The sequence below is a fragment of the Citrobacter sp. R-1.5.2 genome, from assembly GCF_035064245.1.
In the GTDB taxonomy this organism is placed as follows: domain Bacteria; phylum Pseudomonadota; class Gammaproteobacteria; order Enterobacterales; family Enterobacteriaceae; genus Citrobacter.
In genome coordinates this window covers 1-115,343 of record NZ_JASEYC010000006.1, presented here as the reverse complement: position 1 = coordinate 115,343, position 115,343 = coordinate 1, and the positions used below count along the sequence as shown (strand labels likewise).

The 115,343-nt window shown below is 50.7% G+C and carries 102 protein-coding genes, 3 tRNA genes, 2 pseudogenes and 1 other annotated feature (1 of these 108 running past the window's edge); of the genes and pseudogenes, 43 read left to right on the top strand and 64 right to left on the bottom strand.

Features of this window, described 5'->3' with window-relative positions; genetic code table 11:
* From caiC to caiE, 3 genes are all read left to right on the top strand, one after another.
* On the top strand, positions 1-1,126 hold the 3' portion of the coding sequence (caiC, locus tag QMN38_RS12990; protein ID WP_323605183.1) for a crotonobetaine/carnitine-CoA ligase. The gene continues 428 nt to the left of window position 1, outside the view; 1,126 of the gene's 1,554 nt are visible here — the last part of the coding sequence; the start codon falls outside the window, past its left edge; the stop codon is at positions 1,124-1,126.
* Positions 1,127-1,180: 54 nt separating this feature from the next.
* A complete protein-coding gene (caiD, locus tag QMN38_RS12985) occupies positions 1,181-1,966 on the top strand; it encodes a crotonobetainyl-CoA hydratase (RefSeq protein WP_271454651.1) in 786 nt (261 codons plus the stop codon).
* 99 nt (positions 1,967-2,065) lie between these two features.
* Entirely contained in the window at positions 2,066-2,662 is a 597-nt protein-coding gene (gene caiE / locus QMN38_RS12980; protein ID WP_271440460.1) for a carnitine operon protein CaiE, read from the top strand.
* A gap of 76 nt (positions 2,663-2,738) precedes the next feature.
* Here caiE and caiF read toward each other — a convergent pair whose 3' ends face one another.
* The 11 genes and pseudogenes from caiF to QMN38_RS12925 form a co-directional block, all read right to left on the bottom strand.
* Positions 2,739-3,134, bottom strand: coding sequence for a carnitine metabolism transcriptional regulator CaiF (gene caiF / locus QMN38_RS12975; protein WP_003829705.1), 396 nt, complete (start codon positions 3,132-3,134; stop codon positions 2,739-2,741).
* 273 nt (positions 3,135-3,407) lie between these two features.
* Complete coding sequence (carB, locus tag QMN38_RS12970) at positions 3,408-6,635, bottom strand: carbamoyl-phosphate synthase large subunit (protein ID WP_271449983.1); 3,228 nt, start codon at positions 6,633-6,635, stop codon at positions 3,408-3,410.
* Between the two features lie 17 nt (positions 6,636-6,652).
* Positions 6,653-7,801, bottom strand: coding sequence for a glutamine-hydrolyzing carbamoyl-phosphate synthase small subunit (gene carA, locus QMN38_RS12965; RefSeq protein ID WP_271440458.1), 1,149 nt, complete (start codon positions 7,799-7,801; stop codon positions 6,653-6,655).
* Between the two features lie 454 nt (positions 7,802-8,255).
* Entirely contained in the window at positions 8,256-9,077 is an 822-nt protein-coding gene (gene dapB, locus QMN38_RS12960) for a 4-hydroxy-tetrahydrodipicolinate reductase (protein ID WP_323605182.1), read from the bottom strand.
* Between the two features lie 173 nt (positions 9,078-9,250).
* Positions 9,251-10,165: a ribonucleoside hydrolase RihC gene (gene rihC, locus QMN38_RS12955; RefSeq protein WP_323605181.1), complete on the bottom strand. Its 915-nt coding sequence runs from the start codon at positions 10,163-10,165 to the stop codon at positions 9,251-9,253.
* A 65-nt stretch (positions 10,166-10,230) separates the two neighbouring features.
* Positions 10,231-11,181 (bottom strand): 4-hydroxy-3-methylbut-2-enyl diphosphate reductase, encoded by a 951-nt coding sequence (ispH, locus tag QMN38_RS12950; protein WP_271454646.1) that lies wholly within the window; start codon positions 11,179-11,181, stop codon positions 10,231-10,233.
* A gap of 1 nt (position 11,182) precedes the next feature.
* Positions 11,183-11,632: an FKBP-type peptidyl-prolyl cis-trans isomerase gene (fkpB, locus tag QMN38_RS12945; RefSeq protein ID WP_137383771.1), complete on the bottom strand. Its 450-nt coding sequence runs from the start codon at positions 11,630-11,632 to the stop codon at positions 11,183-11,185.
* 116 nt (positions 11,633-11,748) lie between these two features.
* Positions 11,749-12,246 carry a signal peptidase II gene (gene lspA / locus QMN38_RS12940; RefSeq protein ID WP_048212740.1) on the bottom strand — a complete coding sequence of 166 codons (498 nt, stop codon included), beginning with the start codon at positions 12,244-12,246 and terminating at the stop codon, positions 11,749-11,751.
* A complete protein-coding gene (gene ileS / locus QMN38_RS12935) occupies positions 12,246-15,062 on the bottom strand; it encodes an isoleucine--tRNA ligase (RefSeq protein ID WP_271440453.1) in 2,817 nt (938 codons plus the stop codon). The genes lspA and ileS overlap by 1 nt, the downstream gene beginning before the upstream one ends.
* A 37-nt stretch (positions 15,063-15,099) precedes the next feature.
* Complete coding sequence (gene ribF, locus QMN38_RS12930) at positions 15,100-16,038, bottom strand: bifunctional riboflavin kinase/FAD synthetase (protein ID WP_271440452.1); 939 nt, start codon at positions 16,036-16,038, stop codon at positions 15,100-15,102.
* Between the two features lie 7 nt (positions 16,039-16,045).
* A pseudogene (locus tag QMN38_RS12925) lies at positions 16,046-16,261 on the bottom strand (DUF2575 domain-containing protein).
* A 105-nt stretch (positions 16,262-16,366) separates the two neighbouring features.
* Between QMN38_RS12925 and rpsT the strand changes: the two are divergent.
* Positions 16,367-16,630, top strand: a complete 264-nt coding sequence (gene rpsT, locus QMN38_RS12920) for a 30S ribosomal protein S20 (RefSeq protein WP_003018940.1) — start codon at positions 16,367-16,369, stop codon at positions 16,628-16,630.
* A 59-nt stretch (positions 16,631-16,689) separates the two neighbouring features.
* Here rpsT and nhaR read toward each other — a convergent pair whose 3' ends face one another.
* The 6 genes from nhaR to QMN38_RS12890 all read right to left on the bottom strand — a co-directional run bounded on the left by nhaR (position 16,690) and on the right by QMN38_RS12890 (position 24,857).
* Complete coding sequence (nhaR, locus tag QMN38_RS12915; RefSeq protein WP_137383775.1) at positions 16,690-17,589, bottom strand: transcriptional activator NhaR; 900 nt, start codon at positions 17,587-17,589, stop codon at positions 16,690-16,692.
* Between the two features lie 38 nt (positions 17,590-17,627).
* Complete coding sequence (gene nhaA / locus QMN38_RS12910) at positions 17,628-18,794, bottom strand: Na+/H+ antiporter NhaA (RefSeq protein ID WP_323605180.1); 1,167 nt, start codon at positions 18,792-18,794, stop codon at positions 17,628-17,630.
* A 165-nt stretch (positions 18,795-18,959) separates the two neighbouring features.
* Positions 18,960-20,675 (bottom strand): aryl-sulfate sulfotransferase, encoded by a 1,716-nt coding sequence (locus tag QMN38_RS12905; protein ID WP_271449987.1) that lies wholly within the window; start codon positions 20,673-20,675, stop codon positions 18,960-18,962.
* Between the two features lie 115 nt (positions 20,676-20,790).
* Complete coding sequence (locus QMN38_RS12900) at positions 20,791-22,041, bottom strand: IS1/IS1595 family N-terminal zinc-binding domain-containing protein (RefSeq protein ID WP_271449988.1); 1,251 nt, start codon at positions 22,039-22,041, stop codon at positions 20,791-20,793.
* A gap of 24 nt (positions 22,042-22,065) precedes the next feature.
* Positions 22,066-23,262, bottom strand: a complete 1,197-nt coding sequence (locus QMN38_RS12895) for an anaerobic sulfatase maturase (protein ID WP_323605179.1) — start codon at positions 23,260-23,262, stop codon at positions 22,066-22,068.
* A 101-nt stretch (positions 23,263-23,363) separates the two neighbouring features.
* A complete protein-coding gene (locus QMN38_RS12890; RefSeq protein WP_271440447.1) occupies positions 23,364-24,857 on the bottom strand; it encodes a sulfatase family protein in 1,494 nt (497 codons plus the stop codon).
* Positions 24,858-25,436: 579 nt separating this feature from the next.
* On the opposite strand from QMN38_RS12890, the gene QMN38_RS12885 reads away from it, so the two are divergent.
* Positions 25,437-26,195 carry an outer membrane protein OmpK gene (locus QMN38_RS12885; RefSeq protein WP_271442878.1) on the top strand — a complete coding sequence of 253 codons (759 nt, stop codon included), beginning with the start codon at positions 25,437-25,439 and terminating at the stop codon, positions 26,193-26,195.
* Positions 26,196-26,295: 100 nt separating this feature from the next.
* Positions 26,296-27,870 carry a bifunctional metallophosphatase/5'-nucleotidase gene (locus tag QMN38_RS12880; RefSeq protein ID WP_271449990.1) on the top strand — a complete coding sequence of 525 codons (1,575 nt, stop codon included), beginning with the start codon at positions 26,296-26,298 and terminating at the stop codon, positions 27,868-27,870.
* Between the two features lie 63 nt (positions 27,871-27,933).
* Here QMN38_RS12880 and QMN38_RS12875 read toward each other — a convergent pair whose 3' ends face one another.
* Entirely contained in the window at positions 27,934-29,646 is a 1,713-nt protein-coding gene (locus QMN38_RS12875; protein WP_323605178.1) for an aryl-sulfate sulfotransferase, read from the bottom strand.
* A 415-nt stretch (positions 29,647-30,061) separates the two neighbouring features.
* On the opposite strand from QMN38_RS12875, the gene QMN38_RS12870 reads away from it, so the two are divergent.
* Positions 30,062-30,499: a winged helix-turn-helix domain-containing protein gene (locus QMN38_RS12870; protein ID WP_271449367.1), complete on the top strand. Its 438-nt coding sequence runs from the start codon at positions 30,062-30,064 to the stop codon at positions 30,497-30,499.
* 31 nt (positions 30,500-30,530) lie between these two features.
* Here the strand turns inward: QMN38_RS12870 and QMN38_RS12865 are convergent, their stop codons facing one another.
* The 4 genes from QMN38_RS12865 to dnaK all read right to left on the bottom strand — a co-directional run bounded on the left by QMN38_RS12865 (position 30,531) and on the right by dnaK (position 35,148).
* A complete protein-coding gene (locus QMN38_RS12865; protein WP_271442885.1) occupies positions 30,531-30,854 on the bottom strand; it encodes a phage holin family protein in 324 nt (107 codons plus the stop codon).
* A 13-nt stretch (positions 30,855-30,867) separates the two neighbouring features.
* The gene (locus QMN38_RS12860; RefSeq protein WP_323605177.1) at positions 30,868-31,821 is read right to left on the bottom strand and encodes a LysR family transcriptional regulator; all 954 of its coding nucleotides are present in this window, start codon (positions 31,819-31,821) and stop codon (positions 30,868-30,870) included.
* A 184-nt stretch (positions 31,822-32,005) separates the two neighbouring features.
* Entirely contained in the window at positions 32,006-33,139 is a 1,134-nt protein-coding gene (dnaJ, locus tag QMN38_RS12855) for a molecular chaperone DnaJ (protein ID WP_271442833.1), read from the bottom strand.
* Positions 33,140-33,225: 86 nt separating this feature from the next.
* Positions 33,226-35,148, bottom strand: a complete 1,923-nt coding sequence (gene dnaK, locus QMN38_RS12850; RefSeq protein ID WP_016151634.1) for a molecular chaperone DnaK — start codon at positions 35,146-35,148, stop codon at positions 33,226-33,228.
* A 383-nt stretch (positions 35,149-35,531) separates the two neighbouring features.
* Here dnaK and QMN38_RS12845 point away from each other — a divergent pair, with 383 nt between their 5' ends.
* The 3 genes from QMN38_RS12845 (at position 35,532) to satP (ending at position 37,392) form a co-directional block, all read left to right on the top strand.
* A complete protein-coding gene (locus tag QMN38_RS12845) occupies positions 35,532-35,936 on the top strand; it encodes a DUF2541 family protein (protein WP_271441686.1) in 405 nt (134 codons plus the stop codon).
* Between the two features lie 26 nt (positions 35,937-35,962).
* Positions 35,963-36,676, top strand: a complete 714-nt coding sequence (msyB, locus tag QMN38_RS12840) for an acidic protein MsyB (RefSeq protein WP_271441687.1) — start codon at positions 35,963-35,965, stop codon at positions 36,674-36,676.
* A 149-nt stretch (positions 36,677-36,825) separates the two neighbouring features.
* Complete coding sequence (satP, locus tag QMN38_RS12835; protein ID WP_323605176.1) at positions 36,826-37,392, top strand: acetate uptake transporter; 567 nt, start codon at positions 36,826-36,828, stop codon at positions 37,390-37,392.
* A 33-nt stretch (positions 37,393-37,425) separates the two neighbouring features.
* Here satP and QMN38_RS12830 read toward each other — a convergent pair whose 3' ends face one another.
* The 3 genes from QMN38_RS12830 to tal all read right to left on the bottom strand — a co-directional run bounded on the left by QMN38_RS12830 (position 37,426) and on the right by tal (position 40,509).
* A complete protein-coding gene (locus tag QMN38_RS12830; RefSeq protein WP_271441688.1) occupies positions 37,426-38,733 on the bottom strand; it encodes an MFS transporter in 1,308 nt (435 codons plus the stop codon).
* A gap of 124 nt (positions 38,734-38,857) precedes the next feature.
* On the bottom strand, positions 38,858-39,445 hold the full coding sequence (gene mog, locus QMN38_RS12825) for a molybdopterin adenylyltransferase (RefSeq protein ID WP_137383781.1): 588 nt from the start codon (positions 39,443-39,445) through the stop codon (positions 38,858-38,860).
* Positions 39,446-39,555: 110 nt separating this feature from the next.
* A complete protein-coding gene (tal, locus tag QMN38_RS12820) occupies positions 39,556-40,509 on the bottom strand; it encodes a transaldolase (RefSeq protein WP_323605175.1) in 954 nt (317 codons plus the stop codon).
* Positions 40,510-40,783: 274 nt separating this feature from the next.
* On the opposite strand from tal, the gene QMN38_RS12815 reads away from it, so the two are divergent.
* On the top strand, positions 40,784-42,214 hold the full coding sequence (locus tag QMN38_RS12815) for an alanine/glycine:cation symporter family protein (RefSeq protein ID WP_323605174.1): 1,431 nt from the start codon (positions 40,784-40,786) through the stop codon (positions 42,212-42,214).
* A 77-nt stretch (positions 42,215-42,291) separates the two neighbouring features.
* Positions 42,292-43,065: a peroxide stress protein YaaA gene (gene yaaA, locus QMN38_RS12810; protein ID WP_271441690.1), complete on the top strand. Its 774-nt coding sequence runs from the start codon at positions 42,292-42,294 to the stop codon at positions 43,063-43,065.
* A 46-nt stretch (positions 43,066-43,111) separates the two neighbouring features.
* Here yaaA and QMN38_RS12805 read toward each other — a convergent pair whose 3' ends face one another.
* The 7 genes from QMN38_RS12805 to yjjY all read right to left on the bottom strand — a co-directional run bounded on the left by QMN38_RS12805 (position 43,112) and on the right by yjjY (position 50,086).
* Complete coding sequence (locus tag QMN38_RS12805) at positions 43,112-43,429, bottom strand: DUF2502 domain-containing protein (protein WP_323605173.1); 318 nt, start codon at positions 43,427-43,429, stop codon at positions 43,112-43,114.
* Positions 43,430-43,696: 267 nt separating this feature from the next.
* Entirely contained in the window at positions 43,697-44,983 is a 1,287-nt protein-coding gene (gene thrC, locus QMN38_RS12800; RefSeq protein WP_323605172.1) for a threonine synthase, read from the bottom strand.
* Positions 44,984-44,986: 3 nt separating this feature from the next.
* The gene (gene thrB / locus QMN38_RS12795; protein WP_323605171.1) at positions 44,987-45,916 is read right to left on the bottom strand and encodes a homoserine kinase; all 930 of its coding nucleotides are present in this window, start codon (positions 45,914-45,916) and stop codon (positions 44,987-44,989) included.
* 1 nt (position 45,917) lies between these two features.
* The gene (gene thrA / locus QMN38_RS12790; protein WP_271449377.1) at positions 45,918-48,380 is read right to left on the bottom strand and encodes a bifunctional aspartate kinase/homoserine dehydrogenase I; all 2,463 of its coding nucleotides are present in this window, start codon (positions 48,378-48,380) and stop codon (positions 45,918-45,920) included.
* Positions 48,381-48,403: 23 nt separating this feature from the next.
* Positions 48,404-48,530, bottom strand: a sequence feature (Thr leader region).
* Positions 48,460-48,525 carry a thr operon leader peptide gene (thrL, locus tag QMN38_RS12785; protein ID WP_032337689.1) on the bottom strand — a complete coding sequence of 22 codons (66 nt, stop codon included), beginning with the start codon at positions 48,523-48,525 and terminating at the stop codon, positions 48,460-48,462. Its footprint overlaps the feature before it by 66 nt.
* Positions 48,531-48,859: 329 nt before the next feature.
* Complete coding sequence (locus tag QMN38_RS12780; protein ID WP_271441695.1) at positions 48,860-49,546, bottom strand: tRNA/rRNA methyltransferase; 687 nt, start codon at positions 49,544-49,546, stop codon at positions 48,860-48,862.
* 399 nt (positions 49,547-49,945) lie between these two features.
* Positions 49,946-50,086, bottom strand: a complete 141-nt coding sequence (yjjY, locus tag QMN38_RS12775; protein ID WP_001541509.1) for a YjjY family protein — start codon at positions 50,084-50,086, stop codon at positions 49,946-49,948.
* A gap of 95 nt (positions 50,087-50,181) precedes the next feature.
* Here yjjY and arcA point away from each other — a divergent pair, with 95 nt between their 5' ends.
* Positions 50,182-50,898 carry a two-component system response regulator ArcA gene (gene arcA / locus QMN38_RS12770; RefSeq protein WP_001194359.1) on the top strand — a complete coding sequence of 239 codons (717 nt, stop codon included), beginning with the start codon at positions 50,182-50,184 and terminating at the stop codon, positions 50,896-50,898.
* 60 nt (positions 50,899-50,958) lie between these two features.
* Here arcA and creD read toward each other — a convergent pair whose 3' ends face one another.
* Genes creD through creA form a run of 4 tightly spaced genes read right to left on the bottom strand, consistent with a single transcriptional unit; the run spans position 50,959 to position 54,962 of the window.
* Positions 50,959-52,305: a cell envelope integrity protein CreD gene (creD, locus tag QMN38_RS12765; RefSeq protein ID WP_323605170.1), complete on the bottom strand. Its 1,347-nt coding sequence runs from the start codon at positions 52,303-52,305 to the stop codon at positions 50,959-50,961.
* Positions 52,306-52,362: 57 nt separating this feature from the next.
* Positions 52,363-53,787 carry a two-component system sensor histidine kinase CreC gene (gene creC / locus QMN38_RS12760; RefSeq protein WP_323605169.1) on the bottom strand — a complete coding sequence of 475 codons (1,425 nt, stop codon included), beginning with the start codon at positions 53,785-53,787 and terminating at the stop codon, positions 52,363-52,365.
* Complete coding sequence (creB, locus tag QMN38_RS12755) at positions 53,787-54,476, bottom strand: two-component system response regulator CreB (RefSeq protein ID WP_323605168.1); 690 nt, start codon at positions 54,474-54,476, stop codon at positions 53,787-53,789. Before creB ends, creC begins: the two co-directional genes overlap by 1 nt.
* A 12-nt stretch (positions 54,477-54,488) precedes the next feature.
* Complete coding sequence (gene creA, locus QMN38_RS12750) at positions 54,489-54,962, bottom strand: protein CreA (RefSeq protein WP_137383793.1); 474 nt, start codon at positions 54,960-54,962, stop codon at positions 54,489-54,491.
* 211 nt (positions 54,963-55,173) lie between these two features.
* On the opposite strand from creA, the gene robA reads away from it, so the two are divergent.
* The gene (gene robA, locus QMN38_RS12745) at positions 55,174-56,043 is read left to right on the top strand and encodes an MDR efflux pump AcrAB transcriptional activator RobA (protein ID WP_137383794.1); all 870 of its coding nucleotides are present in this window, start codon (positions 55,174-55,176) and stop codon (positions 56,041-56,043) included.
* Here the strand turns inward: robA and gpmB are convergent.
* Positions 56,040-56,687 (bottom strand): 2,3-diphosphoglycerate-dependent phosphoglycerate mutase GpmB, encoded by a 648-nt coding sequence (gpmB, locus tag QMN38_RS12740; protein ID WP_271441700.1) that lies wholly within the window; start codon positions 56,685-56,687, stop codon positions 56,040-56,042. The two genes, robA and gpmB, sit on opposite strands and share 4 nt — an antisense overlap.
* A 71-nt stretch (positions 56,688-56,758) precedes the next feature.
* Between gpmB and yjjX the strand changes: the two genes are divergently transcribed.
* Complete coding sequence (gene yjjX / locus QMN38_RS12735) at positions 56,759-57,274, top strand: inosine/xanthosine triphosphatase (protein WP_271441701.1); 516 nt, start codon at positions 56,759-56,761, stop codon at positions 57,272-57,274.
* A 100-nt stretch (positions 57,275-57,374) separates the two neighbouring features.
* Here yjjX and trpR read toward each other — a convergent pair whose 3' ends face one another.
* A complete protein-coding gene (trpR, locus tag QMN38_RS12730) occupies positions 57,375-57,701 on the bottom strand; it encodes a trp operon repressor (protein ID WP_271441702.1) in 327 nt (108 codons plus the stop codon).
* Positions 57,702-57,791: 90 nt separating this feature from the next.
* Complete coding sequence (sltY, locus tag QMN38_RS12725) at positions 57,792-59,729, bottom strand: murein transglycosylase (protein ID WP_323605167.1); 1,938 nt, start codon at positions 59,727-59,729, stop codon at positions 57,792-57,794.
* 323 nt (positions 59,730-60,052) lie between these two features.
* On the opposite strand from sltY, the gene ettA reads away from it, so the two are divergent.
* Positions 60,053-61,720 (top strand): energy-dependent translational throttle protein EttA, encoded by a 1,668-nt coding sequence (ettA, locus tag QMN38_RS12720; protein ID WP_005123940.1) that lies wholly within the window; start codon positions 60,053-60,055, stop codon positions 61,718-61,720.
* 148 nt (positions 61,721-61,868) lie between these two features.
* On the opposite strand, the gene nadR is transcribed toward ettA, so the two are convergent.
* The 3 genes from nadR to serB form a co-directional block, all read right to left on the bottom strand.
* Positions 61,869-63,101: a multifunctional transcriptional regulator/nicotinamide-nucleotide adenylyltransferase/ribosylnicotinamide kinase NadR gene (gene nadR, locus QMN38_RS12715; RefSeq protein WP_271449385.1), complete on the bottom strand. Its 1,233-nt coding sequence runs from the start codon at positions 63,099-63,101 to the stop codon at positions 61,869-61,871.
* Positions 63,102-63,241: 140 nt separating this feature from the next.
* Positions 63,242-64,624: a DNA repair protein RadA gene (radA, locus tag QMN38_RS12710; RefSeq protein ID WP_271441704.1), complete on the bottom strand. Its 1,383-nt coding sequence runs from the start codon at positions 64,622-64,624 to the stop codon at positions 63,242-63,244.
* A gap of 59 nt (positions 64,625-64,683) precedes the next feature.
* The gene (gene serB, locus QMN38_RS12705) at positions 64,684-65,652 is read right to left on the bottom strand and encodes a phosphoserine phosphatase (protein ID WP_323605166.1); all 969 of its coding nucleotides are present in this window, start codon (positions 65,650-65,652) and stop codon (positions 64,684-64,686) included.
* Positions 65,653-65,768: 116 nt separating this feature from the next.
* On the opposite strand from serB, the gene QMN38_RS12700 reads away from it, so the two are divergent.
* Together QMN38_RS12700 and lplA are read left to right on the top strand one after the other, a co-directional pair.
* Positions 65,769-66,410, top strand: coding sequence for a YtjB family periplasmic protein (locus QMN38_RS12700; protein ID WP_137383800.1), 642 nt, complete (start codon positions 65,769-65,771; stop codon positions 66,408-66,410).
* A 21-nt stretch (positions 66,411-66,431) separates the two neighbouring features.
* The gene (gene lplA / locus QMN38_RS12695) at positions 66,432-67,448 is read left to right on the top strand and encodes a lipoate--protein ligase (RefSeq protein WP_323605165.1); all 1,017 of its coding nucleotides are present in this window, start codon (positions 66,432-66,434) and stop codon (positions 67,446-67,448) included.
* Positions 67,449-67,547: 99 nt separating this feature from the next.
* Here lplA and deoD read toward each other — a convergent pair whose 3' ends face one another.
* The 4 genes from deoD to deoC all read right to left on the bottom strand — a co-directional run bounded on the left by deoD (position 67,548) and on the right by deoC (position 71,979).
* Entirely contained in the window at positions 67,548-68,267 is a 720-nt protein-coding gene (gene deoD / locus QMN38_RS12690) for a purine-nucleoside phosphorylase (protein WP_000224864.1), read from the bottom strand.
* A gap of 199 nt (positions 68,268-68,466) precedes the next feature.
* Positions 68,467-69,690, bottom strand: coding sequence for a phosphopentomutase (gene deoB / locus QMN38_RS12685; protein WP_042312511.1), 1,224 nt, complete (start codon positions 69,688-69,690; stop codon positions 68,467-68,469).
* Positions 69,691-69,741: 51 nt separating this feature from the next.
* Complete coding sequence (gene deoA / locus QMN38_RS12680) at positions 69,742-71,064, bottom strand: thymidine phosphorylase (RefSeq protein ID WP_323605164.1); 1,323 nt, start codon at positions 71,062-71,064, stop codon at positions 69,742-69,744.
* A 135-nt stretch (positions 71,065-71,199) separates the two neighbouring features.
* Positions 71,200-71,979 (bottom strand): deoxyribose-phosphate aldolase, encoded by a 780-nt coding sequence (deoC, locus tag QMN38_RS12675; RefSeq protein WP_003019042.1) that lies wholly within the window; start codon positions 71,977-71,979, stop codon positions 71,200-71,202.
* A 261-nt stretch (positions 71,980-72,240) separates the two neighbouring features.
* On the opposite strand from deoC, the gene QMN38_RS12670 reads away from it, so the two are divergent.
* Together QMN38_RS12670 and QMN38_RS12665 are read left to right on the top strand one after the other, a co-directional pair.
* Positions 72,241-73,791, top strand: coding sequence for a YjjI family glycine radical enzyme (locus QMN38_RS12670; protein ID WP_323605163.1), 1,551 nt, complete (start codon positions 72,241-72,243; stop codon positions 73,789-73,791).
* Positions 73,763-74,626, top strand: coding sequence for a YjjW family glycine radical enzyme activase (locus QMN38_RS12665; protein WP_271449388.1), 864 nt, complete (start codon positions 73,763-73,765; stop codon positions 74,624-74,626). The genes QMN38_RS12670 and QMN38_RS12665 overlap by 29 nt, the downstream gene beginning before the upstream one ends.
* A gap of 108 nt (positions 74,627-74,734) precedes the next feature.
* Here QMN38_RS12665 and QMN38_RS12660 read toward each other — a convergent pair whose 3' ends face one another.
* The 8 genes from QMN38_RS12660 to holD form a co-directional block, all read right to left on the bottom strand.
* Complete coding sequence (locus QMN38_RS12660) at positions 74,735-75,511, bottom strand: metal-dependent hydrolase (RefSeq protein ID WP_323605162.1); 777 nt, start codon at positions 75,509-75,511, stop codon at positions 74,735-74,737.
* Positions 75,508-76,581, bottom strand: a complete 1,074-nt coding sequence (locus QMN38_RS12655) for a patatin-like phospholipase family protein (protein ID WP_271441710.1) — start codon at positions 76,579-76,581, stop codon at positions 75,508-75,510. Before QMN38_RS12655 ends, QMN38_RS12660 begins: the two co-directional genes overlap by 4 nt.
* A gap of 242 nt (positions 76,582-76,823) precedes the next feature.
* On the bottom strand, positions 76,824-76,985 hold the full coding sequence (locus tag QMN38_RS12650) for a DUF1328 domain-containing protein (protein ID WP_003019081.1): 162 nt from the start codon (positions 76,983-76,985) through the stop codon (positions 76,824-76,826).
* Positions 76,986-77,113: 128 nt separating this feature from the next.
* Positions 77,114-77,731, bottom strand: a complete 618-nt coding sequence (gene osmY / locus QMN38_RS12645; protein ID WP_271441711.1) for a molecular chaperone OsmY — start codon at positions 77,729-77,731, stop codon at positions 77,114-77,116.
* Positions 77,732-78,030: 299 nt separating this feature from the next.
* On the bottom strand, positions 78,031-79,620 hold the full coding sequence (prfC, locus tag QMN38_RS12640) for a peptide chain release factor 3 (RefSeq protein WP_016151601.1): 1,590 nt from the start codon (positions 79,618-79,620) through the stop codon (positions 78,031-78,033).
* Between the two features lie 92 nt (positions 79,621-79,712).
* Positions 79,713-80,390: a pyrimidine 5'-nucleotidase gene (gene yjjG / locus QMN38_RS12635; RefSeq protein ID WP_271454866.1), complete on the bottom strand. Its 678-nt coding sequence runs from the start codon at positions 80,388-80,390 to the stop codon at positions 79,713-79,715.
* Between the two features lie 17 nt (positions 80,391-80,407).
* The gene (rimI, locus tag QMN38_RS12630) at positions 80,408-80,854 is read right to left on the bottom strand and encodes a ribosomal protein S18-alanine N-acetyltransferase (protein ID WP_271441712.1); all 447 of its coding nucleotides are present in this window, start codon (positions 80,852-80,854) and stop codon (positions 80,408-80,410) included.
* Entirely contained in the window at positions 80,823-81,236 is a 414-nt protein-coding gene (holD, locus tag QMN38_RS12625) for a DNA polymerase III subunit psi (RefSeq protein WP_137383810.1), read from the bottom strand. The genes rimI and holD overlap by 32 nt, the downstream gene beginning before the upstream one ends.
* Positions 81,237-81,391: 155 nt before the next feature.
* On the opposite strand from holD, the gene rsmC reads away from it, so the two are divergent.
* From rsmC to QMN38_RS12605, 4 genes are all read left to right on the top strand, one after another.
* Positions 81,392-82,423, top strand: a complete 1,032-nt coding sequence (rsmC, locus tag QMN38_RS12620; protein ID WP_271441713.1) for a 16S rRNA (guanine(1207)-N(2))-methyltransferase RsmC — start codon at positions 81,392-81,394, stop codon at positions 82,421-82,423.
* Positions 82,424-82,628: 205 nt separating this feature from the next.
* A tRNA-Leu gene (locus QMN38_RS12615) sits at positions 82,629-82,715 on the top strand.
* Positions 82,716-82,743: 28 nt separating this feature from the next.
* Positions 82,744-82,830: transfer RNA gene (locus tag QMN38_RS12610), tRNA-Leu, on the top strand.
* Between the two features lie 33 nt (positions 82,831-82,863).
* Positions 82,864-82,950: transfer RNA gene (locus QMN38_RS12605), tRNA-Leu, on the top strand.
* A 39-nt stretch (positions 82,951-82,989) separates the two neighbouring features.
* Here the strand turns inward: QMN38_RS12605 and QMN38_RS12600 are convergent.
* A complete protein-coding gene (locus QMN38_RS12600) occupies positions 82,990-83,226 on the bottom strand; it encodes a DUF1435 domain-containing protein (protein ID WP_086523828.1) in 237 nt (78 codons plus the stop codon).
* A gap of 252 nt (positions 83,227-83,478) precedes the next feature.
* Between QMN38_RS12600 and QMN38_RS12595 the strand changes: the two genes are divergently transcribed.
* Together QMN38_RS12595 and fhuF are read left to right on the top strand one after the other, a co-directional pair.
* Positions 83,479-84,555 carry a GGDEF domain-containing protein gene (locus QMN38_RS12595; protein ID WP_271449391.1) on the top strand — a complete coding sequence of 359 codons (1,077 nt, stop codon included), beginning with the start codon at positions 83,479-83,481 and terminating at the stop codon, positions 84,553-84,555.
* Positions 84,556-84,664: 109 nt separating this feature from the next.
* Positions 84,665-85,453, top strand: a complete 789-nt coding sequence (gene fhuF / locus QMN38_RS12590) for a siderophore-iron reductase FhuF (protein ID WP_323605161.1) — start codon at positions 84,665-84,667, stop codon at positions 85,451-85,453.
* Positions 85,454-85,483: 30 nt separating this feature from the next.
* Here the strand turns inward: fhuF and QMN38_RS12585 are convergent, their stop codons facing one another.
* Positions 85,484-86,827 (bottom strand): PTS sugar transporter subunit IIC, encoded by a 1,344-nt coding sequence (locus QMN38_RS12585; RefSeq protein ID WP_323605160.1) that lies wholly within the window; start codon positions 86,825-86,827, stop codon positions 85,484-85,486.
* Positions 86,817-86,957: a hypothetical protein gene (locus QMN38_RS12580; protein ID WP_271441718.1), complete on the bottom strand. Its 141-nt coding sequence runs from the start codon at positions 86,955-86,957 to the stop codon at positions 86,817-86,819. The genes QMN38_RS12585 and QMN38_RS12580 overlap by 11 nt, the downstream gene beginning before the upstream one ends.
* A gap of 235 nt (positions 86,958-87,192) precedes the next feature.
* Between QMN38_RS12580 and QMN38_RS12575 the strand changes: the two genes are divergently transcribed.
* Complete coding sequence (locus tag QMN38_RS12575; protein ID WP_323605159.1) at positions 87,193-87,651, top strand: YbaK/EbsC family protein; 459 nt, start codon at positions 87,193-87,195, stop codon at positions 87,649-87,651.
* A 45-nt stretch (positions 87,652-87,696) separates the two neighbouring features.
* Here QMN38_RS12575 and bglJ read toward each other — a convergent pair whose 3' ends face one another.
* Complete coding sequence (gene bglJ, locus QMN38_RS12570; protein WP_323605158.1) at positions 87,697-88,386, bottom strand: DNA-binding transcriptional activator BglJ; 690 nt, start codon at positions 88,384-88,386, stop codon at positions 87,697-87,699.
* Positions 88,347-89,072 (bottom strand): helix-turn-helix transcriptional regulator, encoded by a 726-nt coding sequence (locus QMN38_RS12565; RefSeq protein WP_323605157.1) that lies wholly within the window; start codon positions 89,070-89,072, stop codon positions 88,347-88,349. The genes bglJ and QMN38_RS12565 overlap by 40 nt, the downstream gene beginning before the upstream one ends.
* A gap of 442 nt (positions 89,073-89,514) precedes the next feature.
* On the opposite strand from QMN38_RS12565, the gene QMN38_RS12560 reads away from it, so the two are divergent.
* From QMN38_RS12560 to opgB, 6 genes are all read left to right on the top strand, one after another.
* On the top strand, positions 89,515-90,291 hold the full coding sequence (locus QMN38_RS12560; RefSeq protein ID WP_101742995.1) for a threonine/serine exporter family protein: 777 nt from the start codon (positions 89,515-89,517) through the stop codon (positions 90,289-90,291).
* The gene (locus QMN38_RS12555; protein ID WP_271457019.1) at positions 90,282-90,755 is read left to right on the top strand and encodes a threonine/serine exporter; all 474 of its coding nucleotides are present in this window, start codon (positions 90,282-90,284) and stop codon (positions 90,753-90,755) included. Before QMN38_RS12560 ends, QMN38_RS12555 begins: the two co-directional genes overlap by 10 nt.
* Before the next feature lie 122 nt (positions 90,756-90,877).
* A complete protein-coding gene (gene dnaT, locus QMN38_RS12550; RefSeq protein ID WP_202039585.1) occupies positions 90,878-91,417 on the top strand; it encodes a primosomal protein DnaT in 540 nt (179 codons plus the stop codon).
* A 2-nt stretch (positions 91,418-91,419) separates the two neighbouring features.
* A complete protein-coding gene (gene dnaC, locus QMN38_RS12545) occupies positions 91,420-92,157 on the top strand; it encodes a replicative helicase loader DnaC (protein ID WP_003019133.1) in 738 nt (245 codons plus the stop codon).
* Between the two features lie 70 nt (positions 92,158-92,227).
* A complete protein-coding gene (locus QMN38_RS12540; RefSeq protein ID WP_271442549.1) occupies positions 92,228-92,719 on the top strand; it encodes a YjjA family protein in 492 nt (163 codons plus the stop codon).
* Between the two features lie 241 nt (positions 92,720-92,960).
* Positions 92,961-95,252 carry a phosphatidylglycerol--membrane-oligosaccharide glycerophosphotransferase gene (opgB, locus tag QMN38_RS12535; RefSeq protein WP_271449396.1) on the top strand — a complete coding sequence of 764 codons (2,292 nt, stop codon included), beginning with the start codon at positions 92,961-92,963 and terminating at the stop codon, positions 95,250-95,252.
* A gap of 103 nt (positions 95,253-95,355) precedes the next feature.
* On the opposite strand, the gene QMN38_RS12530 is transcribed toward opgB, so the two are convergent.
* Together QMN38_RS12530 and QMN38_RS12525 are read right to left on the bottom strand one after the other, a co-directional pair.
* A complete protein-coding gene (locus QMN38_RS12530) occupies positions 95,356-96,801 on the bottom strand; it encodes a tagaturonate reductase (protein WP_323605156.1) in 1,446 nt (481 codons plus the stop codon).
* A gap of 13 nt (positions 96,802-96,814) precedes the next feature.
* A complete protein-coding gene (locus QMN38_RS12525; protein WP_271442546.1) occupies positions 96,815-97,837 on the bottom strand; it encodes a zinc-binding alcohol dehydrogenase family protein in 1,023 nt (340 codons plus the stop codon).
* 137 nt (positions 97,838-97,974) lie between these two features.
* Here QMN38_RS12525 and QMN38_RS12520 point away from each other — a divergent pair, with 137 nt between their 5' ends.
* The 3 genes from QMN38_RS12520 (at position 97,975) to QMN38_RS12510 (ending at position 101,047) form a co-directional block, all read left to right on the top strand.
* Complete coding sequence (locus QMN38_RS12520; protein ID WP_271442545.1) at positions 97,975-98,889, top strand: GntR family transcriptional regulator; 915 nt, start codon at positions 97,975-97,977, stop codon at positions 98,887-98,889.
* Between the two features lie 215 nt (positions 98,890-99,104).
* Entirely contained in the window at positions 99,105-100,466 is a 1,362-nt protein-coding gene (locus QMN38_RS12515; RefSeq protein ID WP_271442544.1) for an MFS transporter, read from the top strand.
* Positions 100,467-100,531: 65 nt separating this feature from the next.
* Positions 100,532-101,047 carry a GNAT family N-acetyltransferase gene (locus tag QMN38_RS12510; RefSeq protein ID WP_271442552.1) on the top strand — a complete coding sequence of 172 codons (516 nt, stop codon included), beginning with the start codon at positions 100,532-100,534 and terminating at the stop codon, positions 101,045-101,047.
* A gap of 187 nt (positions 101,048-101,234) precedes the next feature.
* Here QMN38_RS12510 and tsr read toward each other — a convergent pair whose 3' ends face one another.
* Positions 101,235-102,899 carry a methyl-accepting chemotaxis protein gene (tsr, locus tag QMN38_RS12505; RefSeq protein ID WP_271442543.1) on the bottom strand — a complete coding sequence of 555 codons (1,665 nt, stop codon included), beginning with the start codon at positions 102,897-102,899 and terminating at the stop codon, positions 101,235-101,237.
* 355 nt (positions 102,900-103,254) lie between these two features.
* Here tsr and btsT point away from each other — a divergent pair, with 355 nt between their 5' ends.
* The 7 genes from btsT (at position 103,255) to symE (ending at position 114,439) form a co-directional block, all read left to right on the top strand.
* Positions 103,255-105,405: a pyruvate/proton symporter BtsT gene (gene btsT, locus QMN38_RS12500; protein WP_271449399.1), complete on the top strand. Its 2,151-nt coding sequence runs from the start codon at positions 103,255-103,257 to the stop codon at positions 105,403-105,405.
* A gap of 106 nt (positions 105,406-105,511) precedes the next feature.
* Positions 105,512-105,706, top strand: coding sequence for a YbdD/YjiX family protein (locus tag QMN38_RS12495; RefSeq protein WP_003830038.1), 195 nt, complete (start codon positions 105,512-105,514; stop codon positions 105,704-105,706).
* 12 nt (positions 105,707-105,718) lie between these two features.
* A complete protein-coding gene (gene yjiA / locus QMN38_RS12490) occupies positions 105,719-106,675 on the top strand; it encodes a GTPase (RefSeq protein WP_323605155.1) in 957 nt (318 codons plus the stop codon).
* Between the two features lie 304 nt (positions 106,676-106,979).
* The gene (locus tag QMN38_RS12485) at positions 106,980-109,325 is read left to right on the top strand and encodes a type I restriction-modification system subunit M (protein ID WP_323605154.1); all 2,346 of its coding nucleotides are present in this window, start codon (positions 106,980-106,982) and stop codon (positions 109,323-109,325) included.
* Positions 109,325-110,611 carry a restriction endonuclease subunit S gene (locus tag QMN38_RS12480; protein ID WP_323605153.1) on the top strand — a complete coding sequence of 429 codons (1,287 nt, stop codon included), beginning with the start codon at positions 109,325-109,327 and terminating at the stop codon, positions 110,609-110,611. Before QMN38_RS12485 ends, QMN38_RS12480 begins: the two co-directional genes overlap by 1 nt.
* Entirely contained in the window at positions 110,608-113,865 is a 3,258-nt protein-coding gene (locus QMN38_RS12475; RefSeq protein ID WP_323605152.1) for a type I restriction endonuclease subunit R, read from the top strand. Before QMN38_RS12480 ends, QMN38_RS12475 begins: the two co-directional genes overlap by 4 nt.
* Positions 113,866-114,094: 229 nt before the next feature.
* A complete protein-coding gene (symE, locus tag QMN38_RS12470) occupies positions 114,095-114,439 on the top strand; it encodes an endoribonuclease SymE (protein WP_323605151.1) in 345 nt (114 codons plus the stop codon).
* A gap of 94 nt (positions 114,440-114,533) precedes the next feature.
* On the opposite strand, the gene tssD is transcribed toward symE, so the two are convergent.
* Together tssD and QMN38_RS12460 are read right to left on the bottom strand one after the other, a co-directional pair.
* On the bottom strand, positions 114,534-115,025 hold the full coding sequence (tssD, locus tag QMN38_RS12465) for a type VI secretion system tube protein TssD (RefSeq protein WP_271455205.1): 492 nt from the start codon (positions 115,023-115,025) through the stop codon (positions 114,534-114,536).
* Positions 115,026-115,343, bottom strand: a pseudogene (locus QMN38_RS12460) (hypothetical protein); the annotation flags it as partial.

The window sequence follows — 115,343 nt, the reverse complement described above, 5'->3', positions numbered from 1 at the left end:
GCTTCCGGCGGATGACGGTGTGAGCCACTTTTCCCTCCTGAAAGACCGACAGTCGGCCACGCTATGCTATACACCTGCGCTATCCACTGACGACACGGCAGAAATTCTGTTTACCTCAGGCACCACCTCGCGGCCTAAAGGGGTGGTGATTACCCACTACAACCTGCGTTTTGCAGGTTACTACTCTGCCTGGCAGATCGCCCTGCGCGATGATGATGTGTACATGACGGTGATGCCCGCCTTCCATATCGACTGCCAGTGCACGGCTGCAATGCCGGCATTTTCATCAGGGAGCACTTTCGTGCTGATTGAGAAGTACAGCGCCCGGGGCTTCTGGGACCAGGTACGTAAATATCAAGCGACGGTGACGGAATGCATCCCGATGATGATCAGAACGCTGATGGTACAGCCCGCCTCACCGACGGACAGGCAACATCATCTACGTGAAGTGATGTTCTACCTCAACTTATCAGAGCAGGAAAAAGACGACTTTACCGGTCGCTTTGGTGTCAGGCTGCTGACCTCCTACGGTATGACAGAAACTATCGTCGGCATTATTGGCGACCGTCCAGGAGACAAACGGCGCTGGCCTTCAATTGGTCGTGTCGGCTTTAGCTATGAAGCAGAAATCCGCGACGACCAAAACCGCCCCCTGCCCGCCGGTGAAATTGGTGAAATATGCATTAAAGGCGTGCCGGGTAAAACGATTTTTAAAGAGTACTACGCTCAGCCAGAAGCAACGGCTAAAGCGCTGGAGCCGGAGGGCTGGCTACATACCGGTGATTCGGGTTACCAGGACGAGGATGGCTTTTTTTATTTTGTCGACAGACGCTGCAATATGATTAAACGCGGCGGAGAAAATGTCTCTTGCGTTGAGCTGGAAAATATCATTTCTGCACATCCGAAAATTCAGGACATTGTTGTTGTCGGTATCAAGGACACTATCCGTGATGAAGCGATTAAAGCATTTATTGTCCTGAATGAAGGTGAAACATTAAGCGAGGCCGAGTTTTTCAGCTTCTGCGAACACAATATGGCGAAATTTAAGGTTCCCTCTTTTATGGAGATCAGAACCGACCTGCCGCGAAATTGTTCAGGGAAAATAATTAAAAAAAATCTGAAATAACCTCTCTGGCAGGAATATCTCCTGCCTGAAAACCTATTTATCTGGAGATGAACCATGAGTGAATCATTACATCTGACCCGCAATGGCCCGATTCTGGAAATTACGCTGGACAGGCCCAAAGCAAATGCCATTGACGCTAAAACCAGCTTTAAAATGGGCGAAGTTTTTCTTAATTTCCGTGACGATCCTGAATTACGCGTCGCCATCATCACCGGTGGCGGTGAGAAGTTTTTTTCCGCAGGTTGGGACTTAAAAGCCGCAGCGGAAGGTGAAGCACCTGATGCCGATTTTGGCCCAGGCGGCTTTGCCGGTTTAACCGAAATATTCGATCTCGATAAACCGGTCATCGCTGCGGTAAACGGCTATGCATTTGGTGGTGGTTTCGAACTGGCGCTGGCGGCCGATTTGATCGTCTGCGCAGAAAACGCCAGCTTCGCCCTGCCGGAAGCAAAACTCGGTATCGTGCCGGACAGTGGCGGCGTACTGCGTCTGCCGAAACTGCTGCCGCCGGCTATCGTCAACGAAATGGTGATGACCGGCAGACGCATGAGCGCCGAAGAAGCGCTGCGTTGGGGGATTGTGAACCGTGTCGTTAGCCAGAGTGAATTGATGAACAGCGCCCGCGAACTGGCGCAACAACTGGTTAATAGCGCCCCGCTGGCTATCGCCGCGCTGAAAGAGATTTACCGTGCGACCAGCGAAATGCCGGTGGAAGAAGGCTACCGTTACATCCGTAGCGGCGTACTGAAACACTATCCGGCTGTCCTGCACTCTGAAGATGCGCTGGAAGGGCCACAGGCATTTGCGGAAAAACGCGATCCGGTGTGGAAGGGCCGTTAATCAAGACATGCCGGATAGCGGTATAAACGCCTTATCCGGCCTACGAACACGGCATCTCAGCCCGATAAGCGCCATCCGGCAAAAAAGCGAGGAACAACCATGAGTTATTACGCCTTTGAAGGGCTGATTCCGGTCGTACACCCGGATGCGTATGTCCACCCCAGCGCCGTGCTGATTGGCGATGTGATTGTGGGGGCCGGTGTGTATATAGGCCCGCACGCGTCACTGCGTGGTGATTATGGCCGTCTGATCCTCGAGGCAGGCTCTAATCTGCAGGATGGCTGCATCATGCACGGCTATTGCGACACCGATACCATCGTGCATGAGAATGGACACATCGGTCATGGCGCTATTTTACATGGCTGCGTGGTCGGTCGGGATGCTTTGATTGGCATGAACAGCGTCATTATGGACGGCGCAGTGATTGGCGAAGAGAGCATTGTTGCCGCCATGAGCTTTGTCAAAGCCGGATTTCAGGGGGAGGCAAGACAGATGCTGGTTGGCTCACCGGCTCGCGTACTGCGCGAAGTCACCGATCAGGAACTACACTGGAAACGGCTGAACACCAAAGAGTATCAGGATCTTGCCATTCGCTGTCAGACTGGCTTACACGAAACGCAGCCACTAACGCAGGTCGAAAAAAACCGACCGCGCCTGAAAGGCACGACGGATGTGAAGCCGAAATCAGCACAGTAATTGATGCCGGATGCGCTCACGCTAATCCGGCCTACGCGTCAATCACCGTTTGTACCGCCATCAGGCAAACTGACCATTAGCGACGCATGCTCTTGGAGAGCATCATTTGCCATTTCTGCTCACGGTTGAGCTCTGTTGGAGGAACCGCTGACAGGCGCGGCGTTTTCGCCATGCTCACCTTTTTTTCCTGCAAATTGTGATTCAACCTGCTGTAAAGATGAGAATCAATACTCACAACTTTCACCAGTCGCTGGCACTGACAGCCCCGACCGGCAATCTGATTGGGGATCATCTTAACTTCACAAACGATTTCCCCTACTTCGGACAGAATATAGGAGAGCGTATTAATCGCTTTGCAGTGTTCAATATCAAAATGGCGGGAAATTTCCTTTGCAGTGATCCAACGATCCTCAGCCATCATCCAGTCAGCAATTAACAAATAAAGCGGTCTTTCAACATATTTTTCACACATAAGCACACCATTTCACAAATTAAAAATCTGGCTACGGCCTGTCCAAATTAATAAAAACTAAGCCATATTAAAATTGTGGATATAAAGGATAGTATGCGACTTGAATGTTGATTAGTGTGAGCTATATCGTGCTTATTACATTGAAAATGTGGTTATGAAAGTGCATTTGGCCAGGAATGACCTTACTCGAATTTAAAAAAGGGTTTCTTTACAGAAACCCTTTCAAAATTATATTGCAGGTCAGGTTAACGCAATTATCACCGAACCTATTTTTTATGACTTTTTGATCTGCGCGTGCATTTCCTGGACAGAAGTCACCTTCTCGGTCGCATCTGCATTCAGCGCCATCGCCGTGGCAAAACCGCCGTTCAGCGTTGTGTCGTAATGCACCTTATACTGCAGCGCACTGCGGCGAATCAGCTTGGAGTCCTCAATCGCCTGACGACCTTCAGTGGTGTTGATGATGTAGGTGTATTCGCCATTCTTGATACGGTCCTGAATGTGCGGACGGCCTTCATGCACCTTGTTTACCAAACGTGGATTAATACCCGCTTCACCCAGCACAATCGCCGTGCCGTGTGTAGCATCCAGCTCGAAACCAAACTTCAACAGTTTCGCCGCCAGGTCTACTACACGTTCTTTATCGCCTTCACGTACGGAGAGCAGCGCACGGCCCTGTTTTTTCATGGTAGAACTGCTGCCCAACTGTGCCTTAGCGAACGCTTCGGCAAAGGTACGCCCCACGCCCATGACTTCACCGGTAGAGCGCATTTCTGGCCCTAACAGCGGGTCAACACCTGGGAATTTGTTGAACGGCAGCACCACTTCTTTCACGGAGTAGTACGGCGGGATAATTTCTTTGGTTACGCCCTGCTGTGCCAATGTTTTACCCGCCATCACACGTGCCGCCACTTTCGCCAGCGGTACACCAGTGGCTTTAGAGACGAACGGTACAGTACGCGCTGCACGTGGGTTAACTTCAATCAGGTAAACTTCGTTGTTCTTCACGGCAAACTGGACGTTCATCAGGCCACGAACCTGCAGTTCGAAGGCCAGTTTCTGCACCTGTTGACGCATGACGTCCTGAATTTCCTGACTCAGCGTATAAGCAGGCAGAGAACATGCGGAGTCACCAGAGTGCACGCCCGCCTGTTCGATGTGTTCCATGATGCCGCCAATCAGCACCATTTCACCGTCACAAATGGCATCCACGTCAACTTCTACCGCATCGTCGAGGAAGCGATCCAGCAGCACTGGCGCGTCGTTGGACACGCTAACTGCCGTCTGGAAGTAACGACGCAGGTCGGCTTCGTCGTAGACAATTTCCATCGCGCGGCCGCCGAGAACGTAGGACGGACGCACCACCAACGGATAACCGATTTCTTTTGCTTTCTCAACAGCTTGCTCGATAGCGGTTACGGTGGCGTTGGCCGGTTGCTTCAGCTTCAGACGGTCAACCGCCTGCTGGAAACGTTCACGGTCTTCGGCACGGTCAATCGCATCCGGGCTGGTACCGATAACCGGAACACCTGCAGCTTCCAGCGCACGAGCCAGTTTCAGCGGAGTCTGACCACCGTACTGAACGATAACGCCTTTCGGCTTCTCGATACGCACGATTTCCAGTACGTCTTCCAGCGTCACCGGCTCGAAGTACAGACGGTCAGACGTGTCGTAGTCGGTTGAAACGGTTTCCGGGTTACAGTTGACCATGATGGTCTCGTAACCGTCTTCACGCAGCGCCAATGAAGCGTGTACACAGCAGTAGTCGAATTCAATCCCCTGGCCGATACGGTTCGGACCACCACCCAGAACCATAATTTTATCGCGGTCTACGGACGGATTCGCTTCACACTCTTCTTCATACGTGGAGTACATGTAAGCAGTATCGGTAGCAAATTCTGCGGCACAGGTGTCAACGCGCTTGTAAACCGGGTGCAGCTTATACTGTTCACGCAGTTTGCGAATTTCTGCTTCGCGCACGCCAGCCAGTTTAGCCAGACGCGCATCGGCGAAGCCTTTGCGTTTAAGCATACGCAGGAAGTCAGCGTCGAGGCCGTTAATGCCCACGTCTGCCACTTTTTCTTCCAGACGCACCAGTTCTTCAATCTGCACCAGGAACCAGCGGTCAATGTTGGTCAGGTTGAACACACCATCGACGGACAGGCCAGCACGGAACGCATCAGCGATGTACCAGATACGCTCAGCGCCTGCGTCTTTCAGCTCACGGCGGATTTTAGTCAGTGCTTCCGGGTCATCCAGGCTTACTTTCGGGTCAAAACCGGTCGCGCCCACTTCCAGGCCACGCAGCGCTTTCTGCAGGGATTCCTGCTGGGTGCGGCCAATCGCCATCACTTCACCAACAGATTTCATCTGGGTAGTCAGACGGTCGTTTGCGCCCGCAAATTTCTCGAAGTTAAAACGTGGAATCTTCGTCACAACGTAGTCGATGGACGGCTCGAAAGATGCCGGAGTACGACCGCCAGTGATGTCGTTCATCAGCTCATCGAGGGTGTAACCCACCGCCAGTTTCGCCGCTACTTTCGCAATCGGGAAGCCTGTTGCTTTAGACGCCAGCGCTGAAGAGCGGGAAACGCGCGGGTTCATTTCGATGACAATCAGGCGACCATTTTTCGGATTCACCGCAAATTGCACGTTGGAACCACCGGTTTCCACACCGATTTCACGCAGTACAGCCATCGAGGCGTTACGCATGATTTGGTATTCTTTGTCGGTCAGTGTCTGCGCCGGGGCAACCGTGATGGAGTCGCCAGTATGGATACCCATCGCGTCGAAGTTTTCGATGGAGCAGACGATGATGCAGTTGTCGTTTTTATCACGCACCACTTCCATCTCGTACTCTTTCCAGCCAATCAGCGATTCATCAATCAGCAGCTCGTTGGTTGGGGAGAGATCCAGACCGCGTTCGCAGATTTCTTCGAACTCTTCGCGGTTATAGGCGATACCGCCGCCGGTGCCGCCCATGGTGAAGCTGGGACGGATAATGCACGGGAAGCCAACATCAGCGGCAACCGCCAACGCTTCTTCCATGGTGTGGGCGATGCCTGAACGCGCAGTGTCGAGGCCGATTTTCTTCATCGCGATATCGAAGCGACGACGGTCTTCTGCTTTATCAATGGCATCTGCCGTCGCGCCAATCATGGTCACGCCGAACTCAGCCAGTACGCCCTGACGTTCCAGTTCCAGCGCACAGTTCAGCGCCGTCTGGCCGCCCATGGTCGGCAGCACCGCATCCGGGCGCTCTTTTTCGATAATTTTGCGTACCACTTCCCAGTGAATAGGCTCGATATAGGTTGCATCGGCCATTTCCGGGTCGGTCATGATGGTTGCCGGGTTGGAGTTCACCAGAATGACGCGGTAACCCTCTTCACGCAGCGCTTTACACGCCTGCGCACCGGAATAGTCAAACTCACACGCCTGACCGATTACAATCGGACCCGCGCCCAGAATCAGGATACTTTTTATGTCTGTACGTTTTGGCATGGCTCTTATACTCCTGATTATTTCGCGGACTGACGGTATTGCTCAATAAGCTCGATAAAGTGGTCAAACAACGGCGCAGCGTCGTGCGGACCTGGACTCGCCTCCGGGTGTCCCTGGAAGCTGAATGCCGGTTTATCGGTACGATGAATCCCCTGCAGGGTGCCGTCGAACAGTGACTTGTGGGTCACGCGCAGGTTGGCAGGCATGGAGGCCTCATCAACCGCAAAACCGTGGTTCTGCGCGGTGATCATCACGGTATTGTTATCAATATCTTTCACCGGATGGTTGCCGCCGTGGTGGCCAAACTTCATCTTGATGGTTTTTGCACCGCTCGCCAGCGCCAGCAGTTGATGACCGAGGCAGATGCCAAATACCGGAATATCGGTTTCGAGGAATTTCTGAATCGCGGTAATCGCGTAATCGCATGGCGCCGGGTCGCCAGGACCGTTGGACAAGAAGATACCGTCAGGATTCATCTTCAGGACCTCTTCTGCAGAGGTCTGCGCCGGTACTACCGTCAGGCGGCAACCGCGATCCGCTAACATACGCAGAATGTTGCGCTTGGCACCAAAATCATAAGCCACAACGTGGAACGGGAGTTCATCAGCAGATTTTGCTTCCGGTAAGTCACCTGCCAGCGTCCAGCTACCCTGCGTCCAACTATACGGCTCCGCAGTGGTCACTTCTTTCGCCAGATCCATACCGTTCAGGCCCGGAAATGCTTTGGCTTTTTCCAGCGCCAGTGCCGCATCCGGGTTGTCACCCGCAATAATGCAGCCGTTCTGTGCGCCCTTTTCACGCAGCAGGCGCGTCAGCTTACGGGTATCGATATCGGCAATCGCCACGATGTTATGGCGCTTCAGGTAAGAAGAAAGGTCTTCAGTATCGCGGAAGTTGCTGGCAATCAGCGGCAGGTCGCGAATGACCAGGCCTTGCGCATGTACCTGAGAAGATTCTGCATCGGCTTCATTGGTGCCGACATTACCGATATGAGGATAAGTAAGAGTGACGATTTGGCGGGAATAGGAAGGATCAGTGAGGATTTCTTGATAACCGGTCATTGAAGTATTGAAAACGACTTCCCCAACCGCCGAACCTGTTGCCCCTATGGCCCGACCGTGAAACTGGGTTCCGTCTTCCAGAACCAATAGCGCTGACTTAATCAAAACACCCTCCAGAGAATATTCACTCACTTTATTTGCATATTAATTCATTAACACACCGTGAATCAATGCAAATTTGCTTACCTATGGATTTCTGGCAAACGGCGGCATTCTAGAGATAGCCCACGTAAAAGTCTACCCAAAAGGACAATTTTTATTATTATTTTGCGCCATTGACGAATTAACCCGCCTCCAGGCATCAAAAAGATCAACTAACTTAGAGTGGAAAACGCTTGCGGAGCAGGAAGAGTATCAAATCTCAGAAACAAGAGATAAAAAGTAGACCAAATGGTCAAAATTTACATTTAACCAACAAAAAAAGACAATGAAACTTATAAAAACAAGGCACTCAATTTAAAAACAACATCAAATAGATAAAATAAAGGGCAATAAAATATTGCCCTATGTAATCAAATAATTATGACTACAATAACCACATCACGAAGGGTAATAAACCTTACAAATTGCGTAAATCAAGCACATCTCGCATATCAAAAAGACCATTTGATTTAGATTTCAGCCAAATAGCCGATCTCACAGCACCGTTGGCGAATGTCATACGACTGGAGGCTTTATGCGTAATCTCGATGCGCTCACCGATATCAGCAAACATCGCGGTATGTTCCCCAACGATATCTCCCGCACGTACCGTCGCAAAACCGATAGTGCCCGGCACACGTTCACCGGTATAACCTTCACGCGCATAGACGGCACAGTCTTTTAAATCTTTATCCAGTGCCCCGGCTATCGCCTCGCCCATCGCCAGCGCGGTACCAGACGGCGCATCCACTTTATGGCGGTGGTGCGCTTCAATAATTTCGATATCGGTATAGTCCCCCATGACTTTTGCGGCTTTCTCCAGCAGCTTCAGCATGACGTTAACACCGACGCTAAAGTTAGCGGCGAAGACGATGCCAATATCCTGTGCGGCATCGTGAATAGCCTGTTTTCCCGCCTCATCGAAGCCGGTGGTGCCAATCACCATGCCTTTACCGTGCTGGCGACAAAACGCCAGATGTGTCAGCGTACCTTCCGGGCGGGTAAAATCGATAAAAACGTCAAAATCATCTTTTATCGCTTCAAGGCTGCTTTGCACGGTCACGCCCGTCTTTCCTGCGCCCGCCAGTTCCCCGGCATCGCTACCCAATAAGGAAGAGCCTTCACGCTCCAGCGCCGCGCCAAGCTGTACGCCGTCCATGCCAAGAGTGGCCTGAATCAACTGACGCCCCATGCGTCCTCCGGCTCCCGCGATGGCAACGCGGATTTGTGCATCATGCATAGCTATTCTCTTTTGTTAATTTTACGTAAATCGTTTTCAGATTAACCAGCGCATCGCTGCGCCGCCAGCCGAAAACGTCGATAATTAGAATTTAATGATAAACAGGGAAAGATATCAGTAAAAGGCATGACGCCACGGAATAAGCAGCGTCATATCGTTATATAGCGTGGAAATCAGGGGGCCAGTGCCAGAACGTGCGCCACCCACTGCTGGAATCCCTCAACGTTCAGCCCCAGTGCCACCTGGGCATTAGCGGGTTGTCCCAGCCGCCCTTCGATATCTACTACCGTTGTACCAGCGGTATATTCCCCCTGCGTTTCAACGGCGACAAAACAGGGCTTGAGCGTAAAGAGATCCGGGCGCACCAGCCAGGCAATCGCACAGAGGTCGTGCATTCGCAGCCCCGTATTCATGCTACCGCTACGGTAATGACTGAACAGCGCATGCAGCATTTTTCCGGTCTGATTAAGCCCTGGTAACGTCGCCAGATAATCCGGCGCAAGCATGGCCTGGTTGGTCACGTCCAGCCCGCACATTACAATCTCCAGCCCACTCTGGAATACTTTCGCTGCCGCTTCCGGGTCGATAGCAATATTAAACTCAGCGTTTGGCGTGAAGTTCCCGCGCCCAGCCGAACCGCCCATAATCACCAGGCGGTGAATATTGAAGGTACACTCAGGATAATGAGTGAGGAGCAACGCAATATTCGTTAAGGGGCCAATGGCGACCAACGTCACCGGTTGTGGGGCATGCATCAACGCGTCACGGATAGCCTGAAAAGCAGGTTTTGCCAGCGGCTGGCGGTCGTGCTCGACAAATTCGTACCCTTCCATGCCGGACTCCCCGTGTACAGAAGCAGCATCGCGCAACGGGCGCACCAGCGGCATGGATGCGCCCTGCGCCAGGGGAATATCCGCCTTCCAGAAATGCAGTAACTGCAACGCATTACGGGTGGTTTTTTCCACCGAAACATTGCCTGCTACCGTGGTCATTAGTTGTAGATCCAACTCAGGGGCAAACAACGCAGCGGCAATTGCAGCGGCATCATCAATGCCGGGATCGGTATCAAGAATGATCGGTAAGCGCATGGTTTCTCCAAAAAAAATGCCAGACGTTAAGTCTGGCATCTTCGCATAATCGTGGCGTGAAAGACTTACTCTACTTCACGAACATCCACACGCAGTTCTTTAGGCACTTCGAAAACGATATTCTCTTCACGGCCTTCAAGGGGGATAGCTTCTCCACCGCCCAACTCCTGCAGACGAGCAATCACATTCTGAACCAGAATATCGGGTGCCGAAGCACCGGCCGTTACGCCCACACATTTCGCGGCTTTCACCCACTCTTCCTGGATATCAGTCGCATCATCAATCAGATACGCGGCTTTCCCCATCCGCTGCGCCAGTTCAGCCAGACGGTTAGAGTTAGACGAGTTTTTCGAGCCAACAACCAACACAACATCCGCCTGCTCCGCCAGCGCACGTACCGCTTCCTGACGGTTAGTGGTGGCATAGCAGATATCGTCTTTTCGCGGCCCGACGATTTTCGGGAAGCGTTGGCGCAGCGCGTCGATGACATCCGAAGTATCGTCAACGGAGAGCGTGGTCTGCGTCATGAAGGAAAGTTTACCTTCATTTTTCACGTCCAGTTTCAGCACATCTTCCGGTGATTCAACCAGATACATCCCCCCTTGCGGGTTGCTGTATTGGCCCATCGTACCTTCAACTTCCGGGTGCCCGGCGTGACCGATCAGGATCGACTCTTCGCCGCGACGGCTGGCCCGGGCGACTTCCATGTGCACCTTGGTCACCAACGGACAGGTCGCATCAAAAACTGTAAGGTCGCGGCCTTTGGCTTCGTTACGCACTGCCTGAGATACGCCGTGGGCTGAGAAAATCAAAATTGAGCCGTCTGGCACTTCACTGATTTGCTCAATAAAAATAGCGCCGCGCTCACGCAGGCTATCCACCACGTAGCGGTTATGCACCACTTCGTGACGGACATAAATCGGCGCGCCGTAAATAGCCAGCGCGTTTTCTACAATGCTGATAGCGCGGTCTACGCCAGCGCAGAAACCGCGCGGGTTGGCCAACAGGATCTGCATTTTACGCCTCCAGTACTGGTTCGACTTCCAGCACTTCAATATCAAAATGAACGGTATGCCCAGCCAGCGGATGGTTGAAATCAACCGTGATCGAATCACCGTTGATTTCGCGGATAACACCTGGCATCTCACTGCCGTCCATTGCGGTAAAGAGCATGATTGCGCCAATTTCTGGCTCACCCGCGTCCATAAATTCCCGACGCGAGAAATACTGAATTAAGTCCGGGCTGGTGATGCCAAAGGCCGCATCCGGTTCCAGGGAGAACGTGGTTTTATCGCCCTCTTTTAACCCCAGCAGGTGCTGCTCCAGTCCTTCAGACAGAGAACCATCGCCCAGGCGAAACAGCGCAGGCTTGCCGTTATTGCGGGTTGACTCTGCGGTGGAGCCATCGTCGAGCTTGAGGGTGAAGTGCACCAGCACCGCACTGTTACTCTGTACTGATTTAGACATGCAGGTTGCTCTTTAAAATTGCTGCCGACTGTTTGCCCGGTGGCGCTACGCTTACCGGGCCTACAAGGATCGCAGTATATTGTAGGCCGGATTAGCATAGCGCCATCCGGCATTTTTTATGCGGCTTTTTTCTCTTTCGACGGTAAGAAGCCTTCAAGAACAATCAACGCCGCGCCGATACAAATCGCCGTATCTGCCAGGTTGAAGGTCGCGAAATGCCAGTCTCCGACGTAAAAGTCAATCATATCAACCACAAAGCCGTGCCACAGGCGGTCGAACAAGTTGCCCAGCGCACCGCCAATGATTAACGCATACGCGATGTTATTCAGCTTCTGCGTCGCCTTCGAGCGATACATCATCACCATCAGGATGACGCAAATACCGATGGCAATGCCGGCAAAGAACCAACGCTGCCAGCCACCGCTATCGGCTAAGAAGCTGAACGCCGCACCGTAGTTACGTGCATAGTGCAGATTAAGCGACGGGAACAGCGACACCGTATCCCCCAGAGCAAAGTTCTGGAGGATCAGGTATTTGCTGCCTAAGTCAATAATCAGCACGGCTACCACCAGCCACAGCCAGCGTAGCCCTGTTGAACAAAGAGGCTTACTCATCAGGCAAACTTACGTTGTTCGCCATCACCGGCGATGTTGCTGACACAGCGTCCGCAGATATCTGCATGTTCCGCCACCTGGCCGACGTCAGTGGTGTAATGCCAGCAGCGCGGGCACTTCTCACCTTCGGCTTTACTCAGTACGATCTTCAGCCCTTTGAGCAATTCGCTCTGCTGAGCATCAGCAGGTGCTGCGGCATAATCCGCAACAGTCGCACCGGAGGTCAACAGGACAAAACGCAACTCTTCGCCTAGTGCGGTCAGTTTCGCCGCCAGTTCAGGTTCGGCGTACAGGGTCACTGCCGCTTCCAGAGAACCGCCGACTTTCTTATCCGCACGCGCCTGCTCGATAACCTTGTTCACTTCGCCACGTACTTTCAGCAGCTCGTCCCAGAATGCGTCGTTCATGGCTTCGGTTTCGCCTAAGCCAAACAGACCGTCGTACCATTCACCAGTGAAGACGTATTTCTCGCGGGAACCCGGCAGGTAACCCCAGATTTCGTCTGCGGTGAAGGACATGATCGGTGCCATCCAACGAACCAGCGCTTCCGCAATATGGAACAGCGCAGTCTGGCAGCTACGACGCGCCACGCTGTCCGCTTTCGCGGTGTACTGACGGTCTTTGATGATATCAAGGTAGAACGACCCCATTTCTACGGAGCAGAAGCGCATCAGACGCTGTACCACTTCGTGGAAGTCATAGGCTTCGTAAGCTTTCAGGATCTCTTCCTGAGCCGCTTGCGCACAACCTACCGCCCACCTGTCCAGTACCACCATATCTTCCGGTTTCACCATGTCTTTCACCGGATCGAACCCGTTCAGGTTCGCCAGCAGGAAGCGCGCGGTGTTACGGATACGACGATAGCTGTCAGCGGCACGTTTCAGAATTTCATCGGAAACAGCCATTTCACCGGTATAGTCGGTCGATGCCACCCACAGACGCAGAATATCCGCGCCCAGTTTGTTCATCACATCCTGCGGAGAAACAGTGTTACCGATAGACTTGGACATCTTACGGCCCTGACCATCAACGGTGAAACCATGAGTCAGTACCTGGCGGTAAGGCGCTTTGCCTTTCATGGCGGTGGAGATCATCAAAGAAGACATGAACCAACCACGGTGCTGGTCAGAGCCTTCCAGATACATATCTGCCGCATGGCCTGCAAACTCAGGACGCACGTCAACGACGGATGAATGGGTTGAACCGGAGTCAAACCACACGTCCAGCGTATCCGGTACTTTGACGTACTGATCAGCTTCATCGCCGAGGATATCTTTCGGGTCGAGATCCCACCACGCCTGGATACCGTCTACCTCAACACGTTTGGCAACTTCTTCCATCAGTTCGATAGCGCGCGGGTGCAGCTCTTCGGTGTCTTTGTGGACAAACAGAGACATCGGCACGCCCCACGTACGCTGACGGGAGATACACCAGTCAGGACGGTTAGCAACCATCGATTCAATACGCGCCTGGCCCCAGTCAGGGATCCACTGTACGCCTTTGATCTCTTTCAGCGACTGCGCACGCAGGCCTTTCTGATCCATGCTGACGAACCACTGCGGAGTTGCGCGGAAGATGATCGGCGACTTGTGACGCCAGCAGCATGGATAGCTGTGCTGCATCTTCTCAACGTGCAGCAGCGCGCCTTTTTCACTCAGCAGCGCAACAATTTTGTCGTTAGCTTTAAAGACGTTCACACCATCGAGTTCCGGGTAGGTGCCCGCCAGGTATGCGCCGTCCGGGCCAACCGGGTTAGCGATTTCCAGACCGTATTTCTGGCTGATGACGTAGTCATCCGGGCCGTGGCCGCCAGCGGTATGGACCGCACCGGTACCCGCATCCAGCGTAACGTGATCGCCAAGGATAGCCGGTACGTCAAAGCCCATAAACGGATGGGTAAAGCGCAGCAGTTCCAGCTCAGCGCCTTTTACGGTGCCAAGGATAGTGTATTCAGCCGCGCCAATACGTTGCATTACGCTTTCAACCAGATCTTTTGCCAGAATTACCGCCTGGCCGTCCATCTGTACCAGCGCATAGTCAAAGTCAGGTGCCAGAGAGATCGCACGGTTAGCCGGTAACGTCCACGGGGTGGTGGTCCAGATAACCAGAGAGATTGGGCCATTGACATCAGAGACGCCAAATTTTGCTTTTACTGCGTCCGGGTCGGCCGCATGGAACGCAACGTCGATAGATGGAGACGTTTTGTCATAATACTCAACTTCCGCTTCCGCCAGCGCAGAACGACAGTCAACGCACCAGTGCACGGGTTTCGCGCCTTTATGCAGGTGGCCGTTACCGATGATTTTACCCAGCGCGCGAATGATGTTGGCTTCAGTTTTGAAGTCCATGGTCAGATACGGATGCGACCAGTCGCCCAGCACGCCAAGACGAATAAAGTCTTTACGCTGACCGTCAACCTGCGTTGCAGCATATTCGCGGCACTTAGCACGGAACTCCGCAGCGGTGAACTTCTCACCGGGTTTACCGTATTCCTGCTCCACTTTCAGCTCGATAGGCAGACCGTGGCAGTCCCAGCCCGGAACGTAAGGCGAGTCATAACCCGTGAGTCCTTTGGACTTCACGATAATGTCTTTCAGAATCTTGTTAACCGAGTGACCAATATGAATGCTGCCATTCGCATAAGGAGGGCCATCATGCAGAATGAAGGTTTTTTTGCCTTTTTTGGCCGCACGAATGATGCCGTACAGGTCATCATCAGTCCAACGCGCCAGCATTCCCGGTTCACGCTTGGCGAGATCGCCGCGCATCGGGAACCCTGTTTCCGGCAAATTCAGGGTTGATTTATAGTCACTCATCAGATTCTCGGTTCCGTATTTAAAACTCGTATAGGCATTAAGCCGGTTTTGTTAGCCCAAAAAAATCGCGGGCAGTTAACTCATCACGCGCAATCTGCGCTTTTAGTTCATCCAGCGAAGCAAATCGCTGTTCGTTGCGTATCTTTTTACGCAGTACTACATCTATATGGCGACCGTAGAGGTCCATTGCAACATCCAGTAGATGCACTTCCAACTGCTGACGTACACCGGCAACCGTCGGACGGGTGCCAATGTTAGCTACGCCGGGAAAAGGCTTTTCACCCAATCCCATCACTTCAACCGCATATACCCCTTTCACTGGGGAAACCTGGCGACGCAGCGGTAAATTTGCCGTCGGGAAACCGATAGTTCGCCCCAGTTCATCGCCATGTACGACGCGTCCTGAAATGGTAAAAGGGTGTCCAAGCAAACTTTCGGCCAGTTGCAGGTTATCGTCTGCCAGCGCCTGACGCACAGCGGTGCTGCTGATCCGCACACCGCCTTCACAGAAGGTTTGGGTACTGGTGATATCAAAACCATACTCAGCGCCCGCTTCCTGTAATAACAAGAAATCGCCCGCGCGGCTAGCGCCAAAGCGGAAATCATCACCAACAGCAAGAAATTGTACACCAAGGCGCTTCACCAGCAGGTCGCTGATAAAGGTCTGTGCCGTTAATGCGGCGAAACGCCTGTCAAAACGCACGCACAGCACGTAATCCACGCCGCATTCGGCCAGATAACGCAGTTTTTCCCGCAGGCGGGTAAGTCGCGCAGGTGACTTATCCGTCGCAAACAGTTCCAGCGGCTGTGGCTCGAAAATCATCACCATCACTGGCAGACCGCGTTTGCGCCCTTCTTCCTGCAAGCCCTGCAACAAGGCACGGTGGCCACGGTGCACGCCGTCGAAATTACCAATAGTCAGCACACACCCATGCGGGGCCTGACTGAGATTATGTATGCCTCGTATCAGCTTCATGTCTGGCTCAAAACAGTGAAAATCGTGAAAGTATACCCTGTACAGCGGTCAAGGTTAACCGGCGATTGTTTCCTCGAAACAGAAAGAAGATTGTTTTCATTGTTATGAAACAAATTGATGCCCTTCACCGGTAAACCAATTCAATTTTTCTCATCGAAAAGCTGTATTCACAGCACGCAAGCTGGTAGAATCCTGCGCCATCACTACGCAACGAGTGCTGCAATTTAAACGGCGCTTATTTGCACAAATCCATTGACAAAAGAAGGCTAAAAGGGCATATTCCTCGGCCTTTGAATTGTCCATATAGAACACATTTGGGAGTTGGACCTTGGCTAATATCAAATCAGCTAAGAAGCGCGCCGTTCAGTCTGAAAAGGCCCGCAAGCACAACGCTAGCCGTCGCTCTATGATGCGTACTTTCATCAAGAAAGTATACGCAGCTATCGAAGCTGGCGACAAAGCTACTGCACTGAAAGCATTTAACGAAATGCAACCAATCGTGGACCGTCAGGCTGCTAAAGGTCTGATCCACAAAAACAAAGCTGCACGTCATAAAGCAAACCTGACTGCACAGATCAACAAACTGGCTTAATCGTCTGCTTGTTGTCGCTTTGTAAAAAAACCCGCGTAAGCGGGTTTTTTTATGTCTGCTTATTTGCTCACTGGCGTAAAGAGCGCGGAATAGTCCGCATTACAAATACGCTGCACCGCCGGGTGCTGGATCATTCTCTCCGCAAAAATGGCATGGTATTCCTCCATCACATTCTCCACACGTCCAATCTCCACAATCGAATCATCGGCATAGAAATTGTTCGAATAGAGCGTTGGGGCAACGAAAATAGCATTGTGCGTGGCACCGAAGGCTTTCATCAATGCGGCATCATCAAACTCCCCGAGGATTTCAACATTCAGCCCCTGAGAGTTAATCCAGTTCAGCAACTTACGCCCCAGCATTGAACGACGGCCTGGGATCAGCAATCGCCGCTCTTCAAGACAGGCCGGAAATGGCTTCTCAGGCAAGGGATTCGTGCACCAAAAACTGACACAACACTCGCCTATTTTCACCGAGAACAGACCTTCCTGCTGCGTCGAATCAATCGGACAATCTGAGATAATCATATCCAGCTTGTGCTGACTGAGCTGCTCTAGCAGCATCTCGTGCGTAGATTCAAAGCAGCGCAGGTGGATTTGTTCATCTTCCACCACAGCGGCATCCAGCACACTGCTGACCAGCTGTTTAGACAACGCATCCGCCACACCGACATCGAACAATAAATTAGACTCTTTGCGATAGTTCACGATATCCAGCATCTCCTGGCTTAACGTGAACATTTTATCCGCATAGCGAAAGACTAATTCGCCCAGTTCACTGGGCTCCAGTCCGCGCCCCTTACGCTTGAACAATTTTCCCTGTAAGCGTTCCTCAAGCGCTTTAATCTGCCCGGTAATGGTCTGTGGCGTCAGATAAAGCGCTTCTGCTGCACCAACCACCGAACCTTCCTTATACACATGCCAGAAGTAATACAGGTGGTTGTAATTGATATGAGACATACTCTCTCCCTGAAAATTGTCACAAAAGCGTCAGCCGATCAGGCTGACACGTTCAATCGAGTGCGTAACCAGCAATAGCCGATCACTGCCGACAGCAAAGAACCGATCAGGATCCCCAGTTTTGCCCAGTTAATCAGCTCTGGATCAACGCTGCCGAACGCCAGGCTGGCAATGAAAATCGACATGGTGAAACCAATGCCGCACAGAATACCTACCGCCATGATCTGCTGGAAATTCGTGCCTTCTGGCAGCTGTGCCAACTTCAGGCGGAGCGCCAGCCAGCAGAACAGGCTAATCCCCAGCGGCTTACCGATGAGCAGGCCAGCGATAATTCCCAGTGGCAGAATCGAGGTCAATCCATCCAGCGTAATGCCCTGCAGCGAAACACCTGCGTTAGCAAAGGCAAACAGCGGCAGAATCAGATAAGCCACCCACGGATGCAGGACGTGCTCCAGACGCTTCGCCGGTGAGCGCCCATGTTTTTCCTTTAACGGAATGAAGAAGCCCACAATCACCCCGGCCAGAGTCGCGTGCACGCCAGATTTCAGTACCGCAGTCCACAGCACAACGCCGACCAGAATGTAAATACCCGTCCGTCTTACGCCACACAGATTCAACGCAGCCAGAATAACAATGGCCAGAGCGGCAACCCCCAACGAAAGCAGTGAAAGATCGCTGGTGTAGAACAATGCAATAATCACAATGGCGCCGAGGTCATCAATAATCGCCAGCGCCATCAGGAAGATTTTCAGCGCCAGCGGGACACGACTGCCCAGCAGCGCCAGCACGCCTAACGCAAAAGCAATATCCGTTGCTGCAGGGATAGCCCACCCTTCACGAGTGACGGGATCGGCATAGTTAAATGCCAGATACAGCAACGCCGGGACAATCATGCCGCCAATCGCCGCAATGATCGGGAACGCTGCCTGACGCAAACTGGCAAGCGATCCCTGCATCAGCTCACGCTTCACTTCCAGACCGATCAGCAGGAAAAACACCGCCATCAAGGCATCGTTGATCCACAACAGCATATTTTTGTTGATCTCAAGCGCGCCAACCCGCAGTTGAACAGGCGTCTCCAGAAAGGCGTGGTACCATCCACTGGTGACCCCGATATTGGCCATCAACATGGCTACCGCTGCAGCGATGATCAGAATTATGCCGCCCGAGGCGTCGCTACTAAAAAAACGATGTAGATGTTTCACTTTTATTCTCTCTATTGGGTGAATACTTCGTAATTACTATCTTACTCCGCATAATTCATCGTTAATATTAGATTATTCATGATGAATAGATCGGTTTTTACGAATAAAAAAGCCCAACTGTTCGTTGGGCTGAGAAAAATTCACGCTGGAGCGTAAAACACACACTTAAGCATAGAGATTCATTTTGTACACACGGAAACTGGTGATGTCATAGCGATAACCTGCGCCATTAACGTCTTCACTCTTATAGTAACCGGAGGTCATCGTCGCTTCAAAAAGCACCGACTTCGTCTCTGGATCGATCTCCTGCAGGAGCAAGTTACCCATTGCTTCACTTCCCGCTCGTGGGTCATCAATATCACTGTCTCCCGGCTGGCAAGAAATAGCGAGTCCATTTTCATCAAACGTACAGTCGCCAAAATGCACCACAATATTCCCGTTTTGCTGTACTTCTTTAGCGCTCACACAGCTGCTATAACCGCGAGATCCCAACTCTTTCCCATACGCGAAAGGACGCATAACCGTCATCAAATTCAGATCAACGATGAAATGCACAACCTGGCTGTAGTTATCTGGCGGGAGAAGACTTTTACTGTCTTCACGGGAGCGAAAGTTACCGTTGTCAAAGACCATAAACTCAACAATTCCCGGTTCGTCATTAGCCACCTCAACCACGTTATGCTGCCCCCACGACCAAAAATCTCGGTTTGCAGCATCCACATCATCTTGATTACTGAGGTCGTAAAGAGGAATGCCTTCGCTGTCGACAGGAGTAAGAAGATAAGGCTGATAATCCTCTGTCCAATCCTCATGCGTGGACATAATAAACTGCAGCGCTTCAGTTTCCAGATCGATACCAAAAACAGCACTCTGATGGCGTCCTGAGGCAATTAGCAAATTATTCGTTTCATTAACATAGCTCTGGTTGATATGCAGCCAGTCCTGAACGGTCGCGTCTTCACCTGGAGCGGTCCCTGTTGGACGCGCTGTACGGGAGGTATCCAGAATCGTTGCCATATCGTAATAAGCAATCTCCTGTCCCGTTGAAAGATCAACCACAGATACGCCATCCTCATTCGTTTTCAGCGAATCAGGACGACCAGAAGTATATTCAGAGGGCGCAACAATAGTATTACTGTCCCACTGCCAAATTGAATGGTGGAACTGGTTGTCCAACATATAAAATGTATACAGCCGCCCCATCATGTCAAACTCATACATATCCAGATAGGTATTTTTGGCTTCTGAGGTTGCCAGGAAATGACCATTATCCACACGAACCAAATTGAAGGATGGGAAGTCTTGTGTAACATACCAGCGCACCACGCCATCCTGATCCAGAGCGTAATTATAACGATCGAAATGTGTAATAAAATAACAGCCCGGCGCAAGCATATCTGTGTCAGTCGCCGATTGCGTCACATTAACAATGGGGAACCCAAGCTGCACATCTGCAGAATCTGTTTCAGGCAAAGGTTGAGTTGCAATCGTGTAAGTCGCATTGATCTCCTCGTCAACCAATAGGGTAAGTAGGTTATCGGTATCAGCCACCAGACCCAGTACAGGCAGCAAATTTTCCCCCACACTCAACGTAACCTCTTGGGTAATCAACATCGCATTTTGCGCCAAATCCTGAATGTTTAACGTAATGGTGCGTACTTCATCGCTCCAAACACCGGCATAAGCACTTAAGGGAGCGGTGCCATAAGGATTGAGAATAATAAGTGCATTATCTAGTGTATTCTCGTCAGTGATCTGCGCCAGACAATCTTGGTAAATAGCTGTATGACTGAGAACTATCTCATTATTAGTGTCGATACCCTGATTCACTGCCGGGCGAGGAGTCGGTAACTTAAGATTCTGCGCAGGAATATTTTCCATTATAAATCTCCATTGTATTCATTTCACCGTTCCACAGCGGAACAATAAAACAAATACATGGAAAATCATCAATCAGATAATAAAAAGGCATCAATTACTATCAATGTAAAATATGTTATAGTGTGATGTTTTTGTTATATTCAAACTTTAAGTAATTCAATACCATTGTGACATTTGCTGGCGACAAACGACTGAGTTGTAAGAAAAATGGATGTACCTGTAAAAACTGGATGAATTTTGTTGCTCCGGTTAGGGTTGCATAACGCAGCATACTCGTTTTTTTATTCCCTGTTAGATTACATACGGCTTTAGCATAACCGCGAGACGAAAAAGAACGCCAGACATTATTACGTATTCCACCGCTACGAAATACACGATAGGGAAAGTTTGCATCCGATGGCAAGTCACCCATTTCTCTTACAAATGAGATATGACAACGGCTTTGTCGAATAGATTTCAAATTCGCCATCATACATCCCCCTAATATAAAACATTCATGATCAATGTAGTGCTGAACATTAAGGGTTCGTTCATCTGTAAGTTCTTTGACCAACTCAAAATGTCGATATGCAGGGAGGACGGGTTTTACCAACATTCCGGGATCGTTTTTGTGCAACGCGGCGGGACCATAATCCACATCAAATAATGTGTTTCGTCGCATTGTCATGAGTTCTTTACGTTGGACAAGATGCGCTAGCGTGCCGGATGGTAGGCGTTCTTCATAGTCAGAAATATACTGATATTCTTCTTCTACAGCCTGAGTGGAATAATTGGTTGTCACAGCAATAACTCTACCACTGCTTTCCTCTGCCGTAACCAGAACATACAGGCTGTGGTCGCCACCGTTAAATTTAACCCGAAAAGCGCGTGTGCTCATGGCCAAATCGAATGCTGGAAATGTGAATTCTCGTTCGGATTGATTTACGCTGCGAGATAATTTTTGTAATGCACGGTTCAGTCCTGTGCTGTCTAATGAAAGCGTCGTTCTGATATCTGCCAATGAGGCACCTTCCAGGATAAGTCTGGCAAGGCTTTCCTGGCGGACATCCGCTTTATGCCGACCAAGGAAAACAAAGGTTTTATGACACTGAAGACAGTACAGTCGGGCCTCTCCCTGGGCGGAAAAACCGTACTTTTTCAATGACGAACTGCCACAACCAGGACAAGCCTTAATTAGCCCTCTCCAGGGCAGGTTAGCCGACAGACGGAAAAGATTGAGCGAACGTTCAGAAATGACCGGGAATGAGAATCCACATTCTCTGCACAAAATGTCCTTACCTTGCACCAAATAATCCGGGCTGTTGAGGATACCCATATTTTTGCACTCAGGCGTTTTACAAGCATCGACATTGATTTGGAAAAACATATTCACTCCCTGCGAATATTACTGTCATACAAATATTGTTTTTATCTCTGCGGGTGAAATATTATTTTCACAGAGCGTCTTCATCGCCCCCATCGCCAATGCTGTATGGGCAAAAAATGCCTGATAACCAGCGCATAAATAGTTCTGATTCAACATCCCTGAGGCCGAAGGTAAAAAACGGTGTTTGGGGCATCCCCCATGGCAGGCAAATTGCCACTGACAGGAGTAGCATTCTTGCGCCATTGTACGGTTTTTATCATTGCCGAATTGCCGGTTCTGCTCGCTATTGTTCATTGCGCGTAGCGTCGTATGCTGAATATTTCCCAACTTGTACTGTGGATAGACAAAGTGATCGCAGTTATAGACATCACCGTTCATTTCCATCGCAAACGCACTACCGCATGTGGGAGCAAACACGCAGACTTGCGGAGGTAGACCACACCAGGCCCCAAGCGTCTGCTCAAAGAGTTGTATGCCAATATTACCAATGTCCTCACGGATCCAGACATCAAAAATGGCATTGAGGAAGTGGCCGAACTGAAGGGAATCAACAGACCACGGCATCATGGTTATCTGTTTATCATCAGGATGTGCCAACCTGCCATCCTCGCTAGCGCTGCATCGTTCAACGAGCGGGATAAATTGCATATATCGGCTGCCAATACTTTTCAGGTATTGATAGACCTGCAGTGGGAAACGCATATTAGTGTGATTAACAACCGTCAGTGTATTAAATTCGACGCCATGGCGTACCAGACATTCAATGGCCTGTTCAACTTTTCTGTGCGTCGGTTTACCCGAACGAGTCACACGCCATTCATCATGTAGCACGGCATCACCATCAACAGAGATCCCGACCAGGAAATCATTCTGCCGGAAAAAAACAGCCCATTCATCATCGATTAAAATGCCGTTCGTCTGGAAAGTATTAACAATGCTCTTCCCTCTCGCGTAATGTTGCTGAAACTCAACCGCTCGCTGATAAAATGCGCGCCCCATCAGTGTCGGTTCTCCACCTTGCCATGCAAAAATGACTTCATCCACATCCTGTGCGGCAATGTGTTGTTTGATGAATAATTCCAGCATGGAATCTGACATCCTGTAATTACCTTTTCTGTCTGGATACAGTTTTTCTTTCTCCAGGTAAAAGCAGTATTTACAGTCCAGATTGCATACCGACCCTGTCGGCTTAATCATTACCTGGCAACTTTTCCTGTGCATCGCGAAGGTCCATAAATAAAAGAACCCAGCCCAGCACCAAAGTGCTGAGCCAGGCGGGCATAGCCCTAAGTGGCATACACTGTATTTTTATTATTATCCGGTTAGCCCCAGGTGACCGGAGTCGGTTTCTCGCCTCGAGCTTTCATCAATGAATCGTTATCAATATCCTTTTTGTACTTCAGGAATTTACCGTACATCTGTTTTTCAATATCAGGCTGTTTGCCAATCAAGTTAAGCGTTTCAAACCGATCCTGTTTCAGGTTATAGAGATACTTCGGCTTATTCTCACGATCGATGATCATTTTCCAGTCACCATCACGCATAGCCCACTCATCGGTAGGGTCGTCCTGGAATGGCATATCAATACCGAAGATCAGCGGTTTTTCACGGTTTAACGTTTTCTGCTCAAGCAGCGGCACCAGAGACTGCCCATCGTAGGAACGATCTGTTGGGAGTTTGAAATTCATCATGTTGGCCAACGTCGGCAACCAATCAAGACCGTAAACCGGCGTATCAGAGACCATCCCTTGTGGAATATGTTTGCCATATTTGATAATTGCCGGAACGCGGATCCCGCCTTCCCACAAGTTATCTTTACGGCCACGCAAGCCATCGGTCTCACCCGCCAGATTCAGCTCATACACTTTACGTGCTTCACGAGTGACAGGTCCGTTATCACTGGTAAAGATAACAATGGTGTTATCTTCTTCGCCCATCGCCTTGATCTTATCCATCACTTTACCGACCTGAGCATCCATATAGCTGATGTTAGCGTAATACTCTCCCGTACCGCGCCACGGTTTATCAGCCCAGTCACCATAGAACAGATCCGGATGCTGTTTTTGATAATCACTCATGTATTGCGAGTACATATCAAGGTATTTTTGGGGTGAAGCCAGTGGGCTGTGAACCTCTGTAAACGCAACATATAGAAAGAACGGTTTATCATCTTTCTTATTATCCAGCCAGTTCACAACTTCGGAGCTGACCAGTTCACCGCTATAGGTGTCCGCTCTGCCAATCGATTTGCCATTACGCACAAACCCAGTGGGATGCACGGTGCCATAGCGTGGACGTTCTTTGGCATTATCCAACGTAGAATCGGTCACAAAGCCGGAAGCATTGACCAGACCATAGTCAAAACCCATATCTTTTGCCTGTGGTTGGTCAGTACGGTCGCCACCAGCATTAAGATGCAGCTTACCCATCATCGCCGTATCGTAACCCTGTTGCTTCAGCAAGTTAGCAATAGTCAGTTCATTTCGACCTAACGCAACATTAGTGCCTTCAGGGATCCAGGAGCGAATCCCTGTACGAAACGGCATTCGGCCAGTAAGCAACCCAGCTCGAGAGGGAGAACACAGAGGAGCTGGCGCATAATAATCGGTAAATTTCACCCCGTCCTGAGCCAGTTTGTCGATATTAGGCGTTTTAACGATTCGATGGCCATAAGTCGCCAGATCGCCATAACCTAAATCATCTGCAAGAATGATGACTAAGTTAGGGCGTTTATCCGCAGCGGCTTGTACGGTTGATAATGCACTCCCGGCACATAGAGCCAATCCGATCATGCTGGCAACGACAGTTCTTTTCATTCCAACTCCTTTGAATTATCACATAGTCAATTACGCGACAGATCTACCAAAAAATTAAATTTCTGTTTAATTTCCACCCTCGCTATTACATGGCGATGTAATAGCGACAGAAAAACAAAGAACAATATACATTCACAGATATTATATTAATCACGAAAGCCATATTAACAATATAAATACCAGACTTATCTATATAATGCAGCGAAGAAAAGTTTATTAGAAATGAATACGCCAACAAGTGATGAAGATCCCAAATGTTATGGGATACATTTTCCTTTACCCTTCTAATGTCAGTATATGTTGTTTTCTCATCGCTAACCTATTAATCTCCAAGGAATAATACTTAACAGATAAAAAAAATAAAATACCGAATAAAAAATCCATGTTACTGTTGTAACACTGAACACTTTCAAAAAACATCAAGTTGCCATTTAAAAAACAACACTAATTGACACCTGGCACCGTTAACACTCAATCACTGACATTTTTGCGACATCTATCACTCACGAATAAACCCCCAATCAATAGACTCTCATTTTTTCCGCACATTATTAGTATCTTTACCTCATGGAGTTGAGCATGAATAAAATATATATTAAGAGTCTACTTGCTGCATGCGTTATCTTATCCACCTTCAATAGCCATTCTGCTGAACTAAAACGCGTCTATGGAAAGATTAGCCTCGGCTACGGTGACTGGAATAAAGGATTTGTGAACGTCGATCGAGGTGAAGTATGGAAAGCTGTTGCTGATTTCGGCGCTGTTTTTGATAGAGGTGAATTCGCCTCATTTTACGAAATGAATGTACTCAACCATCCAGTAGAAGGACGTAACCATACGACTCAATTTCTTGGACATTATCGTCCGATAGAAGGGTCTGATTTTACGTTAATGACTAAACTTTATATGTCGATGGAAAACAAATTTGGTGATGAGTTGAACATGATGTATGGGGTAGGCTACCTGGGTCTGGTAGAGAAATCATGGTTTATCAAACCTTATGTCGCGATACATAATTTATCCAGCGACTATAACTCTGCAAAATACGGTCAGGCTAATGGATTTAACGGCTATGTCCTTGGCTGGGTTGCTGCATATAATTTCGAAATGCTTAATGAGAAATTTGCCATTTCAAACTGGAATGAAGTTGAAATGGATCGTAATGATGCTTATGCAGAGCAGCAAGGTGGGAAAACGGGTCTAAATGGTGCCGTTACATTTACCTGGAAATTTATGCCCCGCTGGACAGCCTCTGTATCCTATCGTTACTTCAATAATAAATTAGGGTATCAGGATTATGGTGACCGTATGAATTACCTGGTGGGTTTTGAATTCTAATTCATCAGCAGAAAAGTAAACTCTATAGTTAGCAATTAATCTTAGATATATGTTTATCAATAAATTAGACATAGACCGATGTTGTATATTTAACAAATGGATGGTTAATATGAAAAAGAAATTTTCAGTATCATTACTTTCTCTGTGTATCGGGTTATCATCAGCCGTAACGTTCTCCGCTGATGCCCGAGATATCACAATCTATTACACCAATGATTTACATGCCCACGTCTCTCCAGAAATTATTCCTTATGTGTCTAAAACCCGTGAAGTTGGTGGGTTTGCGCCCATTTCGAAAATTGTTAAAGATGCAAAAGCCAAAGAAAAAGATGTTTTTTTCTTTGACGCTGGTGACTATTTTACCGGACCGTATATCAGCACCTTAACCAAAGGTGAAGCCATTATCGATATACTGAATACTATGCCCTATGATGCCGTCTCAGTAGGGAACCATGAGTTTGATCACGGGCATGAGAATTTGGTCACACAACTCAGCAAACTTAAATTTCCGGTGCTGCTCGACAACGTTTTTTACAGCGGAACGGAAAACCCGTTGATTAAAACACCGTATACCATCGTCGAAAAAGATGGCTTAAAAATTGGTGTTATTGGTATGCACGGTGTTTCCGCGTTTTATGAAGCGATTGCAGCAGGTGTACGTGAAGGTGTGGACTGCCGGGATCCTGTTCCTTATGTGAAAAAACAGCTGGAAGAGTTAAAGGGAAAAGTTGACCTCACTGTGCTTCTTGCGCATGAAGGCGTCCCAGGCCGCCAGTCCAGTGGTGGTGATGATGATGTTGCTCGCGCGCTGAAGACCGATGTTGAAATGGCTAAAACGCTTGAAGGTTACGGGTTGAACGTGCTTATCACCGGTCACGCTCATAAGGGTACACCGGAGCCGATTAAAGTCGGAGATACGCTTGTCGTCTCTACTGATGCCTATACGATTGAATTAGGTAAGCTGGTACTTGACTGGAACCCTGAAACGAAAAAAGTGGATAGCTACAACGGCAAACTCATCACGATGTACGCAGATACCTACAAACCCGATCCACAAACACAAGCGAAAATTGATGAGTGGAATAATAAGGTTAAGGCCATTACTGACCGCGTCGTTGCCCACTCACCGGAAATTCTGACCCGCTCCTATGGTGAATCAGCAACGACAGGTAACTTAATAACCGATGCATTGTTGTATAAAGTGCCTTACGCCGATGCTGCCTTCTATAATGCTGGCGGTATTCGTTCCGAACTACCAAAAGGCAATATTACCTATGGTGATGTATTGAGTATGTACCCATTTACCAATGATGTGATGAGCATGGATATCAGCGGCAAAGATCTGAAAGCCATTATGTCGCATGCAGCCGATCTGAAAAATGGTATTCTGCATGCTTCTAAGACCGTACAATTCAAATATGACAGTACGAAACCGCAAGGCCAGCGCATTGTTGAATTCAATATTAAAGGCAAGCCGGTAGAAGACAATAAATACTACTCTGTTGCGCTCGACTCATTCATTGGTAAAGGCGGTGGTGGGTTTACCTTCACCAAGGGTAAAAATGTAAAATATATCAAGGGACTGCAAACTGCTCAGGCAATTGTTGATTACATGGAACATATCAACAACATTACACCTGATCACACCATGCGTGTCGATGATATTAGCAAGTAGTGACTTAGCCTCAAGTATTTAAACATCATGCGGCCATAAAATGGCCGCATTTTCTATACCTAATTAAAAGAGTGGCAATTTATAAACTCTGAATGCTGAGATATCATAGCGATAATCATCCCCATTGACTTCAGCATTCTTATAATAGCCCGATGTTACGGTTGCCTCGAACAGCAGTTGTTTGGTTTCCTTATTGATTTCTTGCAGTACCAGCATACCCAGTGCCTGACTACCATCCAGCGGATCTACAATATCACTATATCCTGGCTGGGCGGATAAAGGGCGACCATTTTCATCCATAGTGCTTGCGCCAAAATGGATGACCAGATTACCATTACTGAGTAAATGCTTGGCACTGACAAAACTGCTATATCCCCGGCTTCCCACCTCTTCTTTACCATATTCATACGAACGTGATACCGTCATTGTATTCAGATCGATTCTAAACTGAACCACCCGGCTAAAATTATCAATCGGTAGCAAACTTTTGGCATCATCCCGGGAACGGTAATTTCCATTGTCAAACACTAAGAACTCCAGAATACCACTCTCTGTATTTGGGATTTCAACGATATTATGCTGACCCCATGTCCAGAAATCACTGTTCGCTGAATCAATTCCTTCCTGAGTAGAAAAATCGAACAACGGATTACCTGATTCATCAACTGGGGTAAGTAGATATTCTTCAAAGTCAGAGGCCCAGTCCTCGTGATCTGCCATAATAAAGCGCAATTGCCCCGACTCAACATCAACCCCAAAAACAGAACTTTGGTGGCGCCCGGATGAAACCAGCAAATTGTTCGTCGTATTAATATAGCTTTGGTTGATATGCAACCAATCATCCATCGTCACAGATTGACCTGGCGCACTTCCCGATGGGCGTGGAGAACGTGAATAGTCCATCACTTTCAACATATCATAATAAGCGACTTCAAGCCCGGTAGTCAGATCGATAATGGAAACACCATCCTTGCCTGTTGAATAATCGTCAGGGCGTCCATTGGTATACTCCGAGGGAGCAATAGCAAGATTGTTCTCTAATGGCAGAATAGAGTGATGAAACTCATTATCAAGCAGATAGACTGTATACACTCGTCCCATTACATCAAATTCATACATGTCCAGGCAATGATTGACACCCTGTGATGTCGCCAGAAAATGTCCATTGTCTATTCGAACAAAATTGTAGGAAGGAATCTCCTGAGAAACATACCAACGAACGATACCATATTGGTCAAATGCCAGATTGTAACGGTCAAAATACGTAGAGAAATAAAGGCCATCAGCTACTAATGAAGATTCATCAACGGCTTTGGTTACAGTAATAACCGGGAAGCCAAGAGTAATATCCGCAGAATCCGATGGCGGTAATGCTGCAGGCGTTACCGTGTATTGCCCTACAATCTGCGTGCCGGAGATCAAGGTAACGATATTATCTTCGCCAGCAACTAACCCCGAAACAGGAACCAGGTTAGCGCCAGTTTGCATGCTGTATGTCCATGAGACGGCAACGGTGCTCTCCTTACTATCCTGAACAGTAACCGTTATATCTTCATTCAGTACCCCCCATATCCCTAAATAAAGACTTAAAGGCGCAGTTCCATAAGGATCTAAAGTAATTAACGGATTCTCATAGCTATCCGTGTCCGTCACTGCCGCGAGCAGACTTTGATAGATTGCATTATGTGAAAGTACCATCGCATTATCAACGTCAATTTGTTGGTTAATGGGTGTGCGAGGAGCTGGCTGGCTGATAGATAACTTATTGATGTTCATATTTCCACCTTTCCATAAAATAGTATTCATTTCTTGTCAGCAACATAATACCGACGTTTCAAAAATAATAAGATAGACACCGTGGCACAAATAAATAACAATAAAATATTATGATTTAACATATCATGAACGTATAAGTAATAAATAACATTGCATAGCGCTTCTCACGTTGTGGCTAAAATACTATAAATTGCCATTTGACCTACGCCAGAAATCAGCACAATATTTATAGCCACTGACTAATGACTAATTTAAAACATAGCATGTATTTAATTAAGTATTCATTCAAACTAAATTAGCGTTAGTTTCTGTGATCTGTCTCCTTTTTATATGCAAATGGTATATATATACATTGAACAATTGATTTTTAGAACTTAGTCTTCCTGAACACTCTTTAACAAAACCTGGTATATAAATGACCATTTACATTATTAAAAATAGCTGTATATACGATAACATCAATCATGAGTTAAAAAGCAAAGATGGGACCCGGGCGATAAAACTTACCCACATGCGGTCTAAGTGTTTAGATTTTATTCTAACTAATGCACAAGAATTGGTGATTAGAAAAAATCAGATTTCAGCTGTACTATGGGAAGAAAGAAGTGAATTTATAAACGATGCAAATTTAACACAACTACTATACCTGGTCAGAAAAGACCTGAAGTTTTTTGGTATTGATAATTTGTTTGTAACAATCCCACGTCAGGGGATCCAGCTTAATGGGGATATAGAAATTAAATGTTTGGAAAACAAACAGCACATTTTCCAGAATCGTTTTATTTATCCTATAACAATAGCTCTGATCGCGCTAATAATTCTATATGCCGTACTGAACTTTTACTTATCATAAAGCAGTAATGCCCATGGATGGGCAATACCACTCACTTAACAAAAATTTGTGCTAACTTATCTTTCAACATTTTCAATACAGGTCCTGCAAACACCCCACCCAGCCCGGACAATATAAGTATCATATGAGTCCCTGCGCCTTTATCAAGGGCAATGCTGGATAGCAAAAAACCAGTAAAACATGAAATAACAACTTGTTTTAGACATCCTTTAATATTTTTCTGCGTTCTCCTTCGAGTTTCTCTCATGAGGTAACTCACAACGCCTCCCCATGCGCTTACGATGATAACCGCAAGTATCGTTTCAAGCTCGATGATACCTCGAACAGTAGGTTCCGAACCAATTATCATTGTCATAAAAATATCCTTATCATTTTATGGATGAATACTTAGACTGCAACATAAAAATCCATTGTCGAAGCACAGCATAGTATTTATTATATTTATATAAAGAAGCATAAATAGGTAATGTTTTAAATAACAACTCTTCGGGTAGTGTCAGTATTTCAATGTGATATCCCATTGAATGCTTAAAAAAAGAGGCCAATTCAGAAGGTATAATACAGATCATCTCTGTCGTTTCTACTATGTTTACCACCCCTAGCATCGAATCACTACGATAACCTATTTTACGCATCATTTTATTCTCGGTGTTACCTATTGAATAGCAACACTCATCTATTATATCTGGTGAGAATATATCAGATTGATATACAGCATGCGAAAAGGAATAAAAATGATGTAACGATATTTTATCGAGGACTGACAATGGATTATTTTTACCACAAATACAGACATATTGTCTAAAGACATCCACAAGATGAACTTCAATATCCATGTCTTGTGGCGGAGAAATGTTAATTAATATATCTCCCATGCCGGAAAATAGCATATCAGCCAACTTTGTTTTATCATTTTTACTCACTGCATAATGATTTATTGTATACGCCGCAGTTAACTTACTATCATTAATAAAATGTGACAGATAGTAATGCTCTACGATATCGTTACCTAATACCGTTATGACTGAAGGATTATCATTATCTGTTGAAGGAGAATAGGTATCGTTGATGGTATTCAGGACGTGGCAGTAGACTTTATGAAGTTCTAACCCTTTCTTAGTCGGTGTCAGTCCTTTACGGGTTCGTTCGAAGAGTTTAAACGAATAGATACTCTGTAATCGGCTTAATGACTGGGAAACAGCTGCTGGTGTTATTGATAGCCTGGCAGAAGCTTTGGAAGCGTTTCCTGATTCAACAACAGCGTTAAATATCTTAATTAAATTAAGGTCAAAATCATTTCTTTGAACAAGCATCTTATCCATTATTCCTCCGGGTAAGTCGGGGAACAAAATAGAAGAAAATCTTTATCTTAGGAAATCATTTCTCATCATTTATCCTGCACATTCATTTTTATCGCTAATGAACCAATTTTAGTATTGAATACTAAAATAAAAAAGCCTGGGACTCTGTCGAGGCCCAGGCTTTTTATCAGATGTAATGCAGTAATTATCGCGTCAGATCGTCAAAGAACTTCTTCACACCGTCGAAGAAGCTTTTGGAGCGCGGGCTGTTTTGCTCGCCCGTTGGACCACCAAAACTGTCCTGCAAATCTTTCAGCAGTTGCTTCTGCTTGTCGTTCAGGCCCACTGGGGTTTCAACCACCACACGACACAGCAGATCGCCCTGTGCACCACCGCGAACAGATTTAACGCCTTTACCACGCATACGGAACAGTTTGCCCGTTTGCGTTTCACCCGGAATTTTTAACTTCACACGGCCGTCCAGCGTCGGGACTTCAATCTCGCCACCCAGTGCAGCCATCGCAAAGTTAATCGGCACTTCACAGTACAGGTTATTGCCTTCACGTTCGAAAATTGGGTGCTGTTTCACCTGCACCTGAACGTACAAATCACCTGCCGGTGCGCCATGCTCACCCGCTTCACCTTCACCCGCTAAGCGGATGCGGTCACCAGTATCAACACCAGCCGGGATCTTAACGGACAGCGTTTTGCTTTTCTCTACACGACCATGACCGTGGCATTTGTTGCACGGATCTTTGATCAGCGTACCGCGGCCCTGACAGTGTGGACAGGTCTGCTGTACGGCGAAAAAGCCCTGACGCATCTGCACCTGACCAGAACCATGACAGGTTGGACAAGTCTGCGGCTGAGTGCCTGACTTCGCACCGCTACCGTGGCAAATGTCACACTCTTCCAGCGTAGGAATGCGGATCTCTTTGGTGACGCCACGCACGGCTTCTTCCAGAGTGAGATCCATGTTGTAACGTAAATCAGCACCACGTGAGGCGCGCTGACGACCACGACCGCCGCCAAAAATATCGCCAAACACGTCACCAAAGATATCGCTGAAGTCAGCCCCGCCGCCAAAACCGCCGCCGCCGCCCATACCGCCTTGCTCAAATGCTGCATGGCCGTACTGATCGTAAGCCGCACGTTTTTGCGCATCAGTCAGGATCTCGTAGGCTTCTTTGATCTCTTTGAACTTTGCTTCGGCCTCTTTATCACCCTGGTTGCGGTCCGGGTGAAATTTCATGGCCAGGCGCTTGTAGGCCTTTTTGATTTCACGCTCTTCCGCTGTTTTGGAAACGCCTAAAATCTCGTAATAGTCTTGCTTTGCCATTGTTGTTTTTCAGCCCTTTAACATACAAGCACGGGCGTGGAGAGATCTCTACGCCCGTGCCGATTAATTACCCTGCATCAGGGCGATTACTTTTTGTCTTTCACTTCTTCAAACTCAGCGTCGACAACGTCGTCATCTTTCGCGTTGTTTGCAGAAGCATCAGCGCCTGCTGCACCCGCTTGCTGCTGTGCATGCTGCTGCTGAGCGATTTCCATCAGCTTCTGGGAAACCTGCGCCAGTGCCTGCATTTTCGCTTCGATATCCGCTTTGTCTTCGCCTTTCAGAGAAGTTTCCAGCGCGGTCAGTGCAGACTCGATGGCAGTTTTGTCGTCAGCTGGCAGTTTATCGCCGGCTTCTTCAACCTGCTTACGCGTGCTGTGCAGCAGATGGTCGCCCTGGTTGCGAGTCTGAACCAGTTCTTCGAACTTACGGTCAGATTCCGCGTTCGCTTCTGCTTCGCGAACCATTTTCTGGATTTCTTCTTCGTTCAGACCAGAAGAAGCCTTGATGGTGATCTTCTGCTCTTTACCGCTGTTTTTATCTTTCGCGGAAACGTGCAGGATACCGTCGGCATCGATGTCGAAGGTCACTTCGATCTGCGGCATACCGCGCGGTGCCGGGCTGATACCATCCAGGTTAAACTGACCCAGATCTTTGTTATCAGCAGCACGTTTACGTTCACCCTGCAGCACGTGGATGGTTACCGCAGACTGGTTGTCTTCAGCGGTAGAGAACACCTGGCTGTGCTTGGTCGGGATGGTGGTGTTTTTCGCGATCAGTGCGGTCATCACACCACCCATGGTTTCGATACCCAGAGACAGCGGGGTAACGTCCAGCAGCAGTACGTCTTTCACATCACCGGTCAATACACCACCCTGAACAGCAGCACCGATTGCCACAGCTTCATCCGGGTTAACGTCTTTACGTGGTTCTTTACCGAAGAACTCAGCAACTTTCTTCTGAACCATTGGCATACGAGTCTGACCACCGACCAGGATGACATCCTGAACGTCAGAAACAGACAGACCAGCATCCTGCAGAGCAACTTTCAGCGGCTCGATAGAACGGTTCACCAGGTCTTCTACCAGGCTTTCCAGTTTCGCACGGGTCACTTTGATGTTCATGTGTTTCGGACCGGTCGCGTCTGCAGTAATGTACGGCAGGTTCACGTCGGTCTGCTGAGCGGAAGACAGCTCAATCTTTGCTTTCTCAGCGGCTTCTTTTAGGCGCTGCATCGCCAGCGGGTCGTTACGCAGGTCAATGCCCTGATCTTTCTTAAATTCGTCAACCAGGTAGTTGATCATACGGCTGTCGAAGTCTTCGCCACCCAGGTGGGTATCACCGTTGGTTGCCAGAACTTCGAAGGTTTTTTCGCCGTCAACTTCGTCGATTTCGATAATAGAGATATCGAAAGTACCACCACCGAGGTCATAGACTGCAATAGTACGGTTGCCGACTTCTTTATCCAGACCGTAGGCCAGTGCTGCGGCGGTTGGTTCGTTAATGATACGTTTAACTTCCAGACCTGCGATACGGCCGGCGTCTTTGGTTGCCTGACGCTGAGCATCGTTAAAGTATGCAGGAACAGTGATAACGGCTTCAGTTACCGGTTCACCCAGGTAATCTTCAGCGGTTTTCTTCATTTTTTTCAGCACTTCAGCAGAAATCTGCGGCGGTGCCATTTTCTGACCTTTTACATCAATCCATGCATCACCGTTGTCAGCACCGATGATTTTGTACGGCATGATGGCTTCATCACGCTGTACTTCTTCGTCCTGGAAGCGGCGGCCAATCAGGCGTTTAATCGCAAACAGGGTGTTTTGCGGGTTTGTCACTGCCTGACGTTTAGCCGGCTGACCAACCAGAGTTTCACCATCCTGGGTATAAGCAATGATAGAAGGCGTGGTGCGATCGCCCTCGGCGTTCTCCAGCACACGTGCAGTAGTGCCATCCATAATCGCTACACAAGAGTTGGTAGTACCCAGGTCGATACCAATAATTTTACCCATCTAAACGTCTCCACTAAAAATTCGGTCATCATGTGGTTGTGAATCTGTAATAAGGGCGAAACGTGCGGTTTCAACTACCCTGAATCGTTTTTTTTCAGACTCACCACTGCGGTTGTCTACAAGATGGGGTCGTAACCCACGTCATCAAGGGGGGCATGAAAATTTTTTTTAGCGTCGTGGCAATAAAATGAGGGAAAAACGGTTGAAAAGTACAATTGCGAATAATCACCACTCAAAATTTATTCATAAAACCAATAATAAAAAATCAGCCATTCACCAAAAAATTGTAATAAAAAGAAAAGATTACAGGAATGAATCGTTTTTCTGGCAGCGTTAAGATGACGGCAACGAACACATTTTTGAATCCGTCAAAGAGAAACACCATGAAAGCCGCATTAACGCTTCCCGCCAGCCTGTTGGCGGGTCTTCTACTGAGCAGCGCCGCGCACGCTAACGATCATAAAGTTCTCGGCATGATTGCGATGCCCAGAAATGAAACCAACGACCTGGCACTAAAAATCCCCGTTTGTCGCGTAGTGAAACGCATCCAGCTTACCGCTGACCGTGGCGATATTCATCTGAACGGTGCATCTGTTTATTTCAAAGCTGCACGCATGTCCAGTCAAAGCCTGAATGTCCCTTCATCCATTAAAGAGGGACAGACCACCAATTGGATCAATATTAATAGCGACAACGACAACAAACGCTGTGTATCCAAAATTACCTTCTCTGGTCAGTCGGTAAACTCGTCTGATATGGCGACATTGAAAATCATTGGCGACGACTAGTCCCTTCTGCATAAGTAGAACTCAGTATGAATGTCACGTATTTGAACGACGACGATCTCGCTTTTCTCCAGCATTGTAGTGAGGAGCAGCTCGCCGACATTACGCGTTTACTTACCCACAACGAAAAAGGGAAAGCCCGTCTGTCGAGCGTTCTGAGTCATAACGAATTGTTTAAATCGATGGAAGGACACCCGGAACAGCACCGCCGCAACTGGCAATTAATCGCTGGCGAGCTTCAACATTACGGCGGTGACAGTATTGCCAACAAATTGCGCGGGCACGGGAAATTATACCGGGCGATTTTGCTGGATGTCTCAAAGCGGCTAAAGCTCAAAGCAGATAAAGAGATGTCTACGTTCGAAATTGAACAATATCTGCTGGAACATTTTTTGCGAAATACCTGGCAAAAAATGGATGCTGAGCATAAGCAAGAATTTCTGCAGGCGGTCGATGCAAAAGTCTCCGAGCTGGAAGAACTGTTGCCGCTATTAATGAAAGACCGCAATCTGGCGAAAGGAGTGTCTCACCTGCTCTCCGGCCAGTTATCCCGGATTCTGCGTACGCACGCTGCTGTTAGCGTCATCGGACACGGACTCCTGCGCGGCGCAGGGCTTGGAGGCCCAGTGGGTGCAGCCTTAAACGGGGTAAAAGCCGTGAGTGGAAGTGCCTATCGGGTCACCATTCCGGCCGTGCTGCAAATCGCCTGTCTGCGCCGAATAATCAACACCTCACAAGCGTGATGCTCGTCACAGGGGAAAATAATTCATTTTCCCCTTATTAGATCATAGACAGTCCTCTCTCCCCTGATTATCATGCCGCGCCCCGAAGGCTGTGATCGTTATTCGGGGAAACTATTTCACCATTCAATCAATGATGATTTTGAGGAATTATGGGCAACACTAAGTTGGCTAATCCGGCACCGCTGGGCCTGATGGGCTTTGGCATGACCACCATTCTGCTTAACCTGCACAACGCGGGTTTCTTCGCCTTTGACGTTATTATTCTGGCGATGGGAATTTTCTACGGCGGTATCGCGCAAATTTTTGCCGGCCTGCTGGAATATAAAAAAGGCAATACCTTCGGTTTAACCGCCTTTACCTCCTACGGTTCTTTCTGGCTGACGCTGGTTGCGATCCTGATCATGCCGAAAATGGGCCTGGCAGATGCAACAAATGGTCAGTTCCTGGGCGTATACCTGGGTCTGTGGGGCGTGTTCACTCTGTTCATGTTCTTCGGAACGTTGAAAGCCGCCCGTGCATTACAGTTTGTCTTCCTGAGCCTGACGGTGCTGTTCGCGCTGCTGGCTGTTGGCAACATTGTCGGTAACGAAGCCATTATCCATGTTGCAGGTTGGGTTGGCCTGGTGTGTGGCGCAAGCGCCGTTTACCTGGCGATGGGTGAAGTACTGAACGAACAGTTTGGTCGTACCATCCTGCCGATTGGTGAAGCGCACTAATCGACGTTATCCCCCCTTACGGGGGGATATTCCTTACAAGCGCTGTAGCTCCCCCTGCACGCTCGCATCACGATGATAAATATCCTGTCGCAGCCATATCCCCAGACCTAATCCCACCAGCGACAACGCCAGCACATACCAGGCCGGAGCCATTGGCGACACGCTCATTAGCATTGTTACTGCAATCGGCGTCAGACCACCAAAAATGGCATAGGAAACGTTGTAGGAAAAGGAGATGCCGGTAAAGCGCACTTCTGCTGGGAACGCCCGCACCATGACATAAGGTACTGCACCCACAACACCAACACACAACCCCACCAGCCCGTACAACAGGAAGAGATACTCAGGGTGGCTGCCGGTCAGGTGATAGAAGAACCAGCTGGAACAGGCCAGCAGCAGGCTACCGATAATAAAGGTTTTGCTGGCACCAACCCTGTCGACAATAAATCCAGCCAGCAGACACCCGATACACAGCATAATGGTGGCGACACTGTTCGCCTGTAACGTCAGCGCGGGGGCAAACCCATACTGTTTCTGCAACCAGACGGGCGACATCAGAATCACCACCACAATCCCGGCTGATAACAACCAGGTCAGCAGCATTGAAATGACCACGGCCTTTTTATGTTTACTGACTACCGACTTCACCGGCAGTTCCTGCGCCAACGCCTTACGTTGCTGCATTTCAAGGAAGATAGGTGTTTCCTGCAGCCAACGACGCAAATACATCGCCACCAGCCCAAACGCCCCGCCCAACAGGAAAGGGATACGCCAGCCGTAGTCATGCACTGCCTGCTGCGTCAGCGTGGTATTCACCAGCGTCGCAACCACCGAACCTAACAAAATCCCCACCGTCAGCCCAGCAGTCAACGTTCCGCATGCGATGCCAATGCGACGTTCCGGTACATGTTCAGCCACAAATACCCACGCCCCCGGAACTTCGCCACCAATGGCTGCGCCTTGCAAAATACGCATCAACAACAGCAACAGCGGAGCCAGAATCCCCATTGAGGCGTAAGTGGGTAGCAAACCAATTGCCAGTGTTGGTATTGCCATCAGCAAAATGCTCAGGGTGAACATTTTCTTGCGCCCGACCAGATCGCCAAAGTGCGCCATGATGATGCCGCCGAGCGGACGCGCCAGATAGCCTGCGGCAAAAATACCGAAGGTTTGCACCTGACGTAGCCATTCCGGGATGTCTGTGGGGAAAAAGAGTTCGCCAACGACGGCGGCAAAGAAGACAAAAATAATGAAATCATAAAACTCCAACGCTCCACCGAGGGCAGCAAGCGTTAGGGTTTTATAATCCTGGCGATTCAGCGGTCGAGAGTGTTGTGACATAGCAAACCATGAGTCAGTGGAGTAATTGAATCTGTTCGTCGATATATGTAAAGCAAAAATTACTATATCGTAAACAATTCAATACTCCACCGTGATTGCTATTTATATCACGAATAGACTACTTTCAGGCGTTTGTATCGCGTATTGCACTTTTAGGGCGAAAAGATGCTACGACAGCCGGTGCAGTTTCCACATACGGCCCATCCAACAACTGTATACAATACGGTACACTCGCAAAGATACCCGGCACGATAACCTTACCGTCAGCATCTTTTACGCCTTCGAGCGTTTCTTTGATCGATTTAGGCTGCCCAGGCAGATTCAGGATCAGCGCCTGCTTGCGAATGACCCCAACCTGACGGGAAAGGATCGCCGTCGGTACAAAGTGCAAACTAATCTGGCGCATTTGCTCACCAAACCCAGGCATTTGGCGATCGGCAACAGCCAGCGTGGCATCAGGCGTCACATCGCGGCGTGCCGGACCGGTACCACCGGTGGTCAGCACCAGATGGCAGCTCATTTCATCAACCAGTTCGCATAACGTTTGCTCGATGATTGCCTGCTCATCCGGGATTAACCGCGTTTGCAGCTCAAAGGGGGTAGTCAGAGCCGATGCCAGCCACGCTTCAAGAGCAGGGATACCCTTATCCTGGTAAACGCCACTGGAGGCGCGATCGGAAATGGAAACCAGGCCAATGCGTAAAGTGTTCATGATTATTCCGTTTAAACAGTCTCGTTAAACAGAATGATACACTGCGAAGGGAAGGACAGACAGGTTTCAGAAGAGGTAGCGTGACCCATATCAGGGCCACGCCTTAATGATTACAGTAGATCGCCGATCATTTTTTCCAGTTTACTCTGGTCTACAGCAAACTTACGGATACCGTCCGCCAGTTTGTCTACAGCCATCGGATCCTGGTTGTGCTGCCACAGGAACTCAGCTTCAGTGATGCGTGCAGGACGCGCTTTCACTTCGCCAGAGAAGGACAGTTTACGTTCGATAGCGCCTTCGCTTTCCGCCAGCTCTTTCAGCAGTGCCGGAGCAATCGTCAGACGATCGCAGCCCGCCAGCTCAATGATTTCACCGATGTTACGGAAGCTTGCGCCCATGACGACGGTTTCGTAACCGTGCTGTTTGTAGTACTCGTAGATTTCCGTTACGGAAACCACACCCGGATCTTCTGCCGGTGCGTACTCTTTCTTGTCAGTATTGGCTTTGTACCAGTCAAGAATACGGCCAACGAACGGAGAAATCAGGTATACGCCAGCTTCAGCACATGCACGCGCCTGCGCGAAGGAGAACAGCAGAGTCAGGTTACAGTTGATACCTTCTTTTTCCAGCTGCTCTGCAGCACGGATACCCTGCCAGGTAGAAGCCAGTTTGATCAGAATGCGATCGTTGCTGATGCCAGCATCGTTGTACAGTTTGATCAGACGTTTCGCTTTCGCGATAGACGCCTCGGTGTCGTAGGACAGGCGAGCATCAACTTCAGTAGAGATACGACCCGGGACCAGTTTCAGGATCTCCAGACCGATATTTACCGCCAGTTTGTCCGTCGCGTCGACGATCTGCTGAGCACGATCGTCGCTCTGCTGCTTAGCCCATGCCACAGCGTCATCGATCAGCTTGCGGTATTCTGGGATCTGCGCTGCGTTAAGAATGAGAGAAGGGTTAGTTGTGGCATCCTGAGGCTGATACAGCTTCATTGCCGCGATGTCTCCGGTGTCGGCCACTACTGTGGTGAACTGACGAAGGGAGGTCAATTTGTCCGTCATGATAGCGATTCTCTTTAAACAGCTTGTTAGGGGGATGTAACCGATCTTCCCTGATGATAGCACGACGCACTCTCAGCGCAACCGCCGGGATTGTCCAACTCACTGCTCATTCCCGATTACGCATCTTAAAGCCCCTGATGCGCAATTAAGGGTTATACCCATTGTTATGGTAAACTCCCGCAATCAATCTCCTGACAAGGTATATACTGTTCGATAATTGGTAGCGCTTACATGGGAATATTCGCGCGTACCGGCATCAACAAGAGGGATGTTAATGCCTGATTTTTTCTCGTTTATTAATGAAATACTCTGGGGATCGGTGATGATCTACCTCCTGCTTGGCGCAGGATGTTGGTTCACCTGGCGTACCGGGTTTGTTCAGTTTCGCTACATTCGCCATTTTGGCAAAAGTCTTAAAAACAGCCTCAGCCCACAACCGGGTGGCTTAACCTCGTTTCAAGCATTATGTACCAGTCTCGCTGCTCGTATTGGCAGCGGAAACCTCGCTGGGGTTGCCCTGGCGATCGCCGCGGGTGGCGCAGGGGCCGTCTTCTGGATGTGGGTCTCGGCGATCATTGGCATGGCGACCTCCTTTGCCGAGTGCTCACTCGCGCAACTGTATAAAGAACGCGATAGTAAGGGGCAGTACCGCGGCGGGCCAGCATGGTATATGGCGCGCGGTCTGGGGATGCGCTGGATGGGCGTACTCTTTGCCCTCTTTTTGCTCATCGCATACGGCCTGATTTTTAACAGCGTACAGGCAAACTCTGTCTCCCGCGCATTGGCATTTGCGTTCGACATCCCTCCCCTCGCATCCGGCATCGCTTTGGCGATACTGTCATTCCTGGTGATCATTGGCGGTATTAAAGGTGTTGCCCGTCTGATGCAATGGTTTGTGCCGATCATGGCGCTGCTGTGGGTCGGTTGCAGCATTGCTATCTGTCTTTGGCATATCGGGCAGATCCCCGAGATCATCGTCAACATCGTAAAAAGTGCTTTAGGGTGGCAGGAAGCTGCTGCCGGCGCGGCCGGTTATACGCTGAGTCAGGCCATTGCCAGCGGTTTTCAACGCGGTATGTTCTCTAATGAAGCGGGAATGGGATCAACACCTAACGCAGCAGCTTCAGCTGCCTCCTGGCCACCGCATCCCGCGGCGCAAGGCATTGTGCAAATGATCGGTGTATTAGGTGATACGCTAATTATCTGCACAGCCAGCGCCATGATTATTCTTCTGGCGGGGAATGGCACAACCTATATTCCAATGGAAGGCATCCAGTTGATGCAGAAGGCCATGGTCTCACTGACCGGCGAATGGGGGGCTGGGTTTGTCGCATTTATTGTGATTCTGTTTGCTTTCAGCTCTATCGTGGCTAACTACATTTATGCGGAAAACAACCTGGTCTTTTTACGTCTGGACAATATCCGGGTTATCTGGCTGTTGCGCATTGCTACCGTCAGTACCGTGATCGCAGGCACCTTAGTCAGTTTCCCGCTAGTCTGGCAGCTCGCCGACATCATCATGGCCTGTATGGCGATAACTAACCTGACGGCGATTTTACTGCTCTCCCCGGTTGTTCATACCCTTGCCAGCGACTATCTGCGTCAGCGCAAACTCGGTGTGCGCCCGGAATTTGATCCGCGCCGTTATCCTGAGATCAGACAACAGCTTGCACCGGATACCTGGGATGAAATGCCGCGCAGTTAGCGCGGCAATCACAACCATCGATCAATTCTGTCGTTTTTTTTGCTAAAGTCGCAGTAAATCTCCTGCAAGGACTGGATATGCTGATTCTGATTTCACCTGCAAAAACGCTCGACTACCAAAGCCCGCTGGCTACCACACGCCATACGCTGCCTGAACTGCTGGATCACTCCCAACAGTTAATCCACGTGGCGCGTCAACTCTCTGCGCCGCAGATCGGCAAGCTGATGGGAATTAGCGATAAGCTGGCGGATCTGAACGCGACTCGTTTCCATGATTGGCAGCCAGACTTCACACCGGACAATGCGCGTCAGGCTATTCTGGCGTTCAAAGGTGACGTGTACACCGGATTGCAGGCAGAAACCTTCAGCGAAGCGGATTTCGATTTCGCCCAGCAGCACTTACGCATGCTGTCCGGGCTGTATGGCGTTCTGCGCCCACTGGATTTAATGCAACCCTACCGTCTGGAAATGGGCATTCGTCTGGCCAATGCGAAGGGTAAAGACCTCTATCAGTTCTGGGGAGATACTATCACCGATAAGCTTAACGAAGCGTTGGAAGCACAAGGTGATAATGTGGTGATTAACCTCGCCTCAGACGAGTATTTTAAATCCGTGAAGCCGAAAAAACTGAATGCAGAACTGATCAAACCGGTATTCCTTGATGAGAAGAACGGCAAATTCAAAGTCATCAGCTTCTATGCCAAAAAAGCCCGCGGCCTGATGAGTCGCTACATTATTCAACATCGCCTGACTAAGCCTGAGCAACTGACTGCGTTTAACAGCGACGGCTATTTCTTTGATGAAGAGGCATCAGGGAGTGGAGAACTGGTGTTTAAGCGTCACGAGCAATAATGCAGCACATGTCGGATAAGGATGTACCTTATCCGACAGCACAAACTTAATGGTGCCCGTTCGCTCCCGGACGGTGGTCGTCGCGGCGATCGTCATGCCGATCGTTATGATGATCATCATAGCGATTGTGGTGTGGCTGTGGACGCGGTCCGTGAGGTTGCCAGCGATGATCCCGCCACTCATAGTGTTTTCCCCACCAACCGTGATCGCGCCAGTTCCCGCCATCCCAGTAGTTACCCCGGCTGTCACGATCGCCAATCTGTAATTTAACTGCCGGTACCAGAGTAATTTCAGCCGCCTGCACGGCAAGGGGAGCAACCAGCATCATAGAAAGCGCAAGAAGCACAGGTTTGAATTTTTTCATTGGTGACTCCTTTTTATCATTGCCCTTATCGGGTCGATAAAAGGAGATTACGTGAAGGGAATAGAAGTTATTATTCTCCGCAATCCTAATCTCTAAGTTAGCGCATTTATTGGGAATTTCTCCTTTTTCGCTACCTATTTCCTCCTTATTTTCTCCATAAAAAAAGCCGGGTAAAACCCGACTCAGATTGTTAGCAAGTATCGCCTACCTGTTACCGGATAACAGGTGTCGTCGGCCCGATAAGCAGAGCGTCACCGGGCACAACAATTAACTGCGGGTCATCATTAACTGACGCAGCGCAGCAAAATCAGCAGGCAGATGGTGAGAGAGCAGCGGTAAATCTGCACGTTCAGCCAGCTCTTTTGGTAGATCCAGCGTGACATTCAGAATCTGTTCAACGCTTTCTTTAAATTTCGCCGGATGTGCGGTGCCAAGGAACAGGCCATATTCGCCCGGATTCAACTGGTCACGCAGTGCACGATACGCCACCGCAGCATGCGGTTCTGAGGTATAACCTTTCTGCTGCAGCTCACGCATGGTGTCCTGCGTAGTTGCATCATCCACAGTTGCATAGCCCAACTCATTCAGGCGCCATATTTTACGGCGGAACAGTTCCTCCACACGCGGCCAGTTGTTTGGCTGGCTAACGTCCATGGCATTCGATAAGGTCGCCTGAGTCGCTTTCGGTGCCCACTCGCCTTCGGCAAGAAAACGTGGAACCGTATCGTTGACGTTGGTAGCCGCAATAAAGCGCTTCACTGGCAAGCCAAGTGATTTCGCCAGCAGACCCGCGGTCAGATCGCCAAAGTTACCGCTGGGAACAGAAATAACCAGTTGGTTACGCGCTTCCTGCGGCAGTTGAGCCACGGCTTCAAAGTAGTAGCAGATTTGCGCCAGCAGGCGGCTGATGTTGATGGAGTTAGCGGAATTCAGACCCAAAGCTGCCTTCAGCTCTTCATCATCAAACGCCTGTTTCACCAGTGCCTGGCAGGCATCAAAGTCACCATCAATCGCGACGGTTTCAATATTGCCGCCCAGCGTACAGAACAGTTTCTCCTGCAATGGGCTGATCTTGCCATTTGGGTAGAGGATCACCACACGCACATTTTTCAGGCCATAAAAAGCATGTGCAACCGCCGCCCCGGTGTCTCCGGATGTCGCGGTCAGGATAGTCACCGGTTTGTCACCGCTGATGTGCGTTAGCATTTGCGCCATAAAGCGCCCGCCAAAGTCTTTAAACGCCAGTGTCGGACCATGGAACAGCTCCAGACAGCCGACATCACCTTCGACCTGAGCAACCGGTGCCGGAAATGCAAATGCCGCACGCACACGTTCTTCCAGGATCTCTTGTGGGATCTCGTCACCAATAAATGCGGAAAGGATCTTAGCACTGCGGCTAACGAAGTCCTGGTTCAGCATCTCATCCACTTCTGTCAGATTGAATTCCGGCAGATCGTGCGGAAAAAACAATCCCTGATTCTTGCCAAGCCCTTGCGTGACGGCCTGCGCAAAGCTGACCTGTTCGTTGTGATCTTTCAGATTATAGAGTTTCATTGATTATCCCAGTACCCGTGCGCCTGCCGTGTCCAACCGGCAAATATGAACAAAGCCTTCCTGATTTTGCAGGTAATTTTTACCCAGCCAGTCTGCTACGCGCTGTGCCGTATCCGGCTTATCGCATAAGGCGAACAGCGTCGGCCCCGACCCGGAAATGCCGCTAGCCAGCGCGCCAATTTCCGCTACCGCCTGACGCGCCTGACTAAAGCCGGGCAGCAAGCGGGTACGATACGGCTCAGCGATGACATCTTTCATCAGCTTCGCGGCCAGAAGAGGCTGACGGGAATAGCAGGCATGGATAAACCCAGCCAGATGCCGCCCGTGGGCAATACAGTCCTGACGACGATACTGCGCAGGTAAAATCGCCCGCGCTTCCGCCGTCGACACTTTAATTCCCGGATACGCCAGTACCCACAGCCACTCATCAAAGCCTGGCACCTGCTGGCTGATAATGCCGTTTTCTTCGATCATTAACTGCATGCCGCCTAAAAAGCACGGGGCGACATTATCGTAGTGAATACTGCCGGAGATCCGCCCTTCCAGCTCGCCCATGATCGCCAACAGCCGCGTATCGTTGAGCGGTTTACCACAAAATTCGTTCATCGCCACCAGTGCGGCCACAACGGAACAGGCGCTGGAGCCTAACCCGGAGCCAATCGGCATATTTTTTTCCAGCGTCATCGCCACCGGTACGGCTTTACCCAGTTCCTGACAGAAGCGCTCCCAGCACTGATAGACAATATTTTCCCGCGGCGCTGATGGCAGCTTATTCGCAAAGCGCCCCAGGTTATTCAGGCTGAACTTGTCAGCCGCCTCAACCGAGACCACGTCACCCAACAGTGAGCCATCTACGGGGGTTACCGCCGCGCCAAGCACATCAAACCCGACGCTCATATTGGCACTGGAAGCCGGGGCATAAACTCTCACCATGTCAGACTCCTAACTTCCATGAAAGGGTGCGAAGAAGATCGGCAAATACACCTGCCGCCGTAACATCATTACCCGCACCATATCCGCGCAGCACCAGCGGTAATGGCTGATAGTAATGGCTGTAGAACGCCAGCGCGTTTTCACCGTTTTTCACTTTGAACAGCGGATCGTTACCATCCACTTCAGCGATTTTCACCCGGCAGACGCCGTTTTCTTCGATATTGCCAACATAGCGCAATACTTTACCCTCATCACGAGCTTTCGCGACGCGAGCGGCAAACTCATCGTCCAGTTGCGACAAATTCGTCATAAACGCGGAAACATCACCAGAATCATCAAATGCTTCTGGCAGCACCGGCTCAATAACAATGTCAGAAAGCTCCAGTTCGCGGCCAGTTTCACGCGCCAAAATCAGGAGTTTACGCGCCACATCCGTACCAGAGAGATCATCACGCGGATCGGGTTCGGTGTACCCCAACTCCCGTGCCAGCGTGGTGGCCTGCGAGAAGCTCATCCCTTCATCCAGTTTGCCGAAAATAAACGACAGCGAACCGGAGAGGATACCGGAGAAACGTTGTAGCTCATCACCCGCGCTAAGCAGATTTTGCAAGTTTTCAATAACCGGCAAGCCCGCACCCACGTTGGTGTCGTACAGGAATTTACGACGCGACTTCGCCGCGGCGAAACGCAGCTGATGGTAGTAATCCATCGACGACGTGTTGGCTTTTTTGTTCGGGGTGACCACGTGGAAACCTTCACGCAGGAAATCGGCATATTGGTCTGCCACCGCCTGGCTTGAGGTACAGTCGACGATCACCGGATTAAGCAGATGGTATTCTTTTACCAGACGAATCAAACGGCCGAGGTTGAAAGGCTCTTTCGCGCACTCCAGTTCCGATTGCCAGTTTTCCAGGTTCAGACCGTGAACATTCGTCAGTAAGGCCTTCGAATTCGCCACACCGCACACACGCAGATCGATGTGTTTGCCCTTCAACCAGCTTTGCTGACGCTTGAGCTGCTCAAGCAGTGCGGAACCTACGCCGCCAACGCCAATAACAAAGACTTCGATCACCTGGTCCGTATTGAACAACATCTGATGGGTCACACGCACACCCGTGGTTGCGTCATCGTTATTGACTACCACCGAAATGGAGCGTTCAGACGAGCCTTGCGCGATAGCCACGATATTGATGTTGGCGCGGGCCAGCGCGGCGAAGAATTTCGCCGAGATACCGCGTAGCGTACGCATGCCATCACCAACCACTGAGATGATCGCCAGGCGTTCAGTTACAGCCAGTGGCTCCAGCAGCCCTTCTTTCAGCTCGAGGTAGAATTCATCCTGCATCGCCCGCTGCGCCCGTATGCAGTCGCCTTGCGGCACGCAGAAACTGATGCTGTATTCAGAAGAAGACTGCGTGATCAGCACCACTGAGATACCGGCACGAGACATCGCCGCGAAAACGCGAGCCGCCATGCCTACCATGCCTTTCATTCCAGGGCCGGAGACGCTAAACATCGCCATGTTATTGAGGTTAGAAATACCTTTTACCGGCAAATCGTCCTCATCGCTGCTGGCACCGATCAGTGTACCTGGCGCTTGTGGGTTTCCGGTGTTTTTAATCAGGCAAGGGATTTGGAACTGAGCAATCGGGGTAATGGTTCGCGGGTGTAATACTTTGGCGCCGAAGTAAGAAAGCTCCATCGCTTCCTGATAAGACATCGACTTTAACAGCCTGGCATCAGGAACCTGGCGCGGGTCGCAGGTATATACACCGTCAACATCGGTCCAGATCTCACAACAGTCCGCGCGTAAACAGGCAGCCAGCACAGCGGCAGAGTAGTCAGAGCCATTGCGCCCCAACACCACCAACTCACCTTTTTCATTCCCGGCAGTAAAGCCTGCCATCAAAATCATATGATCTGCTGGAATACGGCTGGCTGCGATGCGACGCGTAGATTCGGTGATATCAACGGTAGATTCGAGGTAATGACCTACCGCCAGTAGTTTCTCAACCGGATCGATAACGGTAACGTGATGCCCGCGCGCTTCCAGCAGGCCTGCCATGATAGCGATCGACATTTTTTCGCCACGGCAAATAAGCGCAGCGTTAATGCTGTCCGGGCACTGTCCCAGCAGGCTGATACCGTGCAGGACATGTTTAATTTGGGCAAATTCTTGTTCAACGAAGGCTTTAAGCTGCGTTAGCGGGAAACCCGGCTGCGCGGCTGCGAGGCCAACCAAAAGCTCTGAGAAAATACGTTCGGCGTCACTGATATTGGCTAAAGCGTCCTGACCACCGATGGTCTTCTCAATCATCGCCACCAGATGGTTCGTAATTTTTGCGGGGGCAGAAAGAACAGTCGCGACCTGCCCCTGCCTGGCATTGCTTTCCAGAATATCGGCAACTCGCAGAAAGCGCTCTGCATTTGCCACTGATGTACCGCCGAACTTCAACACTCGCATGGTTTACCTCGTTGCCTTTGGTCGAAAAAAAAGCCCGCACTGTTTAGGTGCGGGCTTTTTCTTGTGTTTCCTGTACGCGTCAGCCCGCACCGTTACCTGTGGTAATGGTGATGGTTGTTGTAATGGTGATGCTGATGCGTTTCATGATGTTGTGTGCTCTGTAATTATGTACCCTAAATAATTCGCGTTGCAGGAAGGCGGCAAGTGAGCGAATCCTCAGGAGCATAGAAAACTATGTGACTGAGGTAAGCGAATGCAGCCAACGCACATGCAACTCGAAGTATGACGGGTAATCTGTCTGTCTTGTATTCTTTTAGGGTTAAAGTATCTGCTGACCTAAGTCAATAAATTTTTAAATTGATCACATTCCGAAACTTGTTCACGAGCGACTGCTTGCCCTTTTATTTTCAACCAATACAGCATGCGCACCCCACTTGAAGTCAGAATCAAACGCTAAAAAACAAAACAAAGAAGACATTTTATTTTGTAATATTTTTTTCGATATCATGTAAAAAACGGTGCAACATTGCTGTATCTCGCTGTCCTAACAACCCCATCCGCTGCTGTAGCCAATCCGTGAGCTTGATATCATCCGCAACGTCCAGCGTGGTTAATAATTGCAAAACCCGGGCACGTAACGCCTGCAACTGAAGCTCATCCGTCACCTCAATATTTTTTGCCGGTTGTTGTATTAAACCTGCTAATTGATAGCAATACACCATCACCGCCTGACCCAAATTCAGTGAAGGGTAGTCAGCCACCATCGGCACGCCGGTTAGCACATCCGCTAGCGCTAATTCTTCATTTGTCAGCCCCGAATCTTCACGGCCGAACACCAACGCGGCGTGATCCATCCACGTTGATTTTTCCTGCAACAAGGGAACCAGCTCGACCGGAGTGGCGTAATAATGGAACTTCGCGCGGCTACGAGCCGTGGTGGCGATGGTAAAATCAACGTCGTGCAACGCATCGGCTAACGTTGGAAAAACGTTAATATTATCAATAATGTCACCTGAACCATGTGCCACCCATCGCGTCGCAGGCTCCAGATGAGCCTCGCTATCAACGATCCGCAATTGCGTGAATCCCATGGTTTTCATAGCACGCGCTGCCGCGCCAATATTTTCGGCTCTGGCTGGAGCAACCAGAATAATTGTTAAACGCATTTTGATACTCTTTTTGACCGGCCTGCAGATAATTATGTGATGTGCATCAACATATTACGCAGCGCGAATTTACATATTTTTAACAGAAATCACTGAAAAAGCATTTCACATTCAGTAAAAAATGCTAAACTATTTCCTGCCTGTACTATTGCTTTTTATGTTAACAGAAGTTGCATATCCTTCTGTTTATCCATGATAATTTAATTTAGAATGGTTCTCATAGATTGGATTCATTACATTTATTAATTAGCGCGTGCAACTAGTTGTAATATTGCAATTTTGTGATGAAAGCTATCATTTAGATACGTTGATTTCATCAAACTGTTAACGTGCTACAATTGAACTTGATATATGTCAACGAAGCGTAGTTTTATTGGGTGTCCGGTACGTCTTAGCCTGTTATGTTGCTGTTAAAATGGTTAGGATGACAGCCGTTTTTGACACTGTCGGGTCCAGAGGGAAAGTGCCCACGACCAAGCTAATGATGTTGTTGACGTTGATGGAAAGTGCATCAAGAACGCAATTACGTACTTTAGTCATGTTACGCCGATCATGTTAATTTACGACATGCATCAGGCAGGTCAGGGACTTTTGTACTTCCTGTTTCGATTTAGTTGGCAATTTAGGTAGCAAACATGCAGACCCCGCACATTCTTATCGTTGAAGACGAGTTAGTAACACGTAACACGTTGAAAAGCATTTTCGAAGCGGAAGGCTATGATGTATTCGAGGCGACAGATGGCGCGGAAATGCATCAGATCCTCTCTGAATATGACATCAACCTTGTGATTATGGATATCAATCTGCCAGGTAAAAATGGTCTTCTGTTAGCGCGTGAACTCCGCGAACAAGCTAACGTTGCACTGATGTTCCTGACGGGCCGTGATAACGAAGTCGATAAAATTCTCGGCCTCGAAATCGGCGCTGACGATTACATCACCAAGCCGTTTAACCCACGCGAACTGACTATCCGTGCTCGTAACCTGCTGTCCCGTACCATGAATCTGGGCACAGTGAGCGAAGAGCGTCGTAGCGTCGAAAGCTACAAGTTCAATGGTTGGGAGTTGGACATCAACAGCCGCTCTCTGATTGGTCCTGACGGCGAGCAGTATAAACTGCCACGTAGCGAATTCCGTGCCATGCTTCACTTCTGTGAGAATCCGGGCAAGATCCAGTCTCGCGCAGAACTGTTGAAAAAAATGACCGGTCGCGAACTGAAGCCGCATGACCGTACCGTTGACGTAACAATCCGCCGTATTCGTAAGCACTTCGAATCCACGCCGGATACACCAGAAATCATCGCTACCATTCACGGTGAAGGCTACCGTTTCTGCGGCGACCTGCAGGATTAATATCATCCTGACTGGTATAAAAACGGCGCTTTATGCGCCGTTTTTCATTTCACTACACCCCTATTTCCACAACCGTAATTCATCGTCCTCAGTTGCGTTCTCCGTTTTGGGCTTTGGCTGTGCAAGTGCGTGCCAGTCAAGATGACGCGTCAGGAACATGACACCACACAGCGCCAGTAACAGTACCCCCGTTCCCAGCAGTAAAGCGCTATCCTGCGAACGCAACAGTGCCCACATCACGCCATCCAGTCCCAGCAATGCTGCGGTAAAAAACAGACTGTTACGCCATCCCTGTAGTATCGCCTGTAAATACACGCCGTTCATCAGCGCGCCAACCAGGCTGGCGACAATCCATGCGGCAGTAAAACCAACATGCTCCGACAGCGCCAACAACAGCAAATAGAACATCACCAGAGATAATCCCACCAACAGATATTGCATCGGGTGCAGTCGAAGGCTGGTCATACTTTCGAGCACAAAGAAAGACATAAAAGTTAGTGTAATCAATAAAATGGCATACTTTGTCGCTCTGTCTGTCAATTGATACTGATCCGCAGGCGTAGCCACAGCGACGCTAAATGCGGGCATACCCTGCCAGCCAATCTTCTCATCGCCAAAGCGCTCTCCCAGATTATTCGCGAACCAGCTACTTTGCCATTGCGCCTTAAATCCTGACTCACTGACTTCACGCTTAGCCGGAAGAAAATCACCGAGGAAGTTAGGATGTGGCCAGTTGCTGGTCACGGTCATTTCGCTATTACGCCCAACCGGAACAACGGAAAAATCACCTGTTCCACTCAGATTAAGCGACAACACGACACTGAGACTTTTTTCCGCCCAGCCGGCGTCCGGTAGCGGAATGTGGATCCCCTGAGCACGACCATCCAATCCTGTACCAGGTTCGACCGCCAGCGATGTTCCATTAATCTGAGAAGCCTTCACGACGCCAATACCGCGCGCATCGCCCACCCCAACCACCACAAAAGGTGTGCCGATGGTGATATTGGGATGGTTCAGTTCACTGAGGCGTTCAGCATTAAACTCGGCCTTCACCGACAAATCGTTGTGCCAGACCTGTCCTTCATAAATACCTATCTTACGGGCTTCAACATTCTGGTCACCCTCAACAACCAGCGATTCCGGCAACCAGAAGTGGATGTAGCTACGCTTTCGCTGGATCTGTTTGTCACCTTCCAACTCGGTATACAGTTCCGTCACCGGGACGGCAATCAGCGGACCTACCACCTTTTGCGGTCCGCTGGTGCTCTGTCGGATAGCATCTTCTACCTCACTACGATAGTCCGACCGCTCAACAATTATCTGCCTGACCATCGTCAGTGGAATTAACAGCAGCAGCATAGCGCCACCTAAGGTGACTATTTTCCAAAACAGGGGTGATTTAAACATAGCGTTCTCCTTTGCGATGTCAGCAAGGTAGAACAGCTATGTGCGGGGAATTTGAAGTTATGTGAAGTGACGGTGAAGTGTAAACGAGGCCTGCACCCCGCCTTCTGGTCGGTTGCATAACGTCACGTCACCTCGATGCAATCGCGCAACCTCACTGACAAACGCCAGCCCCAGCCCACTGCTTTTATGCCCATTCTCGCGGGGCAGCGAATAGAAACGCTCAAAAATACGCGGCAACGCAAAGTCAGGTATGCCACTGCCGTTATCACTGACCTGTATTGTGACGCGGTCCTCCTGCGAATGCGCGCTCAATACAATTGTCCCGTTCTCCGGCGTAAAATCGATGGCGTTATCCAGCAGATTACCCAACGCCTGCTCCAGCAGTGCGGCATCGGCGTCAACCGTCAGCGATGAAGGTACGACGGTAAGCGTGATGTTTTTTGCGGCCAGTTGCACGCTACGCACCTCTTTGAGCTGGGAAAATAGAGTATCTACTACCACCGGCGTCAACGTAATATCCTGCCGGTTCTCCAGTCTGGCCTGGCGCAACAAGGTTTCGACCAGCACCTGCATGCGCGCATTCTGCGTCAAAATATTATCGGTAAATCGCGCGGCCACACCGGACGGCGGGCCTTCGCGCAAAATTTCTGCCGCGCCGCGAATCGCCGCCAGCGGGCTTTTGAGCTCATGCGTCAACGCATAGACGTACTGCTCAATGTAATTCTTGCCCTCCAGCTTCAGGCGCATACTTTCCAGCGCCTGCGCCAGCTTGCGTAGCTCACTGCTACCAAGATCCGGAAGCGCAACGGGGCGATTCTCAGTGACAGAATCAGCATAGCGTGCCAGCCGCGCGATAGACCGGTTTATCCACCATACCATTCCTGCGCCAATCATTAAGGCGATCCCCAGTAACACGGCGCTGGCCCACAGTATTCGCCGCTCGCTACGCTGAATAACAGGAGCCATTGCCGCATTTGGTTTGCCGACACTGAGCACACCAATAATACGTCCGCGGTCAACAATCGGCGCGGCAACGTACATCACCGAACTTTCCGCATCGGCCGGGTTCTGTGGCGTACTTCGTGCGCCATACTGCCCACGCAGCGTTAACCATACGTCGTTCCAGCGAGAATAATCTTCGCCTACGGCTTTGTTGGCGGAATCAAACACCACCTTGCCCTGCGCGTCCGTCATGTAGACGTGATACTCATTGCGCACTTTGTTAATACCACTGATATTGGCGCGAAAAGGACGATCATGCAGTTGCGAAAATGCCTGCGCCAACCTGCCGTGGGAGGGAGAGCCAGAAAGCAAATCATCACGCGCCAGCGCGGCCAGCAGCGTAGCGGTATCAATCAACGTACCTTCCGTCGCACGACGAACGCCGGGCTTAATCTCCTGTACAAAGATGGACAGAACGAACCAGGCGGCAACGGCGACAATCAGAAAGTAGCCCAGCAGCAAACGCATGCCAATGCGCATCAGGTGCTCCTCAGGCTGTATCCCATACCACGATGTGTATTAATCGGTGAGCACTCCGGGTTGACGGCCCGCAGTTTGGCACGCAGCGTTTTAATGTGCGTGTCTACCGTTCGGTCAAAAGTATCCTGGGCATCGGCCCAGACTAAATCCATTAACTGTTGGCGTGAGTAGACGCGTCCCGGCGACAGCAGTAATGTTTTCAGTAACAAGAATTCATAGCGTGTCAGATTTAACGGCATACCAAACCAGGTAATCTGTGCGGCAAGCTCATTGAGTTCAAAATCACCGCACCGCGTCGCCGGTGAAGGCGTGGAGAATTTTTTCACCCGTCGCAGCAATGTACGCACGCGGGCGCACACCTCACGCGGAGAGAAGGGTTTCGCCACATAATCATCCGCACCGATTTCCAGCCCCAGCAGGCGATCGACTTCATCGCTACGCGCAGTCAGAAAGAGGATTGGCAATGCCGGGTGACGTTCCAGTAATCGCCGGCACAGTTCAAAGCCGCTGATATCCGGGAGTCCGACATCCAGAATGATCGCATCCGGACATCTTTGGCGTGATTTTTCCAGCACGGGCAATCCACGCTCAAAGGCTTCAACGCTAAAACCTTCCTGCTGCAGCATGTAGATAAGCGTATCCGCAATCCCCTGCTCGTCCTCAACCAACCAGATCAGCGCCTGTTGCATTTTGCCTACCTGTTATCGCTGCCACGGCATGATGGGTACCGCACTGATAGCATTTTTGGGCGATCCATCAACCACCTTATCTGAATAGGCCAGATAGGCCAGCGTGTTGCGTTTCGCATCATAAAAACGCACGACCTGTAAGGATTTAAACACCAGAGACGTACGTTTCTTAAAGACCACCTCGCCCTGGGCTTTGCCGTTTTTAATTCTGTCGCTCAGCTCCACCGGCCCCACTTGCTGACAGGAGATAGCCGCGTCGGAAGTATCTTCAGCCAAACCGAGCCCACCTTTAATGCCACCCGTTTTGGCGCGGCTAACGTAGCAGGTCACATTAGTGACATCAGGATCATCAAATGCCTCGACCACAATTTTATGATCCGGTCCAAACATTTTGAACACGGTATCGACAGATCCAATCTGCTCCGCATGGGCAACCTGCGCCATCATCAGCAGAATTGAGGAAATGACTAAGCTCTTATATTTCATATTGTTACCATTCTTAAATGTTACTCTGTGTAATTATTAGACATTCTAAGATAAAACGTATACAGATCACAGGATTACAATAATCACGCTTTCGTATGTGCGAAAAAAGCACTTATGAGCAAAAAAAACACTGAATGCTAAAACAGCAAAAAATGCTATTATCCTCATACCTGACGTCAGGTACTCGTTGTTGAAAGGATGAGGATATTTTATGGATCAGGCTGGCATTATTCGCGACCTCTTAATCTGGCTGGAAGGCCATCTGGATCAGCCTTTGTCGCTTGACAATGTGGCGGCAAAAGCAGGCTATTCCAAGTGGCATCTGCAGAGAATGTTCAAGGACGTGACGGGCCACGCTATTGGCGCCTATATCCGTGCTCGTCGTTTATCGAAGTCCGCAGTGGCGCTACGCCTGACTGCGCGTCCAATACTGGACATCGCCCTGCAGTATCGCTTCGATTCCCAACAGACGTTTACCCGCGCGTTCAAAAAGCAATTTTCCCAGACGCCTGCGCTGTATCGTCGTTCACCGGAATGGAGCGCTTTCGGTATTCGCCCTCCGATGCGCCTCGGGGAATTTGCCATGCCAGCGCATGAATTCGTCACGCTGGAAGATACACCACTGCTGGGTACCACGCAGAGTTATTCCTGCTCGCTTGAGCAGATTTCAGATTTCCGTCATGAAATGCGAATCCAGTTCTGGCGCGACTTCCTTGCTCAGGCTCCTGCGATCCCGCAGGTTCTGTACGGACTCAACGAAACGCGTCCCAGCATTGAGAAAGATGACGAACAGGAAGTGTTTTATACCACCGCGCTCACACCAGAGCAGGCCAACGGATACGTGCAGTCGGCGCAACCCATCCTGTTACAGGGCGGCGAGTATGTGATGTTTACCTATGAGGGTCTGGGGACGGGCGTGCAGGAGTTTATCCTGACGGTGTACGGCACCTGCATGCCAATGCTGAACCTGACTCGCCGTAAAGGGCAGGATATAGAGCGATACTACCCGGCAGAAGATGCCAAAGCGGGAGATCGCCCTATTAACCTGCGCTGCGAATTCCTGATTCCTATCCGCCGTTAACGCTGTAGTTCATCCAACGCAGGGGCATCCAGATGCGAGATGTCCCCTGCCGTTTCAACTACCCAGCCCGGCGCCAGCCATAAACTTTCCTGGTAATCGACACGAGAAATAGAGCAGTTGCGCAGACGCAAACGACGCTCAGCCCATGCAGGTAATCCCAGAATAGTACTTACCAGGCAGCCCAGCGCAATACCATGACTCACCAGCAATGGACGACTCCCCGGCGGCAGTTCCAGGCAGGATGCCAGCGCCGCGTTGACACGATCGCTCAGTTCCTGCATCGATTCCCCTTCCGGAATACGACCATCCACCGTACCGTTCACCAACTGACGACGCCAGCCCTCTTCTTCCGGGGTCAGTGTATCGATATGGCGTTTTTCCAGCACGCCCATATTGAGTTCACGCAGGCGCGCATCATAAGTGATCTCACAGCCACACGCCTGAGCGATAATTTCTGCAGTGCGTCGTGTACGACCTAAATCGCTACTGATAACGTGCGTAATGCCAAACGAGCGGGCGCGTTCACCAACCTGCATGGCTTGCTGCTCACCTTTAGCGGTCAGTGGACTGTCTGACTGGCCTTGAATACGTCGCTCGGCGTTCCACTGCGTTTCACCATGGCGAACAAGGTATACCTGTAACATGCTTTTTTTCCGTTATATACTCGTCGTACTTTGAGTAGACTCTGCGATGAATTTTCAAACTGAGCTTAATTATGCACAAGGTTATCTCTGCGACCACCAATCCTGCCAAAATTCAGGCAATTCTGCGGGCATTTGAAGAGATTTTCGGGGAAGGATCCTGCCATATTGAACCCATCGCCGTCGAGAGTGGCGTGCCGGAACAGCCTTTTGGAAACCAGGAAACGCGCACTGGCGCACGAAATCGCGTTGATAACGCGCGCCGCCTGCACCCGCAGGCTGATTTCTGGGTCGCTATTGAAGCGGGAATTGACGATGACGCCACCTTCAGTTGGGTGGTAATTGATAACGGTATCCAGCGTGGCGAAGCCCGTTCTGCTACGCTGCCATTGCCTGCCGTCATTCTCGACAGAGTACGCCTTGGTGAAGCGCTTGGTCCGGTGATGTCGGATTACACGGGTATTGATGAGATTGGCCGTAAAGAGGGCGCAATTGGCGTCTTTACCGCGGGCAAACTGACGCGTTCGAGCGTCTATCACCAGGCAGTGATTCTGGCGTTAAGCCCATTTCATAACGCAGTGTATCGGTAATTATTTGCGCTATGTTGTAGGCCTGATACGCACAGCGCCATCAGGTATTTCGCTGCAATGTTGCCGGATGGCGGCTTCGCCTTATCCGGCCTACGACGAATCAGCCGTTTTTGAGCAACACCTGCTCCAGCCACTGGCGTAACTCTACGGGTGCCGACTTGAGACTGTTGGAACCACGCGTAATGGTGGCAATCCCGGCCCCAAGTTCGTTTTTTAGCTCGCGCTGGCTCATCTCACCACGCAACAACTCTTCAATGATGCGCACGCGCGTTCCCAGCGCTTCGCGCTCATCCGGCGTTAACATCAAATTGAGCAGTGGCTGATGTAAATCTTGCTCGTAAGCCTGTTTAAGCAGGTCGACAAAACGTAACCACTCCTGGTGACGCTGTTCTGCCATCGCTGCTGAATAGGGTGATTGCTGGGTCATAAAATGTCGCCATCGTTGCGGGGGGAAGCGTGCTTGCTTCCCCCTTTTGTACTCTTTAACGAGTACGATAGCATAACACACTCAACGCGATCAGTAACGACGTTGCCATTCTGCGTCGCTCATCAACGTCGGTTTATCCCCGAGGAAATAACGGTAGTAAGCATCGTATGCCAGCACGTTCTTCACATATCCTCGCGTTTCCGAGAACGGAATACTTTCGACAAACGCCACGGCATCAATACGACCTGCGCTATTGCCAAGCCAGGTACGAACGCGTCCCGGGCCGGCGTTATACGCCGCAGAAGCAAAGATACGGTTGTTGCCAAATTGCTGGTACACGTACTGCAAATAGCTAGTACCGATGTTGATATTGGTATCAGGATCTAACAACTGATTTGGGTTGCTGTAACCTGGAATCGAGAACATTTTCACCGTATGCGTCGCCGTGCCCGGCATAATCTGCATCAGCCCACTGGCACCTACCGGCGATTTTACTTTCGGGTTCCAGGCGCTTTCCTGACGTGCAATGGCCATCGCATAACTCTGTGGAATATCTTTTCCGCGGGTATAGCGGGTAAACAGATCCTGGTAAGCCAGCGGGAAACGCTCTTCCAGATGATCCCAAAGCTTACCGGCGATCGTGGCCTGAACGCTCAGATCCCACCAGTGGTTATTAAACGCATAACGCGCCAATTGTGCCTGCTCAGACTTGGCGCGGCTGGTGACCAGGTTCGCCCACTCACTGCGTGCGGTATTGTCCAGGTTCCAGTACATCAGTTCACGAACACGCGCCATTTCCGGCCCCTGAGTCAGGGCAGAGTCAACATTCGCTGGCGCTTTATCCACTTTCAACGCGTACTCTTCTCCCAGCCTTTGCGCGGCCACCATCGGGTAGAAACCGCGCTGCTGCATGAGCTGATGCAGGATCTCTTTCGCTTCATCATTGCGTCCCCGCTCCAGCAGCAGATCCGCCTGCCAGTAGCGCCACTCATCTTTTTCTTTCGCCTCCATCGGCAGGCGGGCCAGCCAGGTGTTCAGCCCGCGACGGTCCCCGGTCCCCAGCGCCATACGCACGCGGCGCTCCACAAGCGAGGTGGAATTGGAGCGCATAATCGCGTCATCACGCCATTTGGCCTGCTCGTCGGTGACGTCATTGCCCATCAGACGCCAGGCGACAATGTCGCGCAGTTCCTGGGTTTGCTCGTCATTCAACTGCTGCGCCTGCACCAGGGAAGGGATCATCAAACGCGCATTTTCCGCATCCTGACGGGCTACGCTGGCAAAAGCCACCGCCGCCATCTGCCGCGTAAAATCTGTTGCACCGGTTGTGCGCGCAAAGGTCATCACCGAATTAGGATCGTTCGCCAGCGCGATGATTGCCTGCGCGATTGTCTGATACTGTGCTGGCATCTGTCCGGCCAGCGCAGTCACCAGTCCGGTATTCCCCGCCTTCATCGCCAGACGGATACGTTCCAGATACGCCAGCGGGTCCTGAGTGCCGGAAGCGCGCCATACGCCGAATAATTTGTCACACGCATTCGGCTGGCTTTTGCCGGTTAACCACAACTCTTTTGCGCCCTGCCAGGCCTCTTCGATTTGCCCGGTGCTCCATTTCGCATAGTAGTAGTTACATTGCGCCTCAGTAGTGCCAGGCTTATCCGGGCTAAATGCCAGCAGCCCGCGCCAGTCTTCCCGACGCGCCAGTTCGTTCACAAAACGCGATTGCAGAGTACGTGCCGGTGGGAGCGTCGGGTTAGCGCGCACAAAGTTCGTTACGGTGATGGTAGGCTGATTCATCAAGTCGTCAGTGATCTGGCGATATTCCAGATAGGGGTACAGAGGATAGTTCTTCAGGCCGGGCATCATCTGCTCTACGACGTCCATTTGTCGGTTATCCCAGGCCTGCTTAATTTGCGCATAGCGATTGCGCTGCTCATCCAGGGAATCGGCTCGCGCCACTTGACTGACCGTCAGCAGACATACGCTGGCAGCCAGCAGGCGCCAGGTAAATTGTTTGGCTTTGTCCACAAGCTCTTCCTCTTGTCGTTTACGTCTGTGCAGCATCATGCCGCTTAATTAGTTCATGCTAACCAGACATTGCAGAATGTGCCACGTCACGGACACTTTTTTACTTTTGTTGCGAGTGAGATCTGCTGGCTGGGATTGGGCAATGAAAAAGGCTACACTTCGCCTTTGATAACTATTTACCAATAATTAGCCCTAAATAATTCAAGTTGCAGCGAGGGAGTGAATCCCCTGAGCGTACAAAAGTACGTGACTGGGGTGAACGCACACAGCCAACGCATCTGCGGCTTGAAGTATGACGGGATAAACATAGAGGCGAGTCCAACGTGGCCCAATTCGTTTATACCATGCATCGTGTCGGCAAAGTCGTTCCGCCGAAACGTCATATTCTTAAAAACATCTCTCTGAGCTTCTTCCCAGGCGCAAAAATCGGGGTGCTCGGTCTGAACGGTGCGGGTAAATCTACCCTGCTGCGTATCATGGCCGGCATTGATACCGATATCGAAGGTGAAGCACGTCCGCAGCCGGGTATCAAGATCGGTTACCTGCCACAGGAACCGAAGCTGAACCCGGAACACACTGTTCGAGAATCCGTTGAAGAAGCGGTTGCCGAAGTGGTTAACGCACTGAAAGGCCTGGATGAAGTGTATGCGAAATACGCAGAGCCAGACGCAGATTTCGATAAACTTGCTGCGCAACAGGGCAAGTTTGAAGAGATTATTCAGGCGCATGACGGTCATAATCTGAATGTGCAGCTCGAACGTGCCGCCGATGCCCTGCGTCTGCCGGACTGGGATGCCAAAATTGAGAAGCTCTCCGGTGGTGAACGTCGCCGCGTCGCACTGTGCCGCCTGCTGCTGGAAAAACCAGACATGCTGCTGCTCGACGAACCGACGAACCACCTGGATGCCGAATCCGTCGCGTGGCTGGAACGCTTCCTGCACGACTTTGAAGGGACCGTTGTGGCGATTACCCACGACCGTTACTTCCTTGATAATGTTGCCGGATGGATTCTGGAGCTTGACCGTGGTGAAGGTATTCCGTGGGAAGGTAACTACTCCTCATGGCTGGAACAAAAAGATCAGCGTCTGGCTCAGGAAGCCTCTCAGGAAGCTGCGCGTCGTAAATCCATTGAGAAAGAGCTGGAGTGGGTACGTCAGGGTGCTAAAGGCCGTCAGTCTAAGGGCAAAGCCCGTCTGGCACGCTTTGAAGAACTCAACAATACCGAATACCAGAAACGTAACGAAACCAACGAACTGTTTATCCCACCTGGACCACGTCTGGGCGATAAAGTCGTTGAAGTCACTAATCTGCGTAAATCCTACGGCGATCGCGTGCTGATCGACGATCTGAGCTTCTCTGTACCGAAAGGGGCTATCGTCGGCATCATCGGTCCGAACGGCGCGGGTAAATCGACCCTGTTCCGTATGATGTCCGGTCAGGAACAGCCTGACAGCGGCACCATTGAACTGGGTGAAACCGTGAAGCTGGCGTCTGTTGACCAGTTCCGTGATGCCATGGACAACAGCAAAACCGTGTGGGAAGAAGTCTCCGGCGGGCTGGATATTATGCGTATCGGCAACACCGAAATGCCAAGCCGTGCCTACGTAGGCCGCTTCAACTTTAAAGGTGTTGATCAGGGTAAACGCGTAGGCGAACTGTCCGGCGGTGAGCGTGGTCGTCTGCACCTGGCGAAACTGCTGCAGGTTGGCGGTAATATGTTGCTGCTCGATGAACCGACAAACGACCTGGATATCGAAACCCTGCGCGCGCTGGAAAACGCCCTGCTGGAATTCCCAGGCTGTGCGATGGTTATCTCGCACGACCGTTGGTTCCTTGACCGTATCGCCACCCACATTCTGGATTACCAGGATGAAGGTAAAGTCGAGTTCTTTGAAGGTAACTTTACCGAATACGAAGAGTACAAAAAACGCACGCTGGGCGCTGATGCGCTGGAGCCGAAGCGTATTAAGTACAAGCGTATTTCTAAGTAATTACCGTTAAGCGCCGGATGGCGGCGTTCCGCCTTATCCGGCCTACGAGATTAGTACGATTTGTAAGCCGAATACGCGCAGGTCATCCTGCCAATGAGGTTAGTGCGACTTGTAGGCCGGATAAGCGCAGCGCATCCGGCATTAAAACCTACCTCTGCTCACCCATCAGTTCTTTCACCAGCTCCACGCAGCGCAGGAACCGGCCATCATAGTCAGGCTCTTCCACGTGGACAAAATCGATATTGTTTTCCTGTAGCATCTCCACTAGCAGAGACTGAAATGCCTTACGGTCAACCGAACTCCCAAGGCTGCGTAATCCATCCGCCACCCACGGAGTATTGTTTTCCAGCAGGATCACCAGGTCAAAGCGGTATTCGTCAATCAATGCCTGCACAAACGGATGCTCACGCCCTTCGTACTTTTTACAGAATGCCTGAGTGGTCACAAAGTCAGTGTCGATAAATGCCACTTTATTGGCATATTTCACTGCGAAATCAATGTACTGTGCCTGTCCCAGCGCAATCTTGTCGTAGTCCGAGTATTGCAACGCCATCTCGTCGCCCCCCAAATGGGAAAAGACGTAATCACGGCCATATTCCCACGCACTGGTGGTGTTGAAGATATTGGCAAGCTTATTCACCAGCGTCGATTTGCCGCTCGACTCTCCACCGAGGATCGCCACGGTGCGCACGAAAAACGGTTTCACTTCAGTCGGGATATATTCCCAGTAGCGGAATGGGTTTTCTCGAATTTGCCCGCCGCTGATGCTCATAAATGTCCGTTTGGGATCAACCAGTACCGTTTCAATGCCCAGATGTTCAAGATATTGCGGGGCATCAGATTCTTCAGAGGTGTAAATCCAGTTAGGCTGAATCCCCTTCTCCTGCATAAACGTTTTGATGCCATTGCTCCAGACATCCCAACCGTGCGGATAAGGCTCCATGCCTTCCTCATTGAAGGCATGGATACGGATGTTTTTCTGATATTTGAAGGTCTGCAACAGCCAGCGCAGACGGTCAGAAACCGTTGGCTGTTGTGACATGGCACTGTCTTCAAACAGACTGCGGTCGCGCGTATCGTCATAGCCCATGATGATATGCAGTTCATCTACCTGACTACAGGCGCGCTGAATAAGATAGATATGACCGGTATGCAGCGGATAAAACTTGCCAAATACCACACCGATGTTTTTCTGCTGACGGGGAAACTCAAGCCCCAAAAAACGGTGCAGCGCCTCCAGTTTTTGCGCGCTGGGGCTTTTGATTTTGGCATTCAGCAGTTGGCTTAAATATCCCTTGGTCATGCCACTGGCATCCGCCACCTGTTGCAGGGTACAGCCCTTTTGCTTTATGGCGGTTTTGAGATAGTCGAACGATGACACAAGAGCCTCCTGCTGGAAAAATCGCGTAACACTGCCTGATGGCGCTTCGCTTATCAGGCCTACAACATCAATCCGTAGGCCGGATAAGACGCATTGCGTCACCATCCGGCAAATTATACAACATCACTGCATACAGAGGATTATAAGTCGTCAAACACGCTTAGCGCATCTGCAAGCTTTTTCACGCCAAAAACCTGCATTCCTTCCGGTACTTTTTTCGGTACGTTGGCGGCAGGCACAATCGCCCGGCGGAAGCCGTGCTTCGCCGCTTCCGAAATACGTTCCTGACCGCTGGGCACCGGGCGGATTTCGCCTGCCAGCCCCACTTCACCAAAGACGACTAAATCCTGCGGTAGCGGTCTGTCGCGTAAGCTGGAAACCATCGCCAGCAGCAGCGCCAGATCGGCACTGGTTTCAGTGACTTTTACGCCACCCACCACATTGACGAACACGTCCTGATCCGCCATCTGCAAACCACCGTGACGGTGCAGTACTGCCAGCAGAATCGCCAGACGGTTTTGTTCCAGTCCAACCGCCACGCGACGCGGATTCGACATCATGGAGTGATCGACCAATGCCTGGATCTCCACCAGTAATGGACGTGTCCCTTCCCAGACCACCATTACTGAGCTGCCGGAGGTAACTTCATCACCGCGACTTAAAAAGATAGCAGAAGGGTTACTGACTTCGCGCAGTCCCTGTTCGGTCATCGCGAAGACACCCAGCTCATTCACCGCACCAAAACGGTTCTTATGGCTACGCAGGGTACGAAAACGGGAGTCGGCATCACCGTCGAGCAGCACCGAGCAGTCAATACAGTGCTCCAACACCTTTGGCCCGGCCAGCGACCCGTCTTTGGTGACATGGCCGACCATAACAATCGCCACACCACGCGTTTTAGCAAAGCGCGTCAGGTAAGCGGCGGTTTCCCGTACCTGCGCCACACTGCCTGGCGAAGACTGAATATCCGCCATATGCATCACCTGAATGGAGTCGATAACCATCAGCCTCGGCTGTTCTTCTTCTGCAATCAGGCAAATTTGCTCAATGCTGGTTTCCGACAGCATATTCAGATTCGCCGTCGGAAGACCCAGTCGGTGTGCGCGCATCGCAACCTGCTGCAAAGATTCTTCCCCTGTGACGTACAAGGTTTTCATCTGCTCGGCAAGTTTGCACAACGTTTGTAGCAGCAGCGTCGACTTCCCTGCTCCGGGGTTACCGCCAATCAGAATGGCGCTACCCGGCACCACACCGCCACCCAGTACGCGATCGAATTCTTTAAAACCGGTAGAAAAACGCGGCAACTCCTCGAGGCTAATATCAGACAGCTTCTGCACCTTTGCGACACCCGCATTCCCGGCATAGCCGCTGAGCCGCTCGTTACGCGCCACCGTAGGCGACGCCGCAAGACGTACCTCGGTAATGGTGTTCCAGGCCTGACAAGCGCTACATTGACCCTGCCAGCGCGGGTAATCGGCCCCACATTCATTACAAACAAAGGCGCGTTTTGGAGCTTTTGCCACGTTTAACCTCTTTTGTTAATGCTTTTGTCGGATGGCGCAGCCGTCATCCGACATCAAAATTATTTCTGGTTCATGCTGCCGGAGAGAATGCAGAACACGCCCATCAGATCAGCGTGACGGATAGTGATCTCCGTCTTTTCATTCACTTTCGGTTTTGCATGGTAGGCGATCCCCAGACCTGCCGTTTTGATCATCGGCAGATCGTTGGCACCATCCCCGATCGCCACCGTCTGCACCATCGGGATTTCATACTCTTGCGCCAGGCGTGTCAGGGTATTGGCTTTGTACTGCGCATCAACGATATCGCCAATCACATTGCCAGTGAATTTACCGTCCATGATTTCCAGCTCATTCGCCACAACGGCAGTCAGTCGCAGTTTTTCACGCAGGTATTCCGCAAAGAAGGTAAAACCACCGGAGGCAATAGCCACTTTCCAGCCGAGCGTTTCCAGCTTCAACACCAGTTGCGTCAGGCCAGGCATCAGCGGTAAGTTTTCGCGCACCTGTTGCAGAATGTTGGCATCGGCCCCTTTCAAGGTGGCAACCCGGCTGCGCAGACTGGCGGTAAAATCCAGTTCACCACGCATCGCGCGTTCGGTCACTTCCGCAACCATTTCGCCCGTTCCGGCCAGTTTGGCGATTTCGTCGATACATTCGATCTGGATAGCCGTAGAGTCCATATCCATCACCAGTAGCCCTGGCGTACGCAGATGGGGGATTTTACCTAATGGCGCAACATCCAGCTTGGCGTCATGCGCCAGTTTTGTCGCGCGCGGTGTTAACGACCCCGCGAGGCGAATCACTTGATAATCCTCAACGCACCAGGCGGCTACGATCACCATCGCCGCCCCCAGTTTGCTCTGGTATTGCGTTAAACGCTGTTTATCCAGCCCACGACCATACAGCAGCCAGCCACTGCGGCCCGCGTGGTAGTCCAGCGGCATGACTTCATCACCGCTTAAAGAAAGGGGCAGACCTGGCCACAGAGAGACATCTTCAGGTAGATCGCACCAGGTAATGTTAGGCATTAAAGCTCCTGTAAAATCGTTCGGGTCGGAATCATCCAGGGGAAAATAACGCATGAGGCTACCCTGTAACCAGCGCTTCTGGCAACATTAAGCCTCAAATTTTCAGCAGGTGGAATATGGCTCGCGCAAAACTGAAATTCCGACTTCATCGTGCAGTGATTGTATTGTCCTGTCTCGCGTTGCTTGTCGCCCTGATGCAGGGTGCATCCTGGTTTAGTCAAAGCCACCAGCAGCAACGTAATCCGCAGTTGGAAGAACTGGCCCGGACACTGGCCCGCCAGGTCACCTTAAACGTCGCGCCGCTGATGCGTACCGAAACACCGGATGAAAAACGCATCAAAGCCGTACTCACACAGTTAACGGAGAGTAGCCGTATTCTGGATGCTGGTGTGTACGATGAACAGGGCGATCTGATTACCCGCACCGGTGAGAGCGTCAATGTCCGTGACCGGCTGGCGCTCGATGGCAAAAAGGCCGGGGGCTATTTTAATCAGCAAATCGTTGAGCCCATTCAGGGGAGAAACGGTCCGCTGGGTTATCTGCGCCTGACACTCGACACCCACACGCTTGCCACCGAAGCGAAGCAGGTAGACAACACCACCAACATCTTACGCCTGATGCTGCTCCTGTCACTGGCTATTGGCGTAGTCCTCACTCGCACATTATTGCAAGGCAAGCGTACCCGCTGGCAGCAATCCCCTTTCCTGCTGACCGCGAACAAACCGGTACAGGAAGAAGACAACGAGAAAAAAGAGTAATTCAAAGAAAGGAAATCGACCATGACCACGCTACGCCTGCTTATCTCTGACTCTCACGATCCCTGGTTTAACCTGGCCGTTGAAGAGTGCATTTTCCGCCAGATGCCCGCCACGCAGCGCGTCCTGTTTTTATGGCGTAACGCCGATACGGTGGTTATTGGCCGCGCGCAAAACCCATGGAAAGAGTGTAACACCCGCCGAATGGAAGAGGACAACGTGCGGTTGGCACGTCGCAGCAGTGGCGGTGGTGCGGTATTTCACGATCTCGGGAATACCTGCTTTACCTTTATGGCCGGCAAACCGGAGTATGACAAAACCATCTCCACAGCTATCGTATTGAATGCGTTGAATTCACTGGGTGTAAACGCCGATGCCTCCGGGCGTAACGATCTGGTGGTTAAAACCGCCGAGGGCGACCGCAAAGTCTCTGGTTCCGCATATCGGGAAACCAAGGATCGTGGATTTCACCACGGAACACTGCTGTTGAATGCCGATCTCAGTCGACTGGCCAACTACCTGAACCCCGATAAAAAGAAACTCGCCGCGAAAGGGATTACCTCTGTGCGCTCGCGAGTTGCCAATTTGACTGAGTTGTTACCGGGCATCACCCACGAACAGGTGTGTAAGGCTGTTACAGAAGCCTTTTTTGAACACTACGGCGAACGCGTAGATGCCGAAATTATCTCTCCTGACAAAACGCCGGATTTGCCGAATTTTGCCGAAACCTTTGCCCGCCAGAGCAGTTGGGAATGGAATTTTGGTCAAGCTCCAGCGTTTTCACATCTGCTGGACGAGCGTTTCACCTGGGGTGGCGTTGAGCTGCATTTCGACGTTGAAAAAGGTCATATCACGCGCACACAGGTGTTTACCGACAGTCTCAATCCCGCGCCGTTAGAAGCGCTGGCGGGTCGTCTGCAAGGGTGTTTGTATCGGGCGGATAGGCTGCAACAGGCGTGCGAGGCGCTGCTGGTTGATTTCCCACAGCAGGAGAAAGAGTTACGCGAGCTGTCGGCATGGATTGCCGGAGCGGTGCGTTAAGCACTGGCCTGAAAAATGCCGGATGGCGGCTGCGCCTTATCCGGCCTACGAGAACAATGGCAGGCCCGGTCAGCACAGCGCCACCGGGCATCACAACGCTTACTCTTTATCGCCCAGCAGAACGGATTCCAGTGCGATTTTGATCATGTCGTTGAAGGTCGTCTGACGTTCAGCGGCAGTGGTCTGCTCGTGAGTACGGATATGGTCGGACACGGTGCAGATGGTCAGCGCTTTCGCACCAAATTCAGCCGCAACACCATAGATACCCGCCGCTTCCATTTCCACGCCCAGTACGCCGTACTTTTCCATCACGTCGAACATTTCACCGTCCGGAGAGTAGAACAGGTCAGCGGAGAACAGGTTGCCCACGCGCGCGTCAACGCCCAGCGCTTTTGCCGCATCAACAGCGTTACGCACCATGTCGAAGTCAGCGATAGCTGCAAAGTCATGATCTTTAAAGCGGATACGGTTAACTTTGGAGTCAGTGCAAGCACCCATACCGATAACCACGTCACGCAGTTTGACGTCCATACGCACAGCGCCACAGGAGCCTACGCGAATGATTTTCTTCACGCCGAAATCAGTGATCAGCTCTTTGGTGTAGATGGAGCAGGACGGGATACCCATACCGTGACCCATAACAGAGATCTTACGGCCTTTGTAAGTCCCGGTGAAACCTAACATGCCGCGAACGTTGTTTACTTCACGAACATCTTCGAGGAAAGTTTCAGCAATATGCTTCGCACGCAGCGGGTCGCCCGGCATCAATACGACGTCAGCGAAATCACCCATTTCTGCATTAATATGTGGAGTTGCCATCTTCAGTTCCCTTTTAATTTGATGTTATCGCCTGATGGCGGCTACGCCTTATCAGGCCTACAAAACCTATTCAAATACCCTAAGGATTTCGCGTTGTAGGAAGGCGACGAATTCGTGAATCCCCGGGAGCATAGATTAACTATGTGACCGGGGTGAGCGAATGAAGTCAACGCATCTACAGCGCGAAAGACAACGGGTATTACAGCATGTTTTTACCGTAGTCCATTGGCGACGTACCAAAGTAGCTCGCCAGCGTCTGACCGATATCCGCGAAGGTTTCACGGTGGCCTAAAGAACCCGGTTTCACTTTCGGGCCGTAAATCAGCACCGGAATGTGTTCACGGGTATGGTCAGTGCCAGTCCAGCTCGGGTCACAGCCGTGGTCAGCGGTCAGGATCAGAATGTCATCTTCACCCACCAGCTCCATCAACTCTGGCAGACGGCGGTCAAACAACTCCAGACCGGCAGCATAGCCAGCGATATCGCGACGGTGGCCCCAGGAAGAGTCGAAGTCCACGAAGTTAGTGAAGACAATCGTCTCATCACCCGCTTCTTTCATCTCTTTGATGGTAGCGTCGAACAGCGCGTCCAGACCGGTTGCTTTCACTTTTTTAGTGATACCGCAGTTCGCGTAGATGTCCGCAATCTTACCCACGGACACGACATGGCCTTTTTTCTCATCGACCAGTTTCTGCAGTACCGTCGGCGCTGGCGGCTCAACAGCCAGGTCGTGACGGTTACCGGTACGCTGGAAGTTACCGGCCTTGTCACCGATAAACGGACGCGCGATAACACGGCCAATGTTGTAGCCGCCTTCAGTCAGTTCTTCACGAGCGATTTCACACAGCTCGTAGAGTTTATCCAGGCCAAAGGTTTCTTCGTGGCAGGCGATTTGGAACACGGAGTCAGCGGAGGTATAGAAAATCGGCTTGCCGGTTTTCATATGCTCTTCACCCAGTTGGTCCAGAATAACGGTACCGGAAGAGTGGCAGTTACCGAGGTAGCCCGGCAGATTGGCACGCTTAACCAGTTTATCCAGCAATTCTTGTGGGAAGCTGTTCTCATGATCGGAGAAATACCCCCAGTCAAACAGAACCGGAACACCCGCGATTTCCCAGTGGCCAGAGGGTGTGTCTTTGCCGGAAGAGAGTTCATGCGCCCAGGCGTAGGCACCAATCACTTCCGCGTTGCCATCCATACCCGCAGCAATTTTACCCGTCGAGCCTTCGTGAGCTTTCACCAGACCCAGACGAGTCAGGTTAGGCAGATTCAGTGGGCCTTTGCGGCCATTGTCAGCTTCGCCCTTCGCACAGGCTTCTGCAATATGACCCATAGTGTCTGAACCTACGTCGCCAAAGCGATCCGCATCTTCAGTCGCACCAATACCAAAGGAGTCCAGCACCATAATAAATGCACGTTTCATCTTGTTCTCCATACATCTGCGCCGCAAAAAAGCGATCAGATCAGTATACAGTTAATCGGTTATACGACGATAGACTGTCGGTGTAATTTCTGGCGCTTTGTCGTCAAGGCTGATTGCCGCTTTGACCGCTTTCGCCGCTTCCTGCCAGCTGGCTTCGTCTTTGGCGTGGATTACCGCCAGCGGACGCTGACCATCAACACTATCGCCCAGACGCGCCATGTCGGTGAAACCGACGCTGTAATCAATGGTGTCCGAGGCCTGACGACGACCGCCGCCCATGGAAACGACCGCCATACCCAGCGCACGGGTATCCATTGCGCTGACAAAACCTTCGGTATCAGCATATACCGCTTTGCTGAGCATTGCCGTCGGCAGGTACTTCGCATAGTTTTCCACGAAGTCGGTTGGGCCTTTCTGCGCCGCAACCATGCGGCCAAAAATTTCTGCCGCTTTACCGTTATCCAGTACGGCCTGCAACTTCGTGCGGGCTTCTGCGTCATCTTTCGCCAGTTTACCGGAGATCAACATCTCCACGCACAGCGCCATCGTAACGTCGAACAAGCGTGGGTTACGATATTCACCGGTCAGGAACTGCACCGCTTCACGGACTTCAACCGCGTTACCTGCACTGGAGGCCAGCACCTGATTCATATCCGTTAACAGCGCAGTGGTACGAACCCCCGCCCCGTTTGCCACGCCGACAATCGCTTCGGCAAGGGCTTCAGAAAGTTCGTAGGTCGGCATAAAGGCACCACTACCTACTTTGACGTCCATCACCAGCGCATCCAGTCCTTCCGCCAACTTTTTAGCCAGAATGGAACCCGTGATGAGTGGAATGGAATCCACCGTCGCGGTGATATCGCGGGTGGCATAAAAACGTTTGTCCGCCGGTGCGAGTGAGCTGGTTTGCCCAATAATCGCCACACCCACGTCTTTAATAATTTCACGGAAACGCACATCGTCCGGGAAGATATCAAATCCCGGGATCGCTTCCAGTTTATCGAGCGTACCGCCGGTATGCCCCAGACCGCGCCCGGAGATCATCGGGATAAAGCCGCCGCAGGCTGCGACCATCGGACCTAACATCAGTGACGTCACATCACCTACACCGCCGGTAGAGTGTTTATCCACAATCGGGCCGTTCAGCTGCAAACTTTTCCAGTCCAGCACGGTTCCTGAATCACGCATTGCCATGGTCAGCGAGACACGCTCAGGCATTGTCATATCGTGGAAGAAAATGGTCATCGCCAGGGCGGCGATTTGCCCTTCAGAGATGGTGTTGTCGCGAATACCGTTAATAAAGAAACGAATTTCTTCATCACTCAGCGCATGACCATCACGTTTTTTACGAATAATTTCTTGTGCGAGAAACAAGGTAACCCCCAGGGGAAAAGAGTAGAAGGCCGTTGTAGGCCGGGTAAGCAACGCGCTACCCGGCAGTCGTCTTAATGCCGGATGGCGGCTACGCCTTATCCGGCCTACGTCGCTACAGCTCCGGCAATATAAGGCTTAGTAGCTGCTTGCGCTCTTACCGTCGCCGTGACCCAGTGCTTTCAGCAGGCTAGCCAGCAGGCTGGATGCACCAAAACGGTAATGACGGGAATCGGCCCAGTCAGCGCCAAACAGTTCGTCGGCAATGGCCAGGAACTGCTGTGCATCTTCTGCAGTACGCACGCCGCCAGCCGGTTTGAAACCAACCGTTTTAGAAACACCCATATCGCGGATCACTTCCATCATGATGCGTGCGCTTTCCGGCGTCGCATTGACCGGTACTTTACCGGTAGATGTTTTGATGAAATCAGCACCGGCTTTGATGGAGATTTCAGATGCTTTGCGAATCAGTGCTTCTTCTTTCAGCTCACCAGTTTCGATGATCACTTTCAGCAGCACATTGGCTGCTGCGCACGCGTCTTTACAGGCTTTAACCAGATCAAAACCAATCTGCTCATTGCCTGCGATCAGTGCACGATACGGGAATACCACATCAACTTCGTCTGCACCGTAGGCAATCGCGGCGCGGGTTTCTGCCAGCGCGATCTCGATATCGTCGTTGCCATGCGGGAAGTTAGTCACGGTGGCAATACGGATGTCCGGTGTGCCCTGCTCTTTCAGAGTCTTACGCGCAATAGGGATGAAACGCGGATAGATGCAGATTGCAGCAGTGTTGCCAACCGGGGTCTTCGCCTGATGACACAGCGCGATCACTTTCTCATTAGTGTCGTCGTCATTCAGGGTGGTCAGGTCCATCAGTTTCAGTGCACGCAGGCTGCTTGCTGTTAAATCGGTCATAACATTCTCCAACGGCATCGCCGTATAAAATTTCACCTTGCGAGTTTGTTAGTATTCTAACATCCGCTCGCAATCACACTTCGATATACATCACAGTTAATGAAAACCACATACAGATTTGCATTACTCTAATGAGATCTAGTTCAAATAAATGACCTTTACTGGCGGCATGCGGTGACATCAGGCGCATCCGGATCAAAGGTTGTCGCTGCGTTGCTTCCTACAATGGCGCTTAACCTTCAGTACATAAAGGAACCAACGATGCCCACGTCAAGCGAACTCGCGCTGCAACAGCGCTGCCAACAAATCGTGACCAGTCCAGTGCTCAGCCCTGAACAAAAACGTCATTTTCTGGCACTGGAGGCAGAAAACGCTTTGCCGTATCCGCAACTGCCTGCACAAGCACGCCAGGCGCTGGATGACGGGGTTATCTGCGATATGTACGAAGGTCATGCCCCGTTCAAACCGCGCTACGTATTACCCGATTACGCGCGTTTTCTGGCCAACGGTTCATCATGGCTGGAACTGGAAGGCGCAAAGGATCTCGATGACGCATTATCCTTACTCACCATTCTTTACCACCACGTTCCGTCAGTGACGTCGATGCCGGTGTATCTCGGCCAACTCGATGCGTTGCTGCAACCGTATGTTAGAATTCTAACACAAGACGAGATCGATGTTCGAATAAAACGTTTCTGGCGCTATCTCGACAGAACGCTGCCCGATGCGTTTATGCACGCCAATATTGGTCCTGCCGACACGCCCGTAACGCGGGCAATTTTACGCGCAGATGCAGAGTTAAAGCAGGTTTCGCCCAATCTGACATTTATTTATGATCCGCAAATTACACCTGACGATCTGCTGCTCAACGTCGCGCAAAATATTTGCGAATGCAGTAAACCGCACATTTCTAACGGCCCTGAAAATGATAAAATTTTCACAAAAGACCACTATGGCGTCGTCAGTTGTTACAACTCACTGCCACTGGCGGGCGGTGGAAGTACGCTGGTCAGACTCAATCTGAAAGCCATTGCAGAGCGCAGTACCTCTGTCGATGACTTCTTTACGCGTACCCTACCGCATTACTGCCAACAGCAAATCGCCATCATTAATTCACGATGTGAATTCCTCTACGAGAAATCACATTTCTTTGAGAATAGCTTCCTGGTGCAGGAAGGGTTGATCGATCCCGAACGTTTTGTGCCTATGTTTGGCATGTATGGCCTGGCAGAAGCCGTAAACCTGCTGTGCGATAAGGCGGGGGAGAACGCTCGCTACGGCAAAGATGAGTACGCTAATCAGCTTGGTTATCGTATTAGCGCCCAGCTCGCCGACTTTGTTAACAACACGCCGGTGAGATATGGCTGGAAGCAGCGCGCGATGCTGCATGCGCAGTCGGGTATCAGTTCTGATATCGGCACCACGCCGGGCGCTCGCCTGCCTTATGGTGATGAACCCGATCCCATCACCCATCTGCAAACTGTCGCGCCGCATCATGCGTATTATCACGCCGGGATCAGCGATATTCTCACACTGGACGAAACCATCAAACGTAACCCGCAGGCGCTGGTACAGCTTTGTCTCGGCGCGTTTAAAGCCGGTATGCGCGAATTTACCGCCAACGTGAGCGGCAACGATCTGGTCCGTGTGACCGGCTACATGGTGCGCCTGTCGGATCTGGAAAAATATCGTACCGAAGGTTCACGTACCAACACCACCTGGTTGGGTGAAGAAGCCGCGCGCAATACGCGTATTCTGGAACGACAACCCCGAGTGATCAGCCATGAACAGCAGATGCGCTTTAGTCAGTAAGCTGATTCCCTTCTCCTGCGTCGACGGGCCGGGGAGTCGCCTGGCCCTGTTCCTGCAGGGATGTAATCTGCGCTGTAAAAATTGCCACAATCCGTGGACGATGGGACGCTGCAACGATTGCGGGGAATGTGTGCTGCATTGTCCGCATGAAGCGTTGAGTCTGAGCGCGGGAAAAGTATGGTGGCAATCTGATATTTGCCAGCAATGCGACACCTGCCTGCATATGTGTCCTCAGCAGGCCACACCGATGACGCAGACCATGAGTGTGGATGAGGTGCTGCAGCATGTTCGTAAAGCCTCGCCGTTTATTGAAGGAATGACGGTCAGCGGTGGTGAGGCGACAACACAGTTACCGTTTATTGTTGCGCTATTTGGTGCGATCAAAATCGATCCGCAGTTGCAACACCTGACCTGCCTGGTCGACAGTAACGGCATGCTAAGCGAAACCGGCTGGCAAAAGCTGCTACCGGTTTGCGACGGTGCGATGCTCGATCTAAAAGCCTGGGATAGCGCATGTCATCTGCAACTGACAGGGCGCGATAATACTCTGATTAAAAACAGTATTATCTTTCTGGCTGACCAGGGAAAACTCACGGAATTACGCCTGTTGGTGATCCCCGGTCAGGTAGACTATCTGCAACACATCGACCCGCTGTCTGCGTTTATTCATCGCTTAGGTAACGTGCCTGTGCGGCTAAATGCCTTTCATGCGCATGGGGTGTATGGCGAAGCGCAATCCTGGCCGAGTGCCACACCGGGAGATGTGGAGCAACTGGCAAATGCGTTACGCAATCGTGGCGTGGATAATGTGATCTTCCCGGCGCTGTACCTGTGATTACCGAATGCAACGACTTCATGTGTAGGCTGGATAAGGCGCAGCCGCCATCCGGCAAAGATATGCCTGATGCACTTCGCTTATCAGGCCTACGGAGCGCAGGATACCTCACACATTAAACAACGCCGTCGTATTGCGATACAGCACATCTGCTATCACGTCCGCAGGCTCTTGACGCAGTACGCATAATGTCTCAAAGACTCTGACCACCTGCTCAGGACGATTAGGCTGACCCTGAAAACCGTTAAGCGGCATATCCGGCGCATCGGTTTCCAACAGCAGCGATTCCAGTGGCAACGTCGCCATCACCTCACGCGTTTTGCTGGCGCGTGGATAGGTGATGGTCCCACCGACACCTATCTTGTACCCCAGTTGTACAAAACGCGTTGCCTGTTGCAGGCTTCCGGAAAAGCCATGCACCACACCGGTTCGCGGGAGATCATGGCGTTTAAGATGCATAGCCAGCTTGTCATGGGTACGGCGCGAATGGAGGATCACCGGAAGATCGTAACGCTTCGCCAGCTTAAGCTGTGCTTCCAGCACCCTTTCCTGCTTATCAAACTGCGGATCTTCACGCCAGAGATCCAGCCCGATCTCACCGACCGCCACCAGCTTCTGCGATCGTTGCTCCAATTCCTGTTGCAACCTGTCCAGACCGTCATCATCGTGATCTTCAATAACAATGGGATGCAGACCCAGCGCGGCATACAACGAAGGATAATTTTCCGCTAACGCCAGTACGCGTGAAAAGTTCATCGCCTGCGTTGCCGGAACAATAATATGGTGCACACCAACGTCAGCCGCACGCTGGAGGCTGGCTGGCTCATCGCCGGTAAAGGGGGGAAAATCAAAATGACAATGCGTATCGATGAACCGGGGACTCACGCCAGATCCTCATTATTAAACGTCGTATCATTGGCCTGGGGCGCACTGCTCGCAACGGATGCATGGGCGTCGTTGGCAACGGGGGCAGGTGGAACCACCACCGGGCTGGGCACCACAATCTTCGGCGTCTGACGAGGCAACGGCACATTTTTCGCCAACAGTTTACCAATCGTTGCCAAAAAATAGCGCCCGCACAGGCGTCCGGTTTTGTAGTCTTCACGCAATGCCGGAATGCGGCTCCCCAGTGCCATACTATGGAGTGGTTTTGGTGGGTAGATCTCAAAAATACGCAGCTTGCCCGGCGGTTTTTCGATAAAGCGCTGAATAGCGCGGTAGCTGGCTTCATGATGTTGAACCAGATTCACCAGCGGCTGCAGACTGCTCTCCCCCAGCCAACGCTCCATACGTTTGAACCATTGTGGGGTGTAGTACATTTGCGAAGGCACGGTGCGGATCACCACCAACGTCTTCGCCCCTTGCTTCGCCGCCTCCTGAACGGGTATGGCGTCACTGACTCCACCATCCAGATAGTTCACACCATCCAACACAACCCCTGAACGATAGAATCCCGGAATCGCACTGGATGCACGAATGAGATCCAGCCAATTGTGCCGGTTCGGCGAAAAATAGCCCGGCGTGTAGTCATCGCCCCGGCAGGCGCACATATAAAACGCTTTACCTGCCTCAAATAGGCGCTCCGCGTTATCCAGCGCCAGCGGCATCTGCGCAGCGGTGGAGTCCACCAGCCAGTCGAGATCGATGAGATTCCCCCCGCGTACGAATCGTACCGGGTCAAAAAACTCACGTCGGGTGGTGTAGCGCATGATCACCTTGCGCCCGTAGCCGGGTTGGTTACAGAGATAGGCCGACAGATTTTGCGCGCCAGCAGATGTCCCATAGAAGAGATCGAAAGGATTAAATTGCGCACGCATAAACTCATCCAGTACGCCGGCAGTAAAGATCCCCCGTTGCCCCCCGCCTTCGCACACCAGCGCCATACTGCCTGGTTGAAATGGACGTAACGATAACGGCGCTATATTACCGAGCGTGACGGGTATTCTCTGCCCCACCTCTGCCTTCCTGTTTTTTGTAATAGAGCAACAAGGTAACGCAAATTGCCCGGCGCTAAAACCGTAAAAGCCAGTCCAATGGACTGGCATAGTAGCAATTATTCTTTACAGCTAATCCCCAACATAATTCGAGTTACAGGAAGGCGGCAAGTGCGTGAGTCCCGATGAGCTTACTCTGGTAAGTGATTCGGGTACACGCACTTAGCCAACGCACCTGTAACTTGAAGAATAAAGGGGATACGCTAGGGTCGTTTACGCCCGGTAAACAAGCTGACCAGAAACAGGATGATCCCCACCACAAAAACAATTTTTGCAGCGCCGGCTGCGGTACCCGCCAGTCCACCAAATCCCAGAGCGGCGGCAATTAACGCGATAACCAGAAATATGATGCCCCATCGAAACATATGCTTCTCCTTTACCATAGTTAATGTCGACCGCTTGATATGAGCGCTCAGGCAGCTCATCGGCGATATTTTTAGTGTGGTGCACAATACGCCTCCCGACAAACGTCAGGAGGACGAATTAAGTCGAATTACTGAGTTTTGAGGTCGTTTTTGACGCTTTTCACGCCATCAATTGCTTTAGCAATACTCTCAGCTCGCTCACTTTGCGCCTGTGAATCGACGGTTCCTGAAAGCTGGACCACGCCATCGGTCGTCTCTACTTTCACTTTACGAGAAGGGACAATGTCATCGGCCAGCAGCTTGGCTTTCACTTCACTGGTGATAGCCGTATCACCCGCATAGCCTTTTACAGAGGTGTTTTTGCTGTCACGCACGTGCAGTTTGTCGCTAACGGAGGTCACGCCCTCAACGCCTTTCGCAACTTTAACGGCCTCTTCGGCCTGAGCCTGGCTTTCAACGAACCCACTTAACGTCACCACTTTCTGGTCCGTTTTGACGGAGATATCGGTGCTCTTAATGCTTTCGTGGTCCACCAGCGCGGCTTTTACTTTGGCGGTGAGGGTGCTGTCATCCATGAAATTACCGACTTTGTTCATAGAGCTATCGACTTTCTGCCCCGCACTTTCGAGCCCGGATTGCGCTTTATCCATTGTGCCGTTTTCTGCATAGGCAGAACCCGTTGCGACAGCGGAAGTCAGCATCACGGCCAGTAGCGTTTTAGAAATCTTAAGTCCTGTCATTGTCATCGATGTATTCCTGTTTGTTGTGCTTATAGCGATGTTCTGCCACTTAGCGGTCATAACCAGCAACTAATCACATGACTGAAATAAATATCAGCTAAAGAGGCTGAAAAATGCTTAATGAAGAGCATTAAAAGCCGATATTTATGTCATCACATTGTTAAATATAGTTCACGATTTCGTGGCTGATGTCTGAATTGATTAAAAAGCAAACAAAATTCAGGGGATTTAAGAACATTCCGCAAGGGATTTAAAAGACAGGAAAAGTTGCAGGGCGCGGTGAATACCGCACCCTGGAAGGCAGATTAGTGTTCGCGCGTTTTGCGGAACTGAACGTCAGGGTAACGTTCCTGGGTGAGATTCAGGTTAACCATGGTCGGCGCGATATAGGTGAGGTTATCGCCGCCATCCAGCGCCAGCTGAATTTCGTTTTTACGCTTAAATTCTTCGAATTTTTTCACGTCAGAACACTCTACCCAGCGCGCAGTCGCCACGTTGACTGACTCATAAATCGCTTCAACGTTGTATTCGCTCTTCAGACGAGAAACCACCACGTCGAACTGCAGCACACCGACGGCGCCAACGATCAGATCGTTGTTGGCAATCGGACGGAAGACCTGCACTGCGCCCTCTTCTGACAGCTGAACCAGCCCTTTCAACAACTGCTTCTGCTTCAACGGATCTTTCAGACGGATACGGCGGAACAGTTCCGGTGCGAAGTTCGGAATACCGGTGAACTTCATCATCTCGCCCTGAGTAAAGGTATCGCCGATCTGGATCGTGCCGTGGTTATGCAAACCAAGAATATCGCCAGGATACGCCTCTTCCACATGAGAACGGTCACCGGCCATAAAGGTCAGCGCATCGGAGATCACCACGTCTTTACCAATACGTACCTGACGCATTTTCATGCCTTTCTCGTACTTGCCGGAAACCACACGCATGAAAGCGACACGGTCGCGGTGTTTCGGGTCCATGTTGGCCTGAATTTTAAAGACGAAACCGGTGAATTTCTCTTCTGAGGCTTCTACAACGCGGGTGTCGGTTTTACGCGGCATCGGCGCAGGCGCCCACTCCACTAAGCCATCCAGCATATGGTCAACACCGAAGTTACCCAGCGCAGTACCGAAGAAGACCGGCGTGATTTCACCGGCAAGGAACAGCTCATGATCGAATTCGTTAGACGCGCCCTGCACCAGCTCCAGCTCGTCACGCAGTTGCTGCGCCAGGTCTTCACCTACGGCAGCGTCAAGTTCAGGGTTATTCAGCCCTTTAACAATGCGCACTTCCTGAATCGTATGGCCTTTACCGGTCTGGTACAGATACGTTTCATCTTTGTACAGGTGATAGACGCCCTTGAACAACTTACCGCAGCCAATCGGCCAGGTGATCGGCGCGCAGCCGATTTTCAGTTCGTTCTCGACTTCATCCAGCAGCTCCATTGGATCGCGGATGTCACGGTCGAGTTTGTTCATAAAGGTCAGGATCGGCGTATCGCGCAGACGGGTAACTTCCATCAGTTTACGGGTCCTGTCCTCAACGCCTTTCGCGGCGTCAATAACCATCAGGCAGCAGTCCACCGCCGTCAGAGTACGGTAAGTATCTTCGGAGAAGTCTTCGTGCCCCGGGGTATCCAGCAGGTTTACCAGGCAGTCATGATACGGAAACTGCATGACAGAGGTGGTAATTGAGATACCACGCTGCTTTTCCATTTCCATCCAGTCAGACTTGGCATGCTGGCTGGAGCCACGGCCTTTTACCGTACCGGCGGTCTGAATTGCCTGTCCGAATAACAGCACCTTTTCAGTAATTGTCGTTTTACCGGCATCCGGGTGAGAAATAATGGCAAAAGTGCGGCGTTTGGCCACCTCTTGCAAATAAGGAGACAACGTCATAGTCAAATCTTCTTAGGTAAGCACGGCATTGTGCCGCGCAAGTTGAATACGAAAAATTGCGGCTATTTTACCCATCAATGGGGGGGAGGCAATCAGTGTTTACACAGGAGCTGCTCCAGTTCGCTTAACGACACGACAGTCCAGGTCGGCTGAATGCCCGCTGGCTGCTCGCGGCGGTGCGTATTTAGCCAGCAGGTGGATAGCCCGGCGTTAATACCACCAAGAATATCGGACTCTGCGGTGTCGCCCACCATCAGCACGCGGGAACGGTCAGGATTGCCCGCCTGCTCCAGCGCATGGTCAAAAATACGGGGATCGGGTTTTGCCACCCCAACCTGCTCAGAAATCACCAGCAGATCGAAATAGCCGCGCAGGCCCGTACGCTCCAGACGGATTTGCTGTAATGCAGTAAAACCATTGGTAATGATGCCAATCTTTGCTTTACCGCGAATCGCATTAAGCAGCGACACGGCCCCCGGTAACGGCGAACAGATTTCCGCCATGGCATTAATAAACGCATCGTTTAGCTGGCCTGGCTCGACCTTCAGGCGCTCAGCCCAGCTCTGAAAACGAGCATGCTGCAGCTGTAATGAGGTAATTGCGCCGTTTTGATAATCCACCCACAGCGGTTTATTCACGGCCTGGTAGTCCTGAAAATCTTCAGCGGTAAAGGTGATGCTATAGTCGAGAAACATCCGCTGTAAGCCGGTAAACGAGTCAAACGTAAACAGCGTTTCATCGGCATCAAAGAAAATCCAGTCCCACTTCATCATCATTACACCTTGTCTTACATGCTGATTGGCAATGCCATTATGATGGCATCTTCGTGACCATCGGCTGTCGGATAGTAATTGCGCCGAATCGTCGCCTCGTTAAAGCCAAGGCTTTCATACAATGCGATTGCCGCAGCATTCGAGGCGCGAACCTCAAGCCACAGCGTCAGAATACCGCGCTTTTCCAGCTCATCGATCAGGTATTCCAGCAGCTCACGCCCCAGACCCCGGCGTTGAAAGTCAGGATCAACGGCGATGTTGAACAGCGTAGCTTCATCCAGCACGACCTGCGTAATCGCAAAGGCTGCCATCGTGCCGTCAACGGTCAGTTGAAAGTTGAGATAACGATCGCCCTGGTTGCTGGCGAATGTTTTTTCACTCCACGGAAAGGCGTGGGCGCGTTTTTCAATCTGAAATGCTGCAGGTAAATCAGTCGGTTCGAGGGAAGAAATCGTGTTCATATGCGCAGATTTGTTGCCATAACGCGGCGCGTGCCGCTGGGTTATCCCGTAATTCATTAAACGCAGGACTGGCGACCTGAGCGCCCTCCAGCAGCAGCGGCTCTTCGGTTCCCAGCCGCCAGCTATTACAGCGGCTACCTTGCGGCAGCATGGCGACACGATCAGGCGTCAGTTGTAAAACCTGATCCGGACTCACGGTCAATGCGTGTAAAATATCGCTCATTAACGGTTCGGTTAGCGCGGGTAACTGTGCAGCAACCATCACCAAACGGACATGCGCAGGAATTGAAATCGCGATCTCGCCCCGCAGCGCGCCAGGACGGCGCAGCGACCACTGCGTAATGCCCAGTTGCTGTAACTGCCAGTCTCGTCGGGATGTCATAGCGAAACACTCCTGTCTATCAGGGGCGCAAATATAGCAAATTCGTCGAATCAGCGCCAACAAACAACGATACACGTCATCCCGCAGACCGCCTTGATTCAGCTTGAATGATTTTGTGTATATAATCGCACCCTATATAAATTAAGGAGCATTCCATGTCTGCTTTTACCCCGGCAAGTGAAGTCTTGCTGCGCCACAGTGATGATTTCGAACAAAGCCGTATTCTGTTTGCCGGTGATTTGCAGGATGACCTGCCAGCCCAATTCGCAAGCGCCGCCAGCCGCGCGCATACTCAGCAGTTGCACCATTGGCAGGTACTGAACCGCCAAATGGGTGATAACGTCCGCTTTAGCCTCGTCGCCCAAGCCGATGACGTTGCTGACAGCGATACGCTGATCTACTACTGGCCGAAGAATAAGCCAGAAGCCCAGTTCCAACTGATGAATATTCTGTCGCTGTTACCCGTCGGCACCGATATTTTTGTTGTCGGTGAGAACCGCAGCGGTGTGCGCAGCGCAGAGCAGATGTTGGCCGAATACGCGCCACTGAATAAAGTCGACAGCGCCCGTCGCTGTGGTCTTTATCATGGTCGCCTGGAAAAACAGCCCGTTTTTGATGCAGAAAAATACTGGGATGAATACACCATCGACAATCTGACCATCAAAACCTTGCCTGGCGTATTCAGCCGTGACGGACTGGATGTCGGCAGCCAGTTGCTACTCTCTACGCTGACGCCGCACACTAAGGGCAAGGTTCTGGATGTCGGCTGTGGCGCGGGCGTGCTCTCTGTTGCATTAGCCAGTCACTCGCCGAAAGTTCGACTGACCCTGTGCGATGTCAGCGCATCCGCGGTTGAAGCCAGTCGCGCAACGCTTGCGGCCAACGGCATTGAAGGTGAGGTGATTGCCAGTAACGTCTTTTCTGACGTGACGGGTCGCTTTGATATGATCATCTCTAACCCACCGTTCCACGATGGCATGCAGACCAGCCTTGATGCAGCTCAAACGCTGATTCGCGGGGCAGTTCGTCACTTGAACAGCGGCGGTGAGCTGCGTATCGTGGCCAACGCCTTCCTGCCGTATCCGAAAGTACTGGATGAGGTGTTTGGTTTCCATGAAGTTATCGCACAGACCGGTCGTTTCAAGGTTTATCGTACCATCATGACGCGTCAGGCGAAAAAAGCCTAACTGATGCAGGCCAGATAAGGCGTTTACGCCGCCATCCGGCGTGACACCGAGTAATGCCGGATGGCGCTATCGCTTATCCGGCTTACGGTTAGCGCCCATTTTTACATCAATTAATCGCGTCCTGGGCAATTAACTATTGACGAAAAGCTGAAAACCACTAGAATGCGCCTCCGTGGTAACGATACTTTTTGAGTGTCGATGGTATGCGAAGGTGGCGGAATTGGTAGACGCGCTAGCTTCAGGTGTTAGTGTCCTTTCGGACGTGGGGGTTCAAGTCCCCCCCCTCGCACCATAATCCACGTTGATATTGCTCGCACTGGGCGAAGGTGGCGGAATTGGTAGACGCGCTAGCTTCAGGTGTTAGTGTTCTTACGGACGTGGGGGTTCAAGTCCCCCCCCTCGCACCAACGAGGCGATATCAAAAAAAGTAAGATGACTGTGCGAAGGTGGCGGAATTGGTAGACGCGCTAGCTTCAGGTGTTAGTGTCCTTACGGACGTGGGGGTTCAAGTCCCCCCCCTCGCACCAATTATCTTATTTTCCTTTCAGTTTTCATCTCTGTTTTACTCATCCCTGATTCCAGTTCATCATCACCAGAACAATACCGCCGATCAGTGCTGCACATGAAGGTAACAAAACGAAATGCCGTAAGCGTTTGTGGTACAGCATTAGCGAAGTCAGCAGCAGCCCTAATACAATCATCGCCTTCCATGCGTCGAGTGACAGGTCAGTAAATGCCAGCCCGGCAATCACTATCCCCGGCAGCAAAACTCCCCATCCACTGCCCAGCGCACGTTGCAACATGGTTTCACCTATGACATTGATAATGATAACCAATATCATATGATAAATTTTCTCATTTGTCAGCCGGGAAAGGCTATCAATTCTATGAGTTTTACTTAACGATTGATGACATGAATAATTTAAGGTGATAAATTGCTCGCCGGTTAGCTTTTCATCAAAAAACAATAACGACCTGAACGAATGATTTTTCGTTCATCATTTTTCCTTACAAACACACCTTCGTATATTGCAGATAAATAACAATATTTACCTATGACAGTACAATCCTGGCGAACTCTGCGCACTAAGAAATATCAACTCTCTTTACGTCTGTTTCTGCTTCTCAACGCAGTCTCCGCGCTGTTTACGCTTGTTTTCCCACTTTTTGCCGTCAACGCCTTATCTGTCCCGGCGTTGCTCATCCTGGTCGCCAGTACATTGCTGTTGGCATGGCATGGCAAATATGCGAATAAAAGAATTAATCTTCCTTTTATTTCAATCATTTTCGGTTTGTTGTGGGCAGCCCATATTGTGTTGAAATTCACAATACTGGGTAATAACGATTATTATTTTCTGTTAATAGCGCTTCTCAGTGTGTTGTTTATTGGCTCTATCGCTTTTGCCAACAATATCATCGCCTTTACGCTACATTCGTTACCCTCAGTCGTCGTCTGTCTATGGCTTAACGGGAGTGAGCATGGTCTACGCATTTTCTATTTTATGGCATTGCCTATGGCCGGGATTGCCATTCAACATGTGATCCAAAAGCGCTACGACGGCTTTGCCCAACAGCTGATGTACAAACTGCTGGAAGAGCGAGAAACCCTGAACGGCCTCAGTATGCTCGATCCGCTGACGGGGCTGTATAACCGTCGTGGGCTGCAACACCGACTCGATACGTTGCTAGCACTGAGCAACGCGAAGCATTACGTCTTATTGCTGGATATCGATCATTTCAAAGCCTATAACGACCATTACGGACATATGATGGGCGATCAGGCGTTAATTCGCGTTTCTGCCGCGATTCGTGATTCCGTACGCTCCCGGGATGTGGTCGCGCGTTTTGGTGGCGAAGAATTTATGGTGTTACTGACCGCCGTCGATCCACAGCAGGCGCAGGCCGCAGCTGAGCGTATCCGCCAGAAAGTATACGACCTTAAGATCCCTCATATGTTTAATGAGAGCGTAGCAACCAATGTGACGGTCAGCATCGGCATTGCGCCTTTAGTGGATCAGGATATTGACTCCGCGATTACCAGAGCAGACAAAGCGCTTTATGAGGCCAAGAATCTCGGTCGAAACAACACCCTGGTCAGCGATGAGCTGCGGATAAACTGCACCTCTTCCTGAGTTTATCCGTGCGGAACTGCCCGATATTGCGACAAAGATCTTGCCATCGTTTACTCTCGCCTATAGGATTAGCAATCATTATCATTTAGATTAACATCCTTATATCGCTATGGCTTACCGTTCCGCACCCATCGTTGAAGATGTCATCTGGCGCAGCCATCTCCCTTCAGAGATGCCCTCGCTGGCGGCTTCCGTGCGTGCGACCATAGCCCAAACTCGCGAACACTTGCTGGATTTTATTCGTCTTGACGAGACCCCACCGCAAGGTGCAATGACATTATATGAATGGACGCAACCGACAACGTTAAGTTCGCTTCTGGCCGTTTATTCAGACCACATCTACCGCAACCAGCCCACGTTAGTACGCGAAAATAAACCGCTGATCTCCCTCTGGGCGCAATGGTATATCGGCCTGATGATGCCCCCACTCATGGTGGCTCTGCTGACGCAAAAAGAAGCCATTGATGTCGCGCCGGAACATATGCACGTGGAGTTTCACGAAACCGGGCGTGCCGCATGTTTCTGGATAGATGTACATCAGGATCACCAGACCACTGCACTCTCACCGCAACAACGCATGGAAACGCTGATTTTGTCAGCCCTGACACCGGTGGTTCAGGCGCTGGAATCGACGGGTGAGATCAACGCGAAACTTATCTGGAGCAATACCGGGTATCTCATCCACTGGTATTTAACGGAAATGAAGTCGCTGTTAGGTGAAGAACTGCTGACAACATTGCGTCAAACCTGCTTCTTTGAGAAACAGCTCTCCTGTGGTCAGAATAATCCGTTGTGGCGTACCGTCGTTCCACGTGAGGGACTGTTAGTACGCAGAACCTGCTGTCAACGCTATCGCTTGCCCGATGTTCAGCAATGCGGTGACTGCACGTTAAAGTAAGCGAGGAGCCGCAGCCCCTCGCCTGCACGATTACGCTACCTGCTGACTTTCCTCTTCTATACGCTGGGCTTCTTCTTTTTCCTGCGCCAGCAGTTGCTTCTCATAGACCTTAAAGAAGGGGAAGTAGATGATGGCAGAAACCAGCGCCAACACGATCACCAGGATCGCCGCACGATAATCCCAGCCTAACGCCCATGCCGCCCCCACCGGGGCCGGTGCGGTCCAGGGTACTACAGAAATGACACGACCAATCAAATCCAGCTTCATCGCCGCCCAGGCCAGTACGGCATTCACCATCGGCGCAAGCAGGAATGGAATAAAGAACACCGGATTCATTACTATCGGCGTGCCGAAAATCACCGGTTCATTGATATTAAAAATGCTTGGGACGACGCTGAGGCGTCCAATCGAGCGTAGATGGGCCGAACGGCTGCGCAGATAGCAAATCACCAGCCCCATCGTCGCCCCCGATCCCCCCACCACGATGAAGAACGTCCAGAACGCTTCCATAAAGATATGCGGCAAAGGAGCCCCCTGCGCCAACGCCGATTGATTCATGCCGAGGTTGGTCAGCCAGAACATTTGCAGCATCCCGGACACAATCGCCGCCCCGTGAATCCCGGCAAACCACAGCAGGTGGCCTATCAATACCGCCAGCAGTATCGCCGGAAGAGAATCGGCAGCAGACACCAGCGGTTTAAAGATTGCCATAATGGCCTGAGGGATCAGCATATCAAACTGCGACTGTATCACCAGGCTCAGCGGGTACAGCGTCAATACCACAACCAGCACTGGGATCAGGAGATCAAATGAGTTTTTGATCATCGGCGGCACTTGATCGGGTAAGCGGATCCCGATGTTGTGTGCCTTCAGGAACCGCATCATCTCAACGCAATAAATCGCCACGAGGATCGCGGTGAAAATCCCCGTCCCTCCCAGGCTATCAACCGGCATCGAACCTTTGGTTTTCGGTGCAGCAATCAGTAAAAACGCCATGATGGACAGCATCGCGCACATAAACGGATCCAGCTGATACGACTTCACATAGTGTTTACCCAGATTGTAAGCAATGGCGGCACATATATAGACCGACATGATCCCCATCGTCATATCAAACGGCGTGAGTATCTGGCCTTCAAATTGTTTTGCCAGATCCAGCCATGCGCGGGCAAATCCCCAGGTGGTATCCGGCGAAAAAGGAGGATAGGCAAAAACCAGCAGAAAAGATCCGACAATCATAAACGGCATTGCCGAAATGAAACCATCACGTATTGCCATCACATGACGTTGTGAAGAAATGCGCCCGGCGACAGGGCTAACGTAGTTTTCAACAAAGCGGAAAATCACATTAAACACAGCATGGTTAGTAGACATAGCCGCTCTCCTGTTGTGCAAAACCCTGTAAATGTGCTGGTATCAACACCACCACGTAAGGCCCGTTACCACTTTTCGCAACCGTGCCGGGAGGAACGCCAGCGCTACCGCTATTAAAGTTAAGTTTCATAGATGGCTCTTATTATGTGATACAGAGGAAGTGACAGCTTCAGTATTAATCGCCATTTCAACATTCTGCAACCGGTTACTGTAACCGGTTTCTTTGATTGTGAAGGTGATCGAAAAACTGCCGATGTTGCTATGTTGTTACAATAAAATATTTACAGTAACGCTTCCCCTATGACAAATTACGCCAGGCGGTTTTCTGCTATACAGGGCTGCGGATAAGCGAAGGGGAGAAAAGAGTGAGTTTGCAATCAGTGCGGCAGTTTTTTGCGCAACATGCGCCAGATATTGAAATCATCGAATTAGATCAAAGCACCGCCACCGTCGATCTGGCCGCAAAAGCCCATAACGTCGAACCAGGGCAGATAGCAAAAACGCTGTCACTAAAGGTGAAAAACGACATTATCCTGGTCGTCGCCAGAGGAGATGCGCGCCTCGATAATAAAAAACTGAAAAATACGTTTGGTGCCAAAGCGCGCATGCTGAGTAGCGATGAAGTGGTCATCGCAACAGGTCATCCCGTGGGAGGCGTATGTCCTTTCGGCCTGGAGACACCAATATCGGTGTACTGTGATGTCTCGTTGAAACACTACACTGAAGTGCTCCCTGCGGCTGGAGCCACTCATAGCGCGGTTCGCATCACACCAGAGAGAATGGCAGAACTGACTGCGGCGACCTGGGTTGATGTGTGCCAGTGATCGATGTACCTTTCCATGCCAATAACTAAGCTGATACACCTTTTCTCAAGCGCGCCATAACGGGGCAGTACGACGAAAAGATGACGGTTCTGCAGAGCGTACATGCAACAGAATATCGGCAGCGTCCAGTAACCCGGCATCCGAACTCACACCCAGTTTGGACATCACATTAAATTTATGCGCACGAATCGTTTTAATGTTTCGCTCAAGCTCAATTGCGATCTGCAACATCGAATAGCCATTCGACATATAGCGCAGAATTTCACGCTCGGTTGGGCTAAGCATACGACATTGATTGATATACCAGAGTTTTTTTGTATCCTCTGTTTCCCCTCTGACACACTCCAGCGCTGCAAATAATTCTTCCTGTAACACACTCAGCGTGGATGCTTTGCTAATCACGGCATCCAATGGTGACGGTGACAGCGAGCCAATTAACCGCGCCTCATCATCATCATCGGCAATGACTACTCGCTTGATGCGAGGGTGTTTCACAGCCAGTTCCGTCAGGTAAGCCAACCCGGTGCGACGATCGGTTCTTTTCGCGGAAAGTGAAAAAATAACCGCGGAAAATGACGTCTGTGACATCGCCTGGCTGAAGGCAGGCTGTCGTGAAAAGGGATGGAGTCGGTATTGGTTATTCGGTATGGCATTAAATAAATTATAAATACCTACACTGCTCATTACACACTTTTCTACCAGTGCGACATTTCTTTTGATGCTTCTGTCTTCCATTCCGTGGTCTCTCCATAAACTGAAGGTAGATTCAATTCTCGTGCTCCTTGAGAACTATTTATCCAGGCATACATCTCCGCATTGCTGTGTATTGACAGACGACGCATCGCACTATTTTTCTGGGCGCTGATGGTCTTATTACTTTTTTTAAGTAATGTGGCAATCTGATTAATCCCCCAGCCCTTTCCCAGAAGCCGTAGCACTTTCCGTTCAGATAGCGTCAGAATAATTGAATGTACGCTAGGATCCTGTCTTTCTGGTGTTATTACCGGAGAGAGCAATACCGGGCTAATTCTGTCAGCATAAACATTCCCCGCATCAATAGCATTTACTAAACTGTCGATCGGTTCGGCATCGGATAAAAGCGTACTGATTGGACACATCAGCAACTCAACGGCCACAGGATAATAATTTCGAGAAACGAGAAAGACCCAGTGAATATCACGGTATTGGGGTAACAAAGAATAATATTGTTCGCAGATCGTGCGCGGATGACTACAATCTCCGGTTAAATCAGCGATGACCAGATCTGAACGCCGCAGTTGCAGCAATGTCAGTTCTTCTACGGCGCGGCAGTAGGTCAGTTTGTAATCGGAGAAATGCGCCTGCATTACCCCTTTAAGCCCAGTTTGTATGATGGGTAATTTACTAATAATAATTGCGTTCTTGCAGCGTCCCAGCAACATAACTCCTCCATATTCACATGTCTTCAATCTTGCTCGCGCAAGTATCACCTACAATCAAATAAAATAATTAATAAATAGACATGCGTTGAACAATAGATAGGATGAATTATTTATCCCTATTCAGAATAGGGAACGGTGATGCTACATTCCCAATAGCATCACACTATAAATTTATCATGCCATAATTACGCATAAGTACATTCATTGTACAATTAAAATAACTACATTAAATTATTAGCATTCCTTACGTAATTACTGTTCACCGCAGAAAATTTAGCCCTGGTTCAAGAGTAGGTCCACGATACGATTCTCTGCAACCGCCGAGTGACCTGTTTCTTTTTTCAACACAAAGATTGATCTTATCCAGAGCCAACGGACTCGCGCTTCATGATAAAAAGAAGATATTCTTCATTAAGAGAGCATCTTTTAGTCAGAGCGAGCTATGCAAACAGAGCAGTCGTCACAAAGAACGGTTACACGGTTATGTATACAATGCGGGCTTTTTTTACTGCAACATGGCGCAGAAAGCGCGTTAGTCGATGAACTTTCCACCCGTCTGGGTCTGGCGCTTGGGATGGACAGTGTAGAAAGTGCCATATCATCGAATGCCATCGTCCTGACGACGATCAAAGACGGACAATGCCTGACATCGACCCGAAAAAATCAGGATCGTGGCATCAATATGCACGTCGTGACGGAAGTGCAACACATTGTTATTTTGGCAGAACATAATCTGCTGGATGAAAAAGGGGTAGAGAAACGGTTTAACCAAATCAAACCGCTGCGCTATCCCAGATGGCTGGTTGCGTTCATGGTCGGATTGTCCTGTGCCTGCTTTTGTAAGCTCAATAACGGCGGCTGGGATGGCGCGATGATTACCTTTTTCGCCAGCATGATCGCCATGTACATTCGCCAGATCCTGGCTTCCCGGCATTTGCATCCACAAATCAACTTTTGTATCACCGCTTTTGTGGCAACCACCATCTCCGGCCTGCTGCTTACGCTACCGACGTTTAATCACACGCCTACTGTAGCCATGGCCGCCAGCGTGCTGTTACTGGTTCCCGGTTTTCCGTTGATCAATTCGGTTGCGGATATGTTTAAAGGACACATTAACACCGGCCTCGCTCGCTGGGCGATTGCCAGTCTGCTTACGCTGGCAACCTGTATTGGCGTGGTGATGTCTATGACCTTATGGGGGCTTCGCGGATGGGCGTGATCGATTTTATTTTGGCACTCATACAGGACATTATCCTTTCTGCCATCCCGGCAGTAGGATTTGCCATGGTCTTTAATGTTCCACATCGGGCGCTTCCCTGGTGTGCGTTGTTGGGTGCCCTGGGACACGGTTCCCGAATGGTTATGATGACCGCTGGATTCAACATCGAATGGTCCACCTTTATGGCCTCGTTGCTGGTAGGCTGCATTGGGATCCAGTGGTCACGATGGTATCTGGCACATCCGAAAGTCTTCACCGTTGCGGCAGTGATCCCTATGTTTCCAGGGATCTCCGCCTACACCGCCATGATATCCGCCGTAAAGATCGGTCATTTCGGCTATAGCGAAGCGCTGATGATCACCCTGCTGACCAACTTCCTGAAAGCATCATCGATTGTAGGCGCACTCTCAATTGGGCTTTCCGTGCCAGGATTATGGCTGTATCGCAAACGTCCGCGCGTGTAACGAGTGAACCTGTTTACCCCTTTGCAGATGGGGGAACCTTCCCTCATCTGCTGCTCTCCTCTTTCTCTGTGTTACTATAAAAGCAGTCCCTTCTCGGTTGTTGTTCAGTATTGAGAAACATTATGTCCTGCAAAATTTTGACTCCGGACGTCATCAGTATTGACGCCTTATTACACGATCACAACGCGGTGCTGGCGAAGTCGGCGGCTGGCGCTGTGGCTGTTTTTGCCAATAATGCGCCTGCTTTTTACGCCGTAACCCCAGCACGACTGGCAGAGTTACTGGCGCTTGAAGAGAAGCTGTCACGCCCGGGAAGCGATGTAACCTTAGATGCCCAATTCTATGAAGAGCCGCAAGCGGCACCGGTTGCCGTGCCAATGGGTAAATTTGCGATGTACGCTGACTGGCAGCCAGATGCTGACTTCCAGCGTCAGGCGGCGTTATGGGGAGTGGCGCTAAGAGAGCCCGTCACCGCAGAAGAACTGGCTTCATTTGTTGCCTACTGGCAAGCCGAAGGCAAAGTCTTTCACCATATCCAGTGGCAGCAAAAACTGGCACGCAGCATACAAATAGGCCGGGCCAGCAATGGCGGGATGCCCAAGCGCGATGTTAACAGTGTCAGCGAACCTGACAGCCATATTCCACCAGGTTTTAGGGGATAACGATGAAAAACGTTGGCGACCTGATGAAACGTTTGCAAAAAATGATGCCACCCAATGTTGAGCCGGCCTTCAAAACAGGCGAGGAGCTGCTGGCGTGGCAAAAGGAGCAAGGTGAAATTCGTGCCGCTGCATTGGCGCGTGAGAATCGGGCCATGAAAATGCAAAGGACCTTCAACCGTTCCGGTATCCGCCCACTACACCAGAACTGTTCGTTCGAGAACTATCGTGTCGAGTGCGAAGGTCAGATGAACGCCCTAAGCAAAGCCCGCCAATACGTTGAAGAATTTGACGGCAACATCGCCAGTTTTATCTTCTCCGGCAAACCTGGTACGGGTAAAAACCATCTTGCCGCTGCCATCTGCAACGAACTGCTGCTACGCGGCAAGTCGGTACTGATTATTACCGTGGCCGATATCATGTCGGCGATGAAAGAGACATTCAGCAATCGTGAGACCAGTGAAGAGCAACTGCTCAACGATCTCAGCAATGTGGATCTCCTGGTGATCGACGAGATCGGCATGCAGACAGAATCCCGCTACGAGAAAGTGATCATCAACCAGATTGTCGATCGCCGTTCGTCGTCTAAACGTCCAACCGGCATGTTAACAAACAGCAATATGGATGAAATGAACAAACTGCTCGGCGAACGGGTGATGGATCGTATGCGTCTGGGCAACAGCCTGTGGGTGATCTTTAACTGGGAAAGCTACCGGAGTCGGGTCACCGGCAAAGAGTATTAGCGTATTGGGAACACTCCTAAGACAGCCAGCGCTATACTGCGCTGAAAATGCATAACACGAGTTACACATAATGATGAAAACTACCAAACGTCTGCTGTGCTGCGCGGTTGCCGCCAGCACGCTCATTTCCACCAGCGTTTTTGCCGCATCCTGGCAAGATTCTCTCTCTAGCGCAGCCAGCGAACTGAGCAAACAAAGTTCCACCTCGCAGGGCAGTTCCTCGATTTCTTCCCTGACCAGCCTGTTAAATGGCAGCAATCAGTCTCTGACGTCCAGCAGCATGAATAACGCAGCAGGGATTCTGGAATACTGTGCAAAACAGAAACTGGCTTCGGTCACTGACGCGCAAAACGTCAAAAACCAGGTGCTGGATAAACTGGGTCTGAGCACGGCTGAACAGAAAAAAGATACCAACTATCTGGATGGTATTCAGGGAATGCTCAATACCAAAGATGGTCAGCAGCTTAACCTGAGCAACATTGGCAGCACACCGCTGGCCGAGAAGGTCAAAACCAAGGCCTGCGATCTGGTATTAAAACAGGGTATGAACTTCATTTCCTGATGTAACAAATGCCGCGCCCCAGCCATTTCACCACCGGCGCGGCATCAATCAATTCCACCAAGATATATACCTACCAATCAGTAGTGATTGCCCGCAAAAACCCACATATCTAAACCAATTCTGAATAACAACCTCATTTAATGTCACTACAATTGCAGCAATATAACAACGCTATTACATTGTACTCTCAAAAAATGATTAGCCTGCCAGGCAATTGCCTGGTGTTACTGAGGATAGACCGTTGTCAGAATTGCTCTCCATCACTCTGTTTCTCGCTTCGGTACTGATTTATGCCTGGAAAGCGGGTCGCAACACCTGGTGGTTCGCCGCCACGTTAACGGTGCTGGGGATCTTTATTGTCTTAAACATCACGCTGTATGCCAGTGACTATTTCACAGGTGACGGCATCAACGATGCGGTCCTGTACACCCTGACCAACAGCCTGACTGGCGCGGGTATCGGAAAATATATCCTGCCGGGCGTTGGGATCGCCCTGGCGCTGACCACCGTTTTTGTCACGCTGGGCTGGATACTGCGCCGCCGTCGCCATCATCCGCATCATGTCGGTTACAGTCTGCTGGCCCTGCTGCTGGCGCTGGCTTCTGTTGATGCCAGTCCGGCTTTCCACCAAATAACTGAACTGGTCAAATCCCAGTCACGCGATGGCGATCCCGATTTTGCGACCTACTACAAAGAGCCATCAAAAACGATCCCCAATCCGAAGCTGAATCTGGTTTATATCTACGGTGAAAGTCTGGAGCGTACTTATTTTAACAACGATGCCTTCCCGGATCTGACCCCGGAACTCGGCACGTTGAAAAACGAAAGTCTGGATTTCAGCAACACCATGCAACTGCCGGGTACGGATTACACCATCGCCGGCATGGTCGCCTCACAGTGTGGCATTCCGCTGTTTGCACCATTTGAAGGTAACGCCTCGGCATCGGTTTCCAGTTTCTTCCCCAACAATATCTGTCTGGGCGATATCCTGAAGAACTCCGGTTATCAGAACTATTTTGTACAGGGCGCAAACCTGCGCTTTGCCGGGAAAGATGTATTCCTGAAATCCCACGGATTTGATCATCTGTACGGCGCTGAAGAGTTAAAGGGGGTCGTTGCAGACCCCGCTTATCGTAACGACTGGGGCTTTTATGATGATACCGTACTGGATGAAGCGTGGAAAAAATTCGAAGAGCTGTCACGCTCAGGGCAGCGTTTTTCACTGTTTACCCTGACCGTCGATACTCATCATCCGGACGGTTTCATCTCACGCAGCTGTAACCGTAAGCGTTATGATATTGACGGTAAAACCAACCAGTCCTTCAGTGCGGTCAGTTGCAGCCAGGAAAATATCGCCGAGTTTATTAATAAAATTAAAGCCTCACCGTGGTTTAAAGATACCGTGATCGTCGTCTCTTCCGATCATCTGGCAATGAACAACACCGCATGGAAGTATCTCAACAAGCAGGATCGTAACAACCTGTTCTTCGTGCTACGCGGCGATCAACCCCAACAGGAGACGCTGGCGGTGAAGCGTAATACCATGGATAACGGTGCCACCGTACTGGATATTCTGGGCGGCGACAATTTTATCGGCCTTGGACGCAGCAGCTTGTCCAGCGAATCCGTATCGGAAGTGTTCCTGAACATCAAAGAGAAAATGCTGGCGTGGAAGCCCAACATCATCCGTTTATGGAATTTCCCGAAAGAGATGAAAACATTCACCATCGATCGGGACAAAGAGATGATCTCTTTCTCAGGGAGTCATTTCCGCCTGCCGCTGCTGCTCCGAGTATCGGATCAGCGCGTCGAACCGCTGCCGGAAAGTGAATACTCAGCCCCGCTGCGCTTCCAGTTGGCTGATTTCGCCCCGCGCGACAACTTTGTCTGGATAGACCGTTGTTACAAAATGGCGCAGCTGTGGGCACCGGAACTGGCACTCTCCACCGACTGGTGCGTATCACAGGGGCAACTGGGCGGGCAGCAGATCGTACAGCATGTCGATAAAGCCAACTGGAAAGGGAAGACGACATTTAAAGACACGGTCATCGACATCGAACGCTATAAAGGTAACGTCGATACACTAAAAATTGTCGATAACGATATTCGCTACAAAGCTGACAGCTTCATTTTCAACGTAGCGGGCGCGCCGGAAGAGGTGAAACAGTTTAGCGGAATTTCACGCCCTGAATCCTGGGGGCGCTGGTCTAACGCACAGCTGAGCGAAGAGGTGAAAATCGAATACAAGGCTCCGTTGCCGAAGAAATTCGATCTGGTTATCACCGCGAAAGCCTTTGGTGACAACGCTAACCGCCCTATTCCCGTACGCGTCGGCAACCAGGAACAAACGCTGGTATTAAGTCAGGATGTCAGCACAACCATATTGCACTTTGATAACCCGACATCCGCCGACACGCTGGTGATTGTCCCACCCGATCCCGTCGCTACCAACGAGGGCAACATTCTGGGTCACTCGCCGCGTAAGCTGGGGATCGGGATGGTTGAAATCAAAGTGGTTGCTCAGGGCTCGTGACATGAAGTGCTGATAGTGCTTCGCTTATCGGCCTACCGCTAACCACCGTTATTGTCTGAAAAAAAACAGCGCCCAACACCGCACCGGGCGCTGCATGGCAACCTTATTCCAGACTGTTTACTGCCTGACGCATCCCTTGCACCAGAATACTTTCCAGATTTGCCGTCACCTGTGCAGCTAACCCTGGCAGCAATGTAAGATCTTCCCCCCAGTGAGCCGCATCGCCGAGCACAGTGTCCACCAGTTCACGCAGCGTCAGATCGTTGCCGACTCGCGGCCACAGACTGGCATACAGGCTTATCCACTGCTCATCATCCTGTAGTGGGTAGCGTTCGCCCGCGCGTTCCCCGCGATAAAATGCCAATAATGCAGCAAGTGCAAACGTTAACCGTACAGGCCAGCGCCCATTCTGCTGACCAGCCAGCAGTTGCGGTAAAATACGGGTACGGAATTTTGTCATGCCATTCAGCGCGATGGAAAGCAGTTGATGGCGAATATAGGGGTTCTGAAAACGCCCACTCACGGCGCTGGCAAACTCACGCAGTTCATCAGCCGGAAGATCCAGAACCGGGATAATTTCCTCGCCAATTGCCTGCTCAACAAAGCGACGCACGTCAGCATCCTGCATTGCCTCCCCCACGGTATCCAGCCCACACAACCAGGCGACTGGCACCAGCGCCGTATGTGCACCGTTTAGAATGGCAACCTTACGCTCTTTATACGGCTTGATATCGCTCACCACGCGGATGTTCAGCGGGCACTGCGCCAGTTTCAGCTCCCTGGCCAACCACTCTGGTCCCTGAATAACAAACAGGTAAAAATGTTCAGCGGTATCGAGAAAGGCATCGTGATAGCCCAGCGTTTCTTCCAGCGCAGCGGCCTCCTCACGTGGGTAGCCGGTAACAATGCGGTCCACCAGCGTGGAACAGAAGGTATTCGCTGTTTCCACCCAATCGGCAAACGCCGGAGGAAGCTGCCAGGCCTGCGCATATTGCAATACCAGGGCTTTAAGCGCCTCACCGTTATAGTCGATAAGCTCACAAGGAATAATTACCCAACCTTTATCCACCGCACCAGCAAAGTGGTTAAAACGCTCCAGCAGCAGACGCGTCAGTTTGGCTGGAAAGCTGATCGGTGGCACATCATCAACCTTGTCGGCTGCGTGATAGCTAATCCCGGCTTCGGTGGTATTTGAAAACACAAAGCGAATATCCGCATTGTGCGCCAGCGCCAGATACGCGGCAAAGTCCTGATACGGATTGATCTCGTTATTGACCGAGCGGATCAGTCGCGCTTCGCTCACTGCATCACCCTGTTCGTTCAGGCCACGAATCAGCGTGGTATACAGCCCATCCTGAGTGTTCAACGACGGTGGAAAATCGGTATTGATCGGGCGAACAAGAGTGACACCCGCCTGCAGATCCGTTTTCTCGTTCAGGATATCCAGTTGCCAGTCAACAAACGCACGCAGGAAGTTTCCTTCGCCAAACTGGATCACGCGTGTTGGATAGCAGCGCCCTGGAAAGTCACGTCGATTCAATGTTTTCATCACACTCTCCCTATCAGAACGTAATCACGCCTTTAATCAGCTCACGGTTGTTGATCACATCCCGTTCATAGATCTCTGCCAACGTATCAAACGCATAGCGGTGCGTGAGCATCATGTCAGCCGTCAGTTTGCCTTCCGACATCAGACGCCCCACTTTGGCGAAATCTTCCGGTGTGGCGTTACGGCTGCCCATCATGGTGGTTTCTTTCTTGTGGAATTCGGGATCGGAGAACTGTAAATCACCTTTGAACAGCCCGACAAAAACGATGCTGCCGCCGTGGCGAATCAAATTCACCGTGTTGTTCATCGCGTGCTGATTCCCCGTAGCATCAATGACTTTTTGCGCCAGCGAACCGCCAAACTGTGTGCGTAACTGCGCATCAAAATCTGCAGCGGACGGATCGATAACCGGAAGCCCTAATCGGGAAACCACATGCTCTCTGCGTGCTGGGCTGGTATCCGCAACAACCACCTGCGCACCATCTGCTTTGGCGATCGCCGCGGCACCGAGACCAATCGGACCTGCACCGACAACAAGAACATGTTCGCCAGGTACCACCGCCGCCCGACGCACCGCATGGGCGCTAATGGCATAAGGTTCGATCAATGCCGCGGCATGCGGATCAATCCCCTGTGCATCCAGTAGATTCGTTACCGGAACGGATAAGTACTCGCTAAAGCCACCATCCTGGTGCACACCAATCACCGAAATCTTCTCGCAGCAGTTGGTACGCCCGCTCTGGCACGCCGGACACTGCTGGCACGCGACGTAAGGAATAACGGCTACCTGCTGACCATTTTTCAGATCTTGTATATTTTTCCCCAGACCGACAATTTCCCCACATATTTCATGGCCTAACACACGTGGATAGCTGAAAAAAGGTTGATTCCCGCCCCAGGCATGAATATCCGTTCCGCAAATCCCTACGGATTTAATTTTAATTAATGCTTCGCCCTCACCCGGAATAGGTATTTCGCGTTCTTTCCAGACTAATTTTTTAGGTTCCTGGCAAATCAACGTATTCATCGTAGACATGACTCTGCTCTCCTGTTTTTTTGTTGCCTCAGATATCAACGAAAATAAAAACACCGGAGAAAGCGGAAACATAATCTGTGAATCTCAACGCATAAAAATGTTTTAAATCGGGTTTTAATAGGCAAAAAGGAGAAGCCATGAGCCGTTCGCAGAACTTACGCCACAATGTGATTAACCAAATAATTGATGATATGGCGCGTGGTCATATCCCTTCCCCTTTGCCTTCGCAAAGCGCACTGGCAGAAATGTACAACATCAGCCGGACCACCGTGCGCCACATGCTGAGCCATTTAGGTGAATGCGGCGTACTGACGCAAGTCGGTAGCCACTACGTGATCGTACGTAAACCGAACCATGATGACGGTTTTTCGTGTACTACAGCGTCAATGACCGAGCAAAACCGGATTTTTGAGCAGGCGTTTTTCACCATGATTAACCAGCGCCAACTGCGTGCGGGTGAAAGCTTCTCTGAACTGCAATTGGCCAGAGCCGCAGGCGTCAGTCCGGTCGTTGTACGGGAATATCTTTTAAAATTCGAGCGTTACAATCTGATTAAAAATGAAAAGCGCGGTCAGTGGAGCATGAAGCAGTTCGATCAGGCCTACGCCGAGCAGTTGTTCGAACTACGAGAAATGCTGGAGACTCACTCTTTGCAACATTTCCTCAACCTGCCTGACGATGATCCTCGCTGGCTGCAGGCCAAAACGCTGCTGGAGCGCCACCGGATACTGCGTGACAGCATCGGCAGTAGCTTTCGCATGTTCTCGCAACTGGACCGGGAATTCCATGCCCTACTGCTTTCCGCAGCCGATAATATATTTTTTAATCAGTCACTTGAGATTATTTCTGTGATTTTCCACTTCCACTATCAGTGGGATGAAAGCGACCTCAAGCAACGCAATATCATTGCCATCGATGAACATATGACCATCCTCAGCGCGCTGATTTGCCGCAGTGACCTGGATGCTACCCTGGCGCTTTGTAACCATTTGAATTCAGCCAAACAATCGATGATTCGCTCCATCAACCAACGTTGCCATAATGCTTATTAAGAACAGATTAAAAACAGCAAACCATTACCGGGAGCACGGTTTTATAAAAATAAAAACGCCAGAAAAATACCTCTTGCCTATGCTCACGCTAAGTCGACTGCATTAAAAAACTTTCGTGAGCGGTGATGAAAAAATTGATTTATCACCGGTACTTTTTCAATACAGCACAGCCAATCACTGTGTAAAAATAAATTATTGAGGTTCAGGAGTCCGGCGTGGAAAAAAATAATATTACCCTCGACCCGAGTTCTTCGTTTGGCACCTCGTCATCTGCGGATATTAATGTTCCGCCAGAAGGCATGGTGCAACGCAGTAGTCGAATAAAGCGCATTCAGACCACAGCAATGATTTTATTATTTTTTGCTGCGGTGATTAATTACCTCGACCGCAGTTCACTGTCGGTAGCAAACTTAACTATTCGCGAAGAACTGGGACTCAGCGCCACACAAATCGGCGTGCTGCTGTCGGTCTTTTCTCTCGCATATGGTATTGCGCAACTTCCCTGCGGCCCGCTGCTGGATCGTAAAGGTCCGCGCATCATGCTGGGACTGGGGATGTTCTTCTGGTCGCTGTTCCAGGCGATGTCTGGCATGGTGCACAGCTTCACCCAGTTTGTGTTGGTACGTATTGGGATGGGGATTGGTGAAGCACCAATGAACCCATGTGGCGTAAAGGTCATCAACGACTGGTTTAACATCAAAGAACGCGGTCGTCCGATGGGGTTATTCAACGCCGCGTCAACGATCGGGGTGGCCATTAGTCCGCCAATTCTGGCTGCCATGATGCTGGTCATGGGCTGGCGCTGGATGTTCATCACCATCGGTGTGCTGGGTATTTTCCTCGCTATCGGCTGGTACATGCTGTACCGCAACCGCGAACAGATTGAACTGAGCGCCACCGAGCAGGCGTACCTGAACGCCGGCAGTGTCAACGCGCGTCGCGATCCTTTGAGCTTTGCCGAATGGCGCAGCCTGTTCCGCAACCGCACCATGTGGGGCATGATGCTGGGCTTTAGCGGTATCAACTACACGGCATGGTTATATCTGGCCTGGCTGCCTGGTTATCTGCAAACGTCCTACAACCTGGATTTAAAAAGCACCGGATTAATGGCGGCGATCCCGTTCCTGTTTGGCGCAGCCGGGATGTTGATCAACGGTTTTGTCACCGACTGGCTGGTGAAAGGCGGTATGGCGCCGATTAAGAGTCGGAAGATTTGTATTATCGCCGGGATGTTCTGCTCCGCTGCCTTCACGTTTGTCGTGCCACAGGCAACAACATCAATGGCTGCGGTACTCCTGATCGGTATGGCGCTGTTCTGCATTCACTTCGCCGGCACCTCCTGCTGGGGGCTGATCCACGTCGCTGTTGCCTCACGTATGACCGCCTCCGTGGGCAGTATCCAGAACTTTGCCAGCTTTATCTGCGCGTCCTTCGCGCCGATCGTTACCGGCTTTATTGTGGATACCACCAACTCTTTCCGCCTGGCGCTGATCATCTGCGGTTGCGTCACCATGGTAGGCGCGCTCGCCTATATCTTCCTGGTTCGTCAGCCAATCAGCGACCCACGTCAGGAGTGATGCTCTGTAAGGGTCCGGTAATCGTACATTACCGGACCTGCGCCAAAGCCCGCTATACTGCCTCCATGAAAATCACTTTCCGCCCCACAACCCAGGTCGATACCCCAATCCTGCCAGACATCGAACACTCCGCAGGACAGCGCTTCCTGCGCATTCCTTCACTGGCATGGCTCGCCGATGGTCACACCGTTACGCTCTCCCAACATCAGCACTATGTTGACAACGAGATGAGCTGGCTGGCACTGGCAGACAACTCTCCCGTTGGCTTTTTGCTGGCAGAACCGATTGCATCATCGCTGTTTATTGCTGAAGTTTCTCTGCATCTGGGCTGGCAGGGGAAAGGGATTGGTCGGGGGTTGATTCGCTACGTCGCTGAACAGGCGCGGGAAAAAGGGTATGCATCACTCACACTGACCACCTTTCGCGATGTGCCATGGAACGCGCCCTTCTACGCCGGTCTGGGGTTTGAGATGCTGACAGATGAGGCGCTTTCTACACCACTGCGCCAGAAAAGAGAAGAAGAAGCAGCGCACGGCCTGGCGTTTGAATCACGCTGCGCCATGCGCCTGATATTGCGCTAATTGCCCGATGGCAGCTACGCCTTATCGGGCCTACGTAACCTTTCCCCGTAGGCCAGATAAGCGACAGCGCCATCCGGCAACTACGTAACCTTTCCCCGTAGGCCGGATAAGCGACAGCACCATCCGGCAACTACGTAACCTTTCCCCGTAGGCCGGATAAGCGACAGCGCCATCCGGCATCACAGGCTTAAAACGTTTCCCAGTTATCACCGGCATCCGCTACCGCGGCTTTGCGTGGCTGTACGGTTGCTGGCGCGGGTTTTGCGGTCGCGACATCGCGAGCACGCTGTTGATCATGCTGAATACGGAACACCGCAACGGCCTGAGTCAGACGGCTGGCCTGTTCTTCCAATGCGGCAGCGGCAGCAGCGGATTCTTCCACCAGCGAGGCGTTCTGCTGCGTCACGCGATCCATCTCAGCAACGGCCAGGCCCACCTGGTCGATACCACGGCTCTGTTCATCAGAAGCCGAAGCGATTTCACCCATGATATCGGTCACACGGGTCACCGCATTAACGATCTCATCCATGGTTTCACCGGCGCTTTCTACCAGTGTTGAACCCACATCGACACGACTTACTGAATCTTCAATCAGGCTTTTGATTTCGCGGGCAGCCTGCGCACTGCGCTGGGCCAGGTTACGGACTTCACCCGCCACCACCGCAAACCCACGTCCCTGCTCACCTGCACGCGCAGCTTCTACTGCCGCGTTCAACGCCAGGATGTTGGTCTGGAAGGCAATGCCGTCGATCACGCTGATAATATCGGCAATTTTCTGCGAACTGGAAGCGATATCACGCATGGTTTGCACCACGTTATCCACCACTTTTCCGCCTTTCTGCGCCGTTTCTGAGGCACTCAGCGCAAGATGGCTGGCCTGACGGGCGTTTTCGGCGTTCTGCTTCACGGTGGCCGTCAGCTGTTCCATGCTGGCCGCGGTTTCTTCCAGAGATGCAGCCTGCTGCTCGGTACGTGAAGAGAGATCGTTGTTACCCATCGCAATCTCGCTGGCACCGCTATAGATAGCGTTAGCGCCATTACGCACATCACCCACGGTGTTCATCAGCTCACCCTGCATATGACGCAGGCTTTCTGCCAGTTGCCCAATCTCGTTGGACCCTTCCACATCAATACGCTTTACCAGATCGCCGCTGGCGATATGGCGAATGCTGTCAATCAGACGGTTCATCGGAGAAATAAGAGAAAGTTTAATACCGAACCAGACCGCGACAATCGCCGCCAGCACGGTAATCAGCACGCACGCCAGTACCCACATCGCCTGGCTGTAAGAGCTGTTGTTATCTTCAACCGCGATGTCATACAGACGGTCATTCTGCTGCATGTAATTGACATACTGCTTCTCAAAACCATCCTGATAGCTTTGCGTCGGTTGATCAAAGAATGCGTTGATCTTCCCTTCACCCAACAGTTGGATCAGCTCCGCCAGCGCACCATGGTAGATGTCATAGGTGCGGTTGATCTCCTGGAAAGCGGCTTCACTTTGACGCGGGTCACGCGGGAGAGACTCATAGACCGCCCAGTTTTTTTCCGTCAGTTTCAGCGCCGTGCTCGCTACCTGCATCAGTTCAGCAACGGTCGCACCGCTGCCGATATTGCTCTGATCCATCATGTAGCGAATACCCGCCCGGTTAAGGGTGTTTCGCGTTTGCAGCAGTTCAACCCAGGTGGCATTCAGCGCAGACTGCTGCTGGCGAATGGTTTGCAGAACGGTAAAGTTCTCTTTGTCATTCTTAAGTGAGTTAAAGAACAACCCGCCCGAGGCCAGTTGTAAAACGCCAAATAGCGCCAATACCAGCAGTAAGCTGGTAACAATCTTCATTCGTTTTAACATGTTTTCTCTTTCCGCTAGACAGATGTCAGAATTTTCGGCCTGGAAAGGGAAAACTTTATGGAATTCGTGCTAACTGAATCGATCTCAGCATCGACGATTCGTCGATGTCCGCAGTCAACCCAGGATCTAAAGGCGTTTATCAGTGATCTCAATCACATAATTATCCCCACTCACCAGCACCAGGAACCGCTCACTGACACTTGGGACCGCTTAAGCTGACATACAACCACTCACTTATTTACCTTACTTTACGCGCGTAACTCTCTGGCAAGATCCTCCCAACATAGCAGTCAACTTATCTCCTCAAACACACAATCAACCCCCCAGCGGCCTCGGCCAATTATTAGGTTTTACTATGGATACGAAAAAGATATTCAAGCACATACCCTGGGTAATTCTCGGCATCATCGGTGCATTCTGCCTCTCGGTAGTGGCATTACGTCGGGGTGAACACATCAGCGCCCTGTGGATCGTGGTCGCCTCTGTTTCCGTTTATCTGGTGGCCTATCGTTACTACAGTCTCTACATCGCTCAAAAGGTGATGAAACTTGACCCGACGCGTGCCACGCCGGCGGTCATCAACAATGATGGTCTGAACTACGTACCAACCAACCGTAACGTGTTGTTCGGTCACCACTTTGCTGCTATCGCAGGTGCAGGTCCGCTGGTTGGGCCGGTACTGGCCGCGCAGATGGGCTACCTGCCCGGTACGCTGTGGCTGCTGGCCGGCGTGGTACTGGCTGGTGCGGTGCAGGACTTCATGGTGCTGTTTATCTCTTCCCGCCGTAACGGCGCCTCTCTGGGCGAGATGATCAAAGAAGAGATGGGCCCGGTACCGGGAACCATTGCGCTGTTCGGCTGCTTCTTAATCATGATCATCATCCTCGCGGTACTGGCGTTGATCGTGGTAAAAGCGCTGGCAGAAAGCCCGTGGGGTGTGTTCACCGTCTGCTCAACCGTACCTATCGCGCTATTTATGGGGATCTACATGCGATTCCTGCGCCCAGGACGTGTGGGTGAAGTATCGGTGATTGGTATTGTGCTGCTGGTTGCTTCTATCTACTTCGGCGGTGTGATTGCACACGACCCGTACTGGGGCCCGGCGCTGACCTTTAAAGACACCACCATTACCTTCACCCTGATCGGTTACGCGTTTATCTCCGCGCTGCTGCCGGTATGGCTGATCCTCGCGCCGCGCGACTATCTGGCGACCTTCCTGAAAATTGGCGTTATCGTCGGTCTGGCTGTGGGGATTGTTATCCTCAACCCGGAACTGAAAATGCCGGCAATGACCCAGTATGTTGATGGTACGGGTCCGCTGTGGAAAGGTGCGCTGTTCCCGTTCCTGTTCATCACCATCGCGTGTGGTGCGGTATCTGGCTTCCACGCGCTGATTGCTTCCGGTACCACACCGAAACTGCTGGCCTGTGAAACTGATGCGCGCTTTATCGGTTACGGCGCGATGCTGATGGAATCCTTCGTCGCAATTATGGCACTGGTTGCTGCTTCCATCATCGAACCGGGCCTGTACTTCGCAATGAACACCCCACCTGCGGGCCTTGGCATCACCATGCCGAACCTGCATGAAATGGGGGGTGAAAATGCACCACTGATTATGGCGCAACTGAAAGACGTTACCGCACATGCGGCGGCAACCGTCAGTTCCTGGGGCTTCGTGATTTCGCCTGAGCAGATCCTGCAAACCGCGAAAGACATCGGTGAACCGTCCGTTCTGAACCGCGCAGGTGGCGCACCAACGCTGGCTGTCGGTATTGCTCACGTGTTCCACAAAGTCCTGCCAATGGCTGACATGGGCTTCTGGTACCACTTCGGTATTCTGTTCGAAGCACTGTTCATCCTGACCGCACTGGATGCAGGTACCCGTTCTGGCCGCTTTATGCTGCAGGATTTACTGGGTAACTTCGTGCCGTTCCTGAAGAAAACTGACTCCCTGGTTGCCGGCGTCGTCGGCACTGCGGGCTGCGTAGGCCTGTGGGGCTACCTGCTGTATCAGGGCGTGGTTGACCCATTGGGCGGCGTTAAGAGCCTGTGGCCGCTGTTCGGTATCTCTAACCAAATGCTGGCGGCTGTGGCGCTGGTTCTGGGCACCGTGGTACTGGTTAAAATGCAGCGTACCAAATACATCTGGGTGACCGTGGTTCCGGCAGTATGGCTGCTGATCTGCACCACCTGGGCGCTGGGTCTGAAACTGTTCAGCACCAACCCGCAGATGGAAGGCTTCTTCTTCATGGCGAATCAATACAAAGAGAAGATTGCCAACGGTGGCGAACTGACCGCACAGCAGATTGCCAACATGAACCATATCGTCATCAACAACTACACCAACGCAGGCCTGAGTATTCTGTTCCTGGTGGTGGTGTACAGCATCATTTTCTACGGGTTCCGTACCTGGCAGAAAGCCCGCGCCATCAACGGTCGCTCTGATAAAGAGACACCGTATGTACCGGTGCCGGAAGGCGGCGTGAAGACCTCTTCACACCACTAAACTGAAGCCGGGTGGCGCACGCTTACCCGGCCTACAAAATGCACTTAACGTAGGCCGGATAAGGCGTAAGCCGCCATCCGGCTTTATTCATTAACAGGACGATAGAATGTTTGGTACTTTAGGTCAGGCAAAGAAGTATCTCGGTCAGGCGGCGAAGATGCTGATTGGCATTCCGGACTACGACAACTACGTCGAACACATGAAGACCAATCATCCCGATAAGCCGTACATGACCTACGAAGAATTCTTCCGCGAGCGCCAGGAAGCCCGCTACGGTAGCGGCGGAAGCAGTTGCTGTTAGAAGGAGAAGTGAATGACCCCGATTGCAGTTACCCTACTCACCGGTTTTCTTGGCGCGGGTAAAACCACCCTGCTGCGCCATATTCTCAACGAGCAGCACGGTTACAAGATTGCCGTGATCGAAAACGAATTCGGCGAAGTCTCGGTGGACGATCAATTGATTGGTGACCGCGCCACACAGATCAAAACCCTGACTAACGGCTGCATTTGCTGTACCCGCTCCAGTGAGCTGGAAGACGCGCTGTTAGACCTGCTCGACAACCTCGACAAAGGCGCGATCAATTTTGACCGTCTGGTTATTGAATGCACCGGCATGGCCGATCCCGGCCCGATTATTCAGACCTTTTTCTCCCATGAAGTGATTTGCGAACGCTACCTGCTGGACGGCGTGATTGCGCTGGTTGACGCGGTACATGCCGACGAGCAGATGAACCAGTTCACCATCGCCCAGTCGCAGGTCGGCTACGCCGATCGCATCCTGCTGACCAAAACCGACATCGCCGGTGAAAGCGAAAAACTACGCGAGCGCCTGGCGCGCATCAACGCCCGCGCCCCGGTGTATACCGTCACGCATGGCGATATCGACCTTTCGCTACTGTTCGATACCAACGGTTTTATGCTGGAAGAGAACATGGTCAGCGCCAAACCGCGCTTCCACTTTATCGCCGACAAGCAAAACGATATCTCCTCGATCGTCGTCGAGCTGGATTACCCGGTAAACATCAGCGACGTGTCGCGAGTGATGGAAAACCTGCTGCTGGAATCCGCCGAGAAGCTGCTGCGCTACAAAGGCATGCTGTGGATTGACGGCGAACCGAATCGCCTGCTGTTCCAGGGCGTCCAGCGCCTGTACAGCGCCGACTGGGACCGCCCGTGGGGCGACGAACAGCCGCACAGCCAGCTGGTGTTTATCGGTATTAATCTGCCGGAAGACGAGATCCAAGCCGCGTTTGCGGGATTGAAGAAGTAACCCCCTGCTGAATTGCCCGGTGGCGCTACGCTTACCGGGCCTACAAATGGCACTTTCCCGTAGGCCGGATCAGGCGCAGCCGCCATCCGGCATATCTCCCCAACCGTTTATCGCATTCTTGCAGAGCGAGAATGCTGTTTTTCCTCTCTCCAAAAAACATTCATTAAAATGATCTTTAGCGGTAAATGATCACTATAAATTATAAAAATTCGTTATAAATGATCAACTTACAAATTTCTGGTAAAAAGGAGACTATCCACTCGAAGAAAAAATAAGCCTCTTCACAGAGGCCTGGACAGTATTTATGACATCAGGAAATTTCACCCAGACGGCCGCTTTTCTTTGGTCGGTCGCCGACCTGCTGCGCGGCGATTTTAAACAATCACAATATGGCCGCATTATTCTCCCCTTCACCCTGCTGCGCCGACTGGAGTGTGTACTCGAAGACAGCAAAGAGGCCGTACTTGCTCAGGCAGAAAAAATTAAAGCACTCAATTTGCCGGAAGAAGCGCAAGAGAAGATGCTCCTGCGCGCCGCAGATGGCCTGACGTTCTTTAACACCTCGCCAATGGACCTCAGCAAGATGGGGCAAAACGGCATCAAGGCCAATCTGGAGAAATATGTTCAGTCCTTCTCCACCGATGCCCGTGAGATTTTCGATCACTTCAAGTTCAGCGAGTTTGTCAGTCAACTGGAAGAAGCCAATCTGCTGTATAAGGTGGTGCAGAAGTTTGCGACGGTGGATTTAAGCCCGAACGCCATTTCCAACCATGAAATGGGTCTGGTGTTTGAAGAGTTAATCCGCCGCTTTGCCGAAGGGTCTAACGAAACCGCCGGCGAACACTTCACGCCGCGTGATATCGTACGCCTGACCACTTCACTGGTTTTCATCGGCGACGACGACGCGCTCACCAAAGACGGTATTATCCGCACCATCTACGACCCAACGGCGGGAACTGGCGGCTTTCTCTCCTCCGGGATGGAATATCTGCACGAACTCAACCCCAATGCGGTGATGCGCGCTTTTGGCCAGGAGCTAAACCCGGAATCGTACGCTATCTGTAAGGCCGATATGTTGATCAAAGGCCAGGACGTCAGCCGCATCAAGCTCGGCAATACGCTTTCAAACGATCAGTTACCCGCCGAGAAATTCGATTACATGCTCTCCAACCCGCCGTTTGGTGTGGACTGGAAAAAGATCGAAGGCGAGATCGGCGACGAGCATGCACAGAAAGGTTTTGACGGACGCTTTGGCCCCGGCCTGCCGCGCGTCTCCGATGGATCCTTACTGTTCCTGCTGCATTTGATCAGCAAAATGCGCGATGCCCACAGCGGCGGCGGGCGCATCGGCATCATCCTCAACGGCTCCCCGCTATTTACCGGCGGCGCGGGCAGCGGCGAAAGCGAAATCCGCCGTTATATCCTCGAAGCCGATCTGCTGGAAGGCATCATCGCCCTGCCAACGGATATGTTCTACAACACAGGTATCGCCACCTACGTGTGGATCCTCTCCAACAAGAAAGCGCCAGAGCGCAAAGGCAAAGTCCAGCTTATTGATGGCAGCAACCTGTGCGGCAAAATGCGCAAGTCGCTGGGTTCAAAGCGTAATCTGATGGGGGAAGACGATATCCGGCTCATCACCCGAACCTTCGGCGATTTTGAGGCGATAGAGACCACCACGCTGGAAGCGCTGGGGCTGGAGAAAGCGCCGGAGCAAAAATCCAGCCGCGGTCGTCAGGCCACCACCGCGAAAAGCGAAGCGCCGAAAACCTTCGCCAGCAAACTCTTCAGCAGCACCGATTTTGGCTACCGCCGCTTAACCATTGAGCGCCCGCTGCGCCTGTCGGCACAAATTACCGATGAGGCCATTGCCGCATTACGCTTTGCGCCGAAGCCGTTTAACGCGCCGATGGAATGCCTGTTTGACGCATTTGCCACCCACTGGCAGACAGATAGTTACGGTGATTTCTCTACGTTAGAAGCCGAAGCCCGCGCCATAATCAAAGCCGAGTTTGCCGAGCTGAAAGAGAAGCAAATCAAAGACCTGCTCGACAGCAAGCTGTGGCTGGCGCAGCGCGGATTAATGGAAAAAGCCCGACATATTCAGGCCGCGTTTGGCGATAAGCCTGGCGGCATTTCCGGCGTCAGCGATGACTTTAATCAGTTCCAGACAGACTTAAAAAGCGCGCTGAAAACCGCCGGCGTGAAGCTGGATGCCAAAGAGAACAAGCAGTTTATCGACGCGGTAACCCGCAAAAACCCGGACGCCGCGCCGGTGGTGAAGAAGGTATTAAAAGAAGACGCCCAGCCGCTGTACGGCGCGTTTGCCTATCGCGGGCAGGTGGTGGAGTTTGAGCAGGACGGCGATCTGCGTGATAACGAAAACGTGCCGCTCAATCCCACCGTTTCTACCAGCGATTTGATCGAGAGCTACGTCAAAGCGGAAGTGCTGCCGCACGTGGCGGATGCGTGGATCAATGCCGATAAGCGCGATGCGATTGATGGCGAGATCGGCATTGTCGGTTACGAGATCCCATTTAATCGTCATTTCTATGTGTATACGCCGCCGCGATCGCTGGAAGAGATTGATGCTAACCTGGATGCGGTAAGCGCCGAGATTATGCAGCTGCTGCGGGAGGTACACTCCTGATGGCTAAGTATAAGACGTATCCGGAGTATAAGGATTCTGGGGTGGAGTGGTTGGGGGAGATACCAACACATTGGGTAGTTTGTAGATTAAAAAATCTAGCAACCATAAAGAATGGCCAAGATTATAAATCTGTTCAGGTAGAAGATGGCTATCCTGTTATTGGTTCAGGTGGACAATTTACGTTTGCTTCCAAATTTATGTATGACAAGCCATCTGTATTGCTAGGACGCAAAGGGACTATTGATAAACCATTATATATAAATAAGCCGTTCTGGACAGTAGATACAATGTACTACACTGAATTAAATAAAGGTGTGGATGCAAAGTATCTTTACTACCTAGCCCTAACGATACAATTTTCTCGTTATTCAACAAATACAGCTCTGCCTAGTATGACACAGGAACATTTAAGTAATTATAAATTTTCAATACCACGAGTGGAATCTGAACGTAGAGGGATCATTGATTTTTTACATCACGAAACTGCAAAAATCGACATCCTGATCGAAAAACAGCAACAACTCATTGAGCTACTAAAAGAAAAACGTCAGGCAGTGATTAGCCATGCGGTGACCAAAGGGCTAAATCCTGATGTGCAGATGAAAGATTCGGGTATTGAGTGGCTGGGCGCTATCCCGCGAAATTGGAATTGCGTAGCTATAAAAAACATATGCAAGATAGTTAACGGCTCAACCCCTAAATCTAGTATTGAGGAATATTGGGATGGTGATATAGATTGGTTTACACCAACGGATCTGAGTCACAAAGAGACTATACAAGTTAATGATAGTCTGAGAAAGATAACTAATTCTGGTTTTTTATCATGTGGTACCACTATGGTCCCAGCAAATACTGTCATTTTATCATCAAGAGCCCCCATTGGTTCCCTTGCGATCACAAAAAAATCTGCATGTACAAATCAAGGGTGTAAGTCATTAGTTACTTTCAGTGCTCAATTAAGTAAATACATCTACTATTCTCTTTTAACCTTTAACTCCCCTCTAAATAATCTTGGTAGAGGAAGTACATTTTTAGAGTTATCCTCCGATGACTTAGGTGGGTTTAAAATATCACTTCCAAATGATGATATGGGAGAAATAATAAAATATATCGATATGACAATTTTAAAGATTGATAACTTAATCGAAAAACAACTCCAGCAAATCGCCCTCCTCAAAGAACGCCGCACTGCCCTTATTTCCTCCGCCGTCACCGGCAAAATCGACGTCCGCCACTGGCGCGCTCCAGACGAGCAAACCACAGCCGAAGCGGAGGCCATCCTATGACCCCCGACATTACTCGCGAGATAAACCTGCAAAACGATATCATCCGCCAGATGTCCGCCAACGGCTGGATTGTCGGCAAAAGCGACGGCTACGATCGCGAACGCGCGCTCTACGTACAGGACACGCTGCAATTCGTGCAAACCACCCAGCCGCAGGAGTGGGAAAAATTCGCGAAGGTTTACCCCAATGACACCGAACGTCATTTTCTCGATAACCTGGTCACTCAACTGCAAAAAGCCGACATCAACGCCACCGATATGCTCTCGCGCAGTTGGGGCACGCTCGGCGTACTGCGTCATGGCCTGAAAATCCGCAACGCGCGCTTTTTTCTCTGCCAGTTTAAACCGGAACATACGCTCAACCCGGACACCCTCGCGCGCTATCGGCAGAATCTCTGCCGGATCGTGCCGGAGCTGGTCTACAGTCCGTACGCCAGTGCGCCCCAAAAAAACGATCTGAAGGCCAAACGCTGGCGTATCGATCTGGTGCTGTTTATCAACGGTCTGCCGGTTGCCACGCTGGAGCTGAAATCCGAGTTTAAACAGGCGGTACAGAACGCCATCACCCAGTATAAGAAAACCCGTCTGCCGAAAGACCCGGCTACCAATAAGCCCGAACCGCTGCTTACCTTTAAGCGCGGGGCGCTGGTGCACTTCGCCGTCAGCCAGTTCGACGTCTATATGGCGACCAAACTCGCGGGCGACGACACCTTCTTCCTGCCATTCAATAAAGGCACAAAAGTAGGCGGCGCGGGCAATGACATCCCGGAAGACGCGGGCCGCTATGCGACCGACTATCTGTGGAATGAAGTACTGCAGCCGGATAACCTGCTGAAAATCCTCGCCAGCTTCGTACATCTGCAAATCGAAGAGAAAGAGGACTGGAACGGGCAGAAGTACAAAAAAGAGAGCCTGATCTTCCCGCGCTATCACCAGTGGGATGTAGTCAACAAACTGCTACAGGCCGCGGCGCTCGAGGGGACCGGTAACAAATATCTGATCCAGCACAGCGCCGGTTCCGGCAAGTCGAACTCCATCGCCTGGACTGCGCACCAGTTGTCTCGCCTGTATGATGACAGCGGCGAGAAGCGGTTTCACTCGGTTATCGTGGTTACCGATCGCACGGTGCTCGACGATCAGCTGCAGGACACCATCTACCAGTTCGAACATGCCGACGGCGTGGTCGGGCGTATAAATAATAAAGAGGGCGATGGCTCCAAGTCGGAAAAGCTGGGCAGCGCGCTGGAACACTCGCAGCCGATTATTATCGTCACCATCCAGACCTTCCCGTTCGTACTGAAAGCGATTGAAAACAGCGTCAGCCTGAAACAGCGTAAATACGCGGTGATTGCCGATGAAGCGCACTCGTCGCAAAGCGGGTCCACGGCGCGGCAGCTAAAAGAAGTGCTGATGAGTGAAGAGCGGGACGACGACACGGTACTGTCGTCAGAGGACAGCCTCAACGCCACTATTGCCGCGCGTCGCAACAGCGGCAATCTGAACTATTATGCGTTCACCGCCACGCCGAAAGCCAAAACGCTGGAGCTTTTTGGTCGCCTCCCGCACCCAGGCGAACCGGCATCGGCCACCAACAAACCGGCGGCATTCCACGTATACACCATGCGTCAGGCCATTGAGGAAGGCTTTATTCTCGATGTACTGAAAAACTACACCAGCTATAAAGTGGCGTATCAGTTGCTGCAAAAGCTGGAAGATAAAGACCGCGAAGTGGACAGCAACCGGGCCAAAGTCAGGCTAAACCAATGGGTCACGCTGCACGATTACAACGTCTCGCAGAAGGTGAAAGTGATCGTCGAGCACTTTCGCAAGCATGTGATGAACCTGCTCGGCGGGCAGGCAAAAGCGATGGTGGTCACCAGCTCACGCAAGGCGGCGGTACGTTACAAACTGGCATTTGATAAGTACATCGCCGAAAACCGTTATACAAAAATCAGCGCCATGGTGGCGTTTTCCGGCGAAGTCGAGTTTCAGGGGAGCGACCCTAACAGCGACGCATTACTGAACCAGAAGTTCACAGAAGCAAACATGAATCCGGGGCTGAAAGGCCGGGATATGCGCAAAGCGTTCGATAGCGATGATTATCAGGTGATGCTGGTTGCCAATAAATTCCAGACCGGTTTTGACCAGCCTAAGCTGTGCGCCATGTATGTCGATAAAGCCCTCGGCGGCGTTGAGTGCGTCCAGACGCTTTCTCGTCTGAATCGTACCTATCCGGGCAAAGCGGAGTCCGGCACTTTTGTGCTCGATTTTTATAACGAGCCGCAGGATATTCTGGATGCTTTCCAGCCCTATTATCAGACCGCCGAGCTGACCGACGTCAGCGATCCCCAGCAGGTATTTGATCTGTTTGAGAAACTACGTGCCAGCCAGATTTTTCAGTGGAACGAGGTGGATCAGTTCTGTGACGCGTTTTTTACAAAGAATAAATCCAACGCCGCCATCAGTAATATCTGTCGCCCGGCCGTTGAGCGCTGGCAGAAGCGCTACGCCCTCGCTATCGACGCTTATCTGACCGCCAAAGAGATGTTCGAAAGAACCAAAAAAACCGGCGATGTAGTGCTGATCACCAACGCTGAAAACAGCTTCAAAGCCTGCAAGCAGGAAAAAGATCGGCTGGAGATTTTCAAGAAGGATCTCGGCAGCTTTGTGCGTTTTTACGAGTTTATGTCGCAGATCGTCGAATACGATGATAAAGATCTGGAAAAGCTCAGCCTGTTCGCCCGCCATCTACGACCTTTGTTGCACGAACAGCGGCTGGAGGAAGACGAGATCGATCTCAGCAACGTGGAAATGAGCCACTATCGCTTATCGAAGATCCACGAGCAGCATCTGAAATTACAGGAAGATGCTGCAGAATATACGCTCGATCCCAGCAACGACGTGGGTACGGCAAAACCAAAAGACAAGAAAGAGGAATTTCTGTCGCATATTTTGTCGCGCATGAATGAGCTGTTTATCACCGACCATCTGACGGATAAAGATATGCTCAGCAGCGCAATGACCGTGTTTAATAAAATCAGTGAGAATGAAACCGTGATGAAACAAATCAGGAATAACAGTCCCGAGCAGGCGATATTAGGCGATTTTTTCAAGGCGGTGGACGACGCGGTGATGGACAGCGACGAAGCGCGACAAGAATTTATGCTGCAGTATTTATCTAACCCGCAGTGCGCTAAGGGCTTTGCCCGCCTGATGTTTGATATGGCGACGGGTCATTTAACGTTGCCTGCATAATGTGTTGATTATTGCCGGATGGCGCTTTGCTTATCCGGCCTACTTTGTATTTCCCTTCAATATAATTCCCGTATTTATATTTCCAGTTACGCGTTTATTATTGTCTATTTTTAGCTGGCTTTATTTTTATTTACTGGTTATTTTTACAGGTGTTATTTTTCGCAAGGCACCCGTGGTGGAACACGAGCGCCTCGCTAATCACAATCACTATTTCGAAGGAATAGCCATCATGACTACCCCGCATTCTATTGCAGAATTCACCGATCCAGAAGTCTCCCCGGCAAATAACCGTCTGGGCACCGTCACTTATGCGAGTCGTTATCCGGATTACACGCATGTTCCGGCAATTATTATGAAAGGCCAGTGGCTGGAAGCGGCCGGTTTCGCCACCGGCTGCAAATTCGATGTCAGAGTGATGCCCGGCTGCATTGTGCTGACGACAAAGCTGCCGGAGCCGGAAGAGCCCGCGTTATTACAGTCCCTGCATCGGGTGTGCAAGCTGTCCGCGCGTAAACAACAGCAGGTGCAGGAGTTTATCGACGTGATTTCAGCGAGGCCGCGCAAGCAGGGATAACTTCTCAGATGCCAGACGGCGCTCAGGTGTATAAGCGCCGTGTATTGATTGCATTACGGCTCAGGGTGACATCATTTTGTCCTGAGCCATTTACTCAAGACCCTAAGCGATAATCCCAATCATCAGAGTGGACTATATTCCCATCATGATAGTGCCAGGTAATCTTCTTGTAGCGGAACTGGGCAAGTTCAAGATGGGTCTGTTTTTCGTAATAAGTATCTTTAACATCGTGCATCAGTGAAAAAATCGTAACGACTTTCACATCTTCCAGGGTTATCGTAAAATAGACCTCTTCCTGACCAGCATCATTTATTCGATAGAGATCAATAGCCGCTTTCCTTAATGTTTCTCCGGTACTTAATGCTTTATACAAAAGCACACTAGAAGCATCAATTTCCTTTTCAATTAAAAATGGACGATGTTGACGTTTACTCAACACTCTTCCATTATGCAAGTCAGAGTTGTAACTCACATTATGATACAAACCTAAAACCTCGATCTGATTTTCACGGTCTTTTACCATCACACTACCTTTGATAACATTACCAGCATCATCGATTAGTGACATATATCCAGGGATAGCCATTTATAAATCCTTATTAAAGGGAACAGAATTTTCGACAGTATTGATCATGACCGCAATACACCGTTTCCCTTCTGCCGTTTTGATCTTATACATTTCCCTGATGGAGTTAACAAATAGCTTATTCATTTCGTCTTCTGACTGAGGGAAAGAGGCAAATGCACATATCTGCTCAATAGTCAGCAATGGTCTCTTATCGTTGAGAATAGCCAGAACACCGGCTGGATTATGTGGAATGGCTTCAGGGTGATGCTGCCAACTTACTGATTTAGTGTATGATGGTGTTTTTGAGGTGCTCCAGTGGCTTCTGTTTCTATCAGC

What these genes read in the sequence shown, in the direction of transcription:
- caiD (WP_271454651.1), top strand. Translation starts at nt 1,181, where the DNA reads ATGAGTGAATCATTACATCTGACCCGCAATGGCCCGATTCTGGAAATT.
- caiE (WP_271440460.1), top strand. Translation starts at nt 2,066, where the DNA reads ATGAGTTATTACGCCTTTGAAGGGCTGATTCCGGTCGTACACCCGGAT.
- caiF (WP_003829705.1), bottom strand. Translation starts at nt 3,134, where the DNA reads ATGTGTGAAAAATATGTTGAAAGACCGCTTTATTTGTTAATTGCTGAC.
- carB (WP_271449983.1), bottom strand. Translation starts at nt 6,635, where the DNA reads ATGCCAAAACGTACAGACATAAAAAGTATCCTGATTCTGGGCGCGGGT.
- dapB (WP_323605182.1), bottom strand. Translation starts at nt 9,077, where the DNA reads ATGCATGATGCACAAATCCGCGTTGCCATCGCGGGAGCCGGAGGACGC.
- rihC (WP_323605181.1), bottom strand. Translation starts at nt 10,165, where the DNA reads ATGCGCTTACCGATCATTCTTGATACCGATCCCGGCATTGATGATGCC.
- ispH (WP_271454646.1), bottom strand. Translation starts at nt 11,181, where the DNA reads ATGCAGATCCTGTTGGCCAACCCGCGCGGTTTCTGCGCTGGCGTAGAC.
- fkpB (WP_137383771.1), bottom strand. Translation starts at nt 11,632, where the DNA reads ATGTCTAAATCAGTACAGAGTAACAGTGCGGTGCTGGTGCACTTCACC.
- lspA (WP_048212740.1), bottom strand. Translation starts at nt 12,246, where the DNA reads ATGAGTAAGCCTCTTTGTTCAACAGGGCTACGCTGGCTGTGGCTGGTG.
- ileS (WP_271440453.1), bottom strand. Translation starts at nt 15,062, where the DNA reads ATGAGTGACTATAAATCAACCCTGAATTTGCCGGAAACAGGGTTCCCG.
- ribF (WP_271440452.1), bottom strand. Translation starts at nt 16,038, where the DNA reads ATGAAGCTGATACGAGGCATACATAATCTCAGTCAGGCCCCGCATGGG.
- nhaR (WP_137383775.1), bottom strand. Translation starts at nt 17,589, where the DNA reads ATGTCTCATATCAATTACAACCACCTGTATTACTTCTGGCATGTGTAT.
- QMN38_RS12905 (WP_271449987.1), bottom strand. Translation starts at nt 20,675, where the DNA reads ATGGAAAATATTCCTGCGCAGAATCTTAAGTTACCGACTCCTCGCCCG.
- QMN38_RS12900 (WP_271449988.1), bottom strand. Translation starts at nt 22,041, where the DNA reads ATGTTTTTCCAAATCAATGTCGATGCTTGTAAAACGCCTGAGTGCAAA.
- QMN38_RS12895 (WP_323605179.1), bottom strand. Translation starts at nt 23,262, where the DNA reads ATGCACAGGAAAAGTTGCCAGGTAATGATTAAGCCGACAGGGTCGGTA.
- QMN38_RS12890 (WP_271440447.1), bottom strand. Translation starts at nt 24,857, where the DNA reads ATGAAAAGAACTGTCGTTGCCAGCATGATCGGATTGGCTCTATGTGCC.
- QMN38_RS12885 (WP_271442878.1), top strand. Translation starts at nt 25,437, where the DNA reads ATGAATAAAATATATATTAAGAGTCTACTTGCTGCATGCGTTATCTTA.
- QMN38_RS12880 (WP_271449990.1), top strand. Translation starts at nt 26,296, where the DNA reads ATGGTTAATATGAAAAAGAAATTTTCAGTATCATTACTTTCTCTGTGT.
- QMN38_RS12875 (WP_323605178.1), bottom strand. Translation starts at nt 29,646, where the DNA reads ATGAACATCAATAAGTTATCTATCAGCCAGCCAGCTCCTCGCACACCC.
- QMN38_RS12870 (WP_271449367.1), top strand. Translation starts at nt 30,062, where the DNA reads ATGACCATTTACATTATTAAAAATAGCTGTATATACGATAACATCAAT.
- QMN38_RS12865 (WP_271442885.1), bottom strand. Translation starts at nt 30,854, where the DNA reads ATGACAATGATAATTGGTTCGGAACCTACTGTTCGAGGTATCATCGAG.
- QMN38_RS12860 (WP_323605177.1), bottom strand. Translation starts at nt 31,821, where the DNA reads ATGGATAAGATGCTTGTTCAAAGAAATGATTTTGACCTTAATTTAATT.
- dnaJ (WP_271442833.1), bottom strand. Translation starts at nt 33,139, where the DNA reads ATGGCAAAGCAAGACTATTACGAGATTTTAGGCGTTTCCAAAACAGCG.
- dnaK (WP_016151634.1), bottom strand. Translation starts at nt 35,148, where the DNA reads ATGGGTAAAATTATTGGTATCGACCTGGGTACTACCAACTCTTGTGTA.
- QMN38_RS12845 (WP_271441686.1), top strand. Translation starts at nt 35,532, where the DNA reads ATGAAAGCCGCATTAACGCTTCCCGCCAGCCTGTTGGCGGGTCTTCTA.
- msyB (WP_271441687.1), top strand. Translation starts at nt 35,963, where the DNA reads ATGAATGTCACGTATTTGAACGACGACGATCTCGCTTTTCTCCAGCAT.
- satP (WP_323605176.1), top strand. Translation starts at nt 36,826, where the DNA reads ATGGGCAACACTAAGTTGGCTAATCCGGCACCGCTGGGCCTGATGGGC.
- QMN38_RS12830 (WP_271441688.1), bottom strand. Translation starts at nt 38,733, where the DNA reads ATGTCACAACACTCTCGACCGCTGAATCGCCAGGATTATAAAACCCTA.
- mog (WP_137383781.1), bottom strand. Translation starts at nt 39,445, where the DNA reads ATGAACACTTTACGCATTGGCCTGGTTTCCATTTCCGATCGCGCCTCC.
- tal (WP_323605175.1), bottom strand. Translation starts at nt 40,509, where the DNA reads ATGACGGACAAATTGACCTCCCTTCGTCAGTTCACCACAGTAGTGGCC.
- QMN38_RS12815 (WP_323605174.1), top strand. Translation starts at nt 40,784, where the DNA reads ATGCCTGATTTTTTCTCGTTTATTAATGAAATACTCTGGGGATCGGTG.
- yaaA (WP_271441690.1), top strand. Translation starts at nt 42,292, where the DNA reads ATGCTGATTCTGATTTCACCTGCAAAAACGCTCGACTACCAAAGCCCG.
- QMN38_RS12805 (WP_323605173.1), bottom strand. Translation starts at nt 43,429, where the DNA reads ATGAAAAAATTCAAACCTGTGCTTCTTGCGCTTTCTATGATGCTGGTT.
- thrC (WP_323605172.1), bottom strand. Translation starts at nt 44,983, where the DNA reads ATGAAACTCTATAATCTGAAAGATCACAACGAACAGGTCAGCTTTGCG.
- thrB (WP_323605171.1), bottom strand. Translation starts at nt 45,916, where the DNA reads ATGGTGAGAGTTTATGCCCCGGCTTCCAGTGCCAATATGAGCGTCGGG.
- thrA (WP_271449377.1), bottom strand. Translation starts at nt 48,380, where the DNA reads ATGCGAGTGTTGAAGTTCGGCGGTACATCAGTGGCAAATGCAGAGCGC.
- QMN38_RS12780 (WP_271441695.1), bottom strand. Translation starts at nt 49,546, where the DNA reads ATGCGTTTAACAATTATTCTGGTTGCTCCAGCCAGAGCCGAAAATATT.
- yjjY (WP_001541509.1), bottom strand. Translation starts at nt 50,086, where the DNA reads ATGACTAAAGTACGTAATTGCGTTCTTGATGCACTTTCCATCAACGTC.
- arcA (WP_001194359.1), top strand. Translation starts at nt 50,182, where the DNA reads ATGCAGACCCCGCACATTCTTATCGTTGAAGACGAGTTAGTAACACGT.
- creD (WP_323605170.1), bottom strand. Translation starts at nt 52,305, where the DNA reads ATGTTTAAATCACCCCTGTTTTGGAAAATAGTCACCTTAGGTGGCGCT.
- creC (WP_323605169.1), bottom strand. Translation starts at nt 53,787, where the DNA reads ATGCGCATTGGCATGCGTTTGCTGCTGGGCTACTTTCTGATTGTCGCC.
- creB (WP_323605168.1), bottom strand. Translation starts at nt 54,476, where the DNA reads ATGCAACAGGCGCTGATCTGGTTGGTTGAGGACGAGCAGGGGATTGCG.
- creA (WP_137383793.1), bottom strand. Translation starts at nt 54,962, where the DNA reads ATGAAATATAAGAGCTTAGTCATTTCCTCAATTCTGCTGATGATGGCG.
- robA (WP_137383794.1), top strand. Translation starts at nt 55,174, where the DNA reads ATGGATCAGGCTGGCATTATTCGCGACCTCTTAATCTGGCTGGAAGGC.
- gpmB (WP_271441700.1), bottom strand. Translation starts at nt 56,687, where the DNA reads ATGTTACAGGTATACCTTGTTCGCCATGGTGAAACGCAGTGGAACGCC.
- yjjX (WP_271441701.1), top strand. Translation starts at nt 56,759, where the DNA reads ATGCACAAGGTTATCTCTGCGACCACCAATCCTGCCAAAATTCAGGCA.
- trpR (WP_271441702.1), bottom strand. Translation starts at nt 57,701, where the DNA reads ATGACCCAGCAATCACCCTATTCAGCAGCGATGGCAGAACAGCGTCAC.
- serB (WP_323605166.1), bottom strand. Translation starts at nt 65,652, where the DNA reads ATGCCTAACATTACCTGGTGCGATCTACCTGAAGATGTCTCTCTGTGG.
- QMN38_RS12700 (WP_137383800.1), top strand. Translation starts at nt 65,769, where the DNA reads ATGGCTCGCGCAAAACTGAAATTCCGACTTCATCGTGCAGTGATTGTA.
- lplA (WP_323605165.1), top strand. Translation starts at nt 66,432, where the DNA reads ATGACCACGCTACGCCTGCTTATCTCTGACTCTCACGATCCCTGGTTT.
- deoD (WP_000224864.1), bottom strand. Translation starts at nt 68,267, where the DNA reads ATGGCAACTCCACATATTAATGCAGAAATGGGTGATTTCGCTGACGTC.
- deoB (WP_042312511.1), bottom strand. Translation starts at nt 69,690, where the DNA reads ATGAAACGTGCATTTATTATGGTGCTGGACTCCTTTGGTATTGGTGCG.
- deoC (WP_003019042.1), bottom strand. Translation starts at nt 71,979, where the DNA reads ATGACCGATTTAACAGCAAGCAGCCTGCGTGCACTGAAACTGATGGAC.
- QMN38_RS12670 (WP_323605163.1), top strand. Translation starts at nt 72,241, where the DNA reads ATGCCCACGTCAAGCGAACTCGCGCTGCAACAGCGCTGCCAACAAATC.
- QMN38_RS12665 (WP_271449388.1), top strand. Translation starts at nt 73,763, where the DNA reads ATGAACAGCAGATGCGCTTTAGTCAGTAAGCTGATTCCCTTCTCCTGC.
- QMN38_RS12650 (WP_003019081.1), bottom strand. Translation starts at nt 76,985, where the DNA reads ATGTTTCGATGGGGCATCATATTTCTGGTTATCGCGTTAATTGCCGCC.
- osmY (WP_271441711.1), bottom strand. Translation starts at nt 77,731, where the DNA reads ATGACAATGACAGGACTTAAGATTTCTAAAACGCTACTGGCCGTGATG.
- prfC (WP_016151601.1), bottom strand. Translation starts at nt 79,620, where the DNA reads ATGACGTTGTCTCCTTATTTGCAAGAGGTGGCCAAACGCCGCACTTTT.
- yjjG (WP_271454866.1), bottom strand. Translation starts at nt 80,390, where the DNA reads ATGAAGTGGGACTGGATTTTCTTTGATGCCGATGAAACGCTGTTTACG.
- rimI (WP_271441712.1), bottom strand. Translation starts at nt 80,854, where the DNA reads ATGAACACGATTTCTTCCCTCGAACCGACTGATTTACCTGCAGCATTT.
- holD (WP_137383810.1), bottom strand. Translation starts at nt 81,236, where the DNA reads ATGACATCCCGACGAGACTGGCAGTTACAGCAACTGGGCATTACGCAG.
- rsmC (WP_271441713.1), top strand. Translation starts at nt 81,392, where the DNA reads ATGTCTGCTTTTACCCCGGCAAGTGAAGTCTTGCTGCGCCACAGTGAT.
- QMN38_RS12600 (WP_086523828.1), bottom strand. Translation starts at nt 83,226, where the DNA reads ATGTTGCAACGTGCGCTGGGCAGTGGATGGGGAGTTTTGCTGCCGGGG.
- QMN38_RS12595 (WP_271449391.1), top strand. Translation starts at nt 83,479, where the DNA reads ATGACAGTACAATCCTGGCGAACTCTGCGCACTAAGAAATATCAACTC.
- fhuF (WP_323605161.1), top strand. Translation starts at nt 84,665, where the DNA reads ATGGCTTACCGTTCCGCACCCATCGTTGAAGATGTCATCTGGCGCAGC.
- QMN38_RS12585 (WP_323605160.1), bottom strand. Translation starts at nt 86,827, where the DNA reads ATGTCTACTAACCATGCTGTGTTTAATGTGATTTTCCGCTTTGTTGAA.
- QMN38_RS12580 (WP_271441718.1), bottom strand. Translation starts at nt 86,957, where the DNA reads ATGAAACTTAACTTTAATAGCGGTAGCGCTGGCGTTCCTCCCGGCACG.
- bglJ (WP_323605158.1), bottom strand. Translation starts at nt 88,386, where the DNA reads ATGGAAGACAGAAGCATCAAAAGAAATGTCGCACTGGTAGAAAAGTGT.
- QMN38_RS12565 (WP_323605157.1), bottom strand. Translation starts at nt 89,072, where the DNA reads ATGTTGCTGGGACGCTGCAAGAACGCAATTATTATTAGTAAATTACCC.
- QMN38_RS12560 (WP_101742995.1), top strand. Translation starts at nt 89,515, where the DNA reads ATGCAAACAGAGCAGTCGTCACAAAGAACGGTTACACGGTTATGTATA.
- QMN38_RS12555 (WP_271457019.1), top strand. Translation starts at nt 90,282, where the DNA reads ATGGGCGTGATCGATTTTATTTTGGCACTCATACAGGACATTATCCTT.
- dnaT (WP_202039585.1), top strand. Translation starts at nt 90,878, where the DNA reads ATGTCCTGCAAAATTTTGACTCCGGACGTCATCAGTATTGACGCCTTA.
- dnaC (WP_003019133.1), top strand. Translation starts at nt 91,420, where the DNA reads ATGAAAAACGTTGGCGACCTGATGAAACGTTTGCAAAAAATGATGCCA.
- QMN38_RS12540 (WP_271442549.1), top strand. Translation starts at nt 92,228, where the DNA reads ATGATGAAAACTACCAAACGTCTGCTGTGCTGCGCGGTTGCCGCCAGC.
- QMN38_RS12530 (WP_323605156.1), bottom strand. Translation starts at nt 96,801, where the DNA reads ATGAAAACATTGAATCGACGTGACTTTCCAGGGCGCTGCTATCCAACA.
- QMN38_RS12525 (WP_271442546.1), bottom strand. Translation starts at nt 97,837, where the DNA reads ATGTCTACGATGAATACGTTGATTTGCCAGGAACCTAAAAAATTAGTC.
- QMN38_RS12520 (WP_271442545.1), top strand. Translation starts at nt 97,975, where the DNA reads ATGAGCCGTTCGCAGAACTTACGCCACAATGTGATTAACCAAATAATT.
- QMN38_RS12510 (WP_271442552.1), top strand. Translation starts at nt 100,532, where the DNA reads ATGAAAATCACTTTCCGCCCCACAACCCAGGTCGATACCCCAATCCTG.
- tsr (WP_271442543.1), bottom strand. Translation starts at nt 102,899, where the DNA reads ATGTTAAAACGAATGAAGATTGTTACCAGCTTACTGCTGGTATTGGCG.
- btsT (WP_271449399.1), top strand. Translation starts at nt 103,255, where the DNA reads ATGGATACGAAAAAGATATTCAAGCACATACCCTGGGTAATTCTCGGC.
- QMN38_RS12495 (WP_003830038.1), top strand. Translation starts at nt 105,512, where the DNA reads ATGTTTGGTACTTTAGGTCAGGCAAAGAAGTATCTCGGTCAGGCGGCG.
- yjiA (WP_323605155.1), top strand. Translation starts at nt 105,719, where the DNA reads ATGACCCCGATTGCAGTTACCCTACTCACCGGTTTTCTTGGCGCGGGT.
- QMN38_RS12485 (WP_323605154.1), top strand. Translation starts at nt 106,980, where the DNA reads ATGACATCAGGAAATTTCACCCAGACGGCCGCTTTTCTTTGGTCGGTC.
- QMN38_RS12480 (WP_323605153.1), top strand. Translation starts at nt 109,325, where the DNA reads ATGGCTAAGTATAAGACGTATCCGGAGTATAAGGATTCTGGGGTGGAG.
- QMN38_RS12475 (WP_323605152.1), top strand. Translation starts at nt 110,608, where the DNA reads ATGACCCCCGACATTACTCGCGAGATAAACCTGCAAAACGATATCATC.
- symE (WP_323605151.1), top strand. Translation starts at nt 114,095, where the DNA reads ATGACTACCCCGCATTCTATTGCAGAATTCACCGATCCAGAAGTCTCC.
- tssD (WP_271455205.1), bottom strand. Translation starts at nt 115,025, where the DNA reads ATGGCTATCCCTGGATATATGTCACTAATCGATGATGCTGGTAATGTT.